The sequence below is a fragment of the Streptomyces sp. NRRL S-337 genome (assembly GCF_000720175.1).
In the GTDB taxonomy this organism is placed as follows: domain Bacteria; phylum Actinomycetota; class Actinomycetes; order Streptomycetales; family Streptomycetaceae; genus Streptomyces; species Streptomyces siderophoricus.
The window spans coordinates 1-98,196 of the sequence record NZ_JOIX01000024.1; the positions used below are offsets into that span (position 1 = coordinate 1).

The window sequence follows — 98,196 nt, forward strand, 5'->3', positions numbered from 1 at the left end:
CCCACTCACCCGCACACTCCCCCAACGGGAGGGGACGGGCCGGAGGGGCCTTGTTCGTGGACGTAAAGCGACAGCAGTCCACGAACAAGGCCCCGCAGGACCGTCACCGCACCCACAACAAACCCAGCCCGCCGCAGGCGCAACGGCGAGAAACCACCGCGGCGGGAAAGACAGGTACGTGCGGGGGCGCCGCAAAGCGCAACCGCGAGCAACCCCCACGGCGGGAAAGACAACTACGTACGGGGCCGCCACTCCGGCAGTAGCGTCGTGAGGCCCAGAAGCGCCAGGCCCGCGCCGAGCCACAAGGGGGCTCGTAGGCCCGCGGAGGCGATGGCCAGGGCGCCGGCGGAGGAGCCGACGATGACGCCGAGGGTGATGAAGGAGGAGTGCACGGTGTTCATCAACGGGCCGGCGTTTCCGGTGCGTTGGACCCTCACGGCCATGGCCGGGTTCATCGTGACGCCGACCAGTCCGATCCCCGTCATCAGCAGCACGGCCGGTACGGCGCGGTCGGCGAGGAGGGCGAAGGCGGCGAGGAAGAGCGCGTTCAGCGTCAGCCCGACGATCTGGACGCCGACGGTGTGCCGGTCCGCCAGTCGCCCGACGACGGTGTTGCCCACGACGGTGGCGGCACCGTAGCCGAGGAGCAGCAGCGGCACGGTGCCCGCCGAGAAGCCGGTGACCTCGGTGAGCAGCGGGTGGAGGTAGCTGAACGCGGCGAAGGTGGCGCCGATGATCAAGGTGCTGGTGGAGAGCACCAGCCACAGCCGGGGCTTCCGGAAGGCCGCGAGTTCCTCCCGTACGCTGCCGCTCTCGGCCCGGCCGAGGCGCGGTACGCCGGCGAGGGTGGCGAGCGCGGCCAGCGCGGCGATGGCCGAGATCCCCCAGAACGCCGCCCGCCAGCCGAGGCGTTCCCCGACGACCGTCGACAGAGGCAGTCCCAGCAGGGTGCCGAGCATCAGCCCGTTCATGGCGACCGCGATGGCCCGGCCGCGGATCTCCGGGCGGGTCAGCTGGACGCAGAGCGAGACGGCCACGCCGAAGAATGCCTGCGAGGCGACCCCGGTGACGATGCGGGCGACCAGCATCACCCCGTAGTCCGGGGCGAGGGCGGCCAGCACGTTGCCGGCCAGGAATATCCCGAACAGCAGCATCAGCGCCGTCTTCTGGCGGAGCTTCAGTACGGCGACGGTGAGGAAGGGGCCGCCGACCGACATGGCCACCGCGAAGGCGGTGATGAGATAACCGATCTGAGGGACGCTCACCGCCAGTCCGGCGGCCATCTGGGGCATCAGCCCGGCCACCACGAACTCGCTGGTCACCATGGCGAAAACCCCCATGGCCAGCACATATACAGGGCGCGGCATGGTCATCTGGCCGTCCACCCCACCTTTCTGGACTGTTCGTTACATTACTTGGGCGGAGAGGACTGTAACGCATTTTGGATCGATCGTTTCAGAATGGGCGCGGTGGATGCTCCGGGGTCACGCGGCATCAAGGCGTCACCGGGCTCGCCGGCGTCACCTCACGGCGTCAGCCCCGCGGTTTGTCCCACACCAGCGAATAGCGCCACAGCAGGTGACGCCGGTAGCGGCTGCCCGGCAGGCAGGCGCGGGCGGCGCGCCGGACCTCGCCCCACGTCATGGCGCTGTCCACGACCGGCATGCCGGGCGGCCCGGACTTGCCGCCGTGACGGCGGGCCTGGATGCGGGCGGCGGGGAGTCCAGCACCGCTGACGAGCCAGTCCCAGGGGGTTTTGTTGGCCGCCAGCCCGACGACCACCAGGCGGCCGCCGGGCGCCAGCAGACCGGTCAGACGACGGGCCGCGGCGGGAAACTCCGTGTGGTGGATGACGGCCACGGCCGTGACGAGGTCGTAGCCGCCCGGCAGGGCACCGTCCGCCATGAAGTCGGCTGCCAGGAAGGTGGTGTTGGGGACTCCGGCACTGCTCTCGCGGGCCAGCCGCACCATCGCGGCGGAGCGGTCCACGCCGGTCACCTCGCCGATCCGCCGGGCCAGTTTGCGGACCAGCAGGCCGTCACCGCAGCCGACGTCCAGCGCCCGCGCGCAGCCGTCCGGCACGGCGTCCAGCACCAGCCGGTGGTAATGCACGTTGTGGTTCCAGTACGGATCCGGCGGCGCCGGTGCGTCGGTGAACGGCATCGGGTCACCCTAACCAGCCCGGCCGGTTCCCCGTGGTCCCATCGGGTGAATCCGTGCGTGCGCCGCAACCAGGCGGGGCATTCGCGGCTTCCGGAGGGTTGTCAGAGCTGTTCCGTTCCCGCGAGCCGTGGAGGTCCCGATGCCGCTCGACCGTCCCACTCCCCCGCCGTACGGCGCGGCACCGAACTACACGCTCGCCCCGCCGCGCGCCGAGGACCGTCTGGACACCCTCGCGCTGCCGCTCGATCTGCGGCTGCCGCCGCCCCGCCCGGAGGACCGGGTGCCGGGCGGGCCCTGGCGGGCCGATGACCGGCCGCTGCCGCCGCGTCCCGAGGAGCGGCTGCAGGGCCCGGTGGCACTGCCCGATCACCGGCGGCCGGACCTCCAGGCCGCACTGACCGCCGCCGGCATCGCACCGGAGGCCGAGGACGCGGTCGCGGTCGCGCAGATCGCGGGGCTGGGCGACGCCACGGTCCGGGCCGTCATCGGCTGGATCGAGGCGGCCGGCCGGGCGTCCTGGGCCCGGCCGCACGCCGTGTGACCGGCCGGCGCGAGGTGAGCGACCGGTCTGCGGGTCACCGCAGGCCGGGCAGGGTGCGCAGTTCGGTGACCTTGAGGAGCCGGGCGAGCGCCACGAAGAGCAGGGCCATGGTGAGGCCGCCGGCGGCCAGCGCCAGGACGGGGGCCCAGAAGTGCGGGACGGGGGCCCCGGAGCACGCCCGGGCCACGGCCCAGGCCGCCGCGCCGGCCACGGCGGCGGCGCCGGTCAGCTTGCCGTAGGTCCGGCACAGCCGGCGGCCGTCGAGGCGCCCGGAGAGGCGCCTGCGCAGCAGCAGCGCGGTGAGCAGCAGCCCGGCCCCGTACGCGACGGTGTAGGCGGCGGCCATGCCGGTGACCGCCCAGCGGGCCGGCAGCAGCAGGTGGCAGGCGGTGGCCAGGGCGATGTTGAGGGCGGCAATGGCGGCGCCCGTCCAGAACGGCGTACGGGTGTCCTCGAAGGCGTAGAAGCCGCGCAGCAGCAGGTACTGGGCGGAGAACGGGATCAGGCCGAGGCCGAACGCCTGCAGCATGTGGCCGGCGGGTGCGGCCGAGGCGGCGTTCACCGAGCCGTGGGCGAAGAGCAGTTGGGCGGCCTGCGGGCCGAGCACGACGAAGAAGAAGGCGGCCGGTACGATGAGCACGCCGCTGACGCGCAGGGCCCGGGAGAGGTCGTTGCGCAGGTCGTCCAGGCGGTGCTCGGCGACCGCCCGGCTCATCCGGGGCAGCAGGGCGGTCACCAGTGAGACGGTCACGATGGACTGCGGCAGCGTCCAGATGGTCTGGGCGTAGCTGTAGGCGGTGTATCCGACGCCCGCGGTGGGGAGTTGCCGGTCGGCGGTGCCGGCGTAGTGCGTGACGACGGTCATCGCGGCCAGATTGGCGAGCACGAACAGCAGCGTCCAGCGGGCCGCCGCGATGCTCTTGCCGAGGCCGCTTCCCCGCCAGTCGAAGCGCGGCCGGAAGCGGAAGCCGGCCGCGTGCACGAACGGGACCAGGGCCAGGGCCTGCAGGGCGATGCCGCCGGTGGTGGCGAGGCCGAGCAGATCGATCTGGCCGGGGGTGATGTCCTCGATCCGGTCGGGTCCGGCCAGCAGCCCGAGGTAGAGGCCGAACATGGCGATCAGCACGACGTTGTTGAGGACCGGCGTCCACATCATCGCGCCGAACTTGCTGCGGGCGTTGAGGACCTGGCCGAGGATGAAGAAGAGTCCGTAGAAGAAGATCTGCGGGAGCAGGAAGCGGGCGAAGACGACGGTGAGTGCGAAGGCGGCGTGGGTCCGGGGCGTGTCGGGGGTGTAGAGCGCGACGATCTGCGGGGCGGCCCACACCGAGAGCAGGGTGCCCACCGCGAGCACGCTGAGGACGAGGGTGACCAGCCGCTGCTCGTGGGCCCGGCCGCCGTCCGGGTGCTCGGCCCGGGCCCGGACCAGCTGCGGTACGAGCACGGAGTTGAGGGCGCCGCCGATGAGCAGGGTGTAGAGGCTCATCGGGACGACGTTGGCGGTGTTGTAGGTGGTGGCGAGCAGTCCGGTGCCGAGCGCGGCCGCCTGGAGGCCCTGCCGGAACACTCCGGTGGCGCGGGACGCCACGGTCCCCACCGCCATCAGGAGCGAGGAGCGGGCCAGCCCGCCCGCGGGTTCCTCCTTGGCCGGGGTCTCCTCACCGGCGGATATCTCCCGGCCGGTCAGGCGCAGTTGCATGGTGTCGTCCGATGTCCCCTCGATCATGGGGACAATCTATGCCGCTCCCGGCAGCGGTCGTGCGCGGTCGGGGTCGAGGAGCGGGGCGAGCAGATCGCCGTGGGCGGCGCAGCGGGGGGCGATGTCGCTGAAGAGGAAGGTGAGTTGGGCCGGGTCGGTGCAGTCGGCCACCTCGTCCCAGGTGACGGGGGTGGAGACGGTGGGGGTGGCGCGGGCGCGCAGGGTGTAGGCGACGGCGGTGGTCTTGGCGGCGGAGTTCTGCGAGAAGTCGATGAAGACCTTCCCCGGGCGCAGCGACTTGGTCATCTTGTGGACGACGAGGTCGGGCAGGGCCCGGGCGGCCTCGACGGCGAGGTGCCGGGCGTAGGCGGTGACCCGTTCGGAGGGGGCCGGCTCGATGGGCACGATGAGGTGCAGCCCCTTGGAGCCGCTGGTCTTGGCGTGTACGTCCAGGCCGTCGGCGGCCAGCCGGGCGTGCAGCCATTGGGCCGCCAGGCAGCACTCCACGATGGTGGCGGGCTCACCGGGGTCCAGGTCGAACACCAGCCGGTCGGCGATGCCGGGCGCCCGGCACGTCCATTGCGGGGTGTGCAGTTCGACGACCAGGTTCGCGGCCCAGACGAGGGCGGCGAGGCCGTCGATCACGACCTGCCGGGTGGGTCCGGACGTCGAATGGGGGACCTCGCAGGTCTTCACCCAGGAGGGCGTGCCGGGCGGCACGTTCTTGGTGAAGAAGCGCTGGCCGTCGGGCCCGTCGGGGTAGCGCAGGAAGGACAGCGGCCGGTCCCGCAGGTGCGCGAGCAGCGCGTCCGCGGTGGTGGTGCAGTAGTGCAGCACCTCACCCTTGGTGGTGCCGGTCTCCGGATAGAGGACCTTGTCCAGGTTGGTCAGCGAGAGGCGCCGCCCCTCCACCATGGTGATCGGCGACATACGATGAGAATCCCACACAAGGGATGAAATATGCGTTCTATCTGGAATGGGTCAATTTCCTTCGGACTGGTCACCATCCCCGTGAAGACGTACAGCGCCACGGACCGGACCTCGTCCGTCTCTTTCGTCCGCATTCACGAAAAGGACGGTGCGCAGATCCAGTACCGCAAGATCTGCGAGCTCGATGGCGAGGAAGTCCCGAACGAAGAAGTGGGCAAGGGCTACCAGCCGCCGGGCGACGACATCATCGTGCCGGTCAGCGACGACGAACTGTCGCGACTGCCGGTGCCGACGTCCAAGACGCTGACGATCCTGTCCTTCGTCGACCCCGGCGAGATCGACCCGCTCCAACTGGACAAGGCGTACTACCTGGGCCCCAACGGGGCGGCCGCCACCAAGCCGTACGCCCTGCTGCGGGAGGCGCTGGAGCACCACCGGAAGGTCGCGATCGGCAAGGTGGCGATGCGCGGCCGGGAGTCGCTGGCGATGCTGCGGGCGTACGAGGGGGCGATCGTGATGCATGCGCTGCTGTGGCCCGACCAGATCCGGCCGGCCTCCGGCGTGGCCCCCGAGGCCGTGCAGGTCCGCGAGAACGAGCTGTCGCTGGCCGAGACCCTGATGGACTCCCTGGGTGAGCTGGACCCGGCCGAACTCCACGACGAGTACCGGGAGGCCGTGGAGGAGCTGGTCGCGGCCAAGCTGGAGGGCGAGGAACCGGTCGCTCCCGCCGCCCCGGGCCCGTCCGCCCGGGTCTTCGATCTGACCGCGGCGCTGGAGAAGAGCGTGCGGGCGGCGCGGGAAGGGCGGACGGATGGCGCGGAGGGCGAGGCGGAGTCGGCGTCCGTGACACCGATCCGGGGGCGGAAGACGGCGGAGAAGGCCGCGGCCAAGAAGACACCGGCGAAGAAAGCACCGGCGAAGAAAGCCGCCGCCACGAAATCCACGAGGGCGAAGTCCACGGCCACGAAGTCCACGGCTGAGAAGTCCGCCCCGGAGAAGAGCGCCGCGAAGAAAAGCACGGCGGCGAAGACCGGAGCGGCGAAAAGCGCGACGCCGAAGCCTGCGACGGCGAAGAGCACGGCGGGCAAAAGCGCGGCCAAGAAGAGCGCCGCGCAGAAAAGCACCGCCAAAAGGGGCACGGCCAAGAAGTCCGGCTAGGCCCTTCACCCGCGGCGGGCCCCGGCCGCGCGCTTTCCCCCTCCCCCGCCCGTTCTAGAGTTTCGGTATGGCTTCAGACGAGGGGACCACCCGTATCGACAGCTGGATCTGGTCCGTGCGGCTCACCAAGACCCGTTCGCTGGCCGCGGCGGCCTGCCGGGCGGGGCACGTACGGGTCAACGGCGAGCGGGTGAAGCCGGCGCACGCCGTGCGCAGCGGCGACGAGGTGCGGCTGCGGCACGCCGGCCGGGAGCGGATCGTGGTGGTCTCGCGGCTGGTGCGCAAGCGGGTGGGCGCGGCCGTCGCCGCGGAGTGCTTCGTCGACAACAGCCCGCCGCCCCCGCCCCGCGAGGAGGTCCCGCTGATGGGCATCCGCGACCGCGGCACCGGGCGTCCCACCAAGCGCGAGCGGCGGGAGATCGACCAGCTGCGGGGCCGCGGCGTCGAGTGACTGCGCGGGTTCCTCAGGCGTCCGGGAGCGCGTCGAGGTAGACCCAGGCGCCGTCCTGACGGACGAAGCGGCTGTGCTCGTGCTGGCTGTCGGCGTGGCCGTGCAGGGTGTAGTGCGCGCGGAATTCCACCGTGCCCTCGGTGTGGAAGGCGCTGCCGCCGGTGGCCCCGAGGATCTCCAGCCGGGTCCAGCGCTGCGCCGGTTCGAGGTCGAGGGCGGCCGGCCGGGTGGACGGGTGCCAGGTGCGCAGAAGGTAGCCGGTGTCGCCGACGGCGAAGGCGCTGTAGCGCGAGCGCATCAGCCGCTCCGCGGTCGGGGCGGCGGCGCTGCCCTGGTGGAAGGGGGCGCAGCAATCGCCGTAGGTGGCGGCGCGGCCGCAGGGGCAGGGCGCGGCGGGGGTCACGGCGGCGGGGCGGCGCGGCGGGCCGGCCGGCTTCTTCTTGGACTTCGGCACCCCACGATTGTGCCGGGTCGGCGGGGGCGGTTCGTGACGCGCCGGGGGTGCACGGGGGGCCGGGCGGGCGGTGGTGACGGACACGCCGGGGCGACACGCCCTGAAGCTGCGCCCATATAGGGAATTTCAACGACAAATCACCCGTTTGCGGCTTCTTATGGCTTGATGCGACCTGTGAGTCTGGAAGAACTCAAGGTGACCGTCCCCACCACCCAGGAGAGAACACCCCATGATTCTGTCCATTTCCGGCGTCGTCCTGCTCGGTGTCATCGTCTTCCTGTTCTTCCGCAAAGACGGCCTCAAGTTGTCCCACGCGCTGGTCTCCGCGCTCTTCGGGTTCTATCTCGCGAGCTCCGCCATCGCGCCGAGCATCAAGGCCGGCGGGGCGAGCCTGGCGAGCCTCCTCGGGGGGATCAAGCTTTAGGGGTGCCTCCCCCGGGGGTGCCCCCTGGGGTCTCCCCTTGGGGTCCCTCCCGATGAGCGGCCAGGGTGCGGGGCGGCCGCCACGCGCCGCCCGCCCCCGGCCCGCCGCCCGACCGAGCTCCTCCGACCACCGCACGAGCACCTGGAGACGATGTGGCCCGGCGTCCTCTGCCCCGCATCCTGACCGACCGCGTACCGCTCGCCCGTGTGGCGCAGAGCGTGTCGCTCCTGCGCGGGCGCGATTTCGCGCGCAGCGCCGCCGACGGCGCCTCGGACGTGTTCCACCCGCTGATCACCATCGGCCGGGGGCTGCGCCGGCTGGCGGTGGCCGCCCGGGGACGGTGGGCCGAGACGCCCAAGGAGCAGCGCGGACCGGCGCTGTTCTTCATCGGCGCGTGCGTGCTGATCGTGGCGCTGGTGCCGTACGGGCCGCTGCTGGCGCTGATCGCGACGATGATCGCGGGGGCCTGGGCGGGGCGGGAACGCGTCCCGGTGGAGACCGGCCCCAGCGAGGCGGAAACCGAGCGGCTGCGGGCGCTGTACGAGGCGCTGGTGCCGTATCTGGCCGCCGAGGGCGACCCGAGTCCGCTGTACGCGCCCGGCGGCGACTGGACGGGGGCCTTCCCCGAGTACGCCTTCGACGACGGGCGGCTGGCGCGGCTCCGGCTGAAGTACCCGCCGTACTTCACCGATGGTGAGGACCAGTCCCGGGTCCGCATCGAGCAGGTGCTGTACGCCAAGGCCGGCCGCGGCCGGGAGTACCACTTCGCCTGGGACGAGCTGACCAACCAGCTGACCGTGACCGCGCTCGCCGCGTTGCCGACCGACATCGCCGCGCAGCGCTTCGTCACCTCGCCGGGCGAGACGGTGCTCGGGTTCACCGACGCCGACGCGGTGCGGCGGACGCTGCCGGTCGACGGCGAGGCGGGGACCCGCGACGCGCCCCCGGTGGTGTGGCGCACCGGCCAGCGCTCCACGGAGCCGCATCTGCTGGTCATGGGGCCGCCGGGCGCCGGCAGTACGACCCTGTTGCGCTCGATCGCGCTGCAGGCGCTGCAGCACGGCGAGTTGCTGGTCGTGGACGGCGGCGGCGCCGGCGAGTTCGGCTGCCTGGCCGGCCGCCGGGGCGTGCGGGGCGTGGAGAGCGGACTGGCCGGGGCGCTGGCGGCGCTGGAGTGGGCCGCGCAGGAGACCGAGCGGCGGCTGGTCACCGCGAACCACGCGCGGCAGGCCGGCCGGCCCGTACCGGAGGATGTCCGGCGGCCGCTGTGGATCCTGGTGGACCGGCCGTCGGCGCTGACCCACCTCGCGTCCGCGGAGGGCCGGGACGATCCCCAGCGGTGGCTGCAGGTGCCGCTGCGGCACGGCCGGGCGGCCCAGGTGACGGTGGTCGTGGCGGAGCAGTTCGAGAACGCCGAGCTGCTCGGCGAGGCCGTGCGGGCGCACACCAAGGCGCGGGTGGTGCTCGGGTCCGCCACGGCGGAGGAGGTGCGGGCGGTGCTCGGGGCGCCACCGCACACCACGCCGACGGCGAACGTGCCGCCGGGGCGCGGCTACGTGCGGCTGGGGACCGCCGAGGTGCTGCGGCTGCAGGTGCCCGCGACCCCCGACCCGCTGGACGAGGCGACCGGCGAGGCGCACCGGCAGGCCGTGCTGGCCCTGCTGCCGGAGCGGGCGGTCCCGGCCGGCGAGGAGCCGCCGGGGGACGCGTCGGCGGCCGCCGCCGAGCCGGTGGGGCCGGCGCCCCAGGTGTCGATCGTCAAGGGCGGCGAGTCCCGGACCGCCCGTGGCGGCTCGGTGGAGGCACTGCGCGCGGAGGGGTGAGCCCCTTACCACGCCCGGCAGTTGACGGGTCGTCAGGCCACGAACGAGTGCCGTGGTTCGGTGTCCACCGGCGCGCCGGTGGCGACCAGTCGCGCGGCGCCCGCCAGCCGGACCGCGGCCTCGTCGGCGACCGCTCCGCTGACCGTGAACGGCAGCCGCACGAAACCCTCGAAGGCGCCGTCCACGCCGAACCGCGGGCCGGAAGGCACCCGTACGCCCAGCCGCTCCCCCGCCTCGGCGATCCGCGAGCCGGACAGTCCGCCGGTGCGCACCCAGAGCGTGAGGCCGCCGTGCGGCACGCTGAACTCCCAGTCCGGGAGGTGGCGGTGGAGCGCGGCGACGATGGCGTCGCGGTTCTCCCGGGCCTGGTCCCGCCGGATGCCGACGGCCTGCTCCCAGCCGTCACCCTCCAGCAGTGAGGCGATGGCGAGCTGTTCGAGGACCGGTGAGCCGAGGTCGGAGTAGGCGCGGGCGGCGACCAGGCTGCGGATGATGTCGGGGGCGGCGCGCACCCAGCCGATCCGCATCCCGGCCCAGAACGCCTTGCTCGCCGATCCGACGGTGATCACCGCGCTGCCGGCCGGGTCGAACGAGCAGACCTGCGGCGGGGATTCGGTCCCCGGGTCGAGCCGGAGCTCGGTCATGGTCTCGTCGACGACGAGCAGGGTGCCGGCGGAGCGTGCGGCGTCGACGAGGCGGCGGCGCTGGTCCTCGGTGGCGAGGGTGCCGGTGGGGTTGTGGTAGTCGGCGACGACGTACGCCATGCGCGGCGCGGCGTCGCGCATCACCTGGCGCCAGACGGGGATGTCCCAGCCGGCCAGCCGCTCCCCGAGGGCGACCGGGACGAGCCGGGCGCCGGCGTCCCGCATCAGCTGGAGGATGTTGGCGTAGGAGGGCGAGTCGACGGCCACCCGCTCGCCGGGGCTCGTACAGAGGCGGCAGATGGCGGCGACCGCGCCCATCGCGCCCGTGGTCACCATGATCTGTTCGGGCATGGTGGGGATGCCGCGGGCGGTGTAGCGGTCGGCCAGGGCCTGGCGCAGCACGGGCAGGCCGGCCGGGTAGTCGCCGTGGGTGTGGGCGTAGAGCGGGAGGTCGCCCATCGCGGCCTGGACGGCGCGGGTGAGCCAGGGCTCGGGGGCCGGGAGGGCGGCGCAGCCGAGGTCGATCATGGAGCCGGCGGCCTCGGGGGGCAGGGGCTCCAGGCCGCGGGTGGGCAGCGGGTTGCCGGCGGGGACGGCGGTCCAGCTGCCGGAGCCGCGCCGGGACTCCAGGAACCCCTCGGCGCGCAGCGCTTCGTAGGCGGCGGCGACGGTGGTGCGGCTGACACCGAAGGCGGCGGCCAGTTCGCGTTCGGCGGGGAGCCGGGCGGCGACCGGTATCCGGCCTTCGAGCACGAGGAGGCGGATGCCGTCCGCGAGGCCGCGGTAGGCGGGCAACCGGCGTCCGCCGCCCGCGAGTTGGACCTCGCGGGAGTCCTGCGACCGGAGCAGCCGGGCGAGTTGGGGCGCGCCGACGGCTGAAGTCCACTGAGCCATGAAGATCAGTCCACCTTCCCGCAATTGGCTCTACTTCGTGAGCCCGGACATGCCACATGGTGTCATGCCTCGGTCCAATCCTGCCATGAGGGGGAATTTTCGTGTCCATGACGAGGGAGTCCGGCTCGCCGCGCGGAGTACTGGCGCGCCGGCTGGTCCAGCTCTACACGGGGCTGGTGCTGTACGGCGTGAGCATGGGGCTGATGCTCCGCGCCGATCTGGGCCTGGAGCCCTGGAGCGTACTGAACCAGGGCATATCCCGGCACACGGGTCTGTCGATCGGCACGGTCACCGTCGTCTCCGGCGCGCTGATCCTGCTGCTGTGGATCCCCCTGCGCCAGCGCCCCGGTCTGGGCACGGTGTCGAACGTGGTGATCCTCGGGGTCGTGATGGACCTGACCCTGGCCCGGGTCCCGGAACTGTCCTCCCTCGGCGCCCGCATCCCGCTGCTCGCCTTCGCGGTCGTCCTGAACGGCGCGGCGACCGGCCTCTACATCGCGGCCCGCTTCGGGCCCGGTCCGCGCGACGGCCTGATGACCGGGCTGCACCTGCGGACCGGCCGCCCGGTGCGGCTGGTGCGGACCTGCATCGAGGTGACGGTGCTGGCGGCCGGCTTCCTCCTCGGCGGCTCGATCGGCGTCGGCACGGTCCTCTACGCCCTGGCCATCGGCCCGCTGGCGCAGTTCTTCCTCCGCCGCTTCGCGATCTCCCAACCGACCCCGGCGCCGTCCCGGGTGGTGGCCCGCTCCGGGACTTCACCTGAGCGCGCGATACTGCCGGAGTGACCCCCGCGATACGCATCCGCCACTCCTACCTGGACCACCCCGCACCGCTCCCCTTCGCCCACCGGGGCGGGGCCGCGGACGGCCTGGAGAACACCGCCGCCGCCTTCCGGCGCGCGGTCGGCCTCGGCTACCGCTATCTGGAGACCGATGTGCACACCACGTCGGACGGCAAGCTGGTGGCCTTCCACGACCCGACCCTGGACCGGGTCACCGACAGCCGCGGCGCCATCGCCGAGCTCCCCTGGCGGGCCGTGCGCCAGGCCCGGGTCGACGGCCGCGAGCCGCTCCCGCTCTTCGAGGAGCTGCTGGAGGAGTTCCCCGAGGCGCGCTGGAACGTCGACCTCAAGGCGGAGCCCGCGCTGGAACCGCTGCTGGACCTGCTGCGCCGTACGCACGCCTGGGACCGGGTGTGCGTGGGCTCGTTCTCGGAGGCCCGGGTGGCCCGGGCGCAGCGGCTGGCCGGCGGCCGGATGGCCAGCTCGCTCGGCACCCGCGGTGTGGCCGGCCTGCGGATGCGCTCGTACGGACGCGGGGCGCTGCCGCTGGACCGGCTGCTGGGCGCGGCCGTGCGGCGCAGCGCGGTCTGCGTCCAGGTCCCCGAGCGGCACACCGGCATCCCGGTCGTCGACGCGCTCTTCCTGCGCGCCGCGCACGCCCTGGGCATGCAGGTCCACGTCTGGACCGTCAACGACGCGGATCGGATGAAGGCCCTGCTCGACCTGGGGGTGGATGGCATCATGACCGACCAGATAGAGACGCTGCGGACGGTGCTGACCGAGCGGGGGAGCTGGGTCTGACGCCCCCGGGCCGTCCGCGGTGCAACGGGGACGGGAAGACGGGGGTGGGCGTGCGGAGCGCAGAGGCCGTGGCCGGGGTCGTCGACGAGACGGCCGACCGGCGCCGCGAGCAACGCGGCTGGTACTGGTACGACTGGGCGAACAGCGTCTACTCGACGAGCGTGCTCACAGTCTTCCTGGGCCCTTACCTGACGTCGGTGGCCAGGGCCGCGGCGGATCCGCACGGTTTCGTGCACCCGCTGGGCGTCCCGGTGCGCGCCGGCTCCTTCTACGCGTACACGGTGTCGGTGTCGCTGCTGCTGTCCGTACTGGTCATGCCGCTGGCCGGGGTGCTGGTCGACCGGACCGGCCGCAAGAAGCCGCTGCTGGGCGCTTGCGCGTACACCGGCGCAGCGGCGACGACCGGCATGTTCTTCCTGGGCGGTGACCGCTATCTGCTGGGCGGGGCGCTGCTGGTCGTCGCGAACGTCGGCTTCGTGGTGTCGTCGATGCTCTACAACTCCTTCCTGCCGCAGATCGCGACGCCCGACGAACGGGACGCGGTGTCCTCGCGGGGCTGGGCGTTCGGCTATGCCTCCGGGGCGCTGGTGCTCGTCGCCGATCTCGTCCTCTACGGCGCGCACGATTCCTTCGGCGTCTCCGAGGGCGTCGCCGTGCGCATCTGTCTGGCCTCGGCCGGGCTGTGGTGGGGCGCGTTCTCGCTGATCCCGCTGCGGCGGCTGCGGGACCGGCGGGCGGCGACGGCCCCCGGCTCCGGCGCCCAGCCCGATCCCGGCCGCGCGGAGACGGGCGGCGGTCCGCTCGGCCAGGGCTGGCGCCAGCTCCGGGGAACCCTGCGTGACATGCGCCGCCACCCGCTCACGCTGTCGTTCCTGCTGGCCTATCTCGTCTACAACGACGGCGTGCAGACGGTGATCACCCAGGCGTCGGTCTACGGCTCCGAGGAGCTAAGGCTGGACCAGACGACGCTGATCATGGCGGTCCTCCTGGTGCAGGTGCTGGCCGCGGCGGGCGCCCTGCTGATGGGCCGGCTGGCCCGGCGGTACGGCGCCCGGCGGACAATCCTGGGCTCGCTGGCGGCCTGGACGCTGACGGTCGCGGCCGGCTGTGTGCTGCCCGCGCGGGCGCCGGTGTGGTTCTTCGCGCTGGCCGCCGGCATCGGGCTGGTTCTGGGCGGCAGTCAGGCACTGTCCCGGTCGCTGTTCTCGCATCTGGTCCCGCGCGGCAAGGAGGCGGAGTACTTTTCCGCGTACGAGATGAGCGACCGCGGCGTGAGCTGGCTGGGCCCGCTGGTGTTCGGGATGGCCTACCAGCTGTCGGGGAGCTACCGGGCCGCGATCGTGTCCCTGGCAGCGTTCTTCGTGATCGGTTTCGTCCTGCTGGCGAGGGTGCCGGTGGGGCGTGCGATCGCGGCGGCCGGGAACCCGGTACCTGACCGGATTTAGCCCCGGGGCGCGCGGGCCGGTAGTATACGCCTTTGGCTCACCAGGCGGACCGTTACTGCGCGCTCAAGGATGGAAGGCGCTGGGTGACATCTGCTGCCAGATGTGACAAACCGGGCGCCGGTGGGTACAACAAGGGGCGGCACGACGGGCGACGCACATGTCCCGATTACGGGAATCTTCACCGCCGACCGGACGTTGACCGGATGACGACGACAGCGACACCTGTCCTGTGGGCGACAAGCCCGGGAGGCACGATTCATGAGTGAGCGAGCTCTCCGCGGCACGCGCCTCGTGGTGACCAGCTACGAGACCGACCGCGGCATCGACCTGGCCCCGCGCCAGGCGGTGGAGTACGCATGCCAGAACGGACATCGATTCGAGATGCCGTTCTCGGTCGAGGCCGAGATTCCGCCGGAGTGGGAGTGCAAGGTGTGCGGTGCACCCTCGCTCCTGGTGGATGGAGACGGCCCTGAAGAGAAGAAGGGTAAGCCCGCGCGTACGCACTGGGACATGCTCATGGAGCGGCGCACCCGCGAGGAGTTGGAGGAGGTGCTGGCCGAACGGCTGGCGGTCCTTCGCTCCGGGACCATGAACATCGCGGTGCATCCGCGCGACAGCAACCGCAAGTCCGCCTGACGGCACGACCTGCGGCCGCAACACCAGGCGTAAGGGCCGGGGCCACTGCACTTGTGCGGTGGCCCCGGCCCTTGCCGTCTCCGGCGTGCGCCGGACCGGCTCCTCGGCCGGTCGGCTGCTCAGCCGGTCAGCGGCGGATCCTGGCGGCGCGGGGGTGGGGGCACCTCCCTGCTCCTTAAGAGCTTGGGGGAGGCTCGTCGTCGCGGATCACCTCACCCTGGACGACCTTGCCGTCCGGCCGGTGCATCCGGGCCTGCTGGAAGGCGTCACCGAACGACCCCGGAGCGTAGGAGACCGGCCGGTTCAGCAGCTTCTCGGCCCGCCGCCGGATCAGCCGGCCGGTGGGCGGGAAGAGGCAGAGCAGCCCGAGGACGTCGGAGACCAGCCCGGGGATCATCAGCAGCAGACCGCCGGCCATCGGCAGCGTATTGCCGCCTGCCTGGCGGTCGTTGTCCGGCGACGCCGGCTGCTCGGCGGCCGGATCGGCGCCCTGCCGGAGGCCCTCGGTGAGGTTCTGCCAGGCGCGGCGGCCGGCCCGCTTGATCACGTACCCGCCGACGATCACCCCGGCGACCAGCAGCAGGAAGACGGTCAGGCCGTTGGTGGCCCCGGCGACCAGGGTCAGCAGCCAGATCTCCAGCACCATCCAGGCGGCGATGCCCAGGGGGGCGAACCTGCGGGCGCGCGAGCGCTGGGGCGGGCGGGGACTCGGCGGGGGCATGGCTCCGAACGTCATGCCTCAAGTGTGCCTGGCGCGCCCCGCCGGACCGCCCGCGGGCGACGGGAACGGATCATGTCCGGCCCCGGGCGCCGGGGTCAGCGGCCGCGGAGCTTGTCCAGCCGGGAGCCGACGCCCCAGGCCGTCACCCGCCACAGCGCCTCGACGACGATGTCCCGGCTCATCTTGCTGTCGCCGTGCTCCCGTTCGACGAAGGTGATCGGCACCTCGACGACGTGGTAGCCGGCCTGCACCGCGCGCCGGGCGAGGTCGACCTGGAAGCAGTAGCCCTGGGAGGCCACCTCGTCGAGCCCGAGCCCCTGGAGGGTCTCCGCGCGGAAGGCGCGGTAGCCGCCGGTGATGTCGCGCAGCGGCAGGTCCAGCACCAGCCGGGAGTACGTGCTGCCGCCGCGGGAGATGAACTGGCGGTACTTGGGCCAGTTGACGGTCCGGCCGCCGGGCACCCAGCGCGAACCGAGGACCAGATCGGCGCCCTTGAGGGCGGTCAGCAGCCGGGGCAGTTCCTCGGGCTGGTGCGAGCCGTCGGCGTCCATCTCGACGAGCACGCCGTAGCCGTTGTCGATGCCCCACCGGAAGCCCGCCAGATAGGCGGCGCCGAGCCCTTCCTTGCCCTTGCGGTGCAGGACGTGCACCTGCTCGTCCTCGGCGGCCAGTTCGTCGGCCAGCTTGCCGGTCCCGTCCGGGCTGTTGTCGTCCGCGACGAGGACGTGCGCCTCGGGGACGGCGGCCCGCACCCGCGAGACGATCGGCTTGATGTTCTCCGCCTCGTTGTACGTCGGGATGATCACCAAGGTGGTGCCGAGCGGACCGTACCGCCGCTGACCGTCTGTCACTGCTGCCCCTTCTCGTCCTTCGTACGCCCGCGCCGGCCGCCGATCACCGCGGCGGCACAGGACAGAAGGCCCACGATAGCGAGCGCCCATTCAGGTGCGGCGCCGACGCGGTCGGCGAGCGTCGTTTCGTTCCGCAGCGGGATGCGGGCCGAGACCACGCCCTGGGTGAATTCCGGGATCCGGCGGGTGACCGTGCCGTCGGGAGCGACCACCGCGCTGATCCCGCTGGTGGCCGCGGTGACCACCGCGCGGCCGTGCTCGACGGCACGCAGCTTGGACATCGCCAGTTGCTGCTCGGGCTGGCCGGTGCGCCCGTAGGTGGCGTTGTTGGTCTGGATGACCAGGGCCCGGGCGCCGGCGCCGACGGTGTCGTGCACGATCTCGTCGTAGGCGACCTCGAAGCAGATGACGTCGCCGAGCTTGGCGGGGCCGACCTGCAGCAGACCGGTGTGGTCACCGGGATAGAAGTCGCGCGGCACCCGCTGGAAGCGCGTGATGATCTTGCTGAGCTGCTCCCGGAACGGCACGTACTCGCCGAACGGCACCGGGTGCTGCTTGGTGTACGAGGCGCCCGGCCCCTTCTTCGGGTCCCAGACGATGCCCTCGTTGAAGACGTAGCCCTTCTTGGACGGATGGTCCACGAGGGCGCCGACGAGCACGGGCACCCCGATCGCCTTGACCGCCTCGTCGATCCGGTCGTACGCCTGCGGGTACTGGAACGGGTCGAGGTCGGAGGAGTTCTCCGGCCAGATGACCAGGTCCGGCTTCTCGGCACGGCCGGCCTTGATGTCGGCGGCGAGCTTCTCGGTGGCCGTGGCGTGGTTGTCGAGGATCTTCATCGGGCGGCCCAGGAAGTCCATCCCGGCCTGCTGGACGTTGCCCTGGACCACGGCGATGTCGACGGTGTCGTCGGCCTTCGTGGGGACCGGCACCAGCACCCCGGCGACGGTGACCGCGGCGGCCAGCCCGAACGCCTCCAGCGCCGGTACGGCCCGGCGCACCGAGCCGTTGCCGCGCAGCCCCCACAGGACGGCGGCGCAGGCCGCGAGCAGCGTGCCGGCCAGCGCGACCGCGAAGGTCACCAGCGGGGCGCCGCCGAGCGCGGCGAGCGGGGTGAACGGCGAGCCGGTGTTCGCGAAGGCCAGCCGGCCCCAGGGGAAGCCGCCGAACGGCAGCCGGTCGCGGGCCCATTCCTCGGCGACCCACAGGCAGGCGCCCCACAGCGGCCAGGCCGGCAGCCTGGAGGTGAGCGCGAGCCCGGCGCCGAGCAGCGCGACGAAGAGCGCCTCGGCGAAGGAGAGGCCCACCACCGCGTCCCAGCCGACGACGTGCAGCCACTTGAGCAGGATCAGGAAGAACGGCAGCCCGAACACCAGGCCCGTCCAGGCGCCCTGGCGGGCGGTCCGGCCGCGGGTCAGCAGGGCCAGCGCGGCCACCGCCAGCGGCGACAGCGGCCACAGGTCGTACGGCGGGAAGGCCAGGCCCAGCGCGACGCCGGAGACGACCGCGAGGCCGGTGCGCAGCGCCTCCCGGCGGGCCAGGGAGAGCAGGCGGCGGGCCCGTCCCGGGCGCGCGGGGGCGGCCGGGGCGCCGGTCGTGGCGGGCGGCACCGCGCGGCCGGGCGAGGGGCCGCGCACGGCTTCTTGGGTGGTGTCGGAACCCGACGGCACGGTCACGGGCCTTCCTGCAGCAGGTCATGCGTATGTGAGCTGACCGTACATCGGATGACCGGAATCGTGGGTGCGGGGTGCGCAGAAGGTGAAGAACACGGAAGACGGGTGCGGATCGGGGCCCGGGCGCCCTTCGGGCCGACCTGGGACCCGCTGGCTGCGGGTCGACCGAGAGCCGTTGTCTACTGAGCGTCCGGGCCCCACCCGGGTCGCACCTGCCGACCAGCCGAAACCCTCCGTCGCCCCGTACCGCTGGTGCTGGACCTGGCTCCCAGTGGTGGTGTGCCGCGGCGCACCGCCCCATGGCCCAGCTGCGTTCGACGACTGCGCGGAGGTCTCCCGGTCGGACGTCCTGTGGTGGACTCGGCCGAACCTACCGGCCGCCGACCGCCTGCTGTCAACAGGTGCTCCGCCTGCGTCGTTTTCGCGTCGTCCCAGGTCAGCAACGAGCGGCCCCTGGTGGGCCGAGTAGCAGCAAGCACGGGCCGCGAAGGGACCTGCCCACCCGATGTCACTCGTTCGGCGGCCCGAAGACCGTGCGGCCGCCGACGACCGTGCGCAGGCACACCGGGAGGTCCCGGCCCGGCGTGAGATCGGGCAGGCCGGGGGTGCCCGAGCGGGGGTCGGTGGACCAGCGCTCCACCCGCTCGTCGGGCGCCTGGACGACCAGCTCGCCGGTGCGCCAGACCGCGTAGTCGGCGGGCGCGCCGGGGACCAGGACGCCCGCGTCGTCCCTGCCGACGGCCCGCCAGCCGCCCCGGGTGTGGGCGGTGAAGGCGGCGCGGGCGGAGATGCCGTGGGCGGGGGTGCGGTGGAAGACCGCGGCGCGCACGGTGCCCCAGGGGTCGAGCGCGGTGACCGGGCTGTCGGAGCCCAGGGCGAGCGGCACACCGGCCTTGAGCAGCGCGGCGTACGGGTTGAGGGTGGCCGCCCGCTCGGCGCCGAGGCGGGCGGCGTACATACCGTCGGTGCCGCCCCAGGCCGCGTCGAAGGCGGGCTGGACGGAGGCGGTGAGGGCCAGCTCGGCGAAGCCGGCGATGGTGGCCCCGGTGAGCATCTCGGCGTGTTCGACGCGGTGCCGGGCGGCCCGGACGCGGTCCGTTCCCACCCGCTCGGCGGCGGCGCGTACGCCGTCGACGATGCTGGTCAGGGCGGCGTCGCCGATGGCGTGGAAGCCGGCCTGCAGGCCGGCCTCGGTGCACGCGGCGACGTGGGCGGCGACCGCGTCGGCGTCGAGCTGTGCGGTGCCGGTGTGGTCGGCGTCCGCGTACGGGGCGTGCAGATGGGCGGTGTGCGAGCCCAGCGAGCCGTCGGCGAACAGATCACCCGCGGCGCCGATCGCGCCCAGCTCGCGGATCCGCTCGGCGTCCTTTGCGGATGCGACCAGCTCGGCCCAGTAGCCGACCACGCGGGGGCCGGTCCCCTGCCGGGCGAGGGCGAGGAGTGCGGTGAAGTCGTCCTCCCCGGAGATCTCCGGGCCGGCACATTCGTGGATGCTGCCGATGCCGAGTGCGGCGGCCCTGGCCAGTGTGGCGGCCTGGGCCTCGGCGCGCTGGGCGGGGGTGACGGTGGCGAAGGCGGCGCGGCGGGCCGCGTGGTGGGCGTCGCCGGTCAGCGGGGCGTCGGCGCGGAACCCGGCGCGGTCGCGGATGCCGGGTACCAGGTCCAGCAGGGCGGTGGTGACGACGGCGGAGTGCACGTCGACCCGGGTGAGGTAGAGCGGCCGGCCGCCGGTGGCGGCGTCCAGTTCGGCGCGGGACGGCGGGCGGCCCTCGGGCCAGGCGCTGGCGTCCCAGCCGTGCCCGAGCAGGATCCGGTCCGCCGGGCGGGCGTCGGCGTGGGCCCGGATCCGGGCCAGCGCGTCGGACAGCGAGGTGGCGCCGAGCAGGTCGAGGCCGGTGAGCGCGAGCCCGGTGGCCGTGGTGTGCACATGTGCGTCCGTGAACGCCGGGGTGACCAGCGCCCCGTCCAGCTGGACGACCTCGTCGACGCCGTCGGCGAAGGAGTCGGCCGCGCCCTCCTCACCGACCCAGGCGATGCGGTCACCCTCCACGACCATGGCGGTGGCGAAGGGGTCGGCGGGACTGTGCACCTCACCGCCGCGCAGCAGAACGGTACGGGGGGAAGCCGGGTCGGGGATGTGCTCGCTCATACCGGACAGTCTGGCCCCTGCGCGGGCACGCTCCGCACGCAGGGGGCACCCGAGGGTGTCCTGCCGGTCAGATGCGCGGCGGGCGGGACTCGTACGGGGTGGACAGCACGACGGTCGTGCGGGTCGAGACGCCGGCGAGCGTGCGGATGCGGGTGAGCAGGTGTTCCAGTTCGAGCGGGGTGGCGACCCGGACCTTGAGGATGTAGTTCTCGTCGCCGGCGACGCTGTGGCAGGCCTCCAGCTCCGGGACCTCGGCGAGCCGGTCGGCGATGTCGTCGGGGGCGCTGGGGTCGAAGGGTTTGACCGAGATGAAGGCGGTGAGCGGCAGGCCCACGGCTTCCGGGTCCACGATCGCGGCGTAGCCGCGGATCACACCGCGCTGCTCCAGGCGGCGCACCCGCTGGTGCACCGCCGAGGTGGACAGGCCGGTCGCCTTGCCCAGGTCGGTGTAGCTCATCCGCCCGTCCTTGACGAGCAGATCCACGATTTGTCGGTCCAACTCCTCCACCCGTTCAACCTACTGTGCGCGGGCGCGTATGCGCATCGTGCGCCGGATCGTGGACACCCCCGCGCCCTGTCGTGTGACCAATGCCACACGGGTGAACCCGTGTCCGTGGGGCGGTCGCGATTATGCGCGCGGCATGAAGGGAATTGCTGGTGGTGGCCAGGACCGCCCGTCAAGGAAGTCAGCGGTCCCCGCGGCCCACCCGAGGGGGATGGACATCATGCGACGCCTTCAGCAGGACTCCGCCGCCGCGAACATCGGCGCCCAGGAGGGCGACAGTTCCGGCCTCACCGGCGACGACGATGCGTACGACGCCTTCGACACCTTCGAGATCTACCGGGTGACCTGCCCGGACTGCCTGCAGCCGATCGCGCTGCTGGCGGACGAGGACGCCCTCCCCGAGCACGCGCTGTGCCCGACTCCGTGGAACCCGTTCGGGCTGACGGTGTGCCAGGGTTCGGGCCGTCCGGTGGCCGAGGCCCCGGAGACCGAGGACGCGCTGGACGCCCAGGAGCAGGACGCGGCCGTGCTGCTGACCCTGCCGGAGGGCCTGGACTGGCGCCGCCAGCCGTTCTCGCACATCGGCGGGCCCGGCACCCGCCCGCTGCGGGTGCCGCGGATGCGCCACAGCGCCTGACGTCCCGCCCGCGGCCGTCCGGCGGCCGCGGTGTTCCTCGTACGCGTACCGGGGCCGGGGCCCGGCTTCAGTGGCTCACCAGTACCGGCCCTCGATCATCGCCGCCAGGCTGTCCCGGTGGAGGATCAGCGCATCGGCGTCCTCCGGCACCGGCACCTCCCCGAAGTGCACCTGGCGGTAGGCCACTCTCAGCATCACGACGGCATGCCGCAGCGCCGCGTAGAGGGTGTGGAATTCCATGTCGCGCGGGGTGTGCCCGGTGAGCCGGGCGTAGCGGCCCTCGACGGCGTCCCGGCGCAGGAAACCGGGCAGGCCCCGTTGGCCGCTGCCTTCCGTGAGGTCCTGGAAGAAGCGGTGGAGGTAGATCATCCAGCCCAGGTCCAGTTCCCGGGGCCCGAGCGCGGCCATTTCCCAGTCGAGTACCGCGGCGGGTTCGAAACCGTCGTAGACGATGTTGCCGATCCGGGCGTCGCCCCAGGTCAGCACGGTCTCGCCGGGATCGGCGGGCCAGTGGTCGGCGAGCCAGGCGAAGCCGCGCTCGATCAGCGGTGATCGGGGTGTGTCCGCAACGACCCAGGCGTAGTAAGCGCGTTGGGCCGCGACGTGCCGCCGCAGGGCGCTCCCGGGCCCGGCGGTGGCCAGGAAGCCGGCCTCGGCGGGCGGGACCTGGTCGTGGAGCCGGGCGAGCACCCCGACGCTGGCGGCCTCCAGCCGGTCGCGTTCGGCGTCGGTGGCTCCGGAGAGCCAATTCCCCTCGTACGTATAGGGCATGACGTCCGGCGGCACCCGGCCGTCGGCCCGGGCCATGACGAAGAACGGCGCGCCGAGGTGCGCCGGGTCCTCCTCCAGCCAGAGGGTGCGGGGCACAGGGAGGTCGGTGTGCGCGGCGACCAGCCGCATGGTGCGGTACTGGCGGGGCATGTCGTAGCGCGGGAAGACGGTGTAGGCGGCCGGGTCGGCGGCCAGCCGCAACGCGCAGCGCATGGGGGTCCCTCCCTGCTCGAGCGAAGCCGAAAGCTTGGGGGACGGCGGGTGAGCGTGCTCGATGTCGAAGAGCAGCGTCTCGCTGGACATGCCGTTGGAGCCGGGGACGGTGGTGTGGGTGGCGCGGGCGCCGGGGAGCCGGGTGCCGAGCCAGGCGGTGAGCCGGGAGGTGAGCTCGTCGGGGTCGCGGGTGGTGGTACGGGGCCGGGGCGCTGTGCTCATCGGTCCGCCTCCGGGGCCACCGCGGCGTAGCCGGTGAAGCCGCTGGGGTCGTGGCGTCCGAAGCTGCCGTGTTCGAAGATCCCGTAGCCGGTGCGGCCGTCGAGGGTGAAGCGGGCGGCGTGGTCGGTGACGCCGTAGGCGGCATGGGGGTGCGCCGCCGGGTCCGTCAGGTCGTACCCGCGGCGGTCGGTCCAGCCGCGGCCCCGCCAGGTGCCGTGCTGCCAGTCGTCGACAGGAGATGCGGGGGGATAGCCCGCGCCGACGGCCAGGGGTGAGGAGGTGAGGATCTCGGCGGTGAGGTCCAGTGGTTCGCGGGCCGGGCCGGTGAGGTGGACGACCGCGCGCTCGGGGTGCCTGGTGCCGGGGCGGTAGGTGATGTCCGTGTGGGGCCAGCCGAGTTGGACGTCGGGGCGGTCCGGGCGGACCTGCCGCGCCTCGTTCAGGGTGCGGTACCCGTCGGCGTCCTCCTGGACGATGACCATGACGAACCGGTCGTCGAAGCGGACCGGGCACCAGATCCAGTGGAAGCCCTCGGTCCGCAGCTCCTCCCCGGCCCGTCCGGGGTCCTCGCCGGGGATCGGCCGGACGCCCCAGCTGCGGTCGCGGGTGCCGGTCCACTCCCCCGCCGTGACGGCGATCTCCTCCCCCGCGACGCGGATGCGGCCGGTGCAGGTGCCGGCCTGGACGAACCGCCGGGCCTGGAGCGTGAGCCGGTCGCCGCGGTACTGCGTGTGGTGCGGTTCCCAGGTCGCCGGGAAGGCCGCGGTCCAGGTCAGGTCGTACGCCAGGCCGTCCGGGTCGGCGGGGTCCGCGGCGCAGGTCAGCCGCAGCCGGGCGAGCGGCTCCTCGACGGTGATCGCGAGCGGGCCGACGGTGAGCGCCATCCGGTCGTCGGTGAGCGCGTCGGAGGCCCGTACGGCGTGCAGCCGGTCGCCGAGGCGGAGGGTGGTGTAGGCGTCGATGACGCCGGTGTTGGGGTAGACGCCGAGGCCGGCGATCAGCAGGGCCCGTCCCGAGTGGTCCAGGACGTGGAAGATGCACCGGTCGTAGGCGTTGCGGTCGCCGGTGGCGACGTGCCGCAGGGAAAGCGGGACCTGGTGGATCGGGTATTCGTCGAGCGCGATGGGACGGTCGGACACTTCTCCTCCTGGGCGCTCGGGCAGGCCGGGCACCGCCTGGACTCGCGGGCCGCGGCGGGGAGTTGACGGTACGTCAGCTCGGCGCGGACGGCCAGACCCCGGTGGGGGGTGAGAGGTGTCGAGCGCGACGGGCGGGCCGGGTGTGCCGGCCCGCCCGGTGAAGGATCAGCGGCCTTCCGGGCCCGCGAGGTGGCGGGCGATGACCATGCGCTGGATCTGGTTGGTGCCCTCGACGATCTGCAGGACCTTGGCCTCGCGCATGTAGCGCTCGACCGGGAAGTCGAGGGTGTAGCCGTAGCCGCCGAGGAGCTGGACGGCGTCGGTGGTGACCCGCATCGCGGTGTCGGTGCAGAAGAGCTTGGCCATCGCCGCCTCCTTGGAGAACGGCAGACCGGCGTCCCGCAGCCGGGCGGCGGTGAGGTAGAGCGCCCGGCCGGCCTCGATCTGGGTGGCCATGTCGGCCAGCATGAAGCGCAGGCCCTGGAAGTCCACCAGGGGGCGGCCGAACTGCCGGCGCTCGGCGGTGTAGGAGAGCGCCTCGTCCAGCGCCGCCTGCGCGACGCCGACGGCGCACGCGGCGATGCCCAGGCGGCCGGAGTCCAGGGCGGACAGTGCGATGGCGAAGCCCTGGCCCTCGTCGCCGATGCGGCGGGCGTCGGGGACGCGGACGCCGTCGAAGTGCAGCTGGGCGGTCGGGGAGCCCTTCATGCCCATCTTGCGTTCGGGGGCCGCGGCGCTCAGGCCGTCGGCGTCGCCGGGGACCAGGAAGGCGGTGATGCCGTGGGCGCCGCTGCCGCCGGTGCGGGCCAGGACGGTGTAGAAGTCGGCCACACCGCCGTGGGTGGTCCAGGCCTTGGTGCCGCTCAGCGTCCAGTCTCCCCCGTCCTCCCGCTCGGCGCGGGTGGTCAGCGAGGCGGCGTCGGAGCCGGAGGACGGCTCGGAGAGGCAGTAGGCGCCCAGCAGGCCGCCGCCGAGCATGGCGGGGAGGTGTTCGGCGCGCTGTTCCTTCGTGCCGTAGCCGGCGAGGGCGTGGCAGGCGAGGGTGTGCACGCTGACGCCGAGGCCGACGGTCAGGCGGGCGGCCGCGAGCTCCTCGACGACCTGGAGGTAGACCTCGTAGGGCTGGCCGCCCCCGCCGAATTCCTCGTCGTAGGGCAGCGAGAGCAGTCCGGATTCCGACAGCAGCCGGAAGGTGTCGCGGGGGAAGCGGCCGGCGTCCTCCTCCTCGGCGGCGGTCGGCCTGATCTCGCGCTCGGCGAGCTCTCGCACGAGCGTCATCAGGTCGCGGGCTTCCTCCGTGGGCAGCCTGCGGTCCACCGGCCGGGGGCCGTACTCGGTCATGGCGGCGCTCTCCTCCCTGTCGGGCGCTGCGGCGACGCGCGCGGGGTGGGCGGCGGCGCCGTTTCCGTAGTGCCAGGCCGATGATCGCTTTCCGGGTCTCGGATGGCGATGACCTGCGGCTGTGGCGCTAGGAGTATGCCCGATCGGCGGCTCCGCGTCACTGGTTGATCAACAGCGGGTACGGGTTCCGGCTCGCTACCCGGAAGGCACGCGGTGCCGCTACCGCCCGCCGGTGAAATTGGTCCGAACCATTGACGCACTGGTCTAGTCCTTCTACCTTCTCCTCAACGTTCAACGCGTTCATGCCAATTCGGAACGCAGGTCCGCACGCTTCCCCCTCGCCCCCCTCCGAGGAGACGACATGCTCAGACCGCACCGGAGGCGATCGCCGCACCGGCTGATCGCCGCCGCCACCGCGCTGTGTACCGCGGCGCTGGCCGGCACCCTGCTCGCCGGCCCGGCCTCCGCCCACCCGGCCGGCACCTCCGCCCCGCACCCGTCCGCGGCCGCCGTCCCCACGGCGCAGCCGGCCGCGGCGGGCGGCAAGGTGGTCGGATACTTCACCAACTGGGGTGTCTACGACCGCAATTACCACGTCAAGAACATCGAGACGTCCGGGTCGGCCGCCAAGCTGACGCACATCAACTACGCCTTCGGCAACGTCCAGGGCGGCAGGTGCGCCATCGGCGACTCCTACGCCGACTACGACAAGGCCTACACCGCCGACCAGAGCGTCGACGGCAAGGCGGACACCTGGGACGCCGGTGCGCTGCGCGGCAACTTCAACCAGCTCAGGAAGCTCAAGAAGCTGCACCCCGGCCTCAAGGTGATCTGGTCCTTCGGCGGCTGGACCTGGTCCGGCGGCTTCGGCGAAGCCGCCAAGAACCCGGCCGCCTTCGCCCAGTCCTGCTACGACCTGGTCGAGGACCCGCGCTGGGCGGACGTCTTCGACGGCATCGACATCGACTGGGAGTACCCCAACGCCTGCGGTCTGACCTGCGACACCAGCGGGAAGGACGCCTTCACGGGCGTCATGAAGGCGCTGCGGGCGAAGTTCGGCCAGAACAACCTGGTGACCGCGGCGATCACCGCGGACGCCTCGGCGGGCGGCAAGATGGACGCCGCCGACTACGCGGGCGCCGCCCAGTACGTCGACTGGTACAACCCGATGACGTACGACTACTTCGGCGCCTGGGACGCCAAGGGCCCGACCGCGCCGCACTCCCCGCTCGCGTCGTACAACGGCATCCCCAAGGCCGGTTTCAACACCACCGACACCATCACCAAGCTGAAGGGCCTCGGGGTGCCGGCGAGCAAGCTGCTGCTGGGCATCGGCTTCTACGGCCGCGGCTGGTCGGGCGTCACCCAGGACGCGCCGGGCGGCACGGCGACCGGTGCCGCGCCCGGCAAGTACGAGGCCGGCATCGACGACTACAAGGTGCTCAAGACCCGCTGCCCGGCCACCGGCAAGGTGGGCGGCACCGCGTACGCCAAGTGCGGTGACCAGTGGTGGAGTTACGACACCCCGGAGACCATCGGGACCAAGATGGCCTTCAAGAACGCCCAGGGCCTGGGCGGCACGTTCTTCTGGGAACTGAGCGGTGACACCACCAACGGCGAGCTGATCAAGGCGATCAACTAGCGGTCGCCGCACCGGATTCGGACGGGCGGGAGGTGGCGGCCTCCCGCCCGTCCGGCATGCCGCCCTGCCGGTCCGGCATGCGCCCCGCCGGTCTCAGGCGGGCGGCCGGGGCGGGGCCGGGCAGGCCGGTTCGAACTCCTCGATCAGCCGGAGGGTGTCGCCCAGCCCGCGCACCAGCAGCGTCACCACCCTCTCGCGGGGCACCTCCTGTTCCGCGATCCAGTCCAGGGTGGCGCCCTCGACGCTGGAGAGCCAGCCGGTCAGCGCGGTGCGGGCGAGCGGCGGGAGGTCGGTACGGCCCCAGGCGCCGAGCGCGAGGGCGCCGAGCAGCCGGGCGCGCACCGTGTCGCGGATCGCCATGACCTCGGCGTCGAAGCCGACCCCGCCGGTGACGATGGCGCGGTAGGCGGCCTGGTGGTGCTGGGCGTAGCGCAGATAGCCGTCGACGGTGCGCTGCACGCGTTCGACCGGCGGCAGGTCGTGGGTGGCGCCGGCCCGCTCGACCAGCTCGGCCACCGCGTCCTCGATGATCGCGAGGTAATAGCCCCGCTTGTTCGTGAAGTAGTAGTAGATCAGGCCCTTGGCGACCCCGGCCTGGCGGGCGATGTCGTCCATCGACAGCGCGTCATAGGAGGTGTCGGCGAACAACTTCCGCCCGGTGGCTATCAGTTCGGCGCGGCGCGCCTGGGAGCGCACGGTGCCGCGAGCGGCCCGGGAGCCGCTCGGGCCGCACTGTTGACCCTTGCTCAAAATCCGCCCTAGTCTCCAACTGCCAAGATCTGTATGGAGTATGACAGAGCGTCATGAGTAACAGGACGCCCGGTCACCTCGGACCTGATCACCGCGGGTGGGTTGCGGCTGCACGCGGGGCATCCGTACGCCTGAGCGACAGCGAGCAGGCGGGGTTTACGGCTCCGTCCCGGCCGAGCACCATCGGCACGTACGGTGCAGGAGCCGCTGCGGAGAGGTGACACGTGGTCAACCCCTGGCTGGCGATGGAGGCCGGCGCGGATCCGGTGGAGCGCACCCGGACGGTGCGCCGGGCCCATGCCGCGTTCCTGGCCGACGGGACCGTCGCCCCGCCGGTCCGCCGGGTCGTCGCCGAGTCGTGGCGCCGGTCCGCGCACGCCCGGGCCGCGTGGGACGGTGCCGCGCCGATCGAACTGGACGAGGCGGCGCTGCGGGCCCACCGCGAGAGCCATCCGCTGGCCCGCGCGATGCCCGTCTTCCGGGACCTGCTGGGCAGCATCGCGCAGGACGGGGCGCATCTGCTGGCCGTCTGCGACCAGCAGGGGCGGCTGCTGTGGGTGGAGGGGCACCGCGGGGTGCGGCGCAGCGCCGAGCGGATGAACTTCGTCGTCGGCGCGCGCTGGGACGAGCCGCACGCCGGCACCAACGCGCCCGGCACCGCGCTCGCCGCCGATCACGCCGTGCAGATCTTCGCCGCCGAACACTACAACCGGCAGGTGCAGCGCTGGACCTGTGCCGCCGCGCCGCTGCACGATCCGCGGACCGGGCGGCTGCTGGGCGCGGTGGACATCACCGGCGGCGACCATCTGGCGAGCCCGCACAGCCTGGCCCTGGTGCAGGCCACCGCCCGGGCCGCGGAGGCCCATCTCGCGGCCGGGGCGCCGCAACCGGGCGCGTACCTGTCCGTGCTCGGCCGGGACGAGGCGCTGCTGGTCGTCGACGGCCGGCGGCTGCGGCTCGGGCGCCGGCACAGCGAGATCGTGCTGCTGCTGGCCCGTCATCCGGCGGGCCTGACGGGTGATCAGCTCACCGTGCAGCTCTACGGCGAGCGCGAGATGCGCCCGGTGACGCTGCGCGCCGAGCTGTCCCGGCTGCGGCAGCTCGTCGGTGGCCTGCTGCACTCGCGTCCGTACCGCCTGAGCCGGCCGGTGGAGACCGACCTCGGGACGGTCGAGGAACGGCTGGCGGCCGGCGACCCGTGGGCCGCGCTGGACGGCTACGGCGGCCCGCTGCTGCCGTCGTCGGAGGCACCCGGCGTACGGCGGCTGCGGTCCGCGGTCGCGGACCGGTTGCGCGCCGCCCTGCTCGCCGTGCGCGATCCGGAACTGCTGGGCGCGTGGTCCCGTACGCCGTGGGGCGAGGACGACCTGGAGGTCTGGGAGGCCCTGGTGGACGCGCTGCCGGAGCGGTCACCGGCCCGCGGAGTGCCGCGCGCCGCCGCGGACCGGCTGCGCGCCGCGTACGGCCTGAACGGCGGCGCGGTACCCGTCCCGGCCGCAGCGCGCAGCGCAACGTTCCGGCAACCTCCGCCGCCCTAGGGTGCGCCCATCGCCCGCCGCACGGGAGCGGCGGGCACCGCACCGAGAGTGATGGGGAGGCCGCCTCATGGCCCGTTACGCCAGCCCGGGTTCCGCCGATGCCGTGATGAGCTATCTGCCGCGCTACGACCACTGGATCGGCGGCGAGTTCGTGGCGCCCGCAGCGGGCCGGTACTTCGAGAACCCGACGCCGGTCAACGGAGCGCCGTTCACCGAGATCGCCCGGGGCACCGCCGAGGACGTCGAGCGGGCACTGGACGCCGCGCACGCGGCCGCGCCCGGCTGGGCCCGTACCCCGGCCGCCGAACGCGCCGCCGTCCTCAACCGGATCGCCGACCGGACGGAGGCGCACCTCGAAGCCCTCGCGGTCGCCGAGAGCTGGGAGAACGGCAAGCCGGTGCGCGAGTCCCTGGCGGCCGACATCCCGCTCGCGGTCGACCACTTCCGCTATTTCGCCGGGGCGCTCCGGGCCCAGGAGGGCTCGCTGTCGGAGATCGACGAGGACACCGTCGCCTACCACTTCCACGAGCCGCTCGGCGTGGTCGCCCAGATCATCCCGTGGAACTTCCCGATCCTGATGGCCGCCTGGAAGCTCGCCCCGGCGCTGGCGGCGGGAAACACCGTCGTCCTGAAACCGGCCGAACAGACCCCCGCCTCCCTCCACTTCTGGATGAGCCTGGTCCGGGACCTGCTGCCGCCCGGCGTGGTCAACATCGTCAACGGCTTCGGCGTCGAGGCCGGCAAACCGCTGGCGTCCAGCCCCCGGGTCGCCAAGATCGCCTTCACCGGTGAGACCACGACCGGCCGGCTGATCATGCAGTACGCCTCGGAGAACCTGCGCCCGGTGACGCTCGAACTGGGCGGCAAGAGCCCCAACATCTTCTTCGACGACGTCTCCGCCGCCGCGGACGACTTCCTCGACAAGGCGCTGGAGGGCTTCACCATGTTCGCCCTCAACCAGGGCGAGGTGTGCACCTGCCCCTCCCGCGCACTGATCCAGCGCGGCCACTACGACGATTTCCTGGCGGCCGGCGTGGCCCGTACGGAGAAGATCGTCCAGGGCCACCCGCTGGACACCGACACCATGATCGGCGCCCAGGCGTCCAACGACCAGCTCGAAAAGATCCTCTCCTACCTGGACATCGGCCAGAAGGAAGGCGCCCGCATCCTGACCGGCGGCACCCGAGCCGAACTCGGCGGCGAACTGGAGGGCGGCTACTACGTCCGCCCCACCGTCTTCGAGGGCAACAACGACATGCGCGTCTTCCAGGAGGAGATCTTCGGCCCGGTCGTCGCCGTGGCCCCGTTCTCCGACTTCGACGACGCCATCGGCATCGCCAACGACACCCTCTACGGCCTCGGCGCCGGCGTCTGGACCCGCGACGGCTCCACCGCCTACCGCGCCGGCCGCGCCATCCAGGCCGGCCGCGTCTGGACCAACTGCTACCACGCCTACCCGGCCCACGCCGCCTTCGGCGGCTACAAACAGTCCGGCATCGGCCGCGAGAACCACAAGATGATGCTGGACCACTATCAGCAGACGAAGAACCTGCTGGTGTCGTACTCGCCGAAGAAGCTGGGGTTCTTCTAGGGGCCTGACTTACGCACTTCCACCCCCCGTGGACGCCGGCTCCAACGGCTGTTCCGCCCAGATGGTTTTGCCGTTGCGTACGTAGCGGGTGCCCCAGCGGGCGGTGAGTTGGGCGATCAGGAAGAGGCCACGGCCGCCTTCGTCGGTGGTGGCCGCGTGGCGCAGGTGGGGCGAGGTGCTGCTGGTGTCCGAGACCTCGCAGATGAGGTGGTGGTTCCGGATGAGCCGGAGGGTGGCCGGACCGCTGCTGTAGCGGTAGGCGTTGGTGATCAGCTCACTGACGATCAGCTCGGTGGTGAGGGCCATGTCGTCCAGGCCCCAGTCGTGGAGCTGGGCGGCCGCGAGCTTCCGGGCCTCGGCGGCGGCGGTCGGTTCGGCCGGCAACTCCCAGGTGGCCACCTGGTGTTCGGCCAGGCAGCGGGTGCGGGCGGCGAGCAACGCGATGTCGTCGCGGGGACTCTCGGGGAGCAGCGCGTCCTCCACCGCCTTGCAGATGTCCTCCAGGGACCGGGCGGGATCGCTCAGCGCCCCGCGGAAGAGCGCCAGGCCCTCATCGAGATCGCGGCGCCAGGCCGAAAGGAGTCCATCGGTGTAGAGGACGAGCAGGGAGCCCTCGGGCAGTTCCCATTCGGTGGCTTCGAAGGGCAGTCCGCCCAGGCCGAGCGGCGGGCCGGCCGGCAGATCGGGGAAGTCCACCCGTCCGTCCGGGGTCACCACCGCGGGCGGCGGGTGGCCGGCGCGGGCGAGGGCGCAGCGCCCGTGGACCGGGTCGCAGACCGCGTACAGGCAGGTCGCGCCGACTATCTGCGGGGAGTTCTCGTCGGTCGCCTCCTGCTCGGCGGCCAGCCGGTCCACAAGGTCGTCCAGATGGGAGAGGACCTCGTCCGGTGGCAGGTCGAGGTTGGCGAGGGTGTGGACCGCGGTGCGCAGCCGGCCCATGGTGGCCGCGGCGTGGATGCCGTGGCCGACCACATCGCCGACGACGAGGGCGACCCGGAGTCCGGAGAGCGGGATGACGTCGAACCAGTCGCCACCGACACCGGCGGTGGTGTCGGCCGGCCGGTACCGGCGGGCGATCTCGACCGCATGGTGCTCGGGTACCTCGCGCGGGAGCAGGCTGCGCTGCAGCGCGACGGCGGCCTGTTGCTGCTGGGTGTAGCGCCGGGCGTTGTCGATGGATACGGCGGCGCGGGCGGCGAACTCCTCGGCCAGCGTCAGGTCGTCCTCCTCGAACGGCTCGGGCCGGCGCCACCGCCACAGGCTCACCACGCCCAGCACGAGGCCGCGCGCGACCAACGGCACCACGATGAGTGAGTGGACGCCCAGCTCGCGGACCCGCTCGACCTTGGCCGGGTCCAGGGACGACCAGGCGGGGGAGAATTCCAGGACCGGTTCGAGGACGGGACGTCGCTCGGCCAGGCATCTGGCCTGCGGTGCCTCCGGAGGGAAGTGCATCGTGTGGCCCACCGGGAACATCACCGGCGGCGCCTCCGGCGAGACGCTCCGCACGGCCGTCCTGCACAGGGAGGCCGACGGCTCCTGGTCGGGCTCCTCACCGCGGGTCACCGATTCGAGCAGATCCACGGAAGCGCAGTCCGCGAGGTCGGGGACCGCGACCTCGGCCAGCTCACGCGCCGTGGCCTCCACGTCGAGGGTGGTGCCGATACGAGCGCCGGCCTCGTTGAGCAATGCCAGTCTCCGGCGCGCCCGGTAGCGGTCGGTGACGTCCTCGACGAGCTCGGTGACACCAAGGATCCGCCCGGACGCATCCTGCATCCGGAAGGCCGAGACGGAGACGAACATCTCCGTGTGGGGGTCGTGCCGCAGATGGCAGGGCTGCTCGGTGAAGATCAGCGGTTCACCCGTTTCGAGCACCCGCCGCAGCCCCGACTCCACCAGTGCCGTGTCCCGGTCGACGACGAAGTCTCCGGTGCGCATCCCCCGGTAGTACTCGGCCGGGAGGCCGCCGAACCGCGCGATCGCCCGGTTCACCCGTAGCAGGCTCAGGTCAGGGGCGAGGACGGCGAGACCGATCGGGGACCGGCGGAACATCCCGTCCAGGACCGACCGGTCCGTCTCCCACTGGATCACCTGCTCCGCGGGCGCACTCGCGAGGAACCACTCGACGCGGGAGTCCGGCCGCACCACTGCCCGGGCCCGGCAGCCCACCTCGATCCGTTCCCCGCCCCGGTCCCGCACCGGGATGACCCCGAACCAGCCGCCGGCGCTCACACAGGCCGCCACCGCCGCCATGACGACGTCCTCATCGCGTGGGTCGAGCAGGAGGTCGCGGGCCGCCCGTCCCAGCACCTCCTCGGGCGAGTAGCCGAGCAGCGCCTCGGCACCCTCGCTCCAGCCGACGACCCGCCCTGTGTCGTCCAGCACCGCGGAGGCCGAGCGACGCACCGCGAACGGGTCGTCCGGACTCTCGCTGAACGTCGCCACCGGTGTGTCCATCACTACCACCCTCGTACCACCCCGGCGAGATCGCGCGCTGGAGCCGGGGGCGCTGCTCGCTCCGGTCGCCGAGGTCCAGAGACCGGTTGCCGTGCCTCACGCAAGGTGTCCGACGCGCGGAGGCGGCGAGTGACGTGACGGGTCCCCCTCGGTTCATGGCTGACGTCGTCCCCTTCACCACCCTCCATCTCGCCGGCGTCCTTGGCACCGCGCTCCCCCACCACCGGTTCCACGGCTTCAGGCCCAGGGCTTGCCGGGCTGCGGAGACGGTCAGGCGGCTGCCTGTGGGGGGCGGAAGGTGCGGCGGTAGGTCTGGGGGCTGACGCCGATGGCGGTGTGGAGGTGTTGGCGGAGGGAGGTCCCGGTGCCGAAACCGGCGCGCTGGGCGACGAGGTCAACGGGCCAGTCGGTGGTCTCCAGGAAGTGGCGTGCGAGGTCCACGCGTTGCCGGGTGACCCACCGGCCGGGGGTGCTGCCGACTTCGTCGCGGAAGCGGCGGCTGAAGGTGCGCACGCTCATGTTGGCATGGGCGGCGAGGCCGGCCAGGGTGAGCGGTTCGGCCAGGTGCCGCACGGCCCATGCCCGGGTGGCCGCGGTGCTGCCGGTGGACGGATCCGGGACGGGGCGCTGGATGTACTGGGCCTGGCCACCGTCGCGCCAGGGCGGTACGACGCAGGAGCGGGCGACCTCGTTGGCGATGTGGCTGCCGTGGTCGCGGCGGATGAGGTGCAGACACAGGTCGATGCCCGCGGCGACCCCGGCGGAGGTGAGGACATCGCCGTCGTCGACGTACAGGACGTCGGGGTGGACGCGGGTGGTGGTGAACATCCGCTGGAGCCGGTCGGCCTCCCGCCAGTGGGTGGTGACGGGACGGCCGTCGAGGAGGCCGGCGGCGGCCAGGACGTAGGTGCCGCTGCAGATCGCGACCATCCTCGTCCCGGGGCGAACGGCGGCCAGGGCATCACGCAGCGGGCCGGGCAGGCGGCCTTCGTCCCGTATCGGTCCCAGCCGGTGGGAGGGCGGGACGACGACGGTGTCGACGGTGGCCAGCAGGGAGGCGTCGTGGGAGACCGCGAGGTCGTAGTCGGCCTCGGCGCGCACGGGGCCGCCGTCCAGGCTGCACGTGGTCACGGAGTACAGCGGGTTGCCGTCGCCGTCGCGGGCGGCGCCGAAGAGGCGGGCGGGAATGCCCAGTTCGAAGGGGACGATGCCGTCCAGGGCAAGGACGCCCACACGATGCATGGCCAGATCCTCTCGGGACGATGGATGGCCAGATCCTTTCAGGACGTGGCCGTTGCGCCACCACCGGGGGCTGAGCCGGCCGGACAGTCTGGGGCCGTGTCCGAGACCACCGGCACCGCCGACATCTCCGGCACCGGAACTCCCCCGTACCTCCACCGAGAAGGAACGCCTTCATGACCCAGCCGATCACCGCGCCCGTCACCGCGCCCACCACCGGGCCTCTTACTGCCTCTTCGACCATGCGCGCGGTGTCCCAGGAGCGGGGCGGCGCTCCCGACGTCCTGAAGGTCGTCGAGACGGAGCGGCCGGATCCGGGCCGGGGCGAGATCCTGGTCCGGGTGCGCGCGGCGGGTGTGAACCCCGCCGACTGGAAGCTCCGCGAGCGCGGTGTGTTCGCCGATGGGGCCATGCCTCCCTTCACCCTCGGCTTCGATGTGGCCGGCGTCGTGGCGGCTGTCGGCTCGGGCGTGACGATCTTCCAGCCCGGTGACGCGGTGTTCGGGATGCCCCGCTTCCCGCACCAGGCGGGCGCGTATGCCGAGTACGTCACCGCACCGGCCCGGCACTTCGCCCCGCGCCCGCGCGGCCTCGACCACTTCCAGGCCGGCGCCCTGCCGCTGGCCTCGCTCACCGCCTGGCAGGCCCTGGTCGACACCGCTCACGTCCGGCCCGGGCAGCGGGTCCTGATCCATGCGGCGGCCGGCGGCGTCGGCCACCTGGCGGTGCAGATCGCCAAGGCCCGCGGCGCCTACGTCATCGGCACCGCCAGCGCCGCCAAGCACGACCTGGTGCGCGCACTCGGCGCCGACGAGGTCATCGACCACCGCACCCAGGACGCCGGCGACACCGTCCGCGACATCGATGTCGTCCTCGACGGGATCGGCGGGCCCAACTGGGCGCGGTCCCTGCGCACCCTGCGCCGCGGCGGCACGCTGGTCTCGCTCCTCCCGTTCGACGACGCTTTCCCCGCCCGGCAGGCCGAGGAAGCCGGGGTGCGGGCGGTGTTCATGCTCGTCGAACCCGACCGGCAGGGGCTGCGCGAGATCAGCGCCCTCGTCGAGGACGGCCGCCTGCGGGTGCTCGTCGAGGCGGTGTTCCCCCTTGAACACGCCGCGCGGGCACATGAGTTGGGCGAGGCCGGCCGGACCACCGGAAAGATCGTCCTGGCCGTCGGCTCCGAGCCTGGTTCGGAGTCCTAGCCCGGACGCCGGACTTACAAATTCACCTTGCAAGCATGATTTGCAACTTCTAGGCTGCCGCGCATGCCACCCGAACCTCAGGAAATCAACGACGTAGAGGCCCTCCGGGTGCTCGCGCACCCCATGCGGCAGAAGATCGAGCAGTGCCTGCGGAAGGGCCCCGCCAACTCCACGACTCTCGCGCGCGAACTGGGCGAGAGCACCGGGCTGACCAGCTATCACCTGCGCCAGATGGCCAAGCACGGGTTCATCGAGGAGGCGCCCGAGCTGGCGAAGGGGCGGGAGCGGTGGTGGCGGGTGGTGCCCGGGGACCGGCGGTTCCCGCCGTACAGCCGGCAGACACCGCAGATGCGGGAGGCGCTCACCCAGATGCACCGGCTGAACCTCGCCGAACTGCTCGACAGTGCCCGGCAGTTCGAGGCGGCGCGGGACAACCTCGGCCCCTGGGCGGATGCGGCGATCTTCTCCCGTGCCACGCTACGGCTCGATCCGGCCCAACTCCGGGAGTTCTTCGAGGAGTACATCGCGCTGATCCACCGGTACTCCCCCACCCAGGAGGAAGCGACTCCCGAGGCGCGCGCCGTCCTGGTCCGTCTGCTCGGGTTCCCCGAGATCGGCGAAGAGGACGGCACGGCGTGAGGCTCTTGTTCCGTCGGTCGCCGTCCGCGCCGGTGGCCGTGGTGTGGACGGTCGTCCTCGCCGCTCTGCTGGTGCCCGCCGGTGCCGCCCGGGCCGACGGTCACCGGTCGCACGGACGCGTCCAGGACGGCGCGGGCCTGATCCGCCGGGAGGTTTCCTTCCGGGGCGGTGACGGGCTCGTTCTGCACGGCACGGTGCTGAGCGCGGCCACGGTTCAAGGGGCGCCTGCCCGGCCCGGCATCGTGCTGGTCGGCGGGGCGGGGCCGGGCCCTCGTCAGGAGTACCGGCAGGAGGCCGAGGCCTTCGCCCGCGCGGGGATCACGACGCTGGTGTACGACAAGCGCACGGTGCGCTACTCCACGATGGACCGCGACTTCGGTCTGCTGGCGGCGGACGCCCTGGCCGGGGTGCGGCTGCTGCGTGGCCGGCCAGGGGTGGATCCGCGCCACGTCGGTCTGTGGGGGTTCAGCGAGGGGGCCTGGGTCGCCCCGCTGGCCGCCGCGCGCTCCTCCGGCGTCGGCTTCGTGATCACCATCGGCGGGCCGGGCCACTCGCCCCTGCGCACCCAGACCTGGAACCTCACCACCCATCTGCGGCATGGCGGCGTCACCGGGTCCTTCCTCGCCACCCTGGAGGGTCCCGCGGCCCAACTCGTCGCTTCCACGGGCCGGTTCCCCGAGGGAGACTTCGATCCGTTGCCGGCATGGAGGCAGCTGCACGACACGCCGGTGCTGGCTCTGTGGGGCGATCAGGACCGGCAGGTGCCGCCGCGTGAGAGCGCGCAGATATTTCGGCGCACCCTGGCCGAGGCGGGCAACCGGCATGTTGTCGTCCGCTTCCTCCGGGGGGCCGCGCACAACGGCCACCGCACCTCGGACGGTTTCGACCGGATCGCCGGACCGCTCTATCAGGGCAAGCGGTTGGGGGCGCCGGCTCCTGGCTATGTCCCCATCCTCACCTCCTGGGTGGCCGCGGTGGCCTCCGGTCACCCTCCCCGGTCCAGCGCCGCCCCCGCCCCGCCGCAGCCGGTGTCCAGTGCCCCCGCAGCCAGCGCCTGGTACGCCTGGCTGCCTCCCGTACTGCTGCTCGTGGGGTTCGCCGCCTACCCGGTGAGCGGGGCGCTACGACGGATCGCTCGGCGCCCGCGGCCCGGCCCGGCTCAGGGGGCGGCCCTGCGGCGTTGGCTGGCCGGGCTGGGCCTCGTTGCGGTAACAGCCTCGGTGCTGTGCCCCCTCGCGGTCTTCGTGGTGGGCGACGGGGGTGCGGCGGGACCGGTGGTGGCGGGACGTCCGCTCGGCTGGCTGGTGGCGCAGGCGCTGAGCGTCACCGACGTCACGCTGACCGGGGTGACGGTATGGCGCCGGCGGAACGGGCAGCGCACCCCGGCCGGGTCGCGTCCGCACGGCCGGCCCGGGGTGGCGAGGGCGACGCTGATGGCGACAGCGGTGCTGTTCGTGCCGTGGGCGCTGTGGTGGGGGACGTTGCGTCCGTGAGGAGCGCCTCGACGGCCGGGCCGACCCGGGCCGGATGCGCCTCCGGCCGACCTCGTGGCAGCACAGCGACCTCGGCACACCTCTCCTGGCCGGCACGTCCCCCATGAGCCCTCCCCGCCCGCGCCGGTCGGGCGGGCGGGCGCGGCTCAGCCTGCCTGGAGGGCGAGGACCAGTGCGGCCGTGCACAGGACGAGCATGCCGGTGGCGTTGAGGAAGAGGTTGCGCCCGTAGTCCTTGGCGCGGAGGTGCAGGGAGACGGCAACGAGGAAGTAGACCACCAGTGAGGCGGCGGTGAGAACGGCCAGCGGCAGGAACCAGATGCCGACGATCAAGCCGACCGCCGAGGCGGTCTTCAGCACGGGCAGCAATCGCCAGTACCGGCGGGGAAAGTCGACATCTTCCAGGCAGGCCCGGACGAATCCGACGGGCCTGAGACACAGTGCGGCGTCGCCGAGCTGGACGGCGGCCAGGCCGGCGAAGAGCAACCACGGGTGGATCACCACAGACACCTCGTCTCGTAGCGGTGGTACGGCTGTCGAACGAGGGACGGACGCGGGCCGGCGATTCGTGACATCGCCGCGTCGAGGAGCACGCGGGCCGGCAGTGCAGCAGCCCGCTGCCCCGGCCACCAGGCCGGTTCATCAGGTTGTTATCACCGTCATATTTATTATTGCACTGTGCAATGTTACGGTGAGTGCGATGACCGATCCTGTGCGGCGCGGCAGGGCCGGTCCACGGGCGTGAGGCGCGTGACGCCGTCCGCCGTTCCATCGACCAGCACCACCAGTGCGCGCCGATGACCAGAGAGCGGAGCGGATCGCACCGCGACCGATCCCGGCCCCGGTACCGGCACCGGGGCCCACCGCCCGTTCCTCTTTCGCAGGGCAATGACGCCCGCCCCTTGCCGCTGTGTGACCACGGCCGGCCCCCTGACACCCGGGGGCCGGTTCGCGGGTCCGCTGACGGTGGCCTGTTCCTTTCCAGCCAGACGAAGCGGAGGTACCCCGTGGCCCGGCCCGACGCCGCCCGGAATCAGACGAAGACAGGAGCGAAGAGGCCCGGCCGCCCCTCCGGCGAGAAGATCGCGGAGCTGGGGGACTTCCACGTCCTGCCCAGGGTCGCGGTGATCACCGGCTTGGCCGTGCCCGTCGGGGCGGTCGCCGCGCTCGTCGCCGTGGGGCTGCTCAAACTGATCGCCCTGTTCACCAACCTGTGCTTCCACGGCCGCTTCTCCTTCGGCGGTGCCACCCCGGGCTCCACCGCGCACTGGTGGCTCATCCTCTGCATGCCGGTGCTGGGCGGGCTGGTCATCGGGCTGATGGCCAGGTTCGGGTCGGAGAAGATCCGCGGCCACGGCATGCCGGAGGCCATCGAGTCGATCCTCGTCGGAGGCAGCAGGGTCCAGCCCCGCGTCGCGGTCCTCAAGCCGGTCTCGTCGGCGATATCCATCGGCTCCGGCGGCCCGTTCGGCGCCGAAGGGCCGATCATCATGACCGGCGGCGCGGTCGGATCGATCCTCGCCCAGTTCCTCCGCGTCACCACCGACGAACGCAAGACCCTCCTGGTGGCCGGCTCCGCGGCGGGCATGGCGGCCACCTTCAACTCCCCGCTCGCGGCCATCCTGCTCGCCGTCGAGCTGCTGCTCTTCGAGTGGCGGCCCCGCTCCTACCTGCCCGTCGCGGTCGGCGCGGTCACCGCCACCCTCGTACGCGGACCGCTCCTGGGCACCGAGCCGCTCTTCGGCGGCGCCCACGTCCCCACCGAACTGCCGCTCTCCGTCTACGGACTGTGCGTCGTCGCCGGACTCGCCGCCGGGCTCCTCGCCCTTCTGGCGACGTGGCTCGTCTACTTCTCCGAGGACCTGTTCGCCAAGTTGCCGCTGCACTGGATGTGGTGGCCCGCGTTCGGCGGCGCGATCATCGGGTTCGGCGGCCTGGTGGAGCCGCGCGCGCTGGGCGTCGGCTACGACGTCATCGACCAGTTGCTCACCGGCCGCGCCACCGTCGGGCTGATCCTCGGCATCCTCGTCGTCAAGACGCTGATCTGGGGGCTCTCCCTGGGCTCCGGCACCTCCGGCGGCGTCCTCGCCCCGATGTTCATGATCGGCGGCGCACTCGGGGCCGCCGAGGGGCTGGTCTTCCCCTCCGTCAGCCCCGGCTTCTGGGCCCTGGTGTCACTGGCGGGCGTGCTGGGCGGGGTCATGCGCTCGCCGCTGACCGGCATCGTGTTCTGCGTGGAACTGACCCATGAGCTCCACGCCCTCCTCCCCATGGTGATCACCGCGTCCTCGGCGTATCTGCTGTCGGTGATCGTCCTCAAGCGGTCGGTGCTCACCGAGAAGATCGCCCGCCGCGGCCTCCACCTCACCCGCGAGTACTCCGTGGACCCCTTGGAAGTCCACCTCGTACGCCAGCTGGAAACCCCCGTCACCGTCACGTTCCGTACGGACCAGACCGCCGGCGAGGCCGGGGCCCGGCTGCGCGAGGCGCATCGGGCCCGGGACGCCGACGGCATCCTCGCCCAGCGGCTCTACCCCGTCCTGGACGGCGAGGGGGGCCTGGCGGGGGTCGTCACCCGCGCGGAACTGCTGCACGGCGCTCCGGACGACGACCGGCAGCTGGGCGGTCTCGCCCGTCCCGCGATCACCGCCCATCCGGACGAAACCCTGCGGACCATCGCCAATCGCATGGCGGCCCACCAGGTCACCCGCGTCGTCGTCACGCCCCGCACCGCGCCCCACCACGTCGAGGGAATCCTGAGCCTGCGTCATCTGCTCGAAGCGCGCCGGGTGGACCTGCACGAGGAACAGCACGCCGAACGCGTCCTCACCCCGTTCCGGCGGGTGCCGCGACAGCGCAAGCCGGCCCTGACGGCATCCGCCGAGGCGCTCAGCGACGCCGCCGGCTGCTGATCCCGCGCGCCGCGCCGACCGCCGGATGGCGGTACGGCGCGGCCGGCCGTTCGGCCGCTTCGGCCGCCGCGCGCTCCGCGTCCGCCCTCGCCCTGCCTCGCACCACAGCCCACCACTCTCTTGTGAACGCGATGGAGCACCACCTCCGGGGGAGGCGGATCGCCCTCGTTTGCTCGCCCAGCATCCCGCCGGGGATCAACGAGCAAAGGGAATATACCGGGGCATTCAGCGTGATCTGGCGAAGGCTTTCATTGCACTTTGCAATGTTTGGTGGCGTCATTATTTTGTGATCGAACGGTTTCGGACAGCCCACCCGCCACGTATCCCACGCCCGCTCGCCCGGCGTGGCCGTGGGAGGATTCCCGATCATGACACTTGAACCATCGGATCGGCCCGTTGCCCTGGTCACGGGGTCCACGTCGGGGATCGGCGAGGCCGTCGCGCGGCGGCTGGCGGCGGACGGCATGCGGGTCGTCGTGCACTCGCGGCGCAGCACGGAGGCCGGTGAGGCACTGGCGGCGGAGCTCGGCGGTGCGTACGTACGGGCCGATCTGGCGGTGGAGGAAGAGGCCCGCGGGCTGGCCGAGGCGGCGCTCGACCGGTACGGGCGGCTGGACGTGCTGGTGAACAACGCGGGCCTCAGCTGGCCGATCCCGCACCATGACCTGGCCGCGGCCACACCGGCGGACTGGCGGCAGCTGCTGGAGGTCAACCTGATCGCGCCCTGGGTGCTGTGCACGGCGGCGCTGCCGGCACTGCGCCAAGCCCCGGCGGGCGGCAGCATCGTGAACGTCACCAGCCACGCCGGGGTCCGCCCCAAGGGCTCCTCGGTGCCGTACGCGGCGAGCAAGGCCGCGCTGAACCACGTGACCCGGCTGCTCGCGGCCGCCCTCGCGCCCGACGTACGGGTCAACGCGGTGGCCCCGGGACTGGTGGACACGCCCATGACGAAGGACTGGGCGCACGCGCACGAAATCTGGCGGGACCGCGCGCCGATGCGTCGTCCGGCCCAACCCGCCGACGTCGCCGACCTGGTGGCGTCAGTGCTCGCCCACAGCTATCTCACCGGCGAGGTCATCCTGCTCGACGGCGGGCTGAACCTCACCTGACGTGCCGGGGACCGGGCACCGGGGACCGGGCACCGGGGACTCGGCGCGGGCGGACGGCCACCTGGGGCACCTCGGGCACTCGGGTACCTCAGGCACTCTGCGTACCGTGCCGCTCACGCTGCCGTGAACCAGGTGCCCAGTGCCTCGTGCAGGCCGTCGCCCGTGGTGCCCTGCCAGGCGACGTAGCAGTCGGGCCGGAGCAGCAGGGCGCTGTCGAGTTCGGGGACGGCCACCGTGTCGACGTGCGGGGCCCAGGGGCCGGCGTCGAGGGTGCCCGTCGGGTCCAGAAGGAGCGGCCGGCCGGTGCGGGTCAGTTCGCGCAGGCCCGGCGGGTCCGGCGCCCACCGGCCGACGAGCGGCCCGGTCGCCGGCCCCATGTCGTAGGTGAGGTCCGCGCCGGACAGCAGATCCGCGAGGTGCTGCCGCGTCGCCGGCTGGGCGAGCAACTCGCCGAAGAGTTCCCGCAACGCCGTCACGTCGCCGCCCGGCCGGGTCAGCAGCGACTGCGCCTGGGTGTGCATGGCGACCCGCCGGGCGGCCGGGGACCGTTCCGCCTCGTAGGTGTCCAGCAGCCCCTTCGGCGCGTGGCCACGCACGGCCGCGGCGAGCTTCCAACCGAGGTTCACCGCGTCCTGCAGGCCCAGGTTGAGCCCCGGACCGCCGATCGCCGAGTGCACGTGCGCGGCGTCGCCGAGCAGGAATATCCGGCCCGCACGGTAGCGTGACGCGATCCGGGTGTTACCGCCCGACAGCCGTCTCATCGAGTGCGGTCCCGGCCCGGTCGGCGGGCCGAGCGGCACGTCCGCGCCGAGCACCCGGGAGACGCTGGCCCGAAGCGCGTCGAGCGAGGCCTCGCCCTCGGCCGGCTGTCCCCATTCCACCGTGCTGATCAGCGGATCGCCGCCGGGGAACGGCGCCCAGGCGATCAGGCCGTGTGCGGTCCGCAGGTGCCGGAACGGCGGCACGGTGCCGAAGCCGGGCACGACCAGAGCGCCATCGGCCCCGGCCATCTCCCGGGGCACGCTGACATGTCCGGTGCGCGAGACGGAGTCGTCCCTGGTCACGCCCGGGAAGTCGATCCCGGTGAGCTTGCGGACCGCGCTGTGCCCGCCGTCGGCGCCGACCAGGAACGCCGCCTCGACCGGCGTGCGCCCGCGCAGCTCGATCACCACCGACTCCCGGCCCTGCGTCAGGCCGATGACCTCATGGCCGCGGCGGATCTCGACGCCCAGTTCGGCCGCGCGCTCAGCGAGCATCCGCTCGATCCGGCGCTGTGGCACCTGCAAGGTGTGGAGGGGGTTGTCCGGCAGGCCGGTCAGGTCGAGCGGGAACGCACCGAAGACGTAGCCGGGTGCCGGCTGCGGGGTGGCGGGGGCACCGGGCGCGGTCAGCCGCTCGTACAGTCCGCGCCGGTCGAGCATGCGGACCACCTGACCGACCAGGCCGTTCGCGCGCTGCTCGGAGGTCGGTTCGGTGAGGCGTTCCAGGACGAGCGGGCGCACGCCGGCCAGGGCGAGTTCGCAGGCGAGCATCAGGCCGTTGGGTCCGGCGCCCGCGATGACGACGTCGATCATGAGTGGGTCTCCGTTTCCGGGCAGGGGCCATCGGCCCGGCCGCCGCCGGGCTTCCGGTCCGGGAGGGTGTTGCCTACGGGGGATTCCTCGGGGTGCGCGCCCACGCCTACGGGACGAGCCCCGGGGAGTCCGTCCTGGGGATGACTTCCTACGGGGCCGACAGCCCCGTCGCGACCCGGGTGAGGGCGTCCGCGAGCAGACGGCTCACCGGTACCGGAGGATCGGTGCGGAGGTGGTGCGCGGTGGCGGTGTTGATCGAGGCGACGACTGCGGACGCGACGAGGTGCGGGTACAGGTCCTGCTGCAGATCGGTACCGGTACGGTCGGCGACGGCCGCGGCGATCTCGGCCTCGGCGATCGCCCCGGCCCGCAACATCTCGCCCTGCAGGGCCGGTTCGGAGACCATCATGCGCACGCCGGCCGTCCACTGAGCCGCGTCGGCGATGGGGTGAGCGGCCGCCTCGGCGTCCGGCCCGAACTGGGCCAGCACCGAGCGGGTGATCGCCTCCCAGAGCGGCTCCTCCGGACCCGCACGCAGCGCCTCCGCGATGCGGAGGCTGCGGTCGAGGTGGCGGGCGACGATCGCTTCTCCCTTGCTGGAGAAGTAGTTGTTGAACGTGCGCGGGGAGACGCCGGCGGCCTCGGCGATGTCCTCCACCTTGACGTTGCCGAAACCGCGCTCGACGGTCAGCCGGACCGCCGCCCAGCTGAGCGCGGCACGCGTCTCGGCCTTCTTCTGCTCTCGCAACCCCATGACAGAAGACAGTAACAAAACTTGCGTGGCGCGCAAATATGCGCACCACGCAAGTTTCTGTTGTTCGGGATACCGGCTCAGTCGGTGACCTTCAGCCCGAAGGTGCTGACGCAGGCCCTGCGGCGGCTGGAGACCGGTGGCTTCGTCGACCGGACCGTCATCCCCGCCGTACCGCTGCACGTCGAGTACGCGCTGACCGACCTGGGGCGCAGCGTCGCCCGACCGCTCGCGGCGGTACGGCACTGGGTCGAGGCCCACCTCGACGAGATCGGCCCGGCCGCCGCAGCGGGCTGACGTGCGCCCCGGCCCGTCGGCCTACTGGAGGAAGCCGTCGACCACGTCGGGGTCGACGGAGGTGACCCCGGCGGTCGTCAGGCCCGCCGCGCTGCCGGGCAGGCGGAATGCGCCACCGGTGCTGGTCACGAACAGGTCGGCGTAGCCGTCGCGATCGGTGTCACGCAGCCGGACCGTCGCGCCGAACGAGTCCTCGGGATCGGGGAGTCGAGGCATGCCCGGGGTGACACGGGTGAAGAACTGGGAGCCGCTTCCGGAGAGGCCGCCCGGGCGCCCGCGGAGGACATGGACGGCCCCCGCGTACGCCTTGTCGTCGAACTTCTCCCCGTACGCGCCGATCGCGAGGTCGGCGTACCCGTCGTGATTGACGTCGCCCGCGGAGAGCGAGGCGCCGAAATAGTCCTCCGGCTCGGGGGTACCGGGGATCCCTGCGGTGGCCTGGGTGAGACGGGCGGCGGTCGTGGGGCCCTGTGCGCCGCCGCGCCAGACCGTCACCGCACCCCGGCCCTTCGCGTCGTCCGGATTTCCGATGGCGATGTCGCCGTAGCCGTCCTTGTCGAAGTCGGCGATCAGACCGTCCCCGACGTGGAAGTCGGCGGAGTTGACCTTCAGCACCTTGCCGGACGTGAGCTTCGCACCGCCTTTGAGGAACCAGGCATTCCCCTCGGTGCGCGTCCCGGGGAAGGCCGCCTGGCCGATGACCACCAGGTCGGTCGCCTTGTCCTTGGTGACCCGGCCCGCGATCAGGTGCGCGGCGAAGTGGTTGCCGCGGTCGGGGTGGGCGACCGGGCCGGTGATCCCGTTACGGGAGAACGTGCCCTGGTAGACGTAGGTCTCACCGGCGTTGATCGCGGCGAGCTCGGGCCTGCCGTCGCCGTTGAAGTCCCCGGCGGCCAGGTCGGTTCCGAAGTAGGCGTACGACTGCGGGGCCGCCTTGCCGGGGAGGGACGTGCCGCCGGACAGGCCCTTCCTGGAGCCCCACAGGATGGTGACCGCACCCTGGTACTCACGGCCGTTCACCTTCTCGCCCCGTGCGGCGACCGCGAGATCGCCGTAACCGTCGCGGTTGAAGTCCGCCGCGGCGCGCACCTCGCCGAACATGTCGTCCGGTTCGTCCGCGCCCGGCACGCCGGGGCTGTCCTGGTCGATGGTCTGCGAGGCGGTGCCGGGGCCGTGCGCGGTGCCGAAGACGACGCGGACGGCGCCACCGGCGGCGGCCCAGGAGGCGGACGCGTAATCGCGGTACCCGTCACCGTTGAAGTCGTCGGCGGCCACGGCGCGCGTGGCAGGCGTGGCGGCCGTCGCCGCACCGGCCGGGAGGCAGAGCAACCCGCAGGCGAGCGAAGCGACGGTGGTCGTCGCGAGCGGTAAACGAAAGGGCCGGCGCATGAGCGTATGAGGTCGCATGGTGGGTTGGGATCTCCGATTCGGGCGGGGCGCGAAGCCCTGGCTGGCTGCCGCGGAGCGCAGTCCGGCAACCGCGGCACGGAGGAGACCACTTGAGCGGCCCGAGGGTTGTACCGCCGACGCGTACGCGGGCGGACCGCCGGCGCGCGGCGAGCCCGCGGGTCGCACCGCCCCCGGTAGGGCGCTCAGGCCGTAAGCGTCGCGATGCCCAGGGCCAGCAGGGCGAGTGCCTTGAGCGACTCGGCGACGGCGTAGAGCAAGTGGGCGCGGGAGCGCGGGAGTTCCTCGCCGCCCAGCACCCGGTCGGAGCGGCGGTTCAGGGCCGGGCGGATCGCCGTGAGCTGCGCCGCCAGGACAAGGACGGCGACGGCCGCCGGGATCACCACCAAGGCCGGGGGACGGCCGAGGGCGACCGCGGTGATCACGACGACGGCCAGCACCGCCTCGACCCGGTTCAGCGCCCGGAAGACGAGCCGGCCGATGCCGAGGCCGATGCGTACGGTCACGTCGGGGGCGCGGAACTTCAGTGGCGCCTCCAGGAAGGAGATGGCCAGGACCATTCCCAGCCAGACGAAGGTCACCGCGACGGCCACGGCGGCGGGGACGGCGTGCATGGCGTGCATGCCGGTCACTGTCCCAGCCACAGGTCCGGGCCGAAGACCTCGTAGTGGATGGCTTCCGCGGGGACGCCACGGCGCAGCAGGTCGCCGCGGACCGCGCGCATGAAGGGCAGCGGGCCGCAGAGGTAGGCGGTCAGGCCCGGGGGAAGGTCGACGGTGTCGAGAGCGACCCGGCCGGTCGACGCCTCCGGGGCCTGGTCGTCCGGCTGCTCGTACCAGAGGTGGAGCCGGGCGTCCGGCAACGCGCCCACCAACCTGCGCTGTTCGCCGCGGTGGGCGTGGTCGGCGGGGGTGCGGTCGGCGTGCAGGACGGTCACCGGGCGGGCGGACCCGCCGGCGGCGAGGTGGTCGAGCATGGACACCATGGGCGTGACGCCGATACCGGCGGACGCCAGGAGCAGCGGGGTATCCCCCTCCGGCAGCACGAGGTCGCCGAACGGGACGGAGACCGTGAGCTCGTCTCCGGTACGGGCCTGGGCGCAGAGCCAGTTGGACACTTCACCGTCCGGCTGCCCTCCGGCCGCGTCGTTCCCGTTCCCGGCCCGGACCCGCTTGACGGTGATCCGCCAGTCGGCGCGGCCGGGCGCGGCGGACAGGCTGTACTGGCGGATCTGCCGGGCGCCGTCGGGGAGTTGGACCTGGACGCTGACGTACTGGCCCGGGCGGAAGGGGGCGGTGGGGCTGCCGTCGGACCGGCGCAGGACGAAGGAGACCGCGTCGGGGGTTTCCTGCCGCCGTTCGACGATCTCCATGCGGTGCCAGACCTCGCCCTCGGCCGCGCCGGCCTCCTGGTAGAGCCGCGCCTCGACGGCGATCAGCGCATTGGCCATCAGCCAGTAGACCTCGTCCCAGGCCGCGGCCACCTCGGGGGTGACCGCGTCGCCGAGCACTTCGGTGATCGCCGCGAAGAGGTGGCGATGGACGATCTTGTACTGGTCGGAGGTGATACCCAGGGAGGCGTGCTTGTGCGCGATCCGGGCCAGCAGGGTGTCGGGCCGGGCGTCCGGGCCCTCCAGCAGCATGCCCGCGAACGCCGCGATGGAGCCGGCGAGGGCGCGCTGCTGCTCGCCGTTGGCCTGGTTGCCCCGGTTGAACAGGTCTCGCAGCAGCTCGGGATGGGCGTCGAACAGCTTCCGGTAGAACAGCTCGGTGATGTCGCCTATGGCGGCGCCGACCGCCGGGAGGGAGGCCCGGATGACCGGGGTGGACTGCTCGGAGAGCACCGCGACTCCTTAATTGGTTAACGATCTTCTTATTCAGGTCCGCATGAGGCGGGTGCGGGCATGCGGGGGCAGGCGCACCGGCCGTCCGCAGAGCGGTGGTGCCGGTGGGGCGAGGGTCACTCCGGCGGGCGGCCGACCAGACCGATCAGCACGGGACCGGTGGGTGAGGCCACCAGGTCCGCCACGGTGAGCGGGTCGAGCGTGGCGTAGAACGCCTCCTGGGCGTCGCGCAGCGCCCGGCGCAGGCGGCAGGCCGCACGCAGCGGGCACGGCGGGTCGCCCTCGCAGGCGACGACCTCGCCTTCCCCTTCCAGCTCCCGGACCAGCCAGCCGACCGACGCCTGCCGGCCGAGACCGGTCAGCGCCAGGCCGCCGCCGCGGCCCCGTCGCGCCTCCACCACACCGAGGCGCTGGAGGCGGGTGACCGCCTTCGCCATGTGGGTGTAGGGCACGTCCATGGCCTCGGCCACCTCGCGCGTGGTCAGCGGGTCGCCCTCTTTGGAGACCGCCAGGCGCATCACGGAACGCAGCGCCAGGTCGGTGAACTTCGTCAGCCGCACAAACCGGACGTTAACAAAGGCGCATGTAGGATTCCTATTTCAGGTGCGCCCGTGACGGTGTGGAATGCGTCACGAGCGAGACCGCTGACGGACAGGGTGCCACCGAGGGCCCGTCCCGCCGGTGGTGGGCAACGCACATCGAACAGGGCACGTGTATGACTGTGGAAAACGACGGCTCCCCCGGACCGGCCGGTGACGCACCGGCCCCCCGCGTACTGTGCGACGCCGGGGCCCTGGCTGCGCGCGCGGCGACCGACGGTGCGCCGGCCGGCGCGCTGTGGCGACTGGCGGAACCGGGACGGCAACTCGACGCCAATGTCGTCCGCATCCCGCCTGCGGGACGGGTGGACCCGCACACCGAGCCGGACCTCGACGTGCTCCTGCTGGTCGTCGCCGGCGACGGCACCCTGCTGGGCACGGACGGTGCGCACCCGCTGGGCGAAGGAAGCCTGATCTGGCTGCCGCACGGTTCCACCCGTGGCCTGGTCGCGGGCGCGGGGGGCCTCGGTTACCTGACCGTCCACCGCCGGCGGCCGGGCATGCGGATCCAGCCACCCTCGTCCGCCGACCGCCTCCGGCCGTGAACCCCGGTCGGTCGGGCACCGCTTCCGCCCTGGACGGAGCGTGCAACCCTCGCGCAACCTCGTAGGAGATTGACTGAACGCCGTCTGCCTGAAGTCGATGTGGAGGGTGGTGCGGCTGTGGACGCGGATGCCGGTGTGGAGCGGATCGCGGTGACCGCGGAGGCGGGTGCCGTGCTGCGGGCCTTGCGGGAGCAGCACGGGCCGTTGATGTTCCATCAGTCCGGCGGGTGCTGTGACGGCAGTGCGCCGATGTGCTACCCGGCGGGGGAATTCCGTACGGGCGGATCGGACGTGCTGCTGGGACGGCTGGCGGTGACGGGGGTGCCCGAGCCGGTGGACTTCTGGATGTCGGCGGACCAGTTCGCGCGCTGGCGGCACACCCATCTGACCGTGGACGTCGTACCGGGCCGGGGCAGTGGCTTCTCGCTGGAAGCGCCCGAGGGGGTGCGGTTCCTGATCCGCTCGCGGCTGCTGACCGAGGAGCCGGCGAACCGGCCGGACCACGACTGAGGGGCCGGGCGGGAGAAAGTGGTGAGACCCCACGCACGGGGGAGAGCGTGGGGTCTCATCTATAGGAACGGGTGGGAGCGGGAAGTGGTTCCCCTTCTGTGAGGATTCGGGGAAGAATCTTTCGGGTCCGCGGAAACGACGTCTCCGGCCGGGCTCCCCGGCCGGGTCGCGGCCTCCCGCTCAGCCCGCGTTCGCCCGCTCAGGTCTCGCCCTGTACCAGGCGTTCGAGCAGCTCCTGGAATTCCCCGTCGACGACCACGCGCAGGCCGTCCCCGTCGGGCTCGCTCAGCGGGGTCATCATGCCCCGGCGCCACCAGAAGACCCGCGGGCTGATGGCACCCGCCGCGTCCTCGTGGCCGGCCGCGGCGAACTGTGCCATGGCCTGGAGCGCCGGGATCACCTGGGCGTCCTGGATGCGGTGGAACGCCAGCTGGTGGCGGAACGGCATGGCGACCAGCGCACCGTCCGGGGTGAGCCCGGTGCCCATGAGCCGCTGGACCAGATCCTCGAGCACCAGTACCCGGCTGGCGGTGAAGAAGGAGTCGCCGAGCAGGACTTCAAAGGCCGAGCCGTCGCCGCGGCGTACCGTCTCGTGCCCCTCGACGGGCAGGGCGCGGAGGTTGTTCATGGCCCGGATCCGCAGTTCGGCGACGTCCCCGAGGTCGCTCAGCGAGTCCTCGCTCAGCATCTGCACCGCTTCGGGCAGATCGAGCGCGAGCACCTCGCGCAGACCGGGGGCCGGTTCCCGGCCGTAGCGGAAGGCGTCCGAGGCGGGCAGGGTCTCCTGGGCGACGACCCGCGGGTAGAGGCAGGCACGGATCTCGTCCGCGGAGAGCACCTCCAGCGGCTGCGGGCCGTCCATGGTGCGCAGCACCTTGCCGACGTGATCCCGGATCAGCCCGGGCCAGGCGCGTTCGCCGCGCCGGTCGCGGTGGCACACCGCGGCGAGGTTGCCGAGGCCGAACTGACGCCCCGACGAGTCGGTGACCACCCCCGCGTACGCGGTGACCTCCAGGCCCTGTTCGGCGAAGGCCTGCCGGACCTGGGACCGGAAAACGCCGCCCTCCCGCTCGGAGAAGAAGCCGAACTCCCCGTCGCGTGCCAGGTCGCGGGAATCCCGCTTCGGTCCTCGGCGGAACAGGCCCATCTCTTCCTCCCGGCAGCGGCCACGCACAACGGCCATGAATGGGCCGATCGTAACGGGTGCGCCGGCCGGCCCCGGCACCCTGCTGACCACGGGACACTGCCGTGACGCCGCAGGGCGACGGGGCGGGTGGGGACGGGGACGGACGAGGGGGGACGAGGGGGCCGAGGGGGACGTACGCGGAGGAAGTGGGCCGGCCGTCGCCGACCGGTCAGCCGCCGATGGTGACGTCGATGCAGGCGTAGAAGGCGTTCGCGGTGTCGGCGATGTTCCAGACCGCGAGGATCTTCTGCTTGCCCGTGACGCTGCCGAAGTTGACGGTATGGGTCACGGTCTCCGGGGGCTGTGCGCCGCCGCCGCTGAACTCGGCGACCTTCCTTCCGCCCGCGAAGTACTGCCAGGTGCTGGTGGCGTGACGGGCCGTCAGTCGCCAGGTGAAGGTCTGGGTGTGGCCGATCGGGGTGACCTTCCAGCCCTTGGAGTCGTCGTCGAGTTCGGCGAACCGGCTGTTGCCGCCACTGCAGCTGGTCAGCCCCTTGGGGCCCTCGACGCTCTGCGGCTCCCACTTGATGGGGCCGCAGTCGATGGTGCCGGCGGCGCACTGCGCCTGGCGGCTGGGGGGTGCGGAGACGTATCCGTGGGCGCTGGCCGGGGTGACCGGCAGGGTGACGACCAGCAGCGGGGCGATGCCGGCGCCGATGGCGAGGGCCAGCCTTCTTTTCTTGTTCATGTCAACCCTTTCGCGAGGGGGGTGAGAGGCGCGAGGGGTGCACTGATTGGTCTGGACTTTACTCCGTGACCGTGTACGGTCAAGAGGTCCGGAAGGGTCCGTCGGCGGCGACGGCGACCGCCGTCCCGCTGGAGGCCCGGACCACCAACTCCGGGGCGAGGCGGACCGTGTGGCACGGACCAGACGAACCGTCAGTCCGGCGACGGGACAGCAGGCGGGCGGCCTCGGCGGCGAGGTCGGCGACCGGTTGCCGGACGGTGGTGAGCGCGGGATCGGCCAGCCCGGCGAGCGGGATGTCGTCGAAGCCGGTGACCGCGACCTCGCCGGGGACGTCCGCGCCCAACTGCCGCAGCCGTTGCAGTGCACCGGCCGCGATCAGGTCGTTGGCGCAGACCACCGCGTCCGGGCGGGCCGGCCAGAGGCGATCGACGGCGGCCCGTCCCCACTCCACCGAGAAGTCGCCGAGGGCGAGCCGGCCGGGTGCCGCCGGGTCGAGGGCCGCGGCGCCGCTCTCGTACGCCGTGCGCCGCTCGACGGCCGCGGAGGCGGTGCCGGCGGCCCCGATGAAACAGGGGCGGCGGCGCCCGGTGGCGGCCAGATGGGCCAGTACGAGCGCCATTCCGGCGGCGTTGTCGACGGCCACGGAGTCGGCGACGCCGGGGCCGCAGCCGCGGTCCAGCAGGACCAGCGGCACCTGTGCGGCGGCGGCCGCCACCGCCTCCCGGCTGTGCCGTTCGTCGACCGGTATCAGCAACAGCGCGTCGACCTGCCGGGCCAGCAGGGCGCCGATCCGGGCCGCCTCGGTGGCCGGGTCGTCGTCACAGTCGGCGAGCAGCACCGCACGGCCCTCGGCATGCAGGGCGTGCTCCAGTTCCCGGACCAGGGTGGGGAAGAACGGGTTGGTGATCTGCGGCAGGACCAGCCCGACGGTGCCGGTGGAACGACTGCGCAGGGCGCGGGCGACGTGGTTGGGGCGGTAGCCGAGGCGCTCGGCCGCCGCGCGGACGGTGCGGGCGGTCTCGGCGCCGACCGGGCGGGTGCCGGCGAGCACACGGGAGACCGTGGCGATGGAGCAGCCGGACGCCAGCGCGACGTCCTTCAAGGTCACTTCGGCCACGGTGGCGCGCCCCTTTTGTCGACCCGTACCGGATGAGGGCGGCAAACGTTATCACCGCTCACCCACCGTGTCCGTAAGCCGGATCAAGCGGTCGTATGGCTCACATTTCGTTGACATCGGGAGGAGCGATGGGCGAAATTCTCGGAGAACGTTTTCCGGCGGTAGCCGCCTCCTGCGGGCGCACCCAGAGACTTCACCCCAGCACCCCCCGCACCACCGTTCCGCAGAGCAAAGGGGCTCGTCCGTGGCCAGAAAGATCATCCTCGACTGCGACCCGGGGCATGACGACGCGATCGCCATGCTCCTGGCGCACGGCAATCCCGATGTCGAGCTGGTCGCCGTGACGACCGTGGTCGGCAACGCGTCGGTGGAGAAGGTGACCCGCAACGCGCTGTCCGTGGCGCGGATCGCCGGGATCACCGGTGTGCCCTTCGCGGCCGGCTGCCCGCGTCCGCTGGTGCGGGACATCGAGACGGCGCCGGAGATCCACGGCGACACCGGTCTGGACGGCCCGGAGCTGCCCGAGCCCACCCTCGAACTGGACCGCCGGCACGCGGTGGACCTGATCATCGACACCGTGATGGCGCACGAGCCGGGCGAGATCACCATCGTCCCCACGGCCGGTCTGACCAACATCGCGCTGGCCGCGCGCAAGGAGCCGCGGATCGTCGAGCGGGTCCGCGAGGTCGTGCTGATGGGCGGCGGCTACCACGAGGGCAACTGGAGCGCGGTCGCCGAGTTCAACATCATCATCGACCCCGAAGCGGCGCACATCGTCTTCAACGAGAAGTGGCCGGTCACCATGGTCGGGCTGGACCTCACGCACCAGGCGCTGGCCACCCCCGCGGTCGAGAAGAAGATCGCCGCGGTGGGCACCAAGCCGGCCACGTTCGTGCTGGAACTGCTGGACTTCTTCCGCGAGGCCTACCGCGAGAACCAGGGCTTCGAGCACCCGCCGGTGCACGACCCGTGCGCGGTGGCGTACGTCATCGACCCGGACGTGATGACCGTGCGCCGGGCCCCGGTGGACGTGGAGCTGCGCGGTGCGCTGACCGTCGGGATGACCGTGACGGACTTCCGCGCGCCCGCACCGGACGACTGCACCACCCAGGTCGCGGTCAAGCTCGACCACGAGCGGTTCTGGAACCTCGTCGTGGACGCGCTGGAGCGGATCGGCGACGTAGCGGAATGAACGGCACGAACGGCACGAACGGCATGAACACCTCCACCGCCCCCTCCCCCAGGTCCACCGTCGAGAGCAAGGGCGCGGGCTCCGGCGTCCGCATCGGGGTGCTGGTCACCGCGCTGCTGGCGGCCTGCTTCGCGTTCCAGCTGAACGCCAGCATGCTCAGCCCGGCGCTGAAGAACATCGAGGACACCCTCGGTGCCAGCTCGGCCGAGATCGGCCTCACCCAGACCGCGTTCTTCACCTCGGCGGCCCTGTTCTCCCTGTTCCTCCCGCGGCTGGGCGACGTCATCGGCCGCCGCCGGGTGCTCACCGGGATGCTCGGCCTGATGGTCGTCGGCTGTGTCGTCGCCGCGCTGGCGACCAGCGTGCCGATGCTGTTCGCCGGCCGCATCATCCAGGGCGTCAGCGGGCCGGTCGTCCCGCTGTGCCTGATCATGCTGCGGGTCGAGGTGCAGGAGCCGAAGCGGTACGGCACCCTGCTCGGCGTGATCACCGCGGTCAACGGCGGGATCGCCGGGGTGGACTCCCTCGCGGGCGGCTACCTCGCCGACAGCCACGGCTTCGGCTCGGTGTTCTGGGCGATGGCCGTCGTCGCGGCGCTGGCGACCGTCCTCGTCGCCACCCTGACCCCGGAGTCCCGGGCCCCGGCTCCGGACGCGGCGGGCGCCCGCCGGATGGACTGGCCCGGTGTCGCCCTGCTCGTCGTCTCGGTCGGCTCGCTGCTGATCGCGCTGAACGAGGCGGGCAAGCTGGCCGCCGCGAACTGGCCGCTGATCGCCGTCCTCGTCGTGCTGGCCGCGGTCGCCTTCGGCCTCTTCTGGCGCACCGAGAACCGCAGCGGGCACCCGCTGGTCGCGACCAGGCACCTCAAGCAGCGCGCGACCTGGGCGACCCTGCTGACCACCGTGCTGACCATGACCGGCGTGTTCGCCGTGATGAACGGGCTGATCCCGGCGTTCGCGCAGGACGCGCAGGCCGGTCTCGGGATGAGCGCCGAGGCGTCCGCCTGGTGGACGCTGTCGCCGTACGCGCTGGCCGGTCTGGCCATGGGCCCGCTGGCCGGCCGGCTGGCCGCCACCTTCGGCTACGGGCGCGTACTGCGGTGCGGCCTGGTCGGTTCGGTGGCGACGGTGGTGCTGATGCTCGCCACGATGCACAGCCACTCGCACGTCCTGCTGCTGGTGACCTCGATCCTGGTGGGCGTCGCCTACGCCGGCGTGGCCAACATCGTCCTCAACGGGCTCGGCATCGTGCTCTCCCCCCGCGAGAACCCGGGCTTCCTGCCCGGCCTGAACGCCGGTGCGTTCAACCTCGGCGCGGGGCTGAGCTTCGCGGTGCTCTACGCCGTCAAGACCGCCGCCACCCCGGCCGATCCGGCGTCCGCCGGCGGCTACACCGCGGGCATGATCGCCGGTGTGGTCATCCTGGCGGCGGCGATCGCGACCTCGTTCCTGATCCCGAAGCCGGTGGCGGCCGAGGCCCAGGACTGAGGGCTCGCGGCGCGCCACCGGGGAATGTCCTCGGGCGGTTCACTCCGGCGTCGGCTCGTCCGTCCACCGCAGGATGGCGCCGAGCCCGCCGGAGGGCGCCCGTTCGGGATCGCGGACGATCACGACCTCGGCGCCACTGGCCGCGGCCGACCGGATGAGCGCGTCGTCGGCCCGGGCGGCGGCCGGCCGCACCTCGCCGAGGTACTGCAACTCGGTGCCGCGCACGGCCAGTTGGTCGGCGCCCTCACCGACCCAGACCTGGCGTCCGGTGTCCGCGCCGTGCGGGTCGACCAGCAGGGTGTCGATCCGGTGTTCCCGGGCCGCCTCGACGAGCGCGGGGATGCCGGCCGCGGCCTGCGGGGCGCTCTTGCCGCCGGGACCCTCGCCGGTGCGGAAGCGGTCGGTGATCTCCACGACGTGCTGGCGTTCCTGTTCGGCCCGGACCTGGGCGATGTCCCGTTCCACCAGGTCGCTCTCGGAGCCGGCCGCGCGGCCGCCGTGTTCGCTCTCATAGGTGATGCCGCGCAGCTGCTCCGGCAGCTTCTCGTGCACGAGGTGCCGCTCGCGGGCGTCGCCGATGAGGATGATGGCTTCCGCCCCGTGTTCCCGGGCGGTCCGGCTGATCGCGTCGGCGATCTCCGCGGCGTTCTGCTCCCAGGTGTTCTCCACCTTCGCCTGGAAGTGGGTCTCGGACCAGTCCGAGGACGTGGTGCGGTGGATGGGCCACTCGGCGCCGGTGACCTTGCCGGCGTCGTCCTCGGTGCCCTGCTGCCCCAGGACGGCGAGGTCCGCCCCGGTGCGGTCCAGCCGGACCACGAGGCAGACGGGGTCGTCGCCGATCGCGGCCAGGAAGGGCGCGATCCGGGGCACCGGCCCCCAGGCGGCGAAGGGTGTGGGCGGCGGTCCGGGCAGCGGCGCGTCGAGCACGACGTGGCCGTTGGTGGCGAACAGCACCCGCCCGGCGTGCGACTGCGGTTCCCCTTCGCGCCGCGTGACCAGGGCCTCGTGCACGGCGCCGCAGGTGGCCTCGTCCGCGCCGAGCGCGAAGAGCTGTGCGGTGGTCGCGCTCGCCGTCAACTCCTGTTGTTTTTCGGCGTCCTCGGTGCCGTGCGAGATATCGGCATAGACCGTGGCCCATGGGCCCGGCCGATCGATGACCGGTCGAAGGAGCGAGAGTCGCATGGCGCTGCCTCCTTGGGTTCTCCCGGTATGCGTGGGGCTTGTCTGCGGTTGGCTGCGTATGCGGTGGGACGCGCAATGCGTCGGCTGGTTTGGGGTTGGCTGTCATACGAATTCCCGATCTCCCAGGGCGTATGCATTGCGCTCCGGCCCGGGATATGCCTCGAACAGTCACGCAGCGTGGTGGTCCGGGTGAATTCCGTACAGGGGCTTGAATCGACCGCTTCGGGTTGTTAGGGCAGAAGGACCAGGGAAACTGGGAGAAACGCGTCGGGTCGGTAGGACTCGTCAGACCGGAGGCAGCGATGGTCATGGAACACGGAATGGACAAGACCGGCCCCGCCCGGGACGACATGATGAAGAAGCAGTTGCGCGGGCAACTGGCCGCGGAGCGCTCGCTGCGGACCGACGAGGAACACGAACTCCAGCCCGCGGGCGAGGACCAGCCGCTGCCGGCGTGGTCGCCCGCGAGCGACTACCGCGGCGGTACGCCGAGCGGGATGACCGAGCAGGACGTCGGACTGCGCTCCGAACTCGCCCAGCACCTCGGCCGGAGCCTGTATCCCGCCGACAAGAACACGATCATCGAGACGCTGCGGCGCAACCACGCGCCGGACCGGCTGGTGGAGCTGGCCCAACGGCTGCCGGCGCACGACCGGTACGTCAATGTGCAGGCCATCGCCGAGGCCATCGGACTGCACACCGAGCACGTGCGGCGCTGACCCGGCCGTCCGCCTCCTGACGCTGCCGAGCGGCGCCGGGAGGCGGACAATTGGTGGCAGAGAGACCCGCCGCGGCCCGCGACGGGACGAGCGGACGGGAGAGGGAGGGCGGTCATGTCCGACGACGCGATGGGCGACGAGGTCTACCAGCCGCCCAGCTCCGACCCCCAGGACAACCCCAACGATCTGGACATGGAGGACGCCCTCGACGAGCCCGACCTCGACGCCATGCTGGACACCGGCTATTCGCCGCCCGAACGGCCCTTCGTGGTCAATCACGAGGGCACCACGGCACGGGAACTGCACGACCGCGAGTCGCTGGAGCACCGGCTGGCCGTGGAGGTGCCGGACGTGCTCCCGGTCGACGGCGACGGCATCGGCGATCTGCCCGGCGGTGTGGGCGAACCGGTGGATCTGGAGTGCGGCGAGGAGCGGGCCGGCCGGCTCGTGGGCACCGACGAGGGCTTCTGGCGCGGCGGCAGCGACGACATCGCCGCCCGGGACGTCGGCATCGACGGCGGTGCGGCGTCCGCCGAGGAGGCCGCGGTGCACATCGCCCGCGACAATGCGGGCGACGGGGAGCTGGAGGCATAGCCCCGAGGTTCAGCCCGTGGTCACGGAATGCACGGAATGCCTTTCGCCGAACCTCTCACCACGCCCGCCGTGAGACGCCACGCCCGCCGTGAGACGTCAGAAGATTTCCTCGGCGGTGGACCGGACGATACGGGCCTGCATATTGCGTTCCATCATGCGCAGCGCGGCTTCCGCGAGGTCGCGGTGGATATGCGCGCAGGCGTCCTCGACGACGGTGACACCGATGTGCCGGATATGGGCGTCGAGCGCGGAATAGAGCACGCATTGTTCGGTGACCTGGCCGCAGAGCACGATGGTCTCGATGCCGTGCTGGCGCAGCAGGTATTCCAGCGGGGTCTGGTAGAAGATCGAGTGCCGGGCCTTCACCACGAACAGTGAGGTGTCGTCCGGCCGTACCGGCTCCACGAGGTCGGCGTGCGGGCCGCTCAGCGCGGTGTCCAGGATCTCGTCGTGGTGCGAGCGCCACCGGCCGAAATTGTCGTTGACGTAGATGACCTCGGTCTCGCTGTGCCGGGCCCGTTCGAGCAGCGCGGTGAGCCGGGGCAACGTCGCGCGCACCGAGGGCAGCAGCAGTTCGGCGTCCTCGTGCTCGTAGGGGTTGAGCATGTCGATCACGATGAGTGCGGTGCCGGACATGGCGGAAAACCCCGGTCAGCCCCGGGCCGGAGCGGCGCAGGCCCTGCTCATCGCGGACTCCTGTGTTCCCCGGCCTCCTCCTCGGCGACCCGCTTGAGGGTCCGCCCGCTGCGGACGGACCGGGCCCGGCGGGCGTCGGGGGTGCCGCGCCGTGCGGCCCGGTCGTCGTTCTCCTTGACCAGCAGCCAGGACTCCCGCTTCCCGGAGCCGTCGCCGCCGCGGAACCGGGTGAGCGCATAGCCGCCGTGCAGTTTGCTGCCGTCGAGCCAGAAGGACGCGTGGCCCTGCTCCAGGGCTTCGCCGAACGTGCGGGTGCGGCCCTTCTTCCGCCCGGGCAGCGGGCGGTAGCTGCCCTCGTCCCAGACGATGACGGTGCCCGCGCCGTACTCCCCGTCCGGGATGACGCCCTCGAACTCCCGGTACTCCAGCGGATGGTCCTCGGTGGGCATGGCCAGCCGCTTGTCCTGCGGATCGCTGGACGGGCCCTTCGGCACCGACCAGGACTTCAGGACGCCGTCGACCTCCAGCCGGAAGTCGAAGTGCAGGGTGCTGGCGTCGTGGATCTGCACCACGAAGCACGGCGTGTCACCGGAGGAGGCACCGGAGGAGTCCTGCCCGCCCTGCGGCTCGTGGGTCCGGTCGAAGTGCCGTTTGCCGCGGTACGTCGTCAGTCCGTTCCTGCCACTCACGGGGCCCGCCGCCTTTCCTCGGATGCCGCATCTCTCACTGTGACGCGCGGCGGGGGGCACCGCACGCGCAGCCCGGGGCCCGTCCCGCGGCCCTTCGAGTGCCCGGTTGGGTGAGTAACACGCCCGCCAAGGGGCACGCGAGGGCCGCGGGAGGGAGTTTGGATCCTGACCGCACGATGCGAGGTGCTTGGAGGAGCCATGGGCGTGGGGAGGCTGCTGCGTGACTGGCCCGTGTACCGGCAGCTGACCGGCGGCGATCCGCTGGGCCGCGGACGCGCCGCGATGTCCGCGCGCACCGAAGCGCTCCGGCCGCGGACGGAGACCGCCGACCGGGTGGTGAAGTCGATCTGCCCGTACTGCGCGGTCGGCTGCGGACAGCAGGTGTACGTCAAGGACGACCGGGTGGTGCAGATCGAGGGCGACCCGGACTCGCCGGTCAGCCGGGGCCGGCTGTGCCCCAAGGGCTCGGCGACGCTCCAGCTGACGACCGGGCCGTCCCGGCGCCATCAGGTCCTCTACCGCCGGCCGTACGGCACCGACTGGCAGCCGCTCGACCTGGACACGGCCATGGACATGATCGCCGAGCGGGTGATCGAGACCCGCCGGGACACCTGGCAGTGGGAGGCGGACGGCAAGCGGGTGGCCCGCACGCTCGGCATCGCCAGCCTGGGCGGCGCGACCCTCGACAACGAGGAGAACTACCTGATCAAGAAGCTGCTGACGGGTCTGGGCGTGGTCCAGGTGGAGAACCAGGCCCGGGTCTGCCACAGCTCGACGGTCGCGGGCCTGGGCACCTCGTTCGGGCGCGGCGGGGCGACCACCTTCATGCAGGACCTCCAGCACGCGGACTGCATCGTCATCGAGGGCTCGAACTTCGCCGAGGCGCATCCGGTGGGCTTCCAGTGGGTGATGGAGGCCAAGGCCCGGGGTGCCCGGATCATCCACGTCGATCCGCGCTTCACCCGGACCAGCGCGCTGTGCGACCTGCACGTGCCGATCCGCGCCGGCACCGACCTCGCCTTCCTGGGCGGGCTGATCCACCACGTCCTGTCCGAGGAGAAGGACTTCCGCGAGTACGTCCTCGCCTACACCAACGCCGCCACCCTGATCAGCGAGGACTTCCGCGACACCGAGGACCTCGGCGGCGTGTTCTCCGGGCTGGACGAGGAGGGGCGCTGCTACGACCCGGCGAGCTGGCAGTACGAGGGCACCGACGTCCAGGCCCCGGCCGGCGACGTCGAGCAGCTGCACGACCGCCGGCTGGCGGACCTCCGCGGGGCCTCGCACCACGCCCCCGGCCACGCCGAGACGCACGGCTCCGGCGGTCCGCAGGCCGCCGCCGAAGCGCCGCGGGACCCGACCCTGACCCATCCCCGGTGCGTCTACCAGATCCTCAAGCGGCACTACGCCCGCTACACCCCGGAGCTGGTCGAGCGGACCTGCGGGATCCCGCGCGAGACGTTCCGGCAGGTGTGCGACGCGCTGACCTCGAACTCCGGGCGGGAGCGGACCAGCGCCTTCGTCTACGCGGTCGGCTGGACCCAGCACGCGACCGGTTCCCAGTACATCCGGGCCGCCAGCGTCCTGCAGCTGCTGCTGGGCAACATCGGCCGCCCCGGCGGCGGCATCCAGGCGCTCCGCGGCCACGCCTCCATCCAGGGCTCCAGCGACATCCCCACGCTCTACAACCTGCTGCCCGGCTACCTGCCGATGCCGCACGCGCACACCCACGAGGACCTGGACACCTTCATCGCCGCGAGCCGCACCGACAAGGGCTTCTGGGGCGACATGCGGGCGTACTTCGTCAGTCTGCTCAAGGCGTACTACGGCGATGCCGCGACCCCGGAGAACGACTTCTGCTTCGACCACCTGCCGCGGCTGACCGGATCGCACAGCACCTACGACACCGTGATGGCTCAGCTGGACGGCGTCTGCAAGGGCTACTTCCTGATGGGCGAGAACCCCGCCGTGGGCTCCGCCAACACCCGCCTCCAGCGGCTGGGCATGGCGAACCTCGACTGGCTGGTCGTCCGTGACTTCTCGCTCATCGAGTCGGCGACCTGGTGGCAGGACGGGCCCGAGATCGAGAGCGGCGAGCTCGCCACGGAGGACATCGGGACCGAGGTGTTCTTCCTGCCGGCCGCCTCGCACACCGAGAAGTCCGGGTCGTTCACCAACACCAACCGCTGGCTGCAGTGGCACCACGCCGCCGTCGAGCCGGACGGCGACGCCCGCAGCGACCTGTGGTTCATGTACCACCTGGGCCGGCGCATCAAGCAGAAGCTGGCCGCGTCCACCGACCCGAGGGACCGCATGGTGCAGGACCTGACCTGGGACTATCCGGTCGAGGGCGACCACGGGGAGCCGGTCGCCGCCGCGGTCCTCGCCGAGATCAACGGACACGGTCCGGACGGCGCCCCGCTGAGTGCCTACACCGAGCTGAAGGACGACGGCTCGACCCGCTGCGGCTGCTGGATCTACTGCGGGGTCTTCGCGGACGGCGTCAACCAGGCGGCCCGCCGCACCCCGCACACCGAGCAGGACTGGGTCGCCGCCGAGTGGGCGTGGGCCTGGCCGGCGAACCGCCGGATCCTCTACAACCGGGCGTCGGCCGCCCCGGACGGCACGCCCTGGAGCGCCCGCAAGGCGTATGTGTGGTGGGACGCCGGCGCGGGCCGCTGGACCGGCCACGACGTGCCGGACTTCGTGCCCGACCGGGCCCCGGACCACGTACCGCCGCCCGGGGCGAGCGGGCCCGACGCGCTGCGCGGCGACGACCCGTTCATCATGCAGGCGGACGGCAAGGGCTGGCTGTTCGCCCCGTCCGGGCTGCTCGACGGGCCGCTGCCGACCCACTACGAGCCGCAGGACTCGCCGTTCGGCAACGCGCTCTACCCCGACCGACCGCGCTCCCCCACACAAGAGCGGTACGTCCGCGAGGGCAACCGCTACCACCCCAGCGGCGACGAGCCGGGTGCCGAGGTCTTCCCGTACGTCCTGACCACCCACCGGCTGACCGAGCACTTCACGGCGGGCGGGATGAGCCGCTGGTCGTCCCATCTCGCCGAGCTGCAGCCGGAGTTGTTCTGCGAGGTGTCCCCGCGGCTGGCCGCCGAGCGCGGCCTGACGCACAACGGCTGGGCGACGATCGTCACCGCCCGGAACGCCATCGAGGCGCGGGTGGCGATCACCGACCGGATCAGGACGCTGACCGTGCACGGCCGCGAGGTGCACCAGATCGGGCTGCCGTTCCACTGGGGCCCCAACGGGGTGGTCACCGGCGACGCGGCCAACGAGCTGATGGCGATCGTGCTGGACCCCAACTCGCACATCCAGGAGGACAAGGCGCTCACCGCCGACATCCGCCCGGGCCGCCGGCCGCGCGGCCCCGCCCTGCCGCGCCTGGTGGCGGAGTACCGGCGGCGCGCGGGCATCACCGAGCACACCGGAGAGGACCGAAGGCCATGACCGACAGCCTGCTCAGCGGCCCTGAGCCGGATCCGGCCGGTGACGCCGGGCACACCGGTGCCCCGCCCCGGGTGGGGTTCTTCACCGACACGTCCGTCTGCATCGGCTGCAAGGCGTGCGAGGTGGCGTGCAAGGAGTGGAACGCCCTCCCGGAGGACGGGCTGACGCTCACCGGCATGTCGTACGACAACACCGCCGGGCTCGGGGCGTCCACCTGGCGGCACGTGGCCTTCATCGAGCAGTCGACGCCGCATCCGCCGGTGCCCGCGCCGGAGGGCCGTACGGTGCTGCCGCTCGCCGGGGACGCGGACCAATCGGCCGGCGGCGACCTGCGCTGGCTGATGTCCTCCGACGTCTGCAAGCACTGCACCCACGCCGCCTGCCTCGACGTCTGCCCGACCGGCTCGCTGTTCCGCACCGAGTTCGGGACCGTGGTGGTGCAGGAGGACATCTGCAACGGCTGCGGCTACTGCGTGCCGGCCTGCCCCTACGGGGTGATCGAGCAACGCCCGTCCGACGGCCGGGCGTTCAAGTGCACGCTCTGCTACGACCGGCTCGGCGCAGGACAGGAACCGGCCTGCGCGAAGGCCTGCCCGACCGAGTCGATCCAGTTCGGCCCGCTCGACGAGCTGCGTGAACGCGCGGCACTGCGGGTGGACCAGCTGCACGCGGCCGGGGTGGACCGGGCCCGCCTCTACGGCCACGATCCGGCGGACGGGGTCGGCGGCGACGGGGCGTTCTTCCTGCTGCTGGACGAGCCGGAGGTCTACGGGCTGCCGCCGGACCCGCAGGTCACCACCCGGGACCTGCCGGCGATGTGGAAGCACGCCGGCGCGGCGGCGCTGTCGCTGGTGGGCGGTTTCACGCTGTCCTTCGCGCTGCCCGCCGTGCTGCGGGGAAGGGGGCGGCGATGACACGGCCCGACCGGCCGGGTGACCGGCGCGCACGGCGGTCCCGCAAGGGCGAGGAACTCATGGTCCCGCGCGCCGAGTTCGAGTCCTACTACGGCCGTCCGATCATCAAGGCACCCTCCTGGTCGGCCCGGGACATCGCCGGGTACTTCTTCCTCGGCGGCCTGGCGGGGGCCGGTTCGGTGCTCGCCGCGGGCGCCCAGCTGACCGGCCGGACCACGCTGGCGACCGGGATGAAGGTCTCGTCGCTGGCGGCCGTCTCGCTGTCCACCGCGGCGCTCGTCCACGACCTCGGCCGGCCCGCCCGGTTCGGCAACATGCTGCGCGTCATCAAGCCGACCTCGCCGATGAGCGTCGGCTCCTGGCTGCTCAGCGGCTACGGGCCGGCGGCCGGGGTGGCGGCGGTGTGCGCGATCGGCGGGCGGCTGCCGCGGGCCGGCGCCGCCGCCACCGCGGCCGCCGGGGCGCTGGGGCCGGCCGTGGCCACGTACACCGCCGTGCTCGCGGCGGACACCGCGGTGCCGGCCTGGCACGGCGCGCACCGTGAACTGCCCTACCTCTTCGCGGCCTCCGCGACCGCCGCGGCGTCCGGCATGGCGCTGGTGCTGGCGCCGCCCGGCGAGACCGCACCCGTGCGCTGCGCCGCCGTACTGGCCGCCGCTGCCGACGCGGCGGCGACCCGGGCGGCGAAGCGGCGGCTGGGGATGGTGGCGGAGACCTACCGGGAGGGCCGGGCCGGCCGGCTGCTGCACGGGGCGGAGCTGCTGCTCGGCGCCGGGGCGGTGACCGCGGCGCTCGCCGCCCGCCGCTCCCGGGCGGCGGCCGTCGCCGCCGGGCTGGCGCTGCTGGCCGGCTCGGCGTGCACCCGGTTCGGCGTCTTCGCCGCCGGGATCGCCTCCGCCGAGGACCCGGCGTACACCGTCGTCCCCCAGCGCGCCACGAAGGAACCGTCCGGCGGGCCGGGACCGGGACCGGACCCGGCCACCGCCCGCCCGGACGGCCGGGAAACACCGCAATCGACAGACTGACCGTCCTCGACCGCAGGAGTCCACGTGCATCGACGTCGTCCTCGGATCGTGATCGTCGGAGCCGGTTTCGCCGGCTACGAATGTGCCCGCACCCTCTCCCGGACGGCCAAGGGAGCCGCCGAGATCGTGCTGCTCAACCCCCATGACTACTTCCTCTACGTGCCGCTGCTGCCGGAGGTGGCGGCCGGGATCCTGGAGCCGCGCCGGATCTCGGTGTCGCTGACCGGGACCCTGCCGGGCGTCCGGCTCGTCCTCGGGCAGGCGCACGACGTGAACCTGGACGCCCGCCGGGTGGCGTACACCGACCCGGAGGACCGGGAGGGCACGCTGGAGTACGACCGGCTGGTGCTCACCGTCGGCAGCGTCAACAAGCTGCTGCCCATCCCCGGGGTCGCCGAGCACGCCCACGGCTTCCGCGGGATGCCCGAGGCGCTCTACCTGCGCGACCACATCACCCGCCAGTGCGAACTGGCCGGAGCGGCCGAGGACCCGGACGAACGGGCCGCCAGGACCACCTTCGTGGTCGTCGGGGCGGGCTACACCGGCACCGAAGTCGCCGCCCACGGCGTGCTGTTCACCGATGCCCTGGCCCGGCAGAACACCGGGCTGCGGGACGGTCCGCGGCCGCGCTGGCTGCTGCTGGACATCGCCGACCGGCTGCTGCCGGAGCTCGACGAGCGGCTCTCGCACACCGCCGAGCGGGTGCTGCGCCGCCGCGGGGTGGACGTCCGTACCGGCACGTCGGTGAAGGAGGCCACCCCGGACGGAGTGCTGCTGGACGACGGCGAGTTCATCGACAGCCGCAGCCTGATCTGGTGCGTCGGCGTCCGCCCGGACCCGCTGGTGGCCTCGATGGGACTGCCCACCGACCGGGGGCGGCTGTGCGTCGACGAGTACCTGGGCGTGCCCGGCCGGCCGGAGGTGTTCGCCTGCGGTGACGCCGCGGCCGTACCGGACCTGACCCGTCCGGGCAAGGTGACGCCGATGACCGCCCAGCACGCCCAGCGGCAGGGCAAGGTCGCGGCGCGCAATGTGGCGGCGTCCTGCGGCCACGGCACGGCGCGCGCGTACGAACACCACGACCTGGGGTTCATGGTCGACCTGGGCGGGGTCCAGGCCGCCGCGAACCCGCTGCACGTGCCGCTGTCCGGTCCGCTCGCGAGTGCCGTCACCCGCGGCTACCACCTGATGGCGATGCCCGGGAACCGGGTGCGGGTGGCCGCCGACTGGCTCCTGGACGCGGTGCTGCCCCGCCAGGGCGTCCAGCTCGGCCTGGTGCGGTCCTGGTCGGTGCCGCTGGACACCGAGACACCGGAGGTGGCCCGGGTACCGCGCTAGGGCCCGTCTTCCGGACCGGCCCGGGGTCCGGCGGCCGGCCCGCGCTGGGATGCGATCACCGCCGATCGGTCGTGCCATGGAGAGGACCAGGCCCCTGGCCCGTCCGGTGCGAAGAGGTGCGATCCATGGCACGACCGGTGTGGAGCGGTTCGCTGACCTTCGGGCCCCGCGGCAAGGAGTACGCCAAGGTCTACGCGCTGCTGCAGCGGGCCCTGGACCGGTCGGGGAAGGCCGGGATCCCCACGCGTGCGACGGCTCGTTGCGGCGAAGAGCAAGGGCGAGACGGTGGAGAAGGAGGCCGAGGCGCCGGAATCCACCGATGTCATCGAGCTGATGGACGTCCTCAACGCCGGCCTGAACACCGCACGGGGCGAACGGAAGGCCACGAGGGCGAAGGGCGGAAAACGCCGCACTCCGCCCTCCGACCTGGAAGGACGCAGCAAATCGGAGCTCTACGAACTCGCCACCGAGGCCGGTATTCCCGGCCGTTCGTCGATGAAGCGGGGTGACCTCATCAAGGCCCTCTCCGCGAAATACCGGCGCTTGTTCGGGCAGGTGCCGGGTATCCGCCCGGAATGGAGACGCTGACCGTGGAAACGACGCATCTGTCCGCGCACCTCGCTGCCGGTCACGGGACGAGCGGCGCCCTGCTCACGATCGTCGGGGTCCTCGTCGTCGCCCTGCTGCTCGCGGCGTTCGTCCGGGGCCGGCGCATCAGGCAACGCGAGCCCGGCCCGCCCCACCCCGACTCGCAGCCGCGGCTGCCGCACGGCGGGCCGGTGGGCGACGTCGTGGAGCGCCGCGAGCCCGATGAACTCCCCCGGACCGACCACCGGCGTACACCGCACGAGCTGAAGGGCAACGGCATCGAGTCCCGGCGCCGCGAGTAGCCACGGCCCGGCGATCGGCACCTGTGACAGCCCCCGGCCGCTCCGAAGGAGGCGCACCCATGACCGCGGACCGCAGAGCCGCCCTGTTCGACATGGACGGCACCCTCGTCGACAGCACCTATCTGCACGCCGTCGCCTGGTGGGAGGCGTTCCGCCAGGCCGGCCACCGGGTGCCGACGGCCGCCATCCACCGCACCGTCGGCATGGGCGCCGACCACCTCATCGGCCATCTGCTGGGCCCGGACCGGGACCGCGAGAACGACGCCGTGATCAGCGCGGCGCACAAGACGCTCTTCGCCGAGTACTGGTCCCGGCTGGCGCCGCTGGACGGCGCCGCCGAGCTGCTGCGGGCCTGCGCCGGGCGCGGCTGGACGGTGGTCCTCGCCAGTTCGGCGGGCGGCGGCGAACTGAGCGCCATGCGCGCCGCGCTGGACGCCGAGGACGCGCTCACCGCGGTCACCGGCGCGGACGACGTGGAGTCCAGCAAACCCTCCCCCGACCTCGTCGAACAGGCGCTGGCGCAGGCCGGCACCGAGCCCGACCGGGCGGTTTTCGTCGGGGACACGGTCTGGGACATGAAGGCCGGTGCCCGGGCCGGGGTGCCCTGCGTGGGCGTGCTCAGCGGCGGCTACGGCCGCGACGAGCTGCTGGACGCCGGTGCGCAGGAGGTCTACGAAGGCCCGGCCGCGCTGCTGGCCCGGCTGGAGTCGTCCCTGCTGAAGTGACCGGGCCCGGCGCTGCGCGGGTGAAAGGGCGGGGCGGGCGAAATTGCCGGGCCGGCCGGCGGCATGGCGGTCTCCGCCGGTGGCGGCCCATCGAGTATCCAGGAGCCATGTCCCTTCGTCATCCCGTGAACCGCGGCGGAAAGGAGCGGGGGCGGTTCGCCGAACTGGCCGAAAGGGCCTCGCATTTCACCAGTTCCCCGCTCTTCTTCGTACTCTGCCTCCTCCTGATCGCGCTGTTCCTCGCCGTTCACTTCGCCCATCTGTCGCTGGCGTGGCAGCTGCTGGCGGGGGATTTCATGACCGCGGTGACGCTGCTTCTCCTCGCCCTGCTCAAGAACTCCGAGCTGCGGGCGGAACACGCGATCCAGCGGAAGCTCGACGCGCTGGCGGCCGCGCTGCTGGAATCCCGCGAGGGCGAGGGCGGAAAGGCCGCGGAGGACCTGAGGAAGGCGATCCGATTGGAGGAGGAAACGTAAGCATGGACCTCAAGAAAAGCCCGGTCGCCCGGGCCTGGCGCGGCCGGCGCCGGTCCGCCGCGCTCGCCGCGCCGTGCCGGCCGATGGACGCCGACGACGCCAACCGCCGGTTCCTGCTGTACGGCGTGATGCCGCTGTGGTTCGTCCCGGCGGTGGCGGACTGGGCCATGCACCGGCGCACCCGCATCGAGGACACCACCGGGGTGCGGGAATCGGCGGTGCACGCGCTGATGATGGCCGAGGCCGGGGTGCCGGTCGCGATGGGCCTGCTGGCCCGGATCAATCCGCTGGTCCTGACGGTGATGGGCGGTGCCGCGCTGGCGCACGCCGCCACAGCCCTCTGGGACGTCAGCCTGGCGGACGGCGAGCGCGAACTGCACCCGGTCGAGCAGCACATCCACAGCTTCCTGGAGGTCCTGCCGCTGACCGCGCTGGCGTTCCTGTGCACGCTCCACTCCGACCAGGCCCGGGCCACACTGCGCGGCGGCCGCAGGCCCGACGACTGGAAGCTGCTGCCCAAGGAGAACCCGCTGTCCGCCCGCTATCTGGCCGGCATCGGCCTCGGCATCGGCGCCTGCATCGTGCTGCCGTACGCGGAGGAGATGACCCGGTGCGTCAAGGCGGCCCGACTCCGGCGTGGCCGGTGAGCGCGGTCCAGGGGCGGCGGGCCGCAACCGGGGGGCCGCTGCCGCTCCCGCCGGCGCGGATCGTCGCTCCCCAGATCGACGGGCCCGAGGACGTGGTGGCCGACGCCGACGGCAACGTCCTGGCGGGGGCCGCGGACGGCACGGTCTGGCGGGTGCGGCTGCCGGAGCCGGAAGCGGCCGACCGGGCGGCGCGGTCGGCCCGTGCGGAGGTCGTGGGCCACACCGGCGGCCGGCCGCTCGGTCTGCACCCGCTCCCCGGTGGCGAACTGCTCGTCTGCGACGCCTACCGCGGTCTGCTGCAGCTCACGACCGGGGACGGGACGGTCCGGGTGCTGGCCGACGAGGTGGCCGGTGAGCCGCTGCGGTTCTGCAGCAACGTCACCGCGGCGCCGGACGGCACGGTCTACTTCACCGTCTCCAGCCGCCGCTACGGCCTGGACGAGTGGCCGGGCGACATCCTGGAGCACGTGGGGACGGGCCGGCTGCTGCGGCTGCGGCCCGGCGGAACGCCCGAAGTCCTGCTGTCGGGGCTGCAGTTCGCCAATGGCGTGGCGCTGGCGCCGGACGGGTCGTTCCTCCTCGTGGCCGAGACCGGAGCCCGCCGGCTGCGCCGTTACCGGCTCACCGGGCCGCGGGCCGGCCACTCTGAGCTCCTGGCTGCTGACCTGCCGGGGTACCCCGACAACATCTCCCTCGCCGACGACGGGGTCTTCTGGGTGGCTCTCGCCGGACCGCGCCAACCGGCCCTGGAGCTGGTGCACGCCCTCCCCCACGCGGTGCGGCGGGCGGCCTGGCGGACGGTCCGGCGGGTACGTCCCGTCCCGCCGCCGCATCCGACCGTACGGGTGCTGGGCATCCGCCCGGACGGGCATCCGGTGTGGGACCTGCGGGCCGCCAGGTCGCCGTACCGGATGGTCACCGCGGTCTGCCGTACGGGCAGCCGGCTGGTCCTGGCCAGCGTCGCCCAACGCGGTATGGCGGTGTGCGCGCTGCCCGGCGCGGAAACCCTGACCGGTCACTGAGGCGGCTGCGTCGGCCCGTCGGCCGGGTGGCGTCATCGAGTGGCGCCCACCCGGCATGACTGCCGCGCGCCCGCCTACCGGACCCGCTCGACCGTTTCCTCCTCCTCGTCGGGGAGTTTCACATCGCTCACCGCGATGTTGACCTCCACGACTTCGAGACCGGTCATCCGCTCGACCGTGGCGATGACCTGCTCGCGGACCGCTTGGGCGACGTCCGGGATCACTTCGCCGTACTCGGCGATGATGTCGAGGTCGATGGCGGTCTGCTTCTCGCCGACCTCGACCTTGACCCCGTGCGTGCCGCCCGACCCTCCGCCGGGCACCCGCCTGCGCAGCTCGCCCACGGACCGCGCGAGCCCGCTGCCCAGGGCGTATACGCCGACCACATCACCGGCCGTCAGATAGGCGATCTTCGTCACCACGCCGTCGGCGATGGTCGTGCGTCCGAGGGTCCCGGCGTTCCGCGACCCGTGCTCGGTGACCTCGGTCATCCCGTTCACCCCTCGCTCCGTCGCACATGCCTGGCGCCGAGTGCTCCGAACGGAGCACAGCGTCGGCCCTCTCTTCACGCTAGAGCCCGGCAGATGAGGCCGCCTCTCCTCCTTTGCCGACCCGGCAACCGGAATTGTCGGCGGGGTGCCCGCTCCACCGTTCCACGGCAACCGGATGTCCGGCCACCGCGGCGCCGACATCCCGTTCGGCAGCGAACGCACCGGCGGCCGCGTCCCGTGGGACGCGGCCGCCGGGGTGCGCTTTCCGGGTCAGGCGGCCCCGCCGGCCCGACGGCGGCGCAGCACCAGGGCGGTGGCGGTCACACCGCCCGCCAGCACCGCGGCGCCGATCGAGGCCGGCAGCAACGGGAAGCCGGAGTCGGTGGTCGCGGCCGTGTCCTGCACGGCCGGGCCCGGGTCGATGGTGGCCGCCATCGGGGCGATGTGCCGGATCGGGCCGACGGACCGGACCGAGCCGTCCTTGTTGAGCAGCACCTGCTTGTTGTTGGGGTGCCGGAAGTCGAACATGTTCTTCAGGGAGCCGGCCCGGCTGTCGAAGGCGGCGTCGCCGATTCGGCCGGTGTGCCAGTTGTCCTCGATGAACTTGATGACCGAGGTCTGCTCGGTGCGGGTGTGGTCGATCGTGTTGACCTTGCTGTACGGGGAGACCACCAGCAGCGGCTGCCGGGTGCCGGGGCCGCAGCGGTCCGCATAGCCGCCGGCGGCCGCGGGGCCCGCCTGGCAGGCCGGGCTGTCGGTGGCCTTGCCGTTGGAGTCGGTCGAGGTGTCCTTCGAGCCGTTGCGCGGCTTGGCGTACGCGTGGTCGTACCAGCCGTCGGAGTCGTCGTAGGCGATGACGACGGCGGTGTCCTTCCACTGCGGCGACTGCTGGATGCGGTTGATCCGGTCGACGAGGAAGTGCTGTTCGTCGACCGGGTCGGAGTAACCGGCGTGCCCGTCCTGGTATTCGGGGGCCTTGACGAAGCTGACCGCGGGCAGCTTGCCCGCCTTCAGCGCGGCGTCGAAGTCGGTCAGGTCGTAGTTGTGGTTGGCCGGTCCGGCGTGGCCGATCTCGTCGACGCTCTTGGGCGGCAGGTGGTGCGGGTTCGCCGTGGACCGGTAGTACTGGAACGGCGCGTGGTGCGGGCTGTAGTCGACGACCGCCGCGCCCCCGACGTTGGAGTGCGTGGTGCCGCCGCACTTCGCGTAGTGGCCGTCCTGGCCGTCCCACGCGGTGCTGGGCCGGAAGCCGCCCTGGAACCAGCCCCAGCTGACGTGCCGGGCGGTGAGCAGGTCGCCGATGTTGCGGCCCTGCATCGCGGCGAGCGCGTTCTTGCCGGTGTGGTCCTTGTTGGAGCAGTCGTCGTAGGCCGGGTCGGGGTCGCTGATGATCGTGCCGACGCCGTGCGCGTCGGGCGAGTGCACGGCGTGCGGGTCGGGCTTGTCGGTCTGCCGCGGGTGCTCCGTGCTGGAGGCCGGGTCCATGGAGACGACGCCGTGCGTCTGCCCGGAGACCAGGTTGAGGGCCCCGGGGGTGGAGGGGCCGTAAGTGGTGCTGAAGGAGCGGTCGTTGAGGGCGTAGTGCTGGGCGTAGTTCCACAGCCCGGTGACGGTGTTGCCGTCGTAGTAGTCCATCACCAGTCCGGGCTCGCCGAAGAGGCCGCCGGAGCATTTGCCCGAGTCGGTGTTCTGGACGAACCGGTCGGCCTTGCCGCCGTTGTAGGCGTACTGCTCGGGCCCGTAGTCGTGGTTCTGGTCGCAGGTCATGGCCTGCTGCGGGGTCAGCCGCTTGGGGGCGTACTGGTTGGGGTTGTGCTTGAGCAGACCTGCGGTGCGCAGGTTGTCGATGTCCCGGGGCGTGCGCGGGGACGGGGTGAAGCGGGTGCCGTCGGTGTTCGCGGCCTTGGGGTACGTCGCGAAGTAGTGGTCGAACGAGATGTTCTCGTCGAAGAGCACGACCACATGCTTGATGGGGGTGGCCGTGCGGGAGGGGGTGGGCTGGTGCCCGGCGGCCCAGGACGGCGCCGTGGTGCCCAGGACGGTGAGGGCCGCGGCGCCCGCGAGGGCCCCCAGGGTCCTTATCGCCGGTCGTCTTCCCCTGCTTGCCATGCTCGTTCACCCTCCGGACGGGGACGTGGTCGTGCTGTACGCCCGGATGCTCGGCCGGGCGGGCAGCGGCTCGGCAGAGCCATGATGACGGGCGGGTGAACACTCAGTCAGGTAAGCCGGGCCAAAGCTTGACCGGGTGTTGACCCTTCGCGGCCGCCGCCGGTCACGTGAGCAGGGCCCGGCCGTACCAGTCCGAGGTGTCGCGGACGCCGGGCACGGCGTAGAAGTAACCGCCGCCGAACGGGGTCAGGTAGTCCGTCAGCGGTTCGCCGGCGAGCCGGTGCTGCACGGCCTCGAACTGGGCGGCCAGGTCGCGCTGGTAGCAGCAGAACAGCAGGCCCATGTCCAGGTTGCCGTTGCGGTCCACACCCTGGTCGTAGTTGTACGAGCGGCGCAGGATCCGCTGGCCGTCGGTGGCCGCGGTGCGCGGGTTGGCCAGCCGGATGTGGCTGTCCAGCGGGATGACGTCGCCCTTGGGGTCGCCGGGGTAGTGCGGGGTGTCGTGTTCGTGGTCGCCGTCCAGGGGCGCCCCGGTCTCGCGGTTGCGGCCGAACATCCGCTCCTGTTCGGTCAGCGACACCCGGTCCCAGAACTCCACCAGCATGCGGATCAGCCGCACCACCTGGTAGCTGCCGCCGACCGCCCAGGCCGGTTCGCCGGAGTCGCGGCCGGCCCAGACCAGCCGGTCCATCTCCCGGCCGGACCCGGCGTCCGGATTGGCCGTGCCGTCCTTGAAGCCCATGAGGTTGCGGGGCGTGCCGGAGGGGCGGGGCGGGCTGCTGAAGCCGTCCATCCGCCAGCGCACCTGCATGCCGCCCCGGGTGTGCCGGGCGATGTCCCGCAGGGCGTGCAGCACGGTGTCGGTGTCGTCGGCGCACAGTTGGAGGCTCAGATCGCCGTGGCACCACTCGGGGCGGAGGTCGTCGTCGGGGAAGGTCGGCATGGCCTTCAGGCGGCGCGGTGCCCGGCCGTGCAGTCCGAACCGGTCGTCGAAGAGGGACGCGCCCACGCCGACCGTCACCGTCAGCGCGCCGGCGGGGAGCCGCGGTCCGAGGAGGCCCGAGTCGGCGGGAGGGCCGGTGATGCCGGGGTCCGCCGGTGTGCCGCCGCCGGTCAGGGCACGGGCCCGGGCGGTGAGGGTGCGCAGCAGCTCGGCCAGCTCCCGGCGGTCACCGGCCGTGACGTCGAACGCGGTGAAGGCCGTGACCCGGCGGGGCGCGGCGAGCACGGAGGACTGGTGCGGCCCGTGGAACGGCACCGGGGGTGCGGCCGCGGTCCCGAGCGCGGGGCCGGGCACCGGCACCGTGACGTCGGCCCCCGGCGAACCCTGCGCGGGCGCCGCACCGCCGGCCGCCAGCCCGGCCCCGGCGAGGGCCGCGCCCCACAGGAATCCCCGTCTGCCGACTCCGTTCACACCACTCATGCCGCTCACACCGTTCTGCGCGCGTCGCACAGCGTCGCCACCGACGCCAGCCGTTCCACCAGGTCTCCCAGCACCGCGTCGGTACGCTCCCGCTGCCGGCGGTCGAGTCGGTCCAGCGGCGTCCAGTGCCCGTCCCGCCGGAAGCCGTCGAGCAGTTCCTGCGCGCGGTCCAACTTCCGCGCCAGCGCGGGGAGTTCGCGGTACCGGGTGACGAGCAGGGGGCGCAGCCGGGCGAGCACGGCACGGGTGCCGTCGAGGTTGGCGCGGGCGGTGGCGAGGTTGCTTCCGCTGCCGTAGTCGGTCCGCCCGGTCAGCTCGAACTGGAGGGTGTTCTCCAGGATCTCGTGGGCCCGCAGACCGAGGTCCGCCGGTTCCATCCGGGCCTCGGCCCAGTCGTCCCGCAGCGCCTTGACGGCGTCGGCGAGTGCGGTGGCCGGTCCGCGCAGGGACGCGGTGGACCGGCCGTGCCACAGCCCGTACTCGATCCGGTGGAAGCCGGTGAAGGCCGGGTCCCGGGCGCCGTCCGGCAGGCCGGCGGTGGTGCCGTTGATCTTCCCGTCCGCGTCGCCGAACGCCCCGTAGGCCGCGCCCAGCCGCTCGTAGGCGAGGTGCGCGGACAGCCAGGCGTCCTCGGCCGCCGCGCGGTCGCCGTCCGCCAGGGCCTCCCGCAGCCGCCCGGTCCGGCCGACGAGGCCGTCCAGGCCCTTGGCGACCCACTTCTGGTAGGCCAGCGCCGGGGGGATCAGATCGTGCTCGGTGACCGGGGGCGCGGCCGGGCCGGGCGGGCCGCCGCCCGCGATCCGCACCGTCGGTCCGGTGACCGCGTGCGCGTCGTCCGGCAGGCACATGAAGGCGTACGCGCCCCGGCCCAGCCGGACCCGCAGCTGGCGGGTGGTGCCGGGGCCGATGCCCTCCACCTCGCCGTGGACGGAGCCGTCGGCGGGGTTCTTGAGGTAGACCTCGGCGGCGGTGTCGGAGGTGTTGTGCAGATCGAAGACCTGGAGCCCGGGACGCGGGTGCTGCCATCCGCGGCCGCAGCCGCCGGGCGACACCTCGATGCCGGTGTGCGGCAATCCGTCCGGCGCGGCCCGCCCCGCCTCCGCCCCGTCCGCCCCACCGGTCAGCAACAGCCCGGCCAGCAGCCCACCGGCCACGAGCACACCACCGACGGCCCTGGTCCGAGCGGTGGAACTCATGCTGCTCCTGGCCTTCGTCATGATCCTGGTCCCGGTCCCCGCCCCGGCGAGCTCGGCGTCACCCGGCCGGATCTCCTCCCCACCGGACGGCGCCGGCCTCCATGCTAGGCAGCGTCCGGCCTCCGAACACCCCTTCCCCCGGACAGAGTCCGAGAGTTTCCCGGCGGTTCACCGGGCGGACGCCCGCGCCCGTCGCCGGCCGGTCAGCCGGAGACCTCCATGCGCTGCGTCCCGACGACCGACAGCAGCCGCATCGCCTCTTCCGACGGCGAGCCGGGGGCGGCGGTGTAGATGACGACGCGCTGGTCCCGGTCGGCGATGTCCAGGACGTCGCAGCGGACGGTCACCGGGCCGACGAGGGGGTGCGCGAAGGTCTTGCAGAGGGTGGGACGGTCGGTGACGTCGTGCGCGGCCCAGAGCCGGGCGAACTCCTCGCTGCCGGCGAGGAGTTCCTCGACCAGGCCGGTCACCTCCGGGTCGTGGGGGTAGCGGGCCGCGGCGGCGCGCAGGTGCTGGGCCGAGGTCCGGGCGAACTCGTCCGCATCCGACACGCCGTACAGCCGCCGGTGGTCCCGGTAGGGGCCGAGGAAGGTGCGCCGGATCAGATTGCGGTCCCGGCGCGAGAGGGCGGAGAAGTCCTCCATCAGGGCCGCGGCCAGCTCGTTCCAGGCGATGACCTCGTACGTCGCCGACATCACCAGCGCCGCGGCCTCCGGCAGCCGGTGCAGCAGGTCGGCGATGCTCTGCCGCACCTCCCGCGAGTGCCCCGGCGGGGGCCCGGGCGGGGCACCGGCGAGGTGGTGCAGGTGGTCGCGCTCGGCGTCCGACAGTCGCAGTGCGCGGGCGAGCTGGGCCAGCACCTCGCGGGACGGGTGCGGGGCACGCGCCTGCTCCAGGCGCGCGTAGTACTCGGTCGAGATGAACGCCAGCTGCGCCACCTCCTCGCGGCGCAGCCCCGGGGTACGGCGGCGCGGCCCGGCGGGCAGCCCCACGTCGGCGGGGGTGATGCGTTCGCGTCTGCTGCGAAGGAAACCGGCCAGCTCTCGTCGATTCATCCGCCCAGTGTGCGGGGGCGCCGCGACGCCCAGCCAGGTACTGCCGGTGCCTGGATGAGCGGGGCGGCCGGGCCCAGGCTCGTCGGCATGACCCACACACCGATCACCACCACGCCCTCGAAGACCTCCGGAACCTCTGCGTCCTCCGGAACTTCCGGGACCCCGGGGGCCTGTGGCCTGCTCGCCGGCAAGGTCGCCTTCCTCACCGGTGCCGGTCGCGGCATCGGCGCGGCAGCGGCGCGGCTGTTCGCCCGGGAGGGCGCCCGGGTGCTTCTCGCGGCCCGTACGGAGAGCCAGCTCAAGGCGGTCACCGAGGAGATCCGGGCGGCCGGCGGCACCGCGGAGTACGTGGTGTGCGACCTGGCCGACCCGGCGAGCGTCCGGGCCGCCGTCAACCGGTCCGTGGAGCTGTACGGCCGGCTCGACGTGGCCTTCAACAACGGCGCGACGGACCAGCCGCCCGGCCCGATGGACCAGCTGTCGGAGGCCGATTTCGACCGCGTCTGCGCCGTCAACCTCAAGGGCCCGTGGCTGGCCATGAACGCCGAGATCGCCGCGATCCGTGCCACCGCGCGGCGCGGGGCCATCGTCAACACCTCCAGCGTCGGCGCCCTGATGGCCAACCCCTGGCTGCCCGCCTACGGCGCGGCGAAGCGGGCGGTCAACAGCCTCACCGCCTCGGCAGCCGCCACCTACGGCCCGGAGGGCATCCGCGTCAACGCCATCGCGCCCGGCACCACCTTCACCGAGATGCTGCACGAATGGGACGAGAAGACCCCCGGCATCATCGATCAGCTCAACGCCCGGACCCCGCTGGGCCGCGCCGCCGACCCGGAGGAGATCGCCCAGGCCGCCGCCTGGCTCCTCAGCGACCGCTCCTCCTACGTCACGGGCACGATCCTCCGGGTCGACGGCGGCATGCGGGCCTGAGCCGGCACGGTGCCCTTGGGGCCGGGGCCTGGAACCCGGGGCCCCGGCGCCGGCCGGTCAGGCGGTCAGGCGGTCAGGCGGTCAGGCGGTCAGGCGGTCAGGCGGTCAGGCGGTCAGGCCACCGTGCGGCGGGTTCCGGTCTCCGCGGAGAGCCTGATCGCGTCGAGAAGGCGGTGCAGCCGCAGACCCGCGTCGAAGTCCGGGACGGTGCGTGAACCGGTCCGCAGGTCGAGGGCCGGCCGGGCGTACAGCTGAGCCACCTGGAAGCCCTCCGCGGCGGAATCGATCCCCGAGGCCCACAAGTACCGCCCGGGAATGGGCAGTTGCAAGCCCAGCGCCCCCCGCGCGGGCCGCCTTGACCAGGCTCTCCGCCTCGGCGGAGGTCCGGGCCAGTGGCCACTCGCAGTACAGGTGCTTGCCGGCCGCCAGCGCCGCCGCGACCACCCGGCGAACTCTGGGCCTCGGCGCGAGCGATCAGCAGCGGGAACGCAATCTCCGCGTCATCCTCGACGGCCTGCGCCCCGTATATTCCGGCCTGAGCCGGGGTCAGTCCGCGTGACCTGCCAGAAGGCAGGTCGTGACGGCAACCCCGGCCAGACCCCACCCGATTCGGGCGATCCCCCGCGTCGCCCGAATCAGGCTGCTCTCCGGATTCCGCCCGAGCCGACGGACTTCCGGTGGCTGTCTGAGTATATTGGCTCTCAGCCAGTCAACGCAGGAGTTACAGGATGTCTCCCCGCAGCGCATCGGTCAATGAAGAATTGCGGCGGCGCTCCCGCGAGCGGCTGTTGCAAGCGACGGTTGATCTGGTAGGGGAGCGCGGGTACGAGGCGACGACGCTCGGGGACATCGCCCAGCGGGCCGGTGCGGCGCGCGGGCTGATCTCGTATTACTTCCCCGGCAAGCGACAGCTGCTGCAGTCCGCCGTGCACCGGCTGATGCACCTCACCCTGCAGGCGGCACTGGAGCGCGCACCACGGCCCACCGGGCCGGGCGCGGGACGGGAACTGCTGGCCCGGGCCATCGACGCGATCCTCGGACTGGCGCACGACAGGGCGCTGCTGATGCGTACGCACATGGCGGGGATCCTGACGGCCGAGGGATTCATCCAGTGTCCCGAGCAGCAGCGGCTGGCGCAGTTGCTGCGGGAGACGGTCGTGGCGTACGGCTCCACGGACCCGGACACCGACTATCCACTGCTGCGGGCCCTGCTGATGGGCGCGGTGGTGCCGATGCTGCTGCCGGGGGCCCCGATGCCGCGGGCCCGGCTGCGGGCCGAGCTGTTCCAGCGGTACGGGCTGGACTGGGGACTGGGTGTACCGCCGGGCGAGGAGCCCGCCGCGGTGACCCGGCCGCGCGCCAACTCACCCCAGCTGGCGGGGAGTTGAGGCGAAGTTCGGGTGGGTGTGGCTTGACGGTGGTAGGTGTCGTCGGGACGCCGCGGCCGGGTCAGCGCTTGTTGTGACGTGGCGTCAAGAGGCCCTCGTCGCGGGCGCCGGCGATCAGTCGCAGTGAGCGCCGGCGATTGCGTCCGGTGGCGAGCATGACGGCCAGCACCGGGTCGCGCCCCTCGCGCTGGGCCTGCCGGTAGGCATCCGCGGCGAGCTTGCGGCGCTCGGCGACCCGTTTCCGGGCGAGCGGCGCCGAGCGGGTGCGCGCCTCCTTCGCACCCCCGTCCGTCGCGTCCCCCTGCGTCGTCACCTCGCCCGTCGCTTCTGCGGCGCGCCCCTCCGCCTCGGCGCGGCCCTCCGCCTCGGCCCGCTTTTCCGCCTCGGCCTCTGCCTCCGTCCGAGCGCGGTCAGCGCCTTCCGTACCCGCCGCCTCCGCCCCGCTGGCCGCGTCCGCTGCCGCGCCGGCCGGTTGCCCGTCGAGCGGCTCCGGCGGTTCGGTGACCCCGGCCGTCGCACCGGTGACCCGGGCCGGGCCCGTCGTCGACCCCGTAGGCGCCGTCGGCCCCTCGGACGGCCGTTTCGTCGCCGGATCGGTCAGCGAGGTGTCCGGCGTGCCGGTGGTCCGGCCGGTCGGCGAGGGGGCCTCCACGGCAGCCGTCGGGTCGTGTGCCGGGCCGGCCGACGGCTCCTGGGGCGGGCCGGCCGGTGCGCTCTGTGCCGGGCCCGTCGTGGGTGCGCCCGCCGGGCGCACCATCCGCTCCGGTGATCCGGCGGCCGGGCCGGGCTGGCGGGGAGTCGGGCGGTGCTTCCGTGGGCGTCCGGTGGCCGCCCGCAAGGCGTCGTCCAGGGGGCCCTCGATCCAGCGGGCCAGGTCGGCGAGGCCGTCCAGGGTGAGCGGCGGATCGGCCCGTACGTCCTCGACGGTGATGTGGTCGTCGGAGACCGTCACGAGGACGTCGATGCGGGCGCCGTCGGCGAAGGTCAGCCGGGCGCTGCACCAGGGGCCCAGCGGGTCGGGCCGGGGTGCGGTCGGGCCGGCCGGCTCGTCCGGTGCGGCGGGCGTGCGCGCGGGCGCGGCCGAGCCGTGCGCCTGCAGCTCCCACGTGGGCCACTCACGTGGCGCGCCCTGGGCTTCATATCGGTGATTAACGGTATAAAAGTCACTTTCCGACACATTGAAAACCTAGCCTCCAGCCCACCCGGCCCAGTAGCGCGGCACGCTCATCCCACCGGGAGCAACCCCGATAGCGCATCTCCCGTCGCGCGCCCGCCGGTGCGATCCTGGGGTTATCCCGCGGAAGGGGCCACTCGTGCTTCGTGTCGCAGTGATCGGTTCGGGACCCAGCGGCGTCTACACCGCCCAGTCCCTCATCGAGCAGGAGACCGTGCCGGACATCGAGATCTACGTCCTGGACCGGCTGCCGTGCCCGTACGGCCTGGTGCGCTACGGAGTCGCCCCCGACCACGAGAAGATCAAATCGCTGCAGAACAACCTGCGTACGGTGCTGGAGCACCCCCGGGTGCACTTCGTCGGGAACGTGGAGGCGGGGGCTCCGGGGCTGGGGGTCGCGGAGCTGCGGGAGATCTTCGACGCGGTGGTGTTCTGTGTGGGCGCGGCCACCGACCGTCATCTCGGCATCCCCGGTGAGGACCTGCCCGGCAGCCACCCGGCGACCGATTTCGTCGCCTGGTACAGCGCGCACCCGGACGCGGCCGCGACCCGCTTCGCCCTCACGGCGCGGTCGGCCGTCGTGATCGGGGTGGGGAACGTGGCGGTGGACGTGACGCGGATGCTCTCGCGGGCGGCCGCCGAGCTGGCCGCCACCGACATGCCGCACGGCCCGCTGGGCGCGCTCGCGGACAGCCGGGTCGAGGACGTGTCGATGGTGGGCCGACGCGGGCCCTCCCAGGCCAAGTTCACGACCAAGGAGCTGCGCGAGCTGGGGTCGCTGCCGGGTACCGAGGTGCTGGTGCGGCCGGAGGAGCTGGCGCTGGATCCGGCGTACCGCGACCCGGCCGGGCTGCCGGCGGTGGCCCGGCGCAACGTCGAGGTACTGCGGGGCTGGGCGGAGCAGCCGGCCGGCGGCGCTCCGGTGGGCCGGCGGCGCCGGATCCATCTGCGGTTCTTCCTGCGGCCGGTGGAGATCCTCGGGGACGCCGGCGGAGTGCGGGCCGTCCGGTTCGAACGGACCGCGCCCGACGGGTCGGGCGGGGTCGCAGGGACCGGCCGATTCGAGGAGATCGAGGGGCAGTTGGTGCTGCGCTCGGTCGGCTACCGGGGGACGCCGCAGCCGGGGCTGCCGTTCGACGAGGCGACCGGGACGGTGCCGCACAGCGCGGGGCGGGTGCTACGGGACGGGGTGCCGCTGCCCGGCGTCTATGTGGCGGGCTGGATCAAGCGGGGCCCTACGGGCGTGATCGGCACGAACCGGCCGTGCGCCAAGGAGACCGCGCGGTCGCTGCTGGCGGACGTGGCCGCATCGGCGGGGCGGGCGACGGCCGGGGACCCGGTGGCCGCGCTGGCCCGGGCGGGGCAGCGGCCGGTCCTGTGGCCGGGCTGGCTCGCGATCGAGGCCGCCGAGGCGGCATGGGGCCAGGGGCTGGGGCGCGGCACGGTCAAACTGCCGGACTGGGCGGGCCTGTTGGAGGCGGCCCGGACAGCAACATGACCTGCCGGAACGGGGCCGGGCGGCGCGGAGCGGTGCGGCGGGGACGCGCCACCGCGGGGCGGGGTCAGCGCTCTCCCAGCCGGCGGGACTGGAGGTCGGCCGCCCGCAGGACGTCGTCGATCAGGCCGGGGAAGAGCTCTTCCAGGTCGGCCGTGCGCAGCCGGTTCATCTTGGCCGTGCCCCGGTAGAACTGCTGGATCACGCCGTGTTCCCGCAGCACCCGGAAGTGGTGCGTACAGGTCGACTTGCTGACCGGGAGCTCGATGTCCGCGCAGTTCAGCTCGCCCTCGGCGGCGGCGAGCGTGCAGACGATCCGCAGGCGCATGGGGTCGGCGAGGGCGTGCAGGACGTCGGCGAGCCGGATCTCCTCGCGGGCCGGGTGCGCGAGCGCGCGCGATCCCGGCACGGCGCCCGGGGAAGTCGTATCGGTCGGCATGACGGCTCCTGTGGGGTCTGCGGGCCCGCCCTGACGGGTTCCGGGGACCTGGCGCCCCGGTCCGCAGGCTCATTGTACGAGAAGCATCGTAGTTTGACACCTGCCGTAGTACGGCGGTTATCGTACGAGCACGGGACCGGTCCGGCTCCCGTCCTTCCGGCACACCCAGGTACAGGAGCCCGCCGTGAGCGCACTCTTCGAGCCCATCACCCTCCGCTCGCTGACCATCCCGAACCGCCTCTGGATGGCGCCCATGTGCCAGTACTCCGCGGCTCCCGACGGCCCCCGGCAAGGGGCGCCCCACGACTGGCACTTCCAGCACCTGGCCGCGCGGGCGACCGGCGGCACCGGGCTGATCCTCACGGAAGCGACCGCGGTGCACCCCGACGGCCGGATCAGCCCGTACGACCTCGGACTGTGGAACGACACCCAGACCGAGGCCTTCCGGCGCATCACCGCCTTCCTCAAGGCCCAGGGCACCACCCCCGGCATCCAGATCGCCCATGCCGGGCGGAAGGCGTCCACCGAGCGCACCTGGGTCAACCGCGGCGGCCCGATCCTGCCCGGCCAGCGGCACGGCTGGGAGCCGGTGGGGCCGAGCCCGCTGCCGTTCGACGAGGGGTTCGCCACGCCGGCGGAACTGTCCGTGGCGCAGATCCACGAACTGGTCGGGCAGTTCGGGGCGACCGCGCGCCGGGCCCTGGCGGCCGGCTTCGAGGTGGCCGAGATCCACGGGGCGCACGGGTACCTGATCAACCAGTTCCTCTCGCCGTTCACCAACCGGCGCACCGACGCCTACGGCGGCTCGTACGAGAACCGGACGCGGTTCGCGCTGGAGGTCGTGGACGCCGTGCGGGCCGAGTGGCCGGACGAGCTGCCGGTCTTCTTCCGGATCTCGGCGACCGACTGGCTCACCGAGGACGCGAGCGACGACCGCACGGGCTGGACCGCCGACGACACCGTGCGCTTCGCCCGGGACCTGCAGGAGCACGGCGTCGACCTGCTGGACACCTCCACCGGCGGCAACGCCCCGGACGCCAAGATCACCGCCGGTCCGGGCTACCAGGTGCCGTTCGCCGAGCGCGTCAAGAAGGAGACCGGCCTGGCGGTGGGCACCGTCGGACTGATCACCGAGGCGCGGCAGGCCGAGAAGATCATCGCCGACGGCCAGGCGGACGCCGTGCTGCTCGGCCGGGAGCTGCTGCGCTCCCCCAGCTTCGCGCAGCACGCGGCGCGGGAACTGGGCGCCGAGGTCCGGGCGCCGCAGCCGTACCACCGCGCCGTCTGAGCCGGTCCGGCGCCTCGCGGGACGGTGTCCGGCAGGCCGTCGCACACCGTCGGGGACGGCCGGGCGGCACGCCGTCGCACGCAGTCCGACCTGCGCGGATGCGCTACGGGACGCCGTTGTCAGTGGTCGGGTGCAGACTTGCCACTATCTGAGACAACGGCGTCCCGGAGGTTCGGGTCATGACTGACGTACTACTCGCTGTGGGCACCCGCAAAGGGCTCTTCATCGGCCGGCGACGGCGCGGCGCATGGGAGTTGAGCGGTCCGCACTTTCCCTCGCAGGCGGTGTACTCCCTCGGGATCGACACCCGCCGTGCGACACCCCGGCTGCTGGCCGGTGCCGACAGCGCCCACTGGGGCCCGTCGGTGTTCCACTCCGACGATCTGGGCGAGAGCTGGCAGGAGCCCGCCCGCCCCGCGGTCAAGTACCCGAGTGACACCGGTACTTCGCTGGAGCGGGTGTGGCAGCTGCATCCGGCGGGCCCGGCCGCCCCGGAAGTGGTGTATGCGGGCACCGAGCCCGGCGGGCTGTTCCGCTCCGAGGACTGCGGCGAGACCTTCGAGCTGGTCCGGGCGCTGTGGGAGCACCCGAGCCGCGAGCAGTGGGTACCGGGCGGCGGCGGGCTGGCGGTCCACACGGTGATCACCGACCCGCGGGACGCCGAAGCGGTGACCGTCGCGGTGTCCACGGCCGGGGTGTTCCGCACCCTGGACGGCGGCGCCAGCTGGGCGCCGGCCAACAAGGGCGTCAAGGCGGTCTTCCTGCCGGACCAGCATCCGGAGTTCGGCCAGTGCGTCCACAAGATCGCCCAGGACCCGGTCGACCGCGACCGGCTCTATCTGCAGAACCACTGGGGCGTCTACCGCAGCGATGACGCGGGCGCGCAGTGGACGGACATCGGAGCCGGCCTGCCCTCCGACTTCGGCTTCGCGGTGGCCGCGCATCCGCACCGCGGCGATGTCGCCTACCTCTTCCCCATCACGGCCGACATCGACCGGGTGCCCGCGGAGCACCGCTGCCGGGTCTACCGCACGTCCGACGCCGGCCACAGCTGGGAGGCGCTGAGCCACGGCCTGCCCGAGGACGACCACTACGGCACGGTGCTGCGCGACGCCCTCTCCGTCGACGACGCCGACCCCGCGGGGGTGTATTTCGGCAATCGCAACGGCGAGGTGTACGCCAGCGCGGACGACGGCGAGAGCTGGCAGCAGCTCGCCTCCCATCTGCCGGACGTGCTGTGCGTCCGGGCGGCGGCGGTGGCCTGAGCAGGAGGGAAAGCAGGTGGCGCGGGGGCGCGGACAAGAAGGCGGAACGACCCGGCGCCGTACGGTGGTTGGGGCGCTGCTCGTGCGCGCCGCCGGCCGGCCGGGCCCGGTCCGTCGAGGGACGGGGAATTGAAGGGGAAGGCGCTTCGGCCAGTAGGGTGACCCCGTGGCTGCACGACCTCTTGAAGACATCGTCGAACCAGGCTGGGCCAAAGCGCTGGAGCCCGTCGCCGACCGGATCGCCGCGATGGGCGACTTCCTGCGGGCGGAGATCGCCCAGGGGCGTACCTACCTGCCGGCCGGCAACAACGTGCTGCGCGCCTTCCAGCAGCCGTTCGACGAGGTACGGGTGCTCATCGTCGGACAGGACCCCTACCCCACCCCGGGGCATGCGGTCGGGCTCAGCTTCTCGGTGGCGCCGGACGTCCGTCCGCTGCCCGGGAGCCTGGAGAACATCTTCCGCGAGCTGCACTCCGACCTCGGCCTGCCCCGGCCGTCGAACGGCGATCTGACCCCCTGGACGCGCCAGGGCGTCCTGCTGCTGAACAGAGCGCTGACGACCGCGCCGCGCAAGCCCGCCGCGCACCGCGGCAAGGGCTGGGAAGAGGTCACCGAGCAGGCCATCCGCGCACTGGTGGCCCGCGGCCGTCCGCTGGTGTCGGTCCTGTGGGGGCGCGACGCGCGGAATCTGCGGCCGCTGCTGGGCGACCTGCCGGCCGTCGAGTCCGCGCACCCGTCCCCGATGTCCGCGGACCGGGGCTTCTTCGGCTCCCGGCCGTTCAGCCGGGCGAACGACCTGTTGGTCCAGCAGGGCGCGGCGCCCGTCGACTGGAGGCTGCCCTGACCCCGGGCGATAGTGTGCCTGGCATGACGAATGCGAACATCCCTGCGGGTTGGTACGCCGACCCGCAGGGCACCCCCCACCAACTCCGCTGGTGGGACGGGTCCCAGTGGACGGCGCACACCCACCCGGGACAACAGCCGGCCGCCCCGGACCGGACCGCGCAGCCCGGCCCCCAGCAGCCGCAGCAGCAGTACGCCCCGGCCCAGCAGGGTGCCGGGCAGCAGCCCCAGCCGGCCGCCCAGCAGCAGATGGCGCAGCAGCAGATGGCCCCGCAGCAGGCGCCGCAGCAGTCCGTGCCGGGCCAGTCGCCGTACCCCGGCCAGCCGCAGGGCGGCGCCCCGTACGGCCAGCCCGGCCACGGCCCGCAGGGCCAGGGTCAGCCGATGCCCGGGCAGCCGATGCAGCAGCCGTACGGCCAGCAGTCGATGCCCGGACAGCAGCCCGGCCCGTACGCCGGGGCCGGCGTGGCGCACCAGGTGCAGCAGCAGGCGGGGGTGGCACCGGCGGGCCAGGGCGGCGGGACGCTGTTCACCGAGCCGGTGCTGGTGGTCAACCAGAAGGCCAAGCTCATCGAGGTCACCAACGAGTACGGCGTCTTCGACCAGCACGGCAACACCCTGGGCGCGGTCGTCCAGGTCGGCCAGAGCACGGCCAAGAAGGTGCTGCGGGTGGTCTCCAGCCTCGACCAGTACATGACCCACAAGCTGGAGATCCGGGACGCCTACGGCCAGCCGCAGTTGGTGCTGACCCGGCCCGCGAAACTGATCAAGTCCCGGGTCATCGTGGAGCGTCCGGACGGCTCGCCGGTCGGCGAGATCGTGCAGCAGAACGCCATCGGGAAGATCAACTTCGGGATGATGGTGAACGGCCAGCAAATCGGCGCCATCAAGGCCGAGAACTGGCGGGCCTGGAACTTCGCCATCGTGGACCACACCGACACCGAGATCGCCCGGATCACCAAGACCTGGGAGGGCCTCGCCAAGACGATGTTCACGACCGCCGACAACTACGTCCTGCAGATCCACCAGCAGCTGCCCGATCCGCTGCTGAGCCTCGTCGTCGCCACGGCCCTCACCGTCGACACCGCCCTCAAGCAGGACGCCCGGGGCCTTGGCTGACGCCTCCGGCGGCCATGTGCTCGGCGTCGACTCGGGCGGGTCGGGGCTGCGGGTCGCGGTGGCCCGCGCCGACGACGCCGCGGCGCGGCCACTGGCCGTCCGGACCTCCCGCGAGCCGGTGCGCACCGGCCCCGCGGGGATCGACGCGGACCATCTGCTGTCCCAACTCCTCCCGCTGGCCGGGGAGTTGGCGCAGGAGGTGAGGGCGCGGGAATTCACGGCCGGGTGCGTCGGCGCCGCCGGTATGGCCTCCCTGGGCGACGAGCTGCGTACCCGGCTGCCCGGTGCGCTGGCCACCGCGTACGGGGTGCGCGGGCTCGTTCTCGCGGCCGACGCCGTGACCGCGTACGCCGGGGCCCTCGGGCAGCGGCCCGGCGCGGTGGTCGCCGCGGGCACCGGCATGATCGCGCTCGGTACCGACCTGACCGAGGAGGCGGGCTGGCGCCGCGCGGACGGCTGGGGCCATCTGCTGGGCGACTGCGGGAGCGGCGCCTGGATCGGGCGGGCCGGGCTGGAGGCCGCACTGCGCGCGTACGACGGCCGGCCCGGGGGTTCGGCCGCCCTCCTGGCGCGTGCGGAGGCGGTGTTCGGCCCGGTCGCCGGGCTGCCCGGGGTGCTCTACCCGCGCCCCGACCGGCCCGCCGTCCTGGCCTCGTTCGCGCCCGAGGTCGGCCGGTGCGCCGCGGCGGACGACGCGGTGGCGCGGGGCATCCTGGGCGCCGCCGCCGGCCATATCGCCGATGCCGCGGCCGCCGTCTGCCCGCCGGGCGCCGGCCGAGCGGTGGCCTGCACCGGTGGGCTGTTCGGCCTCGGCGAACCGCTGCTGGCCCCGCTGCGCACCGCGCTCGCCGAACGGCTGCCCCACACCCCGCTGACGCCCGCCGCCGGGACCCCGCTCGACGGGGCGCTGACGCTCGCCGCGGCGCTCGCCGGCGACCGGCTGAAACTCCCCGCCGATGGGAAGTTGTTGCAGATCACACGGCCTGCGCCGGGGTAACGCGACCGACGCGCGGGATAAATCGGGACGGATACCTCGGCACCGAACCCTCCCTCCGCGGACGGGGGGTCCGAGGCGTTAGCATGCGGCGCCATGAGTTCCCCCACTGGGCCCGCACCTGGCTCGCCCAATTTCGACGCCGCACCCCCGAGCCCGGGAGGCGCACCCGGCCTGCCCGTACGCATGCCGCGCGCGCGGCAGTCCGGCCGCCACCGCAGGCCGGAGCCGCTCGCCGCACCCGAGGGCGCGCCCGCCCTGGTGCTGGCCGTACCCGGCACCCCCTCCCCCGCCGCGCGCAGCCTGGCGGAGGAGGTCTCCAGCATCGCCCGCTCCGAACTGCCCGGTCTGGACGCCCGGATCGGCTACGTCGACGGCGGCGACGACGAGTTCCCGTCGCTCGAAGCGGTGCTGGCGCAGGCCGCCGCCGAGCGCAGGGCCCGGGAGAGCGCCGACGGCCAGGAAGACCCCGGTCCGGTCGCGGTGGTCGTCCCGCTGCTGGCCGGCCCGGACAGCGCGCTGCTGCGCCGGATACGCCAGGCGATGATGAACAGCGGCTCGGGCGCCGAGCTGACCGACGTCCTCGGCCCGCACCCGCTGCTCGCCGAGGCGCTGCACGTCCGGCTCTCCGAGGCCGGTCTGGCGCGCGCCGACCGGGCCCGGCTGTTCACGGTCGCGACGGCCGCGGACGGCATCATCCTCGCCACCGTCGGCGGCGAGGAGGCCGTGCAGGCCGCCGGGATCACCGGCATGCTGCTGTCCGCCCGGCTCGCGGTGCCGGTGCTGGCCGCCGCGCTGGACGAGGAGGGCGCCATCTCCCGTACGGCCGAGCAGCTGCGCGAGTCCGGTTCGCAGCAGCTGGCGCTGGCTCCGTACCTGATCGGCCCGGAGATCGCCGACGGCCTTGTGGGGGCGGCCGCGGCGGAGGCGGGCTGCGCGGCGGCCGAGTCCCTGGGCGCGTACGGCGCGGTGGGCCGGCTGGTGCTCTCCAACTACGCCGCCTCGGTGGGCATCACCCTCCCGACGCAGACCCCGGGGGTCCCGGTCCGCTAGGGGACCGCACGTCCGAAACGCAATTACCGGTATCCGTACCGGCGAAGGGCCGTCCCGGCACGCTCCGTGCGAGGACGGCCCTTCGCCCTTTCCGGGCGGACGGCACCCTTCCCGGGCGGACGGCACCCTTCCCGGGCGGACGGCACGCTTCCTGGGCGGACGGCACGCTTCCTGGGCGGACGGCAGCGTTCCGGATCCTTTCGTGTGCGGCACAGATGATCGCCAGACGGCTCGGGAGCACGGCGGGGGCGGCAGGATGCCCCGGGGAGCCGTACGCTCGCGAGAGGACCGCACACGGCCCCTCTCCGGGCGCTCACCCGTACGCGAAGGAAGCCCATGTCGAACATCGACATCGTCCGAGCCGGTTTCGCCGCCTACCTCGCTCAGGACCGCGACGCCATCGACCGGCTGCTCGCCGACGACTTCGTCTTCACCAGCCCCCAGGACGACCACATCGACCGGGCCACCTTCCTGGAGGTGTGCTTCCCGACGGCGGACCGACTGCGCCACCAGGAGATCCTGGACACGGTCGAGATCGACGACGAACAGGTCTACGTCCGCTACGAGTACGAGCTGACGACCGGTGAGCGCCACCGCAACGTCGAGGTGCAGACGGTGCGGAACTGCCGGATCGCGGAGGCGCAGGTCTACTTCGGCGGCCGCTTCCCCCGGGAGTGAGCGCCCGGGCCACCCGTCAGACGAACACGACGCAGGAGGCCGCCGGCGCCTCGATCGCGCCGCCCCGCACCGGAACCCCGCTCTCCGGGTCGACGGTGAACCAGGTGACGTCGCCGGAGCGCTCGTTGGCCACGTAAAGGTGCCGGCCGTCGGGGTGCAGGGCCAGGGCGCGCGGCCAGTGGCCGCCGCAGGGCACGGTGGTGACCAGGGTCGCCGCGCCGCCCGACGGGTCGAGGGCGAGCACGGAGAGGCTGTCGTGGCCCCGGTTGGCGGCCCAGGCGAACCGTCCGTCCGGAGAGACGACCAGTCCGGAGGGGTACGTTCCGGCCGCTGCCACCCCGTCCGGCAGCAGCCGGCACTCCCCCAGCGGCGTCAGGGCCCCGCGCGCCCCGTCCCACCGGCAGACCGTCACCGCGGGGTCGAGTTCGTGGATGACGTAGACGTGGTGGCCGTGGGGGTGGAAGGCGAGGTGGCGCGGGCCGCTGCCGGGCCGGAGCGGCACCTCGTCGTGCACGGCCGGTGCCCCGCCGGCCGGGTCGGCGAACGCGCAGATCCGCACGGAGTCGGTGCCCAGATCGACGCTGAGCAGCCACCGCCCGTCCGGCGCGGCGGCGACGGCATGCGCGTGCGGCCCCTCCTGGCGGTCGGTCTGCGGTCCGCTGCCCTGATGGGCGAGCACTCCGGCGGTCGCGCCGAGCGAACCGTCCTCTCCGACCGGGAGCGTACTGACGCTGCCGGAGCTGTAGTTGGCGGTGACCAGACGGCCCGCCACCAGGGTGAGATGGGTCGGATCGGCTCCGCCGACGGGGACGGCGGGGCCGAGCAGTTCGGGCCCGCCGGGTGTGAGGAGGAAGGCGGCCGCGGCCCCGTCGGCGGTCTCGCTGACCGCGTACAGACACCGGCCGCCGGGATCCGGCACCAGATAGGAGGGGTTCGGGACGGCGTCGGTGGAGTGCAGCACGGTGAGCGCCCCCGTCTCCGGGTCGACCGCCGCGGTGGTGATCCCCCGCCCGCCGTTCGCGGTGAACGACCCGATGTACGCCCGCCGCCCCGGCACCGCCCCCTGTGCCTTGGCGCCCACTTCGTTCGCCGCCCCGTCCATCACCGCTCCGCCCTTCGCCCACCGGCCCGTTCCGCACCGGGACGCTTCCCGCACCCGGCGTACGTATCCCTTACCGCGGGGCACGGCGGACACGCCAGTACGGACGCCACCGGTACGGAGGCCGCTGGGACGCGCAGGCGGCACGGACGCCACCGGTACGCACAGCCGGTGCGGGCGCCGCCGGTACGGGACGGTCAGGCGCCCGCGAGCGGGGAGGGCCGGGTGCTGCGCAACGGAGCAGCCAGGTCGGACAGGGCGCGTTCCAGGCCGTGGAGGTGGGCGAGTGCGGGCTCGGGTGCCGCGAACTCGGTGACCGTCCCGCTCTCGGTGGCGGCCCGGGCCCGGCCCGGTGTGGTGAGGGCCTCCACGGCGGCCTCCACCCGCCAGCACGCGGCGGCCAGCCGGTCGTCGTGCGAGGCCTCCGGGTCCGCGGCGATCGAGGCGAGCCCGCGGACCTCCCGCGCGCAGTCGTCGAGCAGCGCCAGCACCCGGCGCGCCTTCTCCTTGCGGCCGCGCAGCGGGCTCAGCGGGTGTACGAGCGGGGCGAGGGAGAGCCGGACCCGGCCGAGCAGCAGTTCCAGTTCGGCGATCCGCGGGGTGGGGTCGGCGGTCCGGGAACCGGCGAGCCGGGCGGCGGCCTCGGTGGCGCAGGCGTGCACACAGCGCAGGGCGCGCTCGATCCAGGCGTCCGTGGTGGCGTGCGTGGTCACCGGCAGGACGAGCAGGACGGCCAGTGCCGCGCCGAGCGCGCCGACGCCGGTCTCGGTGAGGCGGAGGGCCAGCAGGTCCGGGTTCAGGACCCCGAGGAGCCCGTAGAGCAGGCCGGCCATCACCGTCACCGCGAACATCATCCAGGTGTACGAGACCGGAGCGGTGTAGAAGATCCCGAAGACGCACAGGGCGATCAGGGCCACGGAGGGGACCGCGGCGCCGTGCAGCGGGATGGCCACGACCGTCCCGGCGGCAATACCGAGGACGGTGCCGAGGACCCGGCGGAAGCCGCGGACCAGGGTCTCCCCCCGGGAGGCGGTGTTCACGAAGATCCACCACGTGGCGCCGACGGCCCAGTACCAGCGCTGGTCGGAGAGCACCTGGCCCGCCAGGAGGGCGAAGCCGCCGCCGAGCGTCGCCTGGATCGCCTGGCGGGTGGTCGTACGGGCCAGTCCCGTTCCGGACGGCGGGGCGGGCGCGGCGGCCGGCGGCAGCTTCCGCTCGTAGCACCAGAGCCCGAACCGGACGGCCGAGGAGGCCGCGATCGACAGGGCGACGGCGCCGTAGAGCTCGACGAGCTGGCCGGGCACCGTGTGCAGGAACTGCGTCGCGAAGAACATCATGAAGGCGAACACCCCGAGGGCGTGGCCGCGCGGCCCCCAGCGGCGGGCGTAGACGCCCAGGCCCATGATCGCGAGGAACGCCGCGTCCCGGGCCGGCGGGAGGTCGTGCAGCCCCGCGGCGACCGCGAGCACGGGGAAGCCGACGGCGGGCAGCAGGAGGGTGGTGACGGCCTGGCCGCGGACCGTGGTGTCGGTGACGGTGAAGAGGGCCAGCAGTGCGGCGAGCCCGCCGGTGACGGCGGCGACCAGGGAGTGCCCGGCCAGGCCGCAGACGGCGACCGCCAGGCCCACGCCGAGGACGGCCCGGACGGCGCTGCGCAGCCGCAGCCACCCCGGGTCCGGAGCCACGAACACCCTCTTCAGCACTGCTTCCCCACCCTTCGACGGTCCGGCATGACAAAGGCGCCGCGGGATCCGCAGCGCCATCGACCCCACCATCAGAGCACCTCTCCGGCGAATGGCTCAACAGAGGCCGAAAACGCTGTGCCATTGGCCCAGGCGGTGGCGGTCATTCCGGTTCGGGAGAGGTCCAATGGCCGGGCCGCGCGGGTCGGCACGCGTGGTGTCCGCGCTGGCCGGTGCCCTGCCGGGGCGGGGCGGTGGCCCGGCTGCCGGTTCACCCGGCGGCCCGGATGCTGGGCCATTGGTACATTCACCGGCAGAGTCCGCCGACCGTGAGGAGGCCCTGGACCGTGCCCGTGGACGCCCTGGACGCCAAGATCCTCCGGCTGCTGCTGGAGCAGCCGCGCACCAGCGTGCGGGAGTACGCCCGGCTGCTCGGCGTGGCCCGGGGCACCGTGCAGGCGCGGCTGGACCGGCTGGAGCGGGACGGGGTGATCACGGCCTACGGGCCGCGGCTGTCGCCCGCCGCACTCGGCCATCCGCTGCTCGCCTTCGTGCACATCGAGGTCACCCAGGGACACCTGGAGGAGGTGGCCGACGCCCTCGCGGAGGTGCCGCAGATCATCGAGGCGTTCTCGACGACCGGCGGCGGCGATCTGCTGACCCGGGTGGTGGCCCGGGACGCGGCGCATCTGGAGGACGTGATCCAGCGGCTGATCAGCCTGCCGGGGGTGGTCCGTACGCGGACGGAGATGGCGCTGCGCGAGCGGGTGCCGCACCGGATGCTGCCGCTGGTCGAGGACGTGGGCGGGGCCGCGAGGCGGCGGTGAGCCGGGACGTCGGTGAGCCGGTCCAGCGGTGAACTGGTCCGGCGGCGCGGTGAACCGGTCCGGCGGCGGTCCGGCGGTCGGCGGTCGGGGCGGGGCGTCTTGGCATGCTGGACGGCATGAGCGCCTCCCCCGCCTCCCCGGGCACGCCCACCCCGGTGATCTTCGATCTCGACGGCACGCTGGTGGACAGCGAGCCGAACTACTACGAGGCGGGGCGCCGGCTGCTGGCCGGCCACGGCGTGCCGGACTTCAGCTGGGAGCAGCACGCCCGCTTCATCGGCATCGGAACGCGGGAGACGCTGGAGATCCTCAGCGCGGAGTGCGGGATCGACGCGCCCGTGGACGAACTGCTCGCGGTCAAGAACCGGCTCTATCTGGAGCTGGCGCGGGCGCACACCGAGGTCTTTCCGGAGATGCGCCGCTTGGTCCGGCGGCTGTCGGCGGCCGGGCATCCGATGGCGGTGGCGTCCGGTTCCTCGCGGGCCGCTATCGAGGCGGTGCTGGCGGGGACGGGGCTCGACGGGCTGCTGGCGACGGTCGTGTCGGCGGAGGAGGTGGCGCGCGGCAAGCCGGAACCCGATGTGTTCCTGGAGGCGGCGCGCCGGCTGGGGGTCGCGCCCGCCGAGTGTGTGGTGCTGGAGGACGCGGCGCCCGGTGCGCTCGCGGCCGCCCGGGCCGGGATGCGGTGCATCGCGGTCCCGTACGTGCGCGGCACGGCCGAGGACCCGGGCTTCGCGGGCGCGGGGCTGCTGTTCCGGGGCGGCCAGCGGGACTTCAGCGCCCGGGCCGCCTACGAGTGGCTGGGGCGGGCGGCGGGGCAGCCGGTGGGAGAGGCCGCGCGGCCGTCCTGACGGTCCGCCGGACGGCCACGCTCCGGGCCGAGGGCGCGGAGCATGGCCGTCCCGGTCACCCGGTCTGCGGCGGGGTCACTCCAGGCCGAGCGACTTGCAGGCCGAGGCGACGTCGGCGCAGAGCAGATCGACACGGACCACGCCGTCACGGACGACGGTGTCCTTCAGGTTCTTCCGGTCGACGAGCTGCGCCTTGAACAGCCGGGCCGGGATGCCCGCCTTGCTGCTACTGGTCACGACGGTGGAGGTCAGCGAGCTGATCTTCTTGCCGCGCAGCAGCCGGAAGGCGATTTCTGCGGCCGTTTCGGCTTCCGGCCGGACTTCCTTGTAAATGGTGAAGGACTGGGTTCCGGCGACCACCCTCTGGAGGGCGGGGAGTTCGGCGTCCTGGCCACCGAGCGGAATGTTCTTGAGGCCCGCCGACTTGAGCGCCTCGGCGATACCGCCGGCCATACCGTCGTTGGCGGAGTAGACCGCGTCGAATCCCTGCGCACCGCGCGCCTTGATGACGTCGGACATCTTCTTCTTGGCGGTCGCCGCGGACCAGTCGAGGATGTCCTTCTCATAAACGATCTTGTGGATCTTGCCGTCGAGGACGTCATGCGCGCCCTTCTTGTAGGCCGGCGCATTCGGGTCGGTCGGCGAGCCGTTCATCATGACGATGTCGGAGTTGGCCGCCTGCGATCCGAGAGCGTCGAGAATGCCCTGCCCCTGGAGCCGGCCGATCTTCTCGTTGTCGTAGGAGACGTACGCCGCGACGTCACCCTCGGCGAGCCGGTCGTAGGCGATGACCTTGACGCCCTTCTTGGCGGCCGCGTCCACCCAGCTCTTGGCCGCCTGGGAGTCGACCGGGTCCAGGATGATGACCTTGACACCCTTCTTCACCAGGGCGTCGAACTGCCTTTTCTGGGTGCTTACTTGCTGCTCGGCGTTGCTGTAATCCACTTTGCATTCGAGGCAGAGGGAGGCCACCCGCGACGTAATGATGCGGCGGTCGAACTTCTCATAACGGTCCGCCTTGTTCTCCGGGAGGAGCAGACCGATGGAGTCCTTGCCGGCACCCGCATCCTGGTGATCTTGGCCGCAGGCCGCCAATGGCGCCGCAAGGGAAAGCGCCATTGCGCCGGTGAGCGCACGCCGCATTATTGCATTCATTTTTTCGGTACCTCCCACTGGGGCCGCCTGACCCGGCCCAGAACGGCTGAAGTGAACGCCACCACCTGCCCGATCGTCAAGAATCGAAGCAATAACGATGCGAAAGCGGAGTGCGCATTGAGGCTCCGAAGGAAGAAGGAGTCCGGACACGCGGAGTGAACTCTCCACCCCTATCGGACCGCCAGAACTTCAACCGACCTGCGCCGGGCCGGAGTTGCCCGATCACCCTGAGTGAGTATCACCTTCGCTGTTATGTACATCGAGACGGCGACTCATCCCCTTTTTCCCGCGGACCACACATGGCGAGCTATCGGCGCAAAAGGTCCGTTTAGTGAGAGACACGCTTTCCTGGCGGCTTTCGCTCCTTGCTTCCCCTATTTCTGGGTGGTCGCCTTCACACCGAAAGTCGAGGCCCATCCGATTGGCGGTCAGTGGCCGATGGTGCGTGCGATGTCCAGGGTGAGCCGCTGCCACGGGTCGCGGGGGTCGCGTCCGGTGAGGTCCCCGATGCGGCGCAGGCGGTAGCGCAACGACTGCGGGTGGAGGCCCAGCCTGCGGGCGGCGGCATTCGCGGAGCCGGTGTCGAGGTAGGCGGTGAGCGCGTCCAGGAGGTGCCGCCGCCCGGGATGCAGAAGCGGACCGAGCACCAACCGGGCGATCTGGTCGGGCGTGGTGGCGGGGCGGCCGGCGAGCAGCGCGAGGACCTGGGCGTCCCCGTCGGTGAGGAGGCGTGAGGGGTGGTGGGCGTGCGCGGGGGCGGTGTCCAGGGCATCGTCCGCGAGGCGGTGGGCCACGGCGATCCGCTCCAGGCTCTCCCCGGAGATCGCGCAGCCGCGCAGCGCCCGCGCACGCAGCGCCGCGGGCACGGCCCCTTCGACGCCGGCCGGGAGCAGCAGGACGAGGCGGGACCCCCGTACCGTCGCCAGCGCGGTGACGCCGGACGGCCCCGGGCCCCCGTGACCGGTCAGGGCCGCGAGCAGCTCGTCCGCCAGCTTCTCCGGGATGGCCGGCCCGGTGTCCGCGCCGGCCGGTGACAGCGGCGTGGCCCGGGACGGCCGGCCGGGCCGGCCGGGTTCAATCGGTTCAGCCGGTTCAACTGATTCAACCGGTGCGACTGATTCGGCCGGTTCAACCGGTTCGATCAATTCAGTCGGCCCCGCCGGTCCAGCCGGTTCGGCCACCAGCAGACAGTAGGGATCCGGGAGGTGGACGCCCAGACGGTTGGCGCGGCCGGTCAGGGCGCCGATGGAGGCGTGCCGCCCGGCGATCAGGTCGTCGAGGAGCAGCCGCAGCGCCCGGTCGCGGTCCCCCGTGAGGTCCTCGTTCGCGGCCGCGTAGGTCCCCGCCATCTCTTCGGCCAGGGTGTCCAGCGCGGTCAGCAGCATCCGGGTGAGGGCGAAGGCGTCCTCGGCGGTGGGCCGGGGCGTGCAGAGGGCGATCTCGTCCGCGATGACGGTCGCCGCGACCCGGTAGGCCCGCAGGACGGCCTGTACGGGGCGGCCGTCGGCGGCCCGGGCCGCCGCGATGCCGCGGAACCTGCGCAGATCGGCCGCCGCCAGCACGCCGTCCGTTGCCCACAGGTGCAGCAGCCGCTCCAGCGCCCAGCCGGCGATCGCCCGCACCTCCGGCAGCCGGCGGTCGTCGAGCGCCGCGTACGCCGGGACCTGCGCGTGCACCGCGTCCACGATGGCGTCGACGACCCGGGGCGTGGCGGTCAGCTCCTGCCGGATCCGCTCGCGGTCGTTCATCACAGGGTGATAGTCGCAGCGGAAGAATGTGCGCACCACCGTGGACGGATCTTGTCACTGTCGCCAGGATCGCGGGGACGGCCCGACGGACCCGCGGTCGCGTCCCAGGCGCGGTCGCCTCCGATCCGTGGGCCCCAGGGAGACGCGAGAAGCGCACGAGAGGCGGGACGGCCGGATGGCGAAGCACTGGGCGGACTTCCAGTACGAGATCTATCTCCACGGCATGACGGGCGCGGTACCCCGGCTGCCGACCGATCTGACCCGGCTGGAGGAGCTCGCCGAAAACCGCCTGGGCCCCGGCCCGGTCGGCTACGTGGCGGGCAGTGCGGGCAGCGGCAGCACCGCGGCCGCCAACCGGGCCGCCCTCGACCGCCGGCGGATCGTCCCGCGGATGCTCCGCGACGTGCACGAACGCGACCTGTCCGTCGAGCTGTTGGGCCGCCGGCTGCCGGCGCCGATGGCGCTCGCCCCGGTCGGGGTGCTGTCGATCCTGCATCCGGACGCCGAGCCCGCCGCCGCCCGTGCCGCCGCGGCGCACGGCGTCCCGTACATCCTCTCGTCCGCCTCCAGCACCCCGATGGAGCAGGTCGCCGAGGCGATGGGCGACGGGGAACGGTGGTTCCAGCTGTACTGGGCGAAGGACCGCGAGGTCACCAGGAGCTTCCTGCAACGGGCGAAAGCGGCGGGGTTCACCGCGCTGTTCGTCACCCTCGACACCCCGCTCCTCGCCTGGCGGCCGCGCGACCTCGACCAGGCGTACCTGCCGTTCCTGCACGGGGTGGGCACCGCCAACTACTTCTCCGACCCCGCGTTCCGGGCCGGGCTCGCCAAGCCGGTCCACGAGGACCCGAACGCGGCCGTGATGCACTTCGTCGGGATGTTCGCCGACCCCGCCAAGACCTGGCCCGACCTGGCGTTCCTGCGGGAGAACTGGGACGGCCCGATCGTGCTCAAGGGCATCCTGCACCCGGACGACGCGCTGCGGGCGGCCGAGGCCGGCGTGGACGGCGTGGTCGTCTCGAACCACGGCGGCCGCCAGGTGGCGGGCTCGGTCGCCGCCGCGGACGCGTTGCCCCGCGTCGTCGAGGCGGCCGGCGACCGGCTCACCGTGCTCTTCGACAGCGGTATCCGCACCGGCGACGACATCGTCAAGGCGCTGGCGCTCGGCGCGGAATCGGTGCTGGTCGGGCGCCCGTACGCCTACGGTCTCGGCCTCGACGGCCAGGCCGGCGTCGAGCACGTGATCCGCTGTCTGCTCGCCGAGTTCGACCTCACCCTCGCGCTGTCCGGGCACGCCCGCCCCGGCACGCTGACCGCCGACGACCTCACCACGGCGTCCGCGTAGCCGCCGCGTCCGCGTAACCGCCACGTCCACGCATCCGTCGCGTTCGGCGTCCCCCACCGACGTCACCGCCACGCCTCCCGCATGACCGCCGAATGACCACCGAATGACCACCGCGGCGCACACCGCGCCCGACACCGAGAGGCCCGCCATGAAGAACGTCCTCGCCGTCATCTCCCCGCACGTCGGCGGGCGCGCCGCCGGCGCCGCGCTGGCCGGCGTCTTTCCCGGTCAGGCCCGGGTCACCGTCGTCGAGAGCACCGACGAGGACCCGGCGGCGCTGGCCGCGGCGCACGTCATCATCACCGGCCTCGGCCCCGTGACCGCCGAACACCTCGCCGCCGCACCGGAGTTGGAGCTGGTCCAGTGCGCCAGCCACGGCTTCGACTACGTCGATCTGGACGCCGCGCGCGAGAGGCGCGTCGCGGTCTGCAACATCGGTTCCAGCGGCGCCGAGAAGCAGAACGTGGCCGAGCAGACCTTCGCCCTGATGCTCGCGCTCGCCAAGCAGCTGGTCCCCGCCCATAAGGCGCTGACCGAGGCGGACTGGGCACTGCCGCGTCTGCAGCAGTCGATCACCGAGCTGTCCGGGAAGACCCTCGGCATCATCGGCCTGGGCCACATCGGCGCGGAGGTGGCGCGGCGCGCCGTCGCGTTCGACATGAGCATCGTCTACGCCGGGCCGCGGCCGGTCGACCCGGAAACCGCGGCCCGGCTCGGCGGGGCCCGCCATGTGGACCTGGACGAGCTGCTCCGCACGTCGGACTACGTGAGCCTGCACGCCCCGCTCACCGAGGCGACCCGGCACCTCCTGGACGCCGAGCGGCTGGCCCTGCTCAAGCCGACCGCCTTCGTCATCAACACCGCACGCGGTGCCCTGATCGACCAGGACGCGCTCGCGGACGCGCTGGCCGCCGGGACCCTCGCCGGCGCCGGCATCGACGTCTTCGACCCCGAACCGCCCACCGCGGCCCTCCGCCTCCTCAAGGCCCCGAACGTCGTCCTCTCCCCCCACGTAGCGGGCGTCACCCGCGAAACCCTGGTCCGCATCGCCCTGGCGGCCGTCCAAAACGTCCTCACCCATTTGGAGGGCAACACCTTGCGGGACGTGGTCGGCTAAATCCGTTCCGCTGGACTTGGCTTCCCTCCCACGTACCTGGCTGTCCCGCCGCGGGGCTTGCCGTTGTGCGCTTTGCGGCGCCTCCCACGTACCCGTCTCTCCCGCCGTCGGGGTTGCTCGCGGTTGCGCTTTGCGGCGCCCCGCACGTACTTGGCCGTCCCGCCGCGGTTGTTGTTCGCCGTTGCGCCTGCGGCGGGCTGGGTGGGTGTTGGGTGCGGTGACGGGCCTGCGGGGCCGGTGTTTGGGACTGCTGTCGCTTTACGTCCCAAACACC

At 72.9% G+C, this 98,196-nt stretch carries 91 protein-coding genes and 1 pseudogene; 49 read left to right on the forward strand and 43 right to left on the reverse strand.

Annotated elements, in window-relative coordinates:
* Positions 1 to 233 precede the first annotated feature (233 nt).
* Positions 234 to 1,367, reverse strand: coding sequence for an MFS transporter (locus tag IG62_RS0118940; RefSeq protein WP_030804051.1), 1,134 nt, complete (start codon positions 1,365 to 1,367; stop codon positions 234 to 236).
* Between the two features lie 166 nt (positions 1,368 to 1,533).
* Entirely contained in the window at positions 1,534 to 2,163 is a 630-nt protein-coding gene (locus tag IG62_RS0118945; RefSeq protein WP_030804054.1) for a class I SAM-dependent methyltransferase, read from the reverse strand.
* Between the two features lie 139 nt (positions 2,164 to 2,302).
* Between IG62_RS0118945 and IG62_RS46430 the strand changes: the two genes are divergently transcribed.
* A complete protein-coding gene (locus IG62_RS46430; protein ID WP_158795058.1) occupies positions 2,303 to 2,704 on the forward strand; it encodes a hypothetical protein in 402 nt (133 codons plus the stop codon).
* A gap of 34 nt (positions 2,705 to 2,738) precedes the next feature.
* Here IG62_RS46430 and murJ read toward each other — a convergent pair whose 3' ends face one another.
* Together murJ and ligD are read right to left on the reverse strand one after the other, a co-directional pair.
* On the reverse strand, positions 2,739 to 4,430 hold the full coding sequence (gene murJ / locus IG62_RS0118955) for a murein biosynthesis integral membrane protein MurJ (RefSeq protein ID WP_078872083.1): 1,692 nt from the start codon (positions 4,428 to 4,430) through the stop codon (positions 2,739 to 2,741).
* A gap of 9 nt (positions 4,431 to 4,439) precedes the next feature.
* Positions 4,440 to 5,333 (reverse strand): non-homologous end-joining DNA ligase, encoded by an 894-nt coding sequence (ligD, locus tag IG62_RS0118960; protein WP_030804063.1) that lies wholly within the window; start codon positions 5,331 to 5,333, stop codon positions 4,440 to 4,442.
* Positions 5,334 to 5,414: 81 nt separating this feature from the next.
* Between ligD and IG62_RS0118965 the strand changes: the two genes are divergently transcribed.
* Positions 5,415 to 6,491 (forward strand): Ku protein, encoded by a 1,077-nt coding sequence (locus IG62_RS0118965; protein ID WP_420711073.1) that lies wholly within the window; start codon positions 5,415 to 5,417, stop codon positions 6,489 to 6,491.
* 67 nt (positions 6,492 to 6,558) lie between these two features.
* A complete protein-coding gene (locus IG62_RS0118970) occupies positions 6,559 to 6,942 on the forward strand; it encodes an RNA-binding S4 domain-containing protein (protein WP_030804069.1) in 384 nt (127 codons plus the stop codon).
* A 13-nt stretch (positions 6,943 to 6,955) separates the two neighbouring features.
* On the opposite strand, the gene IG62_RS0118975 is transcribed toward IG62_RS0118970, so the two are convergent.
* A complete protein-coding gene (locus tag IG62_RS0118975; RefSeq protein WP_030804071.1) occupies positions 6,956 to 7,396 on the reverse strand; it encodes a YchJ family protein in 441 nt (146 codons plus the stop codon).
* Positions 7,397 to 7,625: 229 nt separating this feature from the next.
* Here IG62_RS0118975 and IG62_RS0118980 point away from each other — a divergent pair, with 229 nt between their 5' ends.
* On the forward strand, positions 7,626 to 7,820 hold the full coding sequence (locus tag IG62_RS0118980; RefSeq protein ID WP_030412631.1) for a hypothetical protein: 195 nt from the start codon (positions 7,626 to 7,628) through the stop codon (positions 7,818 to 7,820).
* Positions 7,821 to 7,972: 152 nt separating this feature from the next.
* Positions 7,973 to 9,643 (forward strand): ATP-binding protein, encoded by a 1,671-nt coding sequence (locus IG62_RS0118985; RefSeq protein ID WP_030804073.1) that lies wholly within the window; start codon positions 7,973 to 7,975, stop codon positions 9,641 to 9,643.
* Positions 9,644 to 9,675: 32 nt separating this feature from the next.
* On the opposite strand, the gene IG62_RS0118990 is transcribed toward IG62_RS0118985, so the two are convergent.
* Positions 9,676 to 11,181, reverse strand: coding sequence for a PLP-dependent aminotransferase family protein (locus tag IG62_RS0118990; protein ID WP_030804075.1), 1,506 nt, complete (start codon positions 11,179 to 11,181; stop codon positions 9,676 to 9,678).
* Positions 11,182 to 11,288: 107 nt separating this feature from the next.
* Between IG62_RS0118990 and IG62_RS0118995 the strand changes: the two genes are divergently transcribed.
* The 4 genes from IG62_RS0118995 (at position 11,289) to IG62_RS0119010 (ending at position 14,844) form a co-directional block, all read left to right on the forward strand.
* Entirely contained in the window at positions 11,289 to 11,966 is a 678-nt protein-coding gene (locus IG62_RS0118995) for a YczE/YyaS/YitT family protein (protein WP_030804078.1), read from the forward strand.
* Positions 11,963 to 12,763, forward strand: coding sequence for a glycerophosphodiester phosphodiesterase family protein (locus IG62_RS0119000; RefSeq protein WP_030804080.1), 801 nt, complete (start codon positions 11,963 to 11,965; stop codon positions 12,761 to 12,763). Before IG62_RS0118995 ends, IG62_RS0119000 begins: the two co-directional genes overlap by 4 nt.
* Before the next feature lie 50 nt (positions 12,764 to 12,813).
* Complete coding sequence (locus IG62_RS0119005) at positions 12,814 to 14,208, forward strand: MFS transporter (protein ID WP_420711074.1); 1,395 nt, start codon at positions 12,814 to 12,816, stop codon at positions 14,206 to 14,208.
* A gap of 258 nt (positions 14,209 to 14,466) precedes the next feature.
* Complete coding sequence (locus tag IG62_RS0119010) at positions 14,467 to 14,844, forward strand: RNA polymerase-binding protein RbpA (RefSeq protein WP_026170122.1); 378 nt, start codon at positions 14,467 to 14,469, stop codon at positions 14,842 to 14,844.
* A 175-nt stretch (positions 14,845 to 15,019) separates the two neighbouring features.
* Here IG62_RS0119010 and fxsA read toward each other — a convergent pair whose 3' ends face one another.
* From fxsA to IG62_RS0119035, 5 genes are all read right to left on the reverse strand, one after another.
* On the reverse strand, positions 15,020 to 15,580 hold the full coding sequence (fxsA, locus tag IG62_RS0119015) for an FxsA family membrane protein (RefSeq protein WP_030804086.1): 561 nt from the start codon (positions 15,578 to 15,580) through the stop codon (positions 15,020 to 15,022).
* An 80-nt stretch (positions 15,581 to 15,660) separates the two neighbouring features.
* Entirely contained in the window at positions 15,661 to 16,416 is a 756-nt protein-coding gene (locus tag IG62_RS0119020) for a polyprenol monophosphomannose synthase (RefSeq protein WP_030804088.1), read from the reverse strand.
* On the reverse strand, positions 16,413 to 18,086 hold the full coding sequence (gene lnt / locus IG62_RS0119025) for an apolipoprotein N-acyltransferase (protein ID WP_037838623.1): 1,674 nt from the start codon (positions 18,084 to 18,086) through the stop codon (positions 16,413 to 16,415). Before lnt ends, IG62_RS0119020 begins: the two co-directional genes overlap by 4 nt.
* Positions 18,087 to 18,597: 511 nt before the next feature.
* On the reverse strand, positions 18,598 to 20,238 hold the full coding sequence (locus tag IG62_RS0119030; protein WP_030804093.1) for an amidohydrolase: 1,641 nt from the start codon (positions 20,236 to 20,238) through the stop codon (positions 18,598 to 18,600).
* 67 nt (positions 20,239 to 20,305) lie between these two features.
* Positions 20,306 to 20,746, reverse strand: a complete 441-nt coding sequence (locus IG62_RS0119035) for an Lrp/AsnC family transcriptional regulator (RefSeq protein ID WP_030804095.1) — start codon at positions 20,744 to 20,746, stop codon at positions 20,306 to 20,308.
* Positions 20,747 to 20,954: 208 nt separating this feature from the next.
* Here IG62_RS0119035 and IG62_RS0119040 point away from each other — a divergent pair, with 208 nt between their 5' ends.
* On the forward strand, positions 20,955 to 21,380 hold the full coding sequence (locus IG62_RS0119040; protein ID WP_030412642.1) for a hypothetical protein: 426 nt from the start codon (positions 20,955 to 20,957) through the stop codon (positions 21,378 to 21,380).
* A gap of 75 nt (positions 21,381 to 21,455) precedes the next feature.
* Here the strand turns inward: IG62_RS0119040 and IG62_RS0119045 are convergent, their stop codons facing one another.
* The 3 genes from IG62_RS0119045 to IG62_RS0119055 all read right to left on the reverse strand — a co-directional run bounded on the left by IG62_RS0119045 (position 21,456) and on the right by IG62_RS0119055 (position 25,066).
* Entirely contained in the window at positions 21,456 to 22,586 is a 1,131-nt protein-coding gene (locus tag IG62_RS0119045) for a phosphotransferase family protein (RefSeq protein WP_030804097.1), read from the reverse strand.
* Positions 22,583 to 23,725 (reverse strand): hypothetical protein, encoded by a 1,143-nt coding sequence (locus IG62_RS0119050; protein ID WP_030804099.1) that lies wholly within the window; start codon positions 23,723 to 23,725, stop codon positions 22,583 to 22,585. The genes IG62_RS0119045 and IG62_RS0119050 overlap by 4 nt, the downstream gene beginning before the upstream one ends.
* A 165-nt stretch (positions 23,726 to 23,890) precedes the next feature.
* Positions 23,891 to 25,066 (reverse strand): acyl-CoA dehydrogenase family protein, encoded by a 1,176-nt coding sequence (locus tag IG62_RS0119055; RefSeq protein ID WP_030804103.1) that lies wholly within the window; start codon positions 25,064 to 25,066, stop codon positions 23,891 to 23,893.
* Between the two features lie 361 nt (positions 25,067 to 25,427).
* On the opposite strand from IG62_RS0119055, the gene IG62_RS0119060 reads away from it, so the two are divergent.
* Positions 25,428 to 26,708, forward strand: coding sequence for a glycoside hydrolase family 18 protein (locus IG62_RS0119060; RefSeq protein ID WP_030804106.1), 1,281 nt, complete (start codon positions 25,428 to 25,430; stop codon positions 26,706 to 26,708).
* Between the two features lie 93 nt (positions 26,709 to 26,801).
* Here the strand turns inward: IG62_RS0119060 and IG62_RS0119065 are convergent, their stop codons facing one another.
* Complete coding sequence (locus tag IG62_RS0119065) at positions 26,802 to 27,458, reverse strand: TetR/AcrR family transcriptional regulator (protein ID WP_030804108.1); 657 nt, start codon at positions 27,456 to 27,458, stop codon at positions 26,802 to 26,804.
* A 224-nt stretch (positions 27,459 to 27,682) separates the two neighbouring features.
* Between IG62_RS0119065 and IG62_RS0119070 the strand changes: the two genes are divergently transcribed.
* On the forward strand, positions 27,683 to 28,996 hold the full coding sequence (locus tag IG62_RS0119070) for a GAF domain-containing protein (protein ID WP_030804111.1): 1,314 nt from the start codon (positions 27,683 to 27,685) through the stop codon (positions 28,994 to 28,996).
* Positions 28,997 to 29,063: 67 nt separating this feature from the next.
* On the forward strand, positions 29,064 to 30,587 hold the full coding sequence (adh, locus tag IG62_RS0119075; RefSeq protein WP_030804114.1) for an aldehyde dehydrogenase: 1,524 nt from the start codon (positions 29,064 to 29,066) through the stop codon (positions 30,585 to 30,587).
* A 9-nt stretch (positions 30,588 to 30,596) separates the two neighbouring features.
* Here the strand turns inward: adh and IG62_RS0119080 are convergent, their stop codons facing one another.
* A complete protein-coding gene (locus IG62_RS0119080) occupies positions 30,597 to 33,044 on the reverse strand; it encodes a SpoIIE family protein phosphatase (protein ID WP_030804117.1) in 2,448 nt (815 codons plus the stop codon).
* A gap of 270 nt (positions 33,045 to 33,314) precedes the next feature.
* A complete protein-coding gene (locus tag IG62_RS0119085) occupies positions 33,315 to 34,286 on the reverse strand; it encodes a GlxA family transcriptional regulator (RefSeq protein WP_030804120.1) in 972 nt (323 codons plus the stop codon).
* Positions 34,287 to 34,459: 173 nt separating this feature from the next.
* Between IG62_RS0119085 and IG62_RS0119090 the strand changes: the two genes are divergently transcribed.
* From IG62_RS0119090 to IG62_RS0119100, 3 genes are all read left to right on the forward strand, one after another.
* Positions 34,460 to 35,485, forward strand: coding sequence for an NADP-dependent oxidoreductase (locus tag IG62_RS0119090; protein ID WP_420711075.1), 1,026 nt, complete (start codon positions 34,460 to 34,462; stop codon positions 35,483 to 35,485).
* A gap of 63 nt (positions 35,486 to 35,548) precedes the next feature.
* Entirely contained in the window at positions 35,549 to 36,124 is a 576-nt protein-coding gene (locus IG62_RS0119095) for an ArsR/SmtB family transcription factor (RefSeq protein ID WP_030804126.1), read from the forward strand.
* Positions 36,121 to 37,617: an alpha/beta hydrolase family protein gene (locus tag IG62_RS0119100; protein WP_234326614.1), complete on the forward strand. Its 1,497-nt coding sequence runs from the start codon at positions 36,121 to 36,123 to the stop codon at positions 37,615 to 37,617. Before IG62_RS0119095 ends, IG62_RS0119100 begins: the two co-directional genes overlap by 4 nt.
* Before the next feature lie 146 nt (positions 37,618 to 37,763).
* Here IG62_RS0119100 and IG62_RS0119105 read toward each other — a convergent pair whose 3' ends face one another.
* A complete protein-coding gene (locus IG62_RS0119105; RefSeq protein ID WP_030804132.1) occupies positions 37,764 to 38,117 on the reverse strand; it encodes a DoxX family protein in 354 nt (117 codons plus the stop codon).
* Between the two features lie 506 nt (positions 38,118 to 38,623).
* On the opposite strand from IG62_RS0119105, the gene IG62_RS42010 reads away from it, so the two are divergent.
* Both IG62_RS42010 and IG62_RS0119115 read left to right on the forward strand, forming a co-directional pair.
* Entirely contained in the window at positions 38,624 to 40,528 is a 1,905-nt protein-coding gene (locus IG62_RS42010) for a chloride channel protein (protein ID WP_199812493.1), read from the forward strand.
* A 368-nt stretch (positions 40,529 to 40,896) separates the two neighbouring features.
* Positions 40,897 to 41,637 (forward strand): SDR family NAD(P)-dependent oxidoreductase, encoded by a 741-nt coding sequence (locus tag IG62_RS0119115; protein WP_030804138.1) that lies wholly within the window; start codon positions 40,897 to 40,899, stop codon positions 41,635 to 41,637.
* A 113-nt stretch (positions 41,638 to 41,750) separates the two neighbouring features.
* On the opposite strand, the gene IG62_RS0119120 is transcribed toward IG62_RS0119115, so the two are convergent.
* Positions 41,751 to 43,211, reverse strand: a complete 1,461-nt coding sequence (locus tag IG62_RS0119120) for an FAD-dependent monooxygenase (protein ID WP_030804142.1) — start codon at positions 43,209 to 43,211, stop codon at positions 41,751 to 41,753.
* Positions 43,212 to 43,359: 148 nt separating this feature from the next.
* Positions 43,360 to 43,965, reverse strand: a complete 606-nt coding sequence (locus IG62_RS0119125) for a TetR family transcriptional regulator (protein WP_030804145.1) — start codon at positions 43,963 to 43,965, stop codon at positions 43,360 to 43,362.
* Between the two features lie 84 nt (positions 43,966 to 44,049).
* On the opposite strand from IG62_RS0119125, the gene IG62_RS0119130 reads away from it, so the two are divergent.
* Positions 44,050 to 44,259 carry a winged helix-turn-helix transcriptional regulator gene (locus IG62_RS0119130; protein WP_234326616.1) on the forward strand — a complete coding sequence of 70 codons (210 nt, stop codon included), beginning with the start codon at positions 44,050 to 44,052 and terminating at the stop codon, positions 44,257 to 44,259.
* A gap of 21 nt (positions 44,260 to 44,280) precedes the next feature.
* On the opposite strand, the gene IG62_RS0119135 is transcribed toward IG62_RS0119130, so the two are convergent.
* The 4 genes from IG62_RS0119135 to nsrR form a co-directional block, all read right to left on the reverse strand.
* On the reverse strand, positions 44,281 to 45,534 hold the full coding sequence (locus IG62_RS0119135) for an FG-GAP-like repeat-containing protein (RefSeq protein ID WP_234326618.1): 1,254 nt from the start codon (positions 45,532 to 45,534) through the stop codon (positions 44,281 to 44,283).
* A gap of 317 nt (positions 45,535 to 45,851) precedes the next feature.
* The gene (locus IG62_RS0119140; protein WP_030804154.1) at positions 45,852 to 46,280 is read right to left on the reverse strand and encodes a hypothetical protein; all 429 of its coding nucleotides are present in this window, start codon (positions 46,278 to 46,280) and stop codon (positions 45,852 to 45,854) included.
* 14 nt (positions 46,281 to 46,294) lie between these two features.
* Complete coding sequence (locus IG62_RS0119145; RefSeq protein WP_030804159.1) at positions 46,295 to 47,509, reverse strand: globin domain-containing protein; 1,215 nt, start codon at positions 47,507 to 47,509, stop codon at positions 46,295 to 46,297.
* Positions 47,510 to 47,625: 116 nt separating this feature from the next.
* Complete coding sequence (gene nsrR, locus IG62_RS0119150; protein WP_030804162.1) at positions 47,626 to 48,069, reverse strand: nitric oxide-sensing transcriptional repressor NsrR; 444 nt, start codon at positions 48,067 to 48,069, stop codon at positions 47,626 to 47,628.
* A 155-nt stretch (positions 48,070 to 48,224) separates the two neighbouring features.
* Here nsrR and IG62_RS0119155 point away from each other — a divergent pair, with 155 nt between their 5' ends.
* Positions 48,225 to 48,653, forward strand: coding sequence for a cupin domain-containing protein (locus IG62_RS0119155; protein ID WP_030804165.1), 429 nt, complete (start codon positions 48,225 to 48,227; stop codon positions 48,651 to 48,653).
* A 117-nt stretch (positions 48,654 to 48,770) separates the two neighbouring features.
* Positions 48,771 to 49,163: a DUF779 domain-containing protein gene (locus IG62_RS0119160; protein ID WP_037838612.1), complete on the forward strand. Its 393-nt coding sequence runs from the start codon at positions 48,771 to 48,773 to the stop codon at positions 49,161 to 49,163.
* 199 nt (positions 49,164 to 49,362) lie between these two features.
* On the opposite strand, the gene IG62_RS0119165 is transcribed toward IG62_RS0119160, so the two are convergent.
* From IG62_RS0119165 to IG62_RS0119175, 3 genes are all read right to left on the reverse strand, one after another.
* Positions 49,363 to 50,310, reverse strand: coding sequence for a hypothetical protein (locus IG62_RS0119165; protein ID WP_030804170.1), 948 nt, complete (start codon positions 50,308 to 50,310; stop codon positions 49,363 to 49,365).
* A 208-nt stretch (positions 50,311 to 50,518) separates the two neighbouring features.
* Positions 50,519 to 51,037 carry a lytic polysaccharide monooxygenase auxiliary activity family 9 protein gene (locus IG62_RS0119170; RefSeq protein WP_030804172.1) on the reverse strand — a complete coding sequence of 173 codons (519 nt, stop codon included), beginning with the start codon at positions 51,035 to 51,037 and terminating at the stop codon, positions 50,519 to 50,521.
* 79 nt (positions 51,038 to 51,116) lie between these two features.
* Positions 51,117 to 52,145: a LacI family DNA-binding transcriptional regulator gene (locus tag IG62_RS0119175; RefSeq protein WP_234326619.1), complete on the reverse strand. Its 1,029-nt coding sequence runs from the start codon at positions 52,143 to 52,145 to the stop codon at positions 51,117 to 51,119.
* Positions 52,146 to 52,398: 253 nt separating this feature from the next.
* On the opposite strand from IG62_RS0119175, the gene IG62_RS0119180 reads away from it, so the two are divergent.
* Together IG62_RS0119180 and IG62_RS0119185 are read left to right on the forward strand one after the other, a co-directional pair.
* Positions 52,399 to 53,346: a nucleoside hydrolase gene (locus tag IG62_RS0119180; protein ID WP_030804177.1), complete on the forward strand. Its 948-nt coding sequence runs from the start codon at positions 52,399 to 52,401 to the stop codon at positions 53,344 to 53,346.
* A gap of 23 nt (positions 53,347 to 53,369) precedes the next feature.
* On the forward strand, positions 53,370 to 54,833 hold the full coding sequence (locus tag IG62_RS0119185; RefSeq protein WP_030804180.1) for an MFS transporter: 1,464 nt from the start codon (positions 53,370 to 53,372) through the stop codon (positions 54,831 to 54,833).
* 39 nt (positions 54,834 to 54,872) lie between these two features.
* On the opposite strand, the gene IG62_RS0119190 is transcribed toward IG62_RS0119185, so the two are convergent.
* A complete protein-coding gene (locus tag IG62_RS0119190) occupies positions 54,873 to 56,015 on the reverse strand; it encodes a Vms1/Ankzf1 family peptidyl-tRNA hydrolase (protein ID WP_030804181.1) in 1,143 nt (380 codons plus the stop codon).
* Between the two features lie 320 nt (positions 56,016 to 56,335).
* Here IG62_RS0119190 and IG62_RS0119195 point away from each other — a divergent pair, with 320 nt between their 5' ends.
* Together IG62_RS0119195 and IG62_RS0119200 are read left to right on the forward strand one after the other, a co-directional pair.
* Positions 56,336 to 56,734 carry a DUF2795 domain-containing protein gene (locus IG62_RS0119195; RefSeq protein WP_399123324.1) on the forward strand — a complete coding sequence of 133 codons (399 nt, stop codon included), beginning with the start codon at positions 56,336 to 56,338 and terminating at the stop codon, positions 56,732 to 56,734.
* Between the two features lie 114 nt (positions 56,735 to 56,848).
* Positions 56,849 to 57,328, forward strand: coding sequence for a DUF5709 domain-containing protein (locus tag IG62_RS0119200; protein WP_030804186.1), 480 nt, complete (start codon positions 56,849 to 56,851; stop codon positions 57,326 to 57,328).
* 96 nt (positions 57,329 to 57,424) lie between these two features.
* On the opposite strand, the gene IG62_RS0119205 is transcribed toward IG62_RS0119200, so the two are convergent.
* A complete protein-coding gene (locus tag IG62_RS0119205; RefSeq protein ID WP_030804188.1) occupies positions 57,425 to 57,964 on the reverse strand; it encodes a cysteine hydrolase family protein in 540 nt (179 codons plus the stop codon).
* 47 nt (positions 57,965 to 58,011) lie between these two features.
* A complete protein-coding gene (locus IG62_RS0119210; RefSeq protein WP_030804190.1) occupies positions 58,012 to 58,653 on the reverse strand; it encodes a DNA polymerase ligase N-terminal domain-containing protein in 642 nt (213 codons plus the stop codon).
* A 198-nt stretch (positions 58,654 to 58,851) separates the two neighbouring features.
* Here IG62_RS0119210 and fdh point away from each other — a divergent pair, with 198 nt between their 5' ends.
* From fdh to IG62_RS0119260, 10 genes are all read left to right on the forward strand, one after another.
* Positions 58,852 to 62,121 (forward strand): formate dehydrogenase, encoded by a 3,270-nt coding sequence (gene fdh / locus IG62_RS0119215; RefSeq protein WP_030804192.1) that lies wholly within the window; start codon positions 58,852 to 58,854, stop codon positions 62,119 to 62,121.
* Positions 62,118 to 63,035 carry a 4Fe-4S dicluster domain-containing protein gene (locus IG62_RS0119220; protein WP_030804195.1) on the forward strand — a complete coding sequence of 306 codons (918 nt, stop codon included), beginning with the start codon at positions 62,118 to 62,120 and terminating at the stop codon, positions 63,033 to 63,035. The genes fdh and IG62_RS0119220 overlap by 4 nt, the downstream gene beginning before the upstream one ends.
* 59 nt (positions 63,036 to 63,094) lie before the next feature.
* Positions 63,095 to 64,060 (forward strand): NrfD/PsrC family molybdoenzyme membrane anchor subunit, encoded by a 966-nt coding sequence (gene nrfD / locus IG62_RS0119225; RefSeq protein ID WP_078872089.1) that lies wholly within the window; start codon positions 63,095 to 63,097, stop codon positions 64,058 to 64,060.
* A 48-nt stretch (positions 64,061 to 64,108) separates the two neighbouring features.
* Positions 64,109 to 65,398, forward strand: coding sequence for an NAD(P)/FAD-dependent oxidoreductase (locus IG62_RS0119230; RefSeq protein ID WP_030804201.1), 1,290 nt, complete (start codon positions 64,109 to 64,111; stop codon positions 65,396 to 65,398).
* Between the two features lie 285 nt (positions 65,399 to 65,683).
* Complete coding sequence (locus IG62_RS0119235; RefSeq protein WP_158795059.1) at positions 65,684 to 65,986, forward strand: Rho termination factor N-terminal domain-containing protein; 303 nt, start codon at positions 65,684 to 65,686, stop codon at positions 65,984 to 65,986.
* Positions 65,974 to 66,288: a DUF6479 family protein gene (locus IG62_RS0119240; protein WP_051798243.1), complete on the forward strand. Its 315-nt coding sequence runs from the start codon at positions 65,974 to 65,976 to the stop codon at positions 66,286 to 66,288. Before IG62_RS0119235 ends, IG62_RS0119240 begins: the two co-directional genes overlap by 13 nt.
* A gap of 59 nt (positions 66,289 to 66,347) precedes the next feature.
* A complete protein-coding gene (locus IG62_RS0119245; RefSeq protein ID WP_030804210.1) occupies positions 66,348 to 67,013 on the forward strand; it encodes an HAD family hydrolase in 666 nt (221 codons plus the stop codon).
* Between the two features lie 107 nt (positions 67,014 to 67,120).
* Positions 67,121 to 67,489, forward strand: a complete 369-nt coding sequence (locus IG62_RS0119250) for a low affinity iron permease family protein (RefSeq protein ID WP_030804213.1) — start codon at positions 67,121 to 67,123, stop codon at positions 67,487 to 67,489.
* Positions 67,490 to 67,491: 2 nt separating this feature from the next.
* On the forward strand, positions 67,492 to 68,136 hold the full coding sequence (locus IG62_RS0119255; RefSeq protein WP_030804217.1) for a hypothetical protein: 645 nt from the start codon (positions 67,492 to 67,494) through the stop codon (positions 68,134 to 68,136).
* A complete protein-coding gene (locus IG62_RS0119260; RefSeq protein WP_420711076.1) occupies positions 68,133 to 69,158 on the forward strand; it encodes an SMP-30/gluconolactonase/LRE family protein in 1,026 nt (341 codons plus the stop codon). Before IG62_RS0119255 ends, IG62_RS0119260 begins: the two co-directional genes overlap by 4 nt.
* Positions 69,159 to 69,232: 74 nt before the next feature.
* Here the strand turns inward: IG62_RS0119260 and IG62_RS0119265 are convergent, their stop codons facing one another.
* The 5 genes from IG62_RS0119265 to IG62_RS0119285 form a co-directional block, all read right to left on the reverse strand.
* Positions 69,233 to 69,649 (reverse strand): Asp23/Gls24 family envelope stress response protein, encoded by a 417-nt coding sequence (locus IG62_RS0119265; RefSeq protein ID WP_030804223.1) that lies wholly within the window; start codon positions 69,647 to 69,649, stop codon positions 69,233 to 69,235.
* Between the two features lie 270 nt (positions 69,650 to 69,919).
* The gene (locus tag IG62_RS0119270) at positions 69,920 to 71,758 is read right to left on the reverse strand and encodes a phospholipase C (protein WP_030804226.1); all 1,839 of its coding nucleotides are present in this window, start codon (positions 71,756 to 71,758) and stop codon (positions 69,920 to 69,922) included.
* Positions 71,759 to 71,921: 163 nt separating this feature from the next.
* Complete coding sequence (gene efeB / locus IG62_RS0119275; protein WP_030804229.1) at positions 71,922 to 73,181, reverse strand: iron uptake transporter deferrochelatase/peroxidase subunit; 1,260 nt, start codon at positions 73,179 to 73,181, stop codon at positions 71,922 to 71,924.
* Between the two features lie 5 nt (positions 73,182 to 73,186).
* Positions 73,187 to 74,377: an EfeM/EfeO family lipoprotein gene (locus IG62_RS0119280; protein WP_030804232.1), complete on the reverse strand. Its 1,191-nt coding sequence runs from the start codon at positions 74,375 to 74,377 to the stop codon at positions 73,187 to 73,189.
* Between the two features lie 203 nt (positions 74,378 to 74,580).
* The gene (locus IG62_RS0119285) at positions 74,581 to 75,432 is read right to left on the reverse strand and encodes a helix-turn-helix transcriptional regulator (RefSeq protein ID WP_030804235.1); all 852 of its coding nucleotides are present in this window, start codon (positions 75,430 to 75,432) and stop codon (positions 74,581 to 74,583) included.
* A 54-nt stretch (positions 75,433 to 75,486) separates the two neighbouring features.
* On the opposite strand from IG62_RS0119285, the gene IG62_RS0119290 reads away from it, so the two are divergent.
* Positions 75,487 to 76,362 carry an SDR family NAD(P)-dependent oxidoreductase gene (locus IG62_RS0119290; RefSeq protein ID WP_030804239.1) on the forward strand — a complete coding sequence of 292 codons (876 nt, stop codon included), beginning with the start codon at positions 75,487 to 75,489 and terminating at the stop codon, positions 76,360 to 76,362.
* A gap of 113 nt (positions 76,363 to 76,475) precedes the next feature.
* On the opposite strand, the gene IG62_RS47285 is transcribed toward IG62_RS0119290, so the two are convergent.
* Both IG62_RS47285 and IG62_RS49885 read right to left on the reverse strand, forming a co-directional pair.
* Positions 76,476 to 76,622 carry a hypothetical protein gene (locus IG62_RS47285; RefSeq protein ID WP_158795060.1) on the reverse strand — a complete coding sequence of 49 codons (147 nt, stop codon included), beginning with the start codon at positions 76,620 to 76,622 and terminating at the stop codon, positions 76,476 to 76,478.
* An 85-nt stretch (positions 76,623 to 76,707) separates the two neighbouring features.
* Positions 76,708 to 76,806 (reverse strand): annotated as a pseudogene (locus tag IG62_RS49885) (Gfo/Idh/MocA family oxidoreductase); the annotation flags it as partial.
* Positions 76,807 to 77,090: 284 nt separating this feature from the next.
* Between IG62_RS49885 and IG62_RS0119300 the strand changes: the two are divergent.
* A complete protein-coding gene (locus IG62_RS0119300) occupies positions 77,091 to 77,750 on the forward strand; it encodes a TetR/AcrR family transcriptional regulator (RefSeq protein ID WP_030804245.1) in 660 nt (219 codons plus the stop codon).
* Between the two features lie 61 nt (positions 77,751 to 77,811).
* Here the strand turns inward: IG62_RS0119300 and IG62_RS50165 are convergent, their stop codons facing one another.
* Complete coding sequence (locus IG62_RS50165; RefSeq protein WP_037838617.1) at positions 77,812 to 78,927, reverse strand: DUF6214 family protein; 1,116 nt, start codon at positions 78,925 to 78,927, stop codon at positions 77,812 to 77,814.
* A gap of 136 nt (positions 78,928 to 79,063) precedes the next feature.
* Here IG62_RS50165 and IG62_RS0119315 point away from each other — a divergent pair, with 136 nt between their 5' ends.
* The gene (locus IG62_RS0119315) at positions 79,064 to 80,422 is read left to right on the forward strand and encodes an FAD-dependent oxidoreductase (protein ID WP_030804249.1); all 1,359 of its coding nucleotides are present in this window, start codon (positions 79,064 to 79,066) and stop codon (positions 80,420 to 80,422) included.
* Positions 80,423 to 80,486: 64 nt separating this feature from the next.
* Here IG62_RS0119315 and IG62_RS0119320 read toward each other — a convergent pair whose 3' ends face one another.
* Positions 80,487 to 80,858, reverse strand: a complete 372-nt coding sequence (locus IG62_RS0119320) for an ArsR/SmtB family transcription factor (protein ID WP_030804252.1) — start codon at positions 80,856 to 80,858, stop codon at positions 80,487 to 80,489.
* A 184-nt stretch (positions 80,859 to 81,042) separates the two neighbouring features.
* Between IG62_RS0119320 and IG62_RS0119325 the strand changes: the two genes are divergently transcribed.
* The 7 genes from IG62_RS0119325 to IG62_RS0119355 all read left to right on the forward strand — a co-directional run bounded on the left by IG62_RS0119325 (position 81,043) and on the right by IG62_RS0119355 (position 88,098).
* Positions 81,043 to 82,146 (forward strand): NADH:flavin oxidoreductase/NADH oxidase, encoded by a 1,104-nt coding sequence (locus tag IG62_RS0119325; protein WP_030804255.1) that lies wholly within the window; start codon positions 81,043 to 81,045, stop codon positions 82,144 to 82,146.
* A gap of 179 nt (positions 82,147 to 82,325) precedes the next feature.
* On the forward strand, positions 82,326 to 83,411 hold the full coding sequence (locus tag IG62_RS0119330) for a WD40/YVTN/BNR-like repeat-containing protein (protein ID WP_030804258.1): 1,086 nt from the start codon (positions 82,326 to 82,328) through the stop codon (positions 83,409 to 83,411).
* Positions 83,412 to 83,577: 166 nt separating this feature from the next.
* Positions 83,578 to 84,255 (forward strand): uracil-DNA glycosylase, encoded by a 678-nt coding sequence (locus tag IG62_RS0119335; RefSeq protein ID WP_030804261.1) that lies wholly within the window; start codon positions 83,578 to 83,580, stop codon positions 84,253 to 84,255.
* Between the two features lie 23 nt (positions 84,256 to 84,278).
* The gene (locus tag IG62_RS0119340) at positions 84,279 to 85,373 is read left to right on the forward strand and encodes a phospholipid scramblase-related protein (protein WP_030804263.1); all 1,095 of its coding nucleotides are present in this window, start codon (positions 84,279 to 84,281) and stop codon (positions 85,371 to 85,373) included.
* The gene (locus IG62_RS0119345) at positions 85,366 to 86,370 is read left to right on the forward strand and encodes an N-acetylglucosamine kinase (protein WP_030804266.1); all 1,005 of its coding nucleotides are present in this window, start codon (positions 85,366 to 85,368) and stop codon (positions 86,368 to 86,370) included. The genes IG62_RS0119340 and IG62_RS0119345 overlap by 8 nt, the downstream gene beginning before the upstream one ends.
* Positions 86,371 to 86,463: 93 nt before the next feature.
* Positions 86,464 to 87,420: a sirohydrochlorin chelatase gene (locus tag IG62_RS0119350; RefSeq protein WP_420711077.1), complete on the forward strand. Its 957-nt coding sequence runs from the start codon at positions 86,464 to 86,466 to the stop codon at positions 87,418 to 87,420.
* Between the two features lie 336 nt (positions 87,421 to 87,756).
* On the forward strand, positions 87,757 to 88,098 hold the full coding sequence (locus tag IG62_RS0119355; RefSeq protein ID WP_030416421.1) for a nuclear transport factor 2 family protein: 342 nt from the start codon (positions 87,757 to 87,759) through the stop codon (positions 88,096 to 88,098).
* 16 nt (positions 88,099 to 88,114) lie between these two features.
* Here the strand turns inward: IG62_RS0119355 and IG62_RS0119360 are convergent, their stop codons facing one another.
* Together IG62_RS0119360 and IG62_RS0119365 are read right to left on the reverse strand one after the other, a co-directional pair.
* Complete coding sequence (locus tag IG62_RS0119360; protein WP_051798248.1) at positions 88,115 to 89,200, reverse strand: lactonase family protein; 1,086 nt, start codon at positions 89,198 to 89,200, stop codon at positions 88,115 to 88,117.
* 194 nt (positions 89,201 to 89,394) lie between these two features.
* Positions 89,395 to 90,900 carry an FUSC family protein gene (locus IG62_RS0119365; RefSeq protein ID WP_030804274.1) on the reverse strand — a complete coding sequence of 502 codons (1,506 nt, stop codon included), beginning with the start codon at positions 90,898 to 90,900 and terminating at the stop codon, positions 89,395 to 89,397.
* A gap of 326 nt (positions 90,901 to 91,226) precedes the next feature.
* On the opposite strand from IG62_RS0119365, the gene IG62_RS0119370 reads away from it, so the two are divergent.
* Together IG62_RS0119370 and IG62_RS0119375 are read left to right on the forward strand one after the other, a co-directional pair.
* Entirely contained in the window at positions 91,227 to 91,706 is a 480-nt protein-coding gene (locus IG62_RS0119370) for an Lrp/AsnC family transcriptional regulator (RefSeq protein WP_030416418.1), read from the forward strand.
* Between the two features lie 116 nt (positions 91,707 to 91,822).
* The gene (locus tag IG62_RS0119375; protein ID WP_051798263.1) at positions 91,823 to 92,557 is read left to right on the forward strand and encodes an HAD family hydrolase; all 735 of its coding nucleotides are present in this window, start codon (positions 91,823 to 91,825) and stop codon (positions 92,555 to 92,557) included.
* A gap of 75 nt (positions 92,558 to 92,632) precedes the next feature.
* Here the strand turns inward: IG62_RS0119375 and IG62_RS0119380 are convergent, their stop codons facing one another.
* Positions 92,633 to 93,712 carry a sugar ABC transporter substrate-binding protein gene (locus IG62_RS0119380; protein ID WP_030804282.1) on the reverse strand — a complete coding sequence of 360 codons (1,080 nt, stop codon included), beginning with the start codon at positions 93,710 to 93,712 and terminating at the stop codon, positions 92,633 to 92,635.
* 428 nt (positions 93,713 to 94,140) lie between these two features.
* Positions 94,141 to 95,460, reverse strand: coding sequence for a PucR family transcriptional regulator (locus IG62_RS48795; protein ID WP_030804285.1), 1,320 nt, complete (start codon positions 95,458 to 95,460; stop codon positions 94,141 to 94,143).
* Between the two features lie 175 nt (positions 95,461 to 95,635).
* On the opposite strand from IG62_RS48795, the gene IG62_RS0119390 reads away from it, so the two are divergent.
* Positions 95,636 to 96,805 carry a lactate 2-monooxygenase gene (locus IG62_RS0119390; protein ID WP_030804289.1) on the forward strand — a complete coding sequence of 390 codons (1,170 nt, stop codon included), beginning with the start codon at positions 95,636 to 95,638 and terminating at the stop codon, positions 96,803 to 96,805.
* Positions 96,806 to 96,908: 103 nt separating this feature from the next.
* Positions 96,909 to 97,922: a 2-hydroxyacid dehydrogenase gene (locus IG62_RS0119395; protein WP_030804292.1), complete on the forward strand. Its 1,014-nt coding sequence runs from the start codon at positions 96,909 to 96,911 to the stop codon at positions 97,920 to 97,922.
* The last annotated feature ends 274 nt before the right edge of the window (positions 97,923 to 98,196 follow it).

Coding starts and splice junctions, on each gene's coding strand:
- IG62_RS0119360 (WP_051798248.1), bottom strand. CDS start 89,200: ATGGACGGGGCGGCGAACGAAGTGGGCGCCAAGGCACAGGGGGCGGTG.
- fdh (WP_030804192.1), top strand. CDS start 58,852: ATGGGCGTGGGGAGGCTGCTGCGTGACTGGCCCGTGTACCGGCAGCTG.
- IG62_RS48795 (WP_030804285.1), bottom strand. CDS start 95,460: ATGAACGACCGCGAGCGGATCCGGCAGGAGCTGACCGCCACGCCCCGG.
- IG62_RS0119030 (WP_030804093.1), bottom strand. CDS start 20,238: ATGAGCGAGCACATCCCCGACCCGGCTTCCCCCCGTACCGTTCTGCTG.
- IG62_RS0119340 (WP_030804263.1), top strand. CDS start 84,279: ATGACGAATGCGAACATCCCTGCGGGTTGGTACGCCGACCCGCAGGGC.
- IG62_RS0119165 (WP_030804170.1), bottom strand. CDS start 50,310: ATGGGCCTGTTCCGCCGAGGACCGAAGCGGGATTCCCGCGACCTGGCA.
- IG62_RS0119250 (WP_030804213.1), top strand. CDS start 67,121: ATGTCCCTTCGTCATCCCGTGAACCGCGGCGGAAAGGAGCGGGGGCGG.
- IG62_RS0119055 (WP_030804103.1), bottom strand. CDS start 25,066: ATGACCGAGTACGGCCCCCGGCCGGTGGACCGCAGGCTGCCCACGGAG.
- IG62_RS0118970 (WP_030804069.1), top strand. CDS start 6,559: ATGGCTTCAGACGAGGGGACCACCCGTATCGACAGCTGGATCTGGTCC.
- IG62_RS0119120 (WP_030804142.1), bottom strand. CDS start 43,211: ATGATCGACGTCGTCATCGCGGGCGCCGGACCCAACGGCCTGATGCTC.
- IG62_RS0119045 (WP_030804097.1), bottom strand. CDS start 22,586: ATGAGCACAGCGCCCCGGCCCCGTACCACCACCCGCGACCCCGACGAG.
- IG62_RS0119090 (WP_420711075.1), top strand. CDS start 34,460: ATGACCCAGCCGATCACCGCGCCCGTCACCGCGCCCACCACCGGGCCT.
- IG62_RS0118945 (WP_030804054.1), bottom strand. CDS start 2,163: ATGCCGTTCACCGACGCACCGGCGCCGCCGGATCCGTACTGGAACCAC.
- murJ (WP_078872083.1), bottom strand. CDS start 4,430: ATGATCGAGGGGACATCGGACGACACCATGCAACTGCGCCTGACCGGC.
- IG62_RS0119185 (WP_030804180.1), top strand. CDS start 53,370: ATGAACACCTCCACCGCCCCCTCCCCCAGGTCCACCGTCGAGAGCAAG.
- IG62_RS0119170 (WP_030804172.1), bottom strand. CDS start 51,037: ATGAACAAGAAAAGAAGGCTGGCCCTCGCCATCGGCGCCGGCATCGCC.
- IG62_RS0119270 (WP_030804226.1), bottom strand. CDS start 71,758: ATGGCAAGCAGGGGAAGACGACCGGCGATAAGGACCCTGGGGGCCCTC.
- IG62_RS0119115 (WP_030804138.1), top strand. CDS start 40,897: ATGACACTTGAACCATCGGATCGGCCCGTTGCCCTGGTCACGGGGTCC.
- IG62_RS0119240 (WP_051798243.1), top strand. CDS start 65,974: ATGGAGACGCTGACCGTGGAAACGACGCATCTGTCCGCGCACCTCGCT.
- IG62_RS0119390 (WP_030804289.1), top strand. CDS start 95,636: ATGGCGAAGCACTGGGCGGACTTCCAGTACGAGATCTATCTCCACGGC.
- IG62_RS0119205 (WP_030804188.1), bottom strand. CDS start 57,964: ATGTCCGGCACCGCACTCATCGTGATCGACATGCTCAACCCCTACGAG.
- IG62_RS0119320 (WP_030804252.1), bottom strand. CDS start 80,858: ATGCCGACCGATACGACTTCCCCGGGCGCCGTGCCGGGATCGCGCGCG.
- IG62_RS0119140 (WP_030804154.1), bottom strand. CDS start 46,280: ATGCACGCCGTCCCCGCCGCCGTGGCCGTCGCGGTGACCTTCGTCTGG.
- IG62_RS0119190 (WP_030804181.1), bottom strand. CDS start 56,015: ATGCGACTCTCGCTCCTTCGACCGGTCATCGATCGGCCGGGCCCATGG.
- efeB (WP_030804229.1), bottom strand. CDS start 73,181: ATGAGTGGTGTGAACGGAGTCGGCAGACGGGGATTCCTGTGGGGCGCG.
- nrfD (WP_078872089.1), top strand. CDS start 63,095: ATGGTCCCGCGCGCCGAGTTCGAGTCCTACTACGGCCGTCCGATCATC.
- IG62_RS0119355 (WP_030416421.1), top strand. CDS start 87,757: ATGTCGAACATCGACATCGTCCGAGCCGGTTTCGCCGCCTACCTCGCT.
- IG62_RS0119095 (WP_030804126.1), top strand. CDS start 35,549: ATGCCACCCGAACCTCAGGAAATCAACGACGTAGAGGCCCTCCGGGTG.
- fxsA (WP_030804086.1), bottom strand. CDS start 15,580: ATGACGTTCGGAGCCATGCCCCCGCCGAGTCCCCGCCCGCCCCAGCGC.
- IG62_RS0118980 (WP_030412631.1), top strand. CDS start 7,626: ATGATTCTGTCCATTTCCGGCGTCGTCCTGCTCGGTGTCATCGTCTTC.
- IG62_RS0119155 (WP_030804165.1), top strand. CDS start 48,225: ATGACTGTGGAAAACGACGGCTCCCCCGGACCGGCCGGTGACGCACCG.
- IG62_RS0119080 (WP_030804117.1), bottom strand. CDS start 33,044: ATGGACACACCGGTGGCGACGTTCAGCGAGAGTCCGGACGACCCGTTC.
- IG62_RS0119195 (WP_399123324.1), top strand. CDS start 56,336: ATGGACAAGACCGGCCCCGCCCGGGACGACATGATGAAGAAGCAGTTG.
- IG62_RS0119395 (WP_030804292.1), top strand. CDS start 96,909: ATGACCACCGCGGCGCACACCGCGCCCGACACCGAGAGGCCCGCCATG.
- IG62_RS0119255 (WP_030804217.1), top strand. CDS start 67,492: ATGGACCTCAAGAAAAGCCCGGTCGCCCGGGCCTGGCGCGGCCGGCGC.
- IG62_RS0119350 (WP_420711077.1), top strand. CDS start 86,464: ATGAGTTCCCCCACTGGGCCCGCACCTGGCTCGCCCAATTTCGACGCC.
- IG62_RS0119375 (WP_051798263.1), top strand. CDS start 91,823: ATGAGCGCCTCCCCCGCCTCCCCGGGCACGCCCACCCCGGTGATCTTC.
- ligD (WP_030804063.1), bottom strand. CDS start 5,333: ATGTCGCCGATCACCATGGTGGAGGGGCGGCGCCTCTCGCTGACCAAC.
- adh (WP_030804114.1), top strand. CDS start 29,064: ATGGCCCGTTACGCCAGCCCGGGTTCCGCCGATGCCGTGATGAGCTAT.
- IG62_RS0119220 (WP_030804195.1), top strand. CDS start 62,118: ATGACCGACAGCCTGCTCAGCGGCCCTGAGCCGGATCCGGCCGGTGAC.
- IG62_RS0118990 (WP_030804075.1), bottom strand. CDS start 11,181: ATGGCTCAGTGGACTTCAGCCGTCGGCGCGCCCCAACTCGCCCGGCTG.
- IG62_RS0119330 (WP_030804258.1), top strand. CDS start 82,326: ATGACTGACGTACTACTCGCTGTGGGCACCCGCAAAGGGCTCTTCATC.
- IG62_RS0119200 (WP_030804186.1), top strand. CDS start 56,849: ATGTCCGACGACGCGATGGGCGACGAGGTCTACCAGCCGCCCAGCTCC.
- IG62_RS0119285 (WP_030804235.1), bottom strand. CDS start 75,432: ATGAATCGACGAGAGCTGGCCGGTTTCCTTCGCAGCAGACGCGAACGC.
- IG62_RS0119280 (WP_030804232.1), bottom strand. CDS start 74,377: ATGAGTTCCACCGCTCGGACCAGGGCCGTCGGTGGTGTGCTCGTGGCC.
- IG62_RS0119060 (WP_030804106.1), top strand. CDS start 25,428: ATGCTCAGACCGCACCGGAGGCGATCGCCGCACCGGCTGATCGCCGCC.
- IG62_RS0118995 (WP_030804078.1), top strand. CDS start 11,289: ATGACGAGGGAGTCCGGCTCGCCGCGCGGAGTACTGGCGCGCCGGCTG.
- IG62_RS0119300 (WP_030804245.1), top strand. CDS start 77,091: ATGTCTCCCCGCAGCGCATCGGTCAATGAAGAATTGCGGCGGCGCTCC.
- IG62_RS0119245 (WP_030804210.1), top strand. CDS start 66,348: ATGACCGCGGACCGCAGAGCCGCCCTGTTCGACATGGACGGCACCCTC.
- IG62_RS0119010 (WP_026170122.1), top strand. CDS start 14,467: ATGAGTGAGCGAGCTCTCCGCGGCACGCGCCTCGTGGTGACCAGCTAC.
- IG62_RS0119265 (WP_030804223.1), bottom strand. CDS start 69,649: ATGACCGAGGTCACCGAGCACGGGTCGCGGAACGCCGGGACCCTCGGA.
- IG62_RS0119125 (WP_030804145.1), bottom strand. CDS start 43,965: ATGGGGTTGCGAGAGCAGAAGAAGGCCGAGACGCGTGCCGCGCTCAGC.
- IG62_RS0119380 (WP_030804282.1), bottom strand. CDS start 93,712: ATGAATGCAATAATGCGGCGTGCGCTCACCGGCGCAATGGCGCTTTCC.
- IG62_RS0119290 (WP_030804239.1), top strand. CDS start 75,487: ATGAGCGGGGCGGCCGGGCCCAGGCTCGTCGGCATGACCCACACACCG.
- IG62_RS0119085 (WP_030804120.1), bottom strand. CDS start 34,286: ATGCATCGTGTGGGCGTCCTTGCCCTGGACGGCATCGTCCCCTTCGAA.
- IG62_RS0118940 (WP_030804051.1), bottom strand. CDS start 1,367: ATGCCGCGCCCTGTATATGTGCTGGCCATGGGGGTTTTCGCCATGGTG.
- IG62_RS0119040 (WP_030412642.1), top strand. CDS start 20,955: ATGGACATCATGCGACGCCTTCAGCAGGACTCCGCCGCCGCGAACATC.
- IG62_RS46430 (WP_158795058.1), top strand. CDS start 2,303: ATGCCGCTCGACCGTCCCACTCCCCCGCCGTACGGCGCGGCACCGAAC.